Annotated in this window: 104 protein-coding genes and 3 riboswitches (2 of these 107 running past the window's edge); of the genes, 25 read left to right on the forward strand and 79 right to left on the reverse strand. The window is 50.1% G+C overall.

Features of this window, described 5'->3' with window-relative positions:
• The 20 genes from nudC to SPTER_RS19680 all read right to left on the reverse strand — a co-directional run.
• A protein-coding gene (gene nudC, locus SPTER_RS19590; RefSeq protein WP_211367334.1) for an NAD(+) diphosphatase crosses the window boundary here: on the reverse strand, positions 1 to 457 show its 5' portion. It extends 401 nt beyond the left edge of the window; the window shows 457 of its 858 coding nt (coding positions 1-457); it begins with the start codon at positions 455 to 457; the stop codon falls past the left edge of the window.
• Positions 432 to 2,168: an amidohydrolase gene (locus tag SPTER_RS19595; RefSeq protein ID WP_144351935.1), complete on the reverse strand. Its 1,737-nt coding sequence runs from the start codon at positions 2,166 to 2,168 to the stop codon at positions 432 to 434. The genes nudC and SPTER_RS19595 overlap by 26 nt, the downstream gene beginning before the upstream one ends.
• A gap of 48 nt (positions 2,169 to 2,216) precedes the next feature.
• A complete protein-coding gene (locus SPTER_RS19600) occupies positions 2,217 to 2,732 on the reverse strand; it encodes a MarR family transcriptional regulator (protein WP_144351936.1) in 516 nt (171 codons plus the stop codon).
• 154 nt (positions 2,733 to 2,886) lie between these two features.
• Positions 2,887 to 4,158 carry a nickel pincer cofactor-dependent isomerase, group 22 gene (locus tag SPTER_RS19605; RefSeq protein ID WP_144351937.1) on the reverse strand — a complete coding sequence of 424 codons (1,272 nt, stop codon included), beginning with the start codon at positions 4,156 to 4,158 and terminating at the stop codon, positions 2,887 to 2,889.
• Positions 4,159 to 4,187: 29 nt separating this feature from the next.
• Positions 4,188 to 5,351: a UxaA family hydrolase gene (locus SPTER_RS19610; protein ID WP_144351938.1), complete on the reverse strand. Its 1,164-nt coding sequence runs from the start codon at positions 5,349 to 5,351 to the stop codon at positions 4,188 to 4,190.
• 7 nt (positions 5,352 to 5,358) lie between these two features.
• Positions 5,359 to 5,667: a UxaA family hydrolase gene (locus SPTER_RS19615; protein WP_211367335.1), complete on the reverse strand. Its 309-nt coding sequence runs from the start codon at positions 5,665 to 5,667 to the stop codon at positions 5,359 to 5,361.
• Between the two features lie 197 nt (positions 5,668 to 5,864).
• The gene (locus SPTER_RS25985) at positions 5,865 to 5,945 is read right to left on the reverse strand and encodes a helix-turn-helix domain-containing protein (RefSeq protein ID WP_425474375.1); all 81 of its coding nucleotides are present in this window, start codon (positions 5,943 to 5,945) and stop codon (positions 5,865 to 5,867) included.
• Positions 5,908 to 6,051, reverse strand: a complete 144-nt coding sequence (locus tag SPTER_RS24890; RefSeq protein ID WP_170233339.1) for a hypothetical protein — start codon at positions 6,049 to 6,051, stop codon at positions 5,908 to 5,910. Before SPTER_RS24890 ends, SPTER_RS25985 begins: the two co-directional genes overlap by 38 nt.
• Positions 6,052 to 6,161: 110 nt before the next feature.
• Positions 6,162 to 9,230, reverse strand: a complete 3,069-nt coding sequence (locus tag SPTER_RS19625; protein ID WP_144351939.1) for an efflux RND transporter permease subunit — start codon at positions 9,228 to 9,230, stop codon at positions 6,162 to 6,164.
• A gap of 15 nt (positions 9,231 to 9,245) precedes the next feature.
• The gene (locus tag SPTER_RS19630; protein ID WP_144351940.1) at positions 9,246 to 10,340 is read right to left on the reverse strand and encodes an efflux RND transporter periplasmic adaptor subunit; all 1,095 of its coding nucleotides are present in this window, start codon (positions 10,338 to 10,340) and stop codon (positions 9,246 to 9,248) included.
• 87 nt (positions 10,341 to 10,427) lie between these two features.
• Positions 10,428 to 11,069, reverse strand: coding sequence for a TetR/AcrR family transcriptional regulator (locus tag SPTER_RS19635; RefSeq protein WP_144351941.1), 642 nt, complete (start codon positions 11,067 to 11,069; stop codon positions 10,428 to 10,430).
• A 212-nt stretch (positions 11,070 to 11,281) separates the two neighbouring features.
• On the reverse strand, positions 11,282 to 12,265 hold the full coding sequence (locus SPTER_RS19640; RefSeq protein ID WP_144351942.1) for an ABC transporter ATP-binding protein: 984 nt from the start codon (positions 12,263 to 12,265) through the stop codon (positions 11,282 to 11,284).
• Positions 12,255 to 13,043 carry an ABC transporter ATP-binding protein gene (locus SPTER_RS19645; protein ID WP_144351943.1) on the reverse strand — a complete coding sequence of 263 codons (789 nt, stop codon included), beginning with the start codon at positions 13,041 to 13,043 and terminating at the stop codon, positions 12,255 to 12,257. The genes SPTER_RS19640 and SPTER_RS19645 overlap by 11 nt, the downstream gene beginning before the upstream one ends.
• 22 nt (positions 13,044 to 13,065) lie before the next feature.
• The gene (locus SPTER_RS19650; RefSeq protein WP_144351944.1) at positions 13,066 to 14,637 is read right to left on the reverse strand and encodes an ABC transporter substrate-binding protein; all 1,572 of its coding nucleotides are present in this window, start codon (positions 14,635 to 14,637) and stop codon (positions 13,066 to 13,068) included.
• Between the two features lie 25 nt (positions 14,638 to 14,662).
• Positions 14,663 to 15,484, reverse strand: coding sequence for a nickel transporter permease (gene nikC, locus SPTER_RS19655; RefSeq protein ID WP_144351945.1), 822 nt, complete (start codon positions 15,482 to 15,484; stop codon positions 14,663 to 14,665).
• A complete protein-coding gene (gene nikB / locus SPTER_RS19660; RefSeq protein WP_144351946.1) occupies positions 15,485 to 16,426 on the reverse strand; it encodes a nickel ABC transporter permease in 942 nt (313 codons plus the stop codon).
• 184 nt (positions 16,427 to 16,610) lie between these two features.
• Positions 16,611 to 16,804: riboswitch (cobalamin riboswitch) on the reverse strand.
• A 382-nt stretch (positions 16,805 to 17,186) separates the two neighbouring features.
• Complete coding sequence (locus SPTER_RS19665; protein ID WP_144351947.1) at positions 17,187 to 18,008, reverse strand: ABC transporter ATP-binding protein; 822 nt, start codon at positions 18,006 to 18,008, stop codon at positions 17,187 to 17,189.
• Between the two features lie 21 nt (positions 18,009 to 18,029).
• A complete protein-coding gene (locus SPTER_RS19670; RefSeq protein ID WP_144351948.1) occupies positions 18,030 to 19,064 on the reverse strand; it encodes a taurine ABC transporter substrate-binding protein in 1,035 nt (344 codons plus the stop codon).
• Positions 19,065 to 19,086: 22 nt separating this feature from the next.
• Positions 19,087 to 19,899 carry an ABC transporter permease subunit gene (locus SPTER_RS19675; protein WP_144351949.1) on the reverse strand — a complete coding sequence of 271 codons (813 nt, stop codon included), beginning with the start codon at positions 19,897 to 19,899 and terminating at the stop codon, positions 19,087 to 19,089.
• A 57-nt stretch (positions 19,900 to 19,956) separates the two neighbouring features.
• Positions 19,957 to 21,345 (reverse strand): aminotransferase family protein, encoded by a 1,389-nt coding sequence (locus SPTER_RS19680; RefSeq protein ID WP_144351950.1) that lies wholly within the window; start codon positions 21,343 to 21,345, stop codon positions 19,957 to 19,959.
• Between the two features lie 457 nt (positions 21,346 to 21,802).
• Between SPTER_RS19680 and SPTER_RS25725 the strand changes: the two genes are divergently transcribed.
• Positions 21,803 to 22,528, forward strand: a complete 726-nt coding sequence (locus tag SPTER_RS25725; RefSeq protein WP_211367336.1) for a GntR family transcriptional regulator — start codon at positions 21,803 to 21,805, stop codon at positions 22,526 to 22,528.
• Positions 22,529 to 22,669: 141 nt separating this feature from the next.
• On the forward strand, positions 22,670 to 23,275 hold the full coding sequence (locus SPTER_RS19690) for a nitroreductase family protein (protein WP_144351952.1): 606 nt from the start codon (positions 22,670 to 22,672) through the stop codon (positions 23,273 to 23,275).
• A 138-nt stretch (positions 23,276 to 23,413) separates the two neighbouring features.
• Here the strand turns inward: SPTER_RS19690 and SPTER_RS19695 are convergent, their stop codons facing one another.
• From SPTER_RS19695 to SPTER_RS19750, 13 genes are all read right to left on the reverse strand, one after another.
• The gene (locus SPTER_RS19695; RefSeq protein WP_144351953.1) at positions 23,414 to 25,927 is read right to left on the reverse strand and encodes a WG repeat-containing protein; all 2,514 of its coding nucleotides are present in this window, start codon (positions 25,925 to 25,927) and stop codon (positions 23,414 to 23,416) included.
• 37 nt (positions 25,928 to 25,964) lie between these two features.
• Positions 25,965 to 27,515, reverse strand: a complete 1,551-nt coding sequence (locus SPTER_RS19700) for a J domain-containing protein (protein ID WP_144351954.1) — start codon at positions 27,513 to 27,515, stop codon at positions 25,965 to 25,967.
• 54 nt (positions 27,516 to 27,569) lie between these two features.
• Entirely contained in the window at positions 27,570 to 29,270 is a 1,701-nt protein-coding gene (locus tag SPTER_RS19705) for a molecular chaperone HscC (RefSeq protein WP_144351955.1), read from the reverse strand.
• A 424-nt stretch (positions 29,271 to 29,694) separates the two neighbouring features.
• A complete protein-coding gene (lpdA, locus tag SPTER_RS19710; protein ID WP_144351957.1) occupies positions 29,695 to 31,113 on the reverse strand; it encodes a dihydrolipoyl dehydrogenase in 1,419 nt (472 codons plus the stop codon).
• A gap of 28 nt (positions 31,114 to 31,141) precedes the next feature.
• Positions 31,142 to 31,972 (reverse strand): lipoate--protein ligase family protein, encoded by an 831-nt coding sequence (locus SPTER_RS19715; RefSeq protein ID WP_144351959.1) that lies wholly within the window; start codon positions 31,970 to 31,972, stop codon positions 31,142 to 31,144.
• A gap of 7 nt (positions 31,973 to 31,979) precedes the next feature.
• Positions 31,980 to 32,957, reverse strand: a complete 978-nt coding sequence (lipS2, locus tag SPTER_RS19720; RefSeq protein WP_144351960.1) for a LipS2 family lipoyl synthase — start codon at positions 32,955 to 32,957, stop codon at positions 31,980 to 31,982.
• Positions 32,954 to 33,781, reverse strand: coding sequence for a LipS1 family lipoyl synthase (gene lipS1 / locus SPTER_RS19725; RefSeq protein WP_144351961.1), 828 nt, complete (start codon positions 33,779 to 33,781; stop codon positions 32,954 to 32,956). Before lipS1 ends, lipS2 begins: the two co-directional genes overlap by 4 nt.
• Positions 33,769 to 35,226 (reverse strand): aminomethyl-transferring glycine dehydrogenase subunit GcvPB, encoded by a 1,458-nt coding sequence (gene gcvPB / locus SPTER_RS19730; protein WP_144351962.1) that lies wholly within the window; start codon positions 35,224 to 35,226, stop codon positions 33,769 to 33,771. Before gcvPB ends, lipS1 begins: the two co-directional genes overlap by 13 nt.
• Positions 35,223 to 36,569 carry an aminomethyl-transferring glycine dehydrogenase subunit GcvPA gene (gene gcvPA / locus SPTER_RS19735; protein ID WP_144351963.1) on the reverse strand — a complete coding sequence of 449 codons (1,347 nt, stop codon included), beginning with the start codon at positions 36,567 to 36,569 and terminating at the stop codon, positions 35,223 to 35,225. The genes gcvPB and gcvPA overlap by 4 nt, the downstream gene beginning before the upstream one ends.
• A gap of 1 nt (position 36,570) precedes the next feature.
• The gene (gene gcvH, locus SPTER_RS19740; protein ID WP_144351964.1) at positions 36,571 to 36,960 is read right to left on the reverse strand and encodes a glycine cleavage system protein GcvH; all 390 of its coding nucleotides are present in this window, start codon (positions 36,958 to 36,960) and stop codon (positions 36,571 to 36,573) included.
• An 88-nt stretch (positions 36,961 to 37,048) separates the two neighbouring features.
• The gene (gene gcvT / locus SPTER_RS19745; protein ID WP_144351965.1) at positions 37,049 to 38,143 is read right to left on the reverse strand and encodes a glycine cleavage system aminomethyltransferase GcvT; all 1,095 of its coding nucleotides are present in this window, start codon (positions 38,141 to 38,143) and stop codon (positions 37,049 to 37,051) included.
• Positions 38,144 to 38,368: 225 nt separating this feature from the next.
• A riboswitch (glycine riboswitch) is annotated at positions 38,369 to 38,455 on the reverse strand.
• Positions 38,456 to 38,514: 59 nt separating this feature from the next.
• Positions 38,515 to 38,691: a hypothetical protein gene (locus SPTER_RS24895; RefSeq protein WP_170233340.1), complete on the reverse strand. Its 177-nt coding sequence runs from the start codon at positions 38,689 to 38,691 to the stop codon at positions 38,515 to 38,517.
• A 254-nt stretch (positions 38,692 to 38,945) separates the two neighbouring features.
• A complete protein-coding gene (locus tag SPTER_RS19750; RefSeq protein ID WP_144351966.1) occupies positions 38,946 to 39,449 on the reverse strand; it encodes a HyaD/HybD family hydrogenase maturation endopeptidase in 504 nt (167 codons plus the stop codon).
• A gap of 540 nt (positions 39,450 to 39,989) precedes the next feature.
• On the opposite strand from SPTER_RS19750, the gene fdhF reads away from it, so the two are divergent.
• The gene (gene fdhF / locus SPTER_RS19755) at positions 39,990 to 42,674 is read left to right on the forward strand and encodes a formate dehydrogenase subunit alpha (RefSeq protein ID WP_144351967.1); all 2,685 of its coding nucleotides are present in this window, start codon (positions 39,990 to 39,992) and stop codon (positions 42,672 to 42,674) included.
• A gap of 229 nt (positions 42,675 to 42,903) precedes the next feature.
• Here fdhF and SPTER_RS19760 read toward each other — a convergent pair whose 3' ends face one another.
• Positions 42,904 to 43,248, reverse strand: a complete 345-nt coding sequence (locus SPTER_RS19760; protein ID WP_246105642.1) for a helix-turn-helix domain-containing protein — start codon at positions 43,246 to 43,248, stop codon at positions 42,904 to 42,906.
• 168 nt (positions 43,249 to 43,416) lie between these two features.
• Between SPTER_RS19760 and SPTER_RS19765 the strand changes: the two genes are divergently transcribed.
• The 9 genes from SPTER_RS19765 (at position 43,417) to SPTER_RS19805 (ending at position 52,615) form a co-directional block, all read left to right on the forward strand.
• The gene (locus SPTER_RS19765; RefSeq protein ID WP_144351968.1) at positions 43,417 to 44,088 is read left to right on the forward strand and encodes a GGDEF domain-containing protein; all 672 of its coding nucleotides are present in this window, start codon (positions 43,417 to 43,419) and stop codon (positions 44,086 to 44,088) included.
• Between the two features lie 215 nt (positions 44,089 to 44,303).
• Positions 44,304 to 45,053: a hypothetical protein gene (locus SPTER_RS19770; RefSeq protein ID WP_144351969.1), complete on the forward strand. Its 750-nt coding sequence runs from the start codon at positions 44,304 to 44,306 to the stop codon at positions 45,051 to 45,053.
• Between the two features lie 247 nt (positions 45,054 to 45,300).
• Entirely contained in the window at positions 45,301 to 46,368 is a 1,068-nt protein-coding gene (locus SPTER_RS19775) for a hypothetical protein (RefSeq protein ID WP_144351970.1), read from the forward strand.
• Positions 46,369 to 46,712: 344 nt separating this feature from the next.
• Positions 46,713 to 47,099, forward strand: coding sequence for a response regulator (locus SPTER_RS19780; protein ID WP_144351971.1), 387 nt, complete (start codon positions 46,713 to 46,715; stop codon positions 47,097 to 47,099).
• A 59-nt stretch (positions 47,100 to 47,158) separates the two neighbouring features.
• Entirely contained in the window at positions 47,159 to 48,028 is an 870-nt protein-coding gene (locus tag SPTER_RS19785; protein ID WP_144351972.1) for a chemotaxis protein CheX, read from the forward strand.
• Between the two features lie 259 nt (positions 48,029 to 48,287).
• Positions 48,288 to 48,941, forward strand: a complete 654-nt coding sequence (locus SPTER_RS19790) for a hypothetical protein (RefSeq protein WP_144351973.1) — start codon at positions 48,288 to 48,290, stop codon at positions 48,939 to 48,941.
• 108 nt (positions 48,942 to 49,049) lie between these two features.
• On the forward strand, positions 49,050 to 50,189 hold the full coding sequence (locus SPTER_RS19795) for a sensor histidine kinase (RefSeq protein ID WP_144351974.1): 1,140 nt from the start codon (positions 49,050 to 49,052) through the stop codon (positions 50,187 to 50,189).
• Positions 50,186 to 50,875 carry a response regulator transcription factor gene (locus SPTER_RS19800; protein ID WP_144351975.1) on the forward strand — a complete coding sequence of 230 codons (690 nt, stop codon included), beginning with the start codon at positions 50,186 to 50,188 and terminating at the stop codon, positions 50,873 to 50,875. The genes SPTER_RS19795 and SPTER_RS19800 overlap by 4 nt, the downstream gene beginning before the upstream one ends.
• Positions 50,876 to 50,986: 111 nt before the next feature.
• Complete coding sequence (locus tag SPTER_RS19805; RefSeq protein ID WP_144351976.1) at positions 50,987 to 52,615, forward strand: hypothetical protein; 1,629 nt, start codon at positions 50,987 to 50,989, stop codon at positions 52,613 to 52,615.
• 183 nt (positions 52,616 to 52,798) lie between these two features.
• Here SPTER_RS19805 and SPTER_RS19810 read toward each other — a convergent pair whose 3' ends face one another.
• Positions 52,799 to 53,566, reverse strand: coding sequence for a 4-hydroxy-tetrahydrodipicolinate reductase (locus SPTER_RS19810; RefSeq protein WP_144351977.1), 768 nt, complete (start codon positions 53,564 to 53,566; stop codon positions 52,799 to 52,801).
• Positions 53,567 to 53,702: 136 nt separating this feature from the next.
• Positions 53,703 to 53,837, reverse strand: a riboswitch (cyclic di-AMP (ydaO/yuaA leader).
• A gap of 228 nt (positions 53,838 to 54,065) precedes the next feature.
• Entirely contained in the window at positions 54,066 to 54,944 is an 879-nt protein-coding gene (gene dapA, locus SPTER_RS19815; RefSeq protein WP_144351978.1) for a 4-hydroxy-tetrahydrodipicolinate synthase, read from the reverse strand.
• Positions 54,945 to 55,889: 945 nt separating this feature from the next.
• Here dapA and SPTER_RS19820 point away from each other — a divergent pair.
• The 5 genes from SPTER_RS19820 to SPTER_RS19840 are packed head-to-tail and all read left to right on the forward strand — an operon-like array spanning position 55,890 to position 60,414.
• Positions 55,890 to 57,050 carry an ABC transporter substrate-binding protein gene (locus tag SPTER_RS19820; RefSeq protein WP_144351979.1) on the forward strand — a complete coding sequence of 387 codons (1,161 nt, stop codon included), beginning with the start codon at positions 55,890 to 55,892 and terminating at the stop codon, positions 57,048 to 57,050.
• Between the two features lie 29 nt (positions 57,051 to 57,079).
• On the forward strand, positions 57,080 to 57,961 hold the full coding sequence (locus tag SPTER_RS19825; RefSeq protein WP_144351980.1) for a branched-chain amino acid ABC transporter permease: 882 nt from the start codon (positions 57,080 to 57,082) through the stop codon (positions 57,959 to 57,961).
• Between the two features lie 2 nt (positions 57,962 to 57,963).
• The gene (locus SPTER_RS19830) at positions 57,964 to 58,941 is read left to right on the forward strand and encodes a branched-chain amino acid ABC transporter permease (RefSeq protein ID WP_144351981.1); all 978 of its coding nucleotides are present in this window, start codon (positions 57,964 to 57,966) and stop codon (positions 58,939 to 58,941) included.
• Positions 58,938 to 59,708 (forward strand): ABC transporter ATP-binding protein, encoded by a 771-nt coding sequence (locus SPTER_RS19835; RefSeq protein WP_144351982.1) that lies wholly within the window; start codon positions 58,938 to 58,940, stop codon positions 59,706 to 59,708. Before SPTER_RS19830 ends, SPTER_RS19835 begins: the two co-directional genes overlap by 4 nt.
• On the forward strand, positions 59,701 to 60,414 hold the full coding sequence (locus SPTER_RS19840; protein ID WP_144351983.1) for an ABC transporter ATP-binding protein: 714 nt from the start codon (positions 59,701 to 59,703) through the stop codon (positions 60,412 to 60,414). The genes SPTER_RS19835 and SPTER_RS19840 overlap by 8 nt, the downstream gene beginning before the upstream one ends.
• Before the next feature lie 181 nt (positions 60,415 to 60,595).
• Here the strand turns inward: SPTER_RS19840 and SPTER_RS19845 are convergent, their stop codons facing one another.
• The 15 genes from SPTER_RS19845 to SPTER_RS19915 all read right to left on the reverse strand — a co-directional run bounded on the left by SPTER_RS19845 (position 60,596) and on the right by SPTER_RS19915 (position 79,848).
• On the reverse strand, positions 60,596 to 62,047 hold the full coding sequence (locus SPTER_RS19845; RefSeq protein WP_144351984.1) for a catalase: 1,452 nt from the start codon (positions 62,045 to 62,047) through the stop codon (positions 60,596 to 60,598).
• Between the two features lie 284 nt (positions 62,048 to 62,331).
• Positions 62,332 to 63,666 carry an FAD-binding oxidoreductase gene (locus SPTER_RS19850; protein ID WP_246105370.1) on the reverse strand — a complete coding sequence of 445 codons (1,335 nt, stop codon included), beginning with the start codon at positions 63,664 to 63,666 and terminating at the stop codon, positions 62,332 to 62,334.
• Between the two features lie 460 nt (positions 63,667 to 64,126).
• Entirely contained in the window at positions 64,127 to 64,711 is a 585-nt protein-coding gene (locus SPTER_RS19855; RefSeq protein WP_144351985.1) for a hypothetical protein, read from the reverse strand.
• A gap of 205 nt (positions 64,712 to 64,916) precedes the next feature.
• Positions 64,917 to 67,295, reverse strand: a complete 2,379-nt coding sequence (hypD, locus tag SPTER_RS19860) for a trans-4-hydroxy-L-proline dehydratase (protein WP_211367337.1) — start codon at positions 67,293 to 67,295, stop codon at positions 64,917 to 64,919.
• A 6-nt stretch (positions 67,296 to 67,301) separates the two neighbouring features.
• Positions 67,302 to 68,204, reverse strand: coding sequence for a glycyl-radical enzyme activating protein (locus SPTER_RS19865; protein ID WP_144351986.1), 903 nt, complete (start codon positions 68,202 to 68,204; stop codon positions 67,302 to 67,304).
• 233 nt (positions 68,205 to 68,437) lie between these two features.
• Complete coding sequence (locus SPTER_RS19870; RefSeq protein ID WP_170233341.1) at positions 68,438 to 69,877, reverse strand: sigma-54 interaction domain-containing protein; 1,440 nt, start codon at positions 69,875 to 69,877, stop codon at positions 68,438 to 68,440.
• Between the two features lie 21 nt (positions 69,878 to 69,898).
• Positions 69,899 to 71,095 carry an amidohydrolase family protein gene (locus SPTER_RS19875; protein WP_144351988.1) on the reverse strand — a complete coding sequence of 399 codons (1,197 nt, stop codon included), beginning with the start codon at positions 71,093 to 71,095 and terminating at the stop codon, positions 69,899 to 69,901.
• Positions 71,096 to 71,168: 73 nt separating this feature from the next.
• Entirely contained in the window at positions 71,169 to 71,729 is a 561-nt protein-coding gene (locus SPTER_RS19880) for a helix-turn-helix domain-containing protein (RefSeq protein WP_144351989.1), read from the reverse strand.
• 246 nt (positions 71,730 to 71,975) lie between these two features.
• Entirely contained in the window at positions 71,976 to 73,052 is a 1,077-nt protein-coding gene (locus SPTER_RS19885; RefSeq protein WP_144351990.1) for a M24 family metallopeptidase, read from the reverse strand.
• A gap of 21 nt (positions 73,053 to 73,073) precedes the next feature.
• Positions 73,074 to 74,186, reverse strand: a complete 1,113-nt coding sequence (locus tag SPTER_RS19890; RefSeq protein ID WP_144351991.1) for an ABC transporter permease subunit — start codon at positions 74,184 to 74,186, stop codon at positions 73,074 to 73,076.
• Position 74,187: 1 nt separating this feature from the next.
• Positions 74,188 to 75,228: an ABC transporter permease subunit gene (locus tag SPTER_RS19895; protein ID WP_144351992.1), complete on the reverse strand. Its 1,041-nt coding sequence runs from the start codon at positions 75,226 to 75,228 to the stop codon at positions 74,188 to 74,190.
• A gap of 1 nt (position 75,229) precedes the next feature.
• Positions 75,230 to 76,831 (reverse strand): sugar ABC transporter ATP-binding protein, encoded by a 1,602-nt coding sequence (locus SPTER_RS19900; protein ID WP_144351993.1) that lies wholly within the window; start codon positions 76,829 to 76,831, stop codon positions 75,230 to 75,232.
• A gap of 140 nt (positions 76,832 to 76,971) precedes the next feature.
• Positions 76,972 to 78,132 (reverse strand): DUF3798 domain-containing protein, encoded by a 1,161-nt coding sequence (locus SPTER_RS19905; protein WP_144351994.1) that lies wholly within the window; start codon positions 78,130 to 78,132, stop codon positions 76,972 to 76,974.
• A 441-nt stretch (positions 78,133 to 78,573) separates the two neighbouring features.
• Complete coding sequence (gene map / locus SPTER_RS19910; protein ID WP_144351995.1) at positions 78,574 to 79,320, reverse strand: type I methionyl aminopeptidase; 747 nt, start codon at positions 79,318 to 79,320, stop codon at positions 78,574 to 78,576.
• 63 nt (positions 79,321 to 79,383) lie between these two features.
• Entirely contained in the window at positions 79,384 to 79,848 is a 465-nt protein-coding gene (locus tag SPTER_RS19915; RefSeq protein ID WP_144351996.1) for a GNAT family N-acetyltransferase, read from the reverse strand.
• A 423-nt stretch (positions 79,849 to 80,271) separates the two neighbouring features.
• Between SPTER_RS19915 and SPTER_RS19920 the strand changes: the two genes are divergently transcribed.
• Positions 80,272 to 80,619, forward strand: a complete 348-nt coding sequence (locus SPTER_RS19920) for a DUF4870 domain-containing protein (protein ID WP_246105372.1) — start codon at positions 80,272 to 80,274, stop codon at positions 80,617 to 80,619.
• 472 nt (positions 80,620 to 81,091) lie between these two features.
• Here the strand turns inward: SPTER_RS19920 and SPTER_RS19925 are convergent, their stop codons facing one another.
• The 3 genes from SPTER_RS19925 to SPTER_RS19935 all read right to left on the reverse strand — a co-directional run bounded on the left by SPTER_RS19925 (position 81,092) and on the right by SPTER_RS19935 (position 83,617).
• The gene (locus SPTER_RS19925) at positions 81,092 to 82,393 is read right to left on the reverse strand and encodes a sensor histidine kinase (protein ID WP_144351998.1); all 1,302 of its coding nucleotides are present in this window, start codon (positions 82,391 to 82,393) and stop codon (positions 81,092 to 81,094) included.
• 1 nt (position 82,394) lies between these two features.
• Positions 82,395 to 83,069 carry a response regulator transcription factor gene (locus tag SPTER_RS19930; protein ID WP_144351999.1) on the reverse strand — a complete coding sequence of 225 codons (675 nt, stop codon included), beginning with the start codon at positions 83,067 to 83,069 and terminating at the stop codon, positions 82,395 to 82,397.
• A gap of 269 nt (positions 83,070 to 83,338) precedes the next feature.
• A complete protein-coding gene (locus tag SPTER_RS19935; protein ID WP_144352000.1) occupies positions 83,339 to 83,617 on the reverse strand; it encodes a hypothetical protein in 279 nt (92 codons plus the stop codon).
• Between the two features lie 652 nt (positions 83,618 to 84,269).
• Here SPTER_RS19935 and SPTER_RS19940 point away from each other — a divergent pair.
• A complete protein-coding gene (locus tag SPTER_RS19940) occupies positions 84,270 to 84,677 on the forward strand; it encodes a hypothetical protein (RefSeq protein WP_144352001.1) in 408 nt (135 codons plus the stop codon).
• 134 nt (positions 84,678 to 84,811) lie between these two features.
• On the opposite strand, the gene SPTER_RS24900 is transcribed toward SPTER_RS19940, so the two are convergent.
• The 3 genes from SPTER_RS24900 to SPTER_RS19950 form a co-directional block, all read right to left on the reverse strand.
• Complete coding sequence (locus SPTER_RS24900; RefSeq protein ID WP_170233074.1) at positions 84,812 to 84,949, reverse strand: hypothetical protein; 138 nt, start codon at positions 84,947 to 84,949, stop codon at positions 84,812 to 84,814.
• Between the two features lie 83 nt (positions 84,950 to 85,032).
• On the reverse strand, positions 85,033 to 85,833 hold the full coding sequence (gene zupT, locus SPTER_RS19945; RefSeq protein WP_144352002.1) for a zinc transporter ZupT: 801 nt from the start codon (positions 85,831 to 85,833) through the stop codon (positions 85,033 to 85,035).
• Positions 85,834 to 85,875: 42 nt separating this feature from the next.
• Positions 85,876 to 86,061 (reverse strand): hypothetical protein, encoded by a 186-nt coding sequence (locus SPTER_RS19950; RefSeq protein WP_144352003.1) that lies wholly within the window; start codon positions 86,059 to 86,061, stop codon positions 85,876 to 85,878.
• A gap of 65 nt (positions 86,062 to 86,126) precedes the next feature.
• On the opposite strand from SPTER_RS19950, the gene SPTER_RS19955 reads away from it, so the two are divergent.
• Together SPTER_RS19955 and SPTER_RS19960 are read left to right on the forward strand one after the other, a co-directional pair.
• Positions 86,127 to 87,752, forward strand: a complete 1,626-nt coding sequence (locus SPTER_RS19955; protein WP_144352004.1) for an AsmA family protein — start codon at positions 86,127 to 86,129, stop codon at positions 87,750 to 87,752.
• A gap of 970 nt (positions 87,753 to 88,722) precedes the next feature.
• Positions 88,723 to 89,208: an LptA/OstA family protein gene (locus SPTER_RS19960; protein ID WP_144352005.1), complete on the forward strand. Its 486-nt coding sequence runs from the start codon at positions 88,723 to 88,725 to the stop codon at positions 89,206 to 89,208.
• Between the two features lie 153 nt (positions 89,209 to 89,361).
• On the opposite strand, the gene SPTER_RS19965 is transcribed toward SPTER_RS19960, so the two are convergent.
• The 7 genes from SPTER_RS19965 to SPTER_RS19995 form a co-directional block, all read right to left on the reverse strand.
• Positions 89,362 to 90,801 (reverse strand): four-carbon acid sugar kinase family protein, encoded by a 1,440-nt coding sequence (locus SPTER_RS19965; protein ID WP_144352006.1) that lies wholly within the window; start codon positions 90,799 to 90,801, stop codon positions 89,362 to 89,364.
• Between the two features lie 16 nt (positions 90,802 to 90,817).
• Complete coding sequence (locus tag SPTER_RS19970; protein ID WP_144352007.1) at positions 90,818 to 91,621, reverse strand: beta-keto acid cleavage family enzyme; 804 nt, start codon at positions 91,619 to 91,621, stop codon at positions 90,818 to 90,820.
• A 33-nt stretch (positions 91,622 to 91,654) separates the two neighbouring features.
• Complete coding sequence (locus SPTER_RS19975; protein WP_144352008.1) at positions 91,655 to 92,494, reverse strand: class II fructose-bisphosphate aldolase; 840 nt, start codon at positions 92,492 to 92,494, stop codon at positions 91,655 to 91,657.
• Positions 92,495 to 92,599: 105 nt separating this feature from the next.
• Positions 92,600 to 93,316: a FadR/GntR family transcriptional regulator gene (locus tag SPTER_RS19980; protein WP_144352009.1), complete on the reverse strand. Its 717-nt coding sequence runs from the start codon at positions 93,314 to 93,316 to the stop codon at positions 92,600 to 92,602.
• Positions 93,317 to 93,408: 92 nt separating this feature from the next.
• On the reverse strand, positions 93,409 to 93,816 hold the full coding sequence (locus SPTER_RS19985) for a GlcG/HbpS family heme-binding protein (protein ID WP_144352010.1): 408 nt from the start codon (positions 93,814 to 93,816) through the stop codon (positions 93,409 to 93,411).
• Positions 93,817 to 93,884: 68 nt separating this feature from the next.
• Entirely contained in the window at positions 93,885 to 94,862 is a 978-nt protein-coding gene (locus SPTER_RS19990; protein WP_144352011.1) for a bile acid:sodium symporter family protein, read from the reverse strand.
• Positions 94,863 to 94,902: 40 nt separating this feature from the next.
• A complete protein-coding gene (locus tag SPTER_RS19995) occupies positions 94,903 to 95,577 on the reverse strand; it encodes an aspartate/glutamate racemase family protein (protein WP_144352012.1) in 675 nt (224 codons plus the stop codon).
• Between the two features lie 313 nt (positions 95,578 to 95,890).
• On the opposite strand from SPTER_RS19995, the gene SPTER_RS20000 reads away from it, so the two are divergent.
• Positions 95,891 to 96,472: a nitroreductase family protein gene (locus SPTER_RS20000; protein WP_144352013.1), complete on the forward strand. Its 582-nt coding sequence runs from the start codon at positions 95,891 to 95,893 to the stop codon at positions 96,470 to 96,472.
• 45 nt (positions 96,473 to 96,517) lie between these two features.
• On the opposite strand, the gene SPTER_RS20005 is transcribed toward SPTER_RS20000, so the two are convergent.
• From SPTER_RS20005 to SPTER_RS20065, 13 genes are all read right to left on the reverse strand, one after another.
• The gene (locus SPTER_RS20005) at positions 96,518 to 97,174 is read right to left on the reverse strand and encodes a L,D-transpeptidase family protein (protein ID WP_425474292.1); all 657 of its coding nucleotides are present in this window, start codon (positions 97,172 to 97,174) and stop codon (positions 96,518 to 96,520) included.
• 332 nt (positions 97,175 to 97,506) lie between these two features.
• The gene (locus tag SPTER_RS20010) at positions 97,507 to 98,472 is read right to left on the reverse strand and encodes a 2-hydroxyacid dehydrogenase (RefSeq protein WP_170233342.1); all 966 of its coding nucleotides are present in this window, start codon (positions 98,470 to 98,472) and stop codon (positions 97,507 to 97,509) included.
• Positions 98,473 to 98,505: 33 nt separating this feature from the next.
• Complete coding sequence (locus tag SPTER_RS20015) at positions 98,506 to 99,717, reverse strand: LL-diaminopimelate aminotransferase (RefSeq protein WP_211367338.1); 1,212 nt, start codon at positions 99,715 to 99,717, stop codon at positions 98,506 to 98,508.
• Positions 99,718 to 99,816: 99 nt separating this feature from the next.
• Positions 99,817 to 100,572 (reverse strand): FadR/GntR family transcriptional regulator, encoded by a 756-nt coding sequence (locus tag SPTER_RS20020; RefSeq protein ID WP_144352016.1) that lies wholly within the window; start codon positions 100,570 to 100,572, stop codon positions 99,817 to 99,819.
• Positions 100,573 to 100,670: 98 nt separating this feature from the next.
• Positions 100,671 to 102,152, reverse strand: coding sequence for an aldehyde dehydrogenase family protein (locus tag SPTER_RS20025; protein ID WP_144352017.1), 1,482 nt, complete (start codon positions 102,150 to 102,152; stop codon positions 100,671 to 100,673).
• A 67-nt stretch (positions 102,153 to 102,219) separates the two neighbouring features.
• Positions 102,220 to 103,341: an NAD(P)/FAD-dependent oxidoreductase gene (locus SPTER_RS20030; RefSeq protein WP_144352018.1), complete on the reverse strand. Its 1,122-nt coding sequence runs from the start codon at positions 103,339 to 103,341 to the stop codon at positions 102,220 to 102,222.
• 21 nt (positions 103,342 to 103,362) lie between these two features.
• Positions 103,363 to 103,677: a (2Fe-2S)-binding protein gene (locus SPTER_RS20035; protein WP_211367339.1), complete on the reverse strand. Its 315-nt coding sequence runs from the start codon at positions 103,675 to 103,677 to the stop codon at positions 103,363 to 103,365.
• 13 nt (positions 103,678 to 103,690) lie between these two features.
• Positions 103,691 to 105,301, reverse strand: a complete 1,611-nt coding sequence (locus tag SPTER_RS20040) for an FAD-dependent oxidoreductase (protein WP_144352019.1) — start codon at positions 105,299 to 105,301, stop codon at positions 103,691 to 103,693.
• Entirely contained in the window at positions 105,298 to 105,624 is a 327-nt protein-coding gene (locus SPTER_RS20045; RefSeq protein WP_144352020.1) for a (2Fe-2S)-binding protein, read from the reverse strand. The genes SPTER_RS20040 and SPTER_RS20045 overlap by 4 nt, the downstream gene beginning before the upstream one ends.
• A 35-nt stretch (positions 105,625 to 105,659) precedes the next feature.
• Positions 105,660 to 106,805 carry a saccharopine dehydrogenase family protein gene (locus SPTER_RS20050; protein WP_144352021.1) on the reverse strand — a complete coding sequence of 382 codons (1,146 nt, stop codon included), beginning with the start codon at positions 106,803 to 106,805 and terminating at the stop codon, positions 105,660 to 105,662.
• 37 nt (positions 106,806 to 106,842) lie between these two features.
• The gene (locus tag SPTER_RS20055; protein ID WP_170233406.1) at positions 106,843 to 107,586 is read right to left on the reverse strand and encodes an amino acid ABC transporter ATP-binding protein; all 744 of its coding nucleotides are present in this window, start codon (positions 107,584 to 107,586) and stop codon (positions 106,843 to 106,845) included.
• Positions 107,587 to 107,603: 17 nt separating this feature from the next.
• On the reverse strand, positions 107,604 to 108,254 hold the full coding sequence (locus tag SPTER_RS20060) for an amino acid ABC transporter permease (protein WP_144352023.1): 651 nt from the start codon (positions 108,252 to 108,254) through the stop codon (positions 107,604 to 107,606).
• Positions 108,255 to 108,268: 14 nt separating this feature from the next.
• Positions 108,269 to 109,087: a transporter substrate-binding domain-containing protein gene (locus tag SPTER_RS20065; RefSeq protein WP_144352024.1), complete on the reverse strand. Its 819-nt coding sequence runs from the start codon at positions 109,085 to 109,087 to the stop codon at positions 108,269 to 108,271.
• A gap of 467 nt (positions 109,088 to 109,554) precedes the next feature.
• Between SPTER_RS20065 and SPTER_RS20070 the strand changes: the two genes are divergently transcribed.
• The gene (locus tag SPTER_RS20070) at positions 109,555 to 110,919 is read left to right on the forward strand and encodes a hypothetical protein (RefSeq protein ID WP_144352025.1); all 1,365 of its coding nucleotides are present in this window, start codon (positions 109,555 to 109,557) and stop codon (positions 110,917 to 110,919) included.
• A 346-nt stretch (positions 110,920 to 111,265) separates the two neighbouring features.
• Here the strand turns inward: SPTER_RS20070 and SPTER_RS20075 are convergent, their stop codons facing one another.
• Positions 111,266 to 111,568: a helix-turn-helix domain-containing protein gene (locus tag SPTER_RS20075; RefSeq protein ID WP_144352026.1), complete on the reverse strand. Its 303-nt coding sequence runs from the start codon at positions 111,566 to 111,568 to the stop codon at positions 111,266 to 111,268.
• A 193-nt stretch (positions 111,569 to 111,761) separates the two neighbouring features.
• On the opposite strand from SPTER_RS20075, the gene SPTER_RS20080 reads away from it, so the two are divergent.
• Positions 111,762 to 111,980, forward strand: a complete 219-nt coding sequence (locus tag SPTER_RS20080; RefSeq protein ID WP_144352027.1) for a helix-turn-helix domain-containing protein — start codon at positions 111,762 to 111,764, stop codon at positions 111,978 to 111,980.
• A gap of 176 nt (positions 111,981 to 112,156) precedes the next feature.
• Positions 112,157 to 113,842 carry a methyl-accepting chemotaxis protein gene (locus tag SPTER_RS20085; RefSeq protein ID WP_144352028.1) on the forward strand — a complete coding sequence of 562 codons (1,686 nt, stop codon included), beginning with the start codon at positions 112,157 to 112,159 and terminating at the stop codon, positions 113,840 to 113,842.
• A 535-nt stretch (positions 113,843 to 114,377) separates the two neighbouring features.
• Here SPTER_RS20085 and SPTER_RS20090 read toward each other — a convergent pair.
• Positions 114,378 to 115,343: the 3' portion of an ornithine--oxo-acid transaminase gene (locus SPTER_RS20090; protein WP_342787104.1), read on the reverse strand. The gene runs 246 nt beyond the window's last position; 966 of the gene's 1,212 nt are visible here — the last part of the coding sequence; its start codon lies off the right edge, out of view — the gene reads right to left on this strand; it ends in the stop codon at positions 114,378 to 114,380.

A 115,343-nucleotide genomic window follows, 5' to 3' on the forward strand; every position in this document is an offset into this window, starting at 1 on the left:
TTTCACAGCCCGGGCACAGCCTCGCCAGCTCACCGGGCTTCAGTTTTGTCGGCCGGCCGCATTGGCCGCAAAACCGGCTTAGCCGGTGCCAGTTTATGATTTGAAACGCCCGGCCGGCCAGCAGGAACAGATCTTCTTCCACCTGCTCCAGTAAGGCCCGCAACTCTTTAAAGACTAAGCCGGGCGGAAGAACGGCCGTGTCATTGATCTCCATGCAATAACAGGGCCGCCCCTTCAGTTCACCCAAATACTGCCTGCCGCTTAACTGCGGCCCTATTTGTTTAACCTCCTCACCGGTCGGAATAACCGGCTGCTCTAAACCGTCCCGCAGCAGGATTTGAGACGCTTTAAAAATAAACAGCCAGGCCGGTCCGGTCGCTGCCCCGGCCGGAGCAACAACAGCCGGTCGATAGTTTTTATATAAGCCCTGCTCAGCCATAAACCCCTGTCGCCTCATGGCTTTCCCCTGTTGCTGCGCGCTGGTAGACCAGCCTGCCGGCAAAGTAAGTCCGCAATACCTTCACCTTGTCAATAGCAATAGGATTGATGGCCAACAAATTTTGCGCAAGCACGACCATGTCAGCCTGCTTGCCGGCCTCCAGCGAGCCGGTCTCGTGCTCAATAAATAATGAATAGGCGCCGTTAATCGTAAAGCTTCTGAGCATGGCCGCCACCGTAACCCGCTCGGCCTTATTCAGCAAATACCGCTCATCTTCCCTGTCGGTTATATCTTCGACGCCATAGACCCGGCCGTCGAAGATATTGCGGGTAACCCCGGTTTCAATGGCAAACAGCGGATTAGGCACCGGGGTAATCGGATAGTCGGAGGAGGAGATGATCGGCACACCGGCGGCGACAAAGGCTTGCAGCGGATATTCGTATTCAGCCCTGGCCCCCAGGAGCCGGTAGTCAACATTGTGCCACCAGTTGGGCCCTTTAAAATGCCAGTAAGGCTGAACGCTGGCAAGTACCTGCAGTTGTTTAAACCGCATGATATCATCAGGAGCAACAAGCTGCAGGTGGGTAATCGTATTGCGGAAATCACCGGCAGGCACCAGCTGCCGGGCTGCCGCCAACGCATCAAGAACCTTGCGGGTGGCCCCATCGCCGATTGAGTGGACATGAATCTGCAGCCCCCGCCGGTTGGCGGCCGCAAACGCCGCGTCAAGCCCGCCCCCGTCCCATAGAAACCGGCCGTAATAATCAGGGCCTTTGCCTGTCGCCAGGGTATAGGGCGCCAGCAAATAGCCTGTGCCCCCCTCCACAACCCCATCGGCAAAAAACTTCGCCGTGGTAATCCGGAAATTAGAGGAATGATATTCGGCCTGCAGGTCGCCAATGGCCTCAAGCTGGCTGTGCAGGTCCGCCTGCGGCCGGACCATAATGGCGCCCCGGACATGAAGCGACAACTGCCCTTGCCGGGCCAAGTGCTGCAGGGCCTGCAGGATCAGCGGCATAAACCGCCCCAGAATCGCCAGTATGCCGGTAATGCCAAAGCTGTGCATCCGGCTTTGAAAGGCTGCCATCGCCTGTATATATTGTTCGAGGGTGTACTGCGGCTGCATAACCAGTGATATGGCACTTTCCTTCACTGTTCCCCACAGCTCGCCGCTGACCGTGTCTTTCTCAATGACGCCGCCCTCAGGCGCCTGGGTTGCAGTAGTTATACCGCTAACTGCCAGCGCCTTGGAGTTAACCCACCAGCTATGGCCGTCCATGGCCCGCAGAATGACAGGAATATCGGGCGCCACCGCATCCAGATACTCCTTCCGGGGGCCTTTGTTCAGATCCTCACCGGTAAAGGCGCTCCATAACCAGCCCTGGCCAAAGACCGCTTTGATGTCCGGCTGCTGCCGGATAAAATCCCGGACGGCCGCGAGGTAGCCTTCCAGGGTGTTAATCCCGAACAACTGCACCTCATAGAGTTCGGTCAGGGCAATGCCCGGCGGGTGAATATGGCTGTCAATCAAGCCGGGAATGACCATCTTCCCCTGAAGATCAATTGTTTCCGTGGCGTCATCAATATAAGCCGTTATTTGCTCATTACTGCCAACAAAGAGTATCTTTTCCCCCTTGACGGCGATTGCCTGATGAACAGTATCATGAGGATCGGCAGTATATATTACGCCATTCATCATGACCATGTCGGCCAAACGTCCTGTGGTCATTCTCATCACCTGCCTTGTTTTTTATTCAAGTACTGTCACTGCGTTTTTTTAAGACTCACTGTCTGGCCTTTCCATTCTAGACTGAAAGGCGGCAATGAGATCATCGACAAATTTGCCGGCAACCCTTAATTCCTCCGGCCTGTAAGCGCTAAAAAGCCGGATAAAGCCGGCCTGAGCCTGCTCATGCAGGCTTGCATGAATCCGGAATACTTTTTGCCCCCGCGGCGTCAATCTATAATATGTTTCTTTTTGGTTGTTCGCCAGCCGCCGGACTTCGATCATATCCTTTTTGATTAATTTTGCCGTTATTTTTGAAATTCCGCCTTTGGTTATATTCAGGCGTTTGGCAATGGCGGTCGCATTGAGTAAGGCATTTCTTTCAATACAGTCGATGACATGGCATTCTGCCAGGGTCAGTCTCACCTGCCGGAGCTCTTCGTAGTCCTGCTCCTGCAACATCGCCTGCAGTATTTTTTCCTCGTAATCCTCAATACTGTTTGCATAATAAATAAGGGCTTCCAGCTTACGCATCAGCGCCTGAACCGCCAATTCCCTGCTTTGCATGCTAATCAACCTAACTTTAGCCAGTGTTGTGACATAAGAGCCACTTTCATTATACAGTATGTGATAAAAAAATAAAATCAGTCCTGCCGAATTGTAAATAACCGGCCCCAACCGCAGTTATGCAGGCTGGGGCCGGTTATGATTTTTACTCCTGTCAGCCCAGCAGATTGCCGGCCTCATCAAAAATCATCGCGGCCGGCTCGCCGCGCACTTCAATCGCAGGATTGGCCATTGCCGCCGGCAAGAGGGCCTCGGAGATAAGAATCTCGCCCAGATGCAGGGTGTCTTTAATTCTGACCAGCCGGACTTTGGACAGATCCCGGGCATTGCAGGTCTTGACCGCAGCCAGCAGGGCCTCCCGGTCATCGGCCATAACCAGCGGCAGGCGGGCCGGGGCGGGGGTGGTGTTGGTAATGCAATTGGCATAGGTGTAATCAAAATCAATCTTATTAAACAGTTTGCGGGTGGTATAATCGCCGACACCAACGCCGCAGGCGTTGCCATTGGTCGCTTCTGTCAGATCAAGGACTACCAGTTTGTTGACGTCCGGACCGCCGCTGGCATAAGGGGTGGGGTACCGTCCGGTTATGTTCGGGTCCATCCCGTCGCCGGATATTTCCTTGCCGATCCGGTCGACAACAAGCACATCCAGCTCGTCAAACAGGATCCGCGGCATTTTGGCTTTGGCCTCAAGCAGCAGTTGCTGGTCCGCTTCCATGATCTTTTCCGCCGGCACCGCGACCAGTGTTGATATTTTGTCATAGGCGTTTTCCACAGTGCCGATAGCAAACAGCACCTTGCAGCAGGCAAGCTTGACCTGCGCCATGGCCAAAACATGCTCGGCCATATGCTTAAAGCCGTACATATGGCAGGTCTCTGCCCCTTTTTGCTTGCCCAGGCCGATGGTCAGCATTTTAGCCAGGCCGCTTTCGCAGGGACCCCGGTAGGCGGTATGGGGTTTAACCCGGTTAATGATTACAATCCCGTCGGCCTCATAGGCATATTTATCCATATGGACAGCGAGGCCATTGCCGATTTTGCCAACCTCCACAACCTCCATCGAGGAGCATACCTGGCAGCCGACGCTTTCCTCGGTAACCCCGAGATTGGCTAATACGCTGGCCTGGCCGGCGGCAGTTGCGCCGCCGTGGCTGCCCATCGCCGGCACAACGAAAGGCCGGCCGCCGCGCTGCCGTATCTCCGCCACGGTAAGCCGGACCAGTTCCGGCAGTCGGTCCAGCCCCCGGCTGCCAACGGCAACGGCAATATCCATGCCGTCCTTAATCTGTTCGCCGATCCCGGCTTTGGCAAACTCCTGCCTAATCACCGACGGTATGTCCTGCACCTCTGTTACCTTAAAATTCTGGTGGATTTTAACCATGCGCGGCAGCTCGGTCCCGGCCAGCAGTTCCTGTATAATACCCATAAAAATCCCCTCCCAGCCTTTATATTTGACTACATTGACGGCCCAATGCGCATAATGGCGAAATCATTTTGTCCCAGAACCTCCGCTTTGGTCAGTTTCCCGGAGGCAACGGCCAGCATTTCGGCAAATATGCGTTGCCCGACCTGGGCTACCGTTTCCTCGCCGGTTATGATGGTGCCGGCGTTCAGGTCCATATTGTCCCGCATTCTCTGGAACATTGCCGTATTTGTTGCTACTTTGATGGTTGGTGCTATCGGCGAGCCGGTAGGCGTGCCCCGCCCGGTAGTGAATACGCAGATATGGCAGCCGCCGGCCACCATGCCTGTCAGCTGTTCAATATCATTGCCGGGGGTATCCATAAAAACCAGGCCCTTGGCGCTTATCCTTTCCGCCCAGCCGATAACGGCCTGCAGCGGCTTTGTCCCTCCCTTATACACACAGCCCAGGGACTTTTCCTCAATCGAGGATAGGCCGCCCTCAATATTACCGGGGGTGGGATTACTGCCCCGCATATCCACGCCCATTGTCTTGGCCGAGTCCTCAAAGGCCCTGATCGTTGCGTAGCACTGCTCCCGGACGGCCGCATTCACGGCCCGTTCGGCGATAATATGCTCGGCCCCGATCAGTTCGGCTGTCTCGGCCAGGATGGCAGTGCCGCCGGCATCGATCAGCAGGTCACTGGCCGTCCCCAGCGCCGGATTGCCGGACAGCCCGGAACAGGCATCAGAGCCGCCGCATTCGGTTCCCAGGATCAGCGCGCCGGCATCAATAGCCTCCCGCTGCAGGGCCGACGCAGCGATCATCATCGCCTGCGCGGCGGCGGTACCGGCCCGGATAGCCTTATTGGAGCCGCCCTCGTCCTGGATAATAATCGTATGGACCGGCTTATAGGGGCAGTGCCGCCGGATTGCGGCCGCCACGTCCTGGGCCCGGATCACTTCACAGCCTAAACCGGCGACAACAATTCCGTAGACATTGGGGTGAATCCCATGGCCGATAAAGGCCCGGGCTGTCTGCTGCGCATCCTCCCCCAGCTGGGAACAGCCATGCTGATGCTCAACCCAGACAGCGCCCCTCACATTTGTTGCAATCCCTCTGGCCACCTGGTTGGCACAGTTTACGGTCGGCAATACCAGTACATGATTGCGGATGCCGGCCGTGCCGTCCGGACGGCGATAGCCCATAAAATTCATCTTATTATCACTCCTGTGTTCCATTCTCTAAATCACCGCGGCCCCGGCAGCCGCCCAGATTATGCACATGGATATGCCGGCCGGCAGCAATCGGCGCCGTTGCCACCCCGATTACCTCCCCATATTTGATGATCCTGTCATCCTTGGCAATATCTCTGATCGCTACCTTATGCCCAAACGGGATGTTGTCGATCACCTGCAGGTCAATGCTGTTACCTTCAATATTGATCTCAATATCACACCCGGCAGCAATATCCTCAATTACGGTGGCAACATTATCCTGGGGTTTCATAATAATCGCTTTGAACTTATTCACAACTTCGCCTCCGGCTTTAATTTAAATAGCAACGTCAATTTATAATATTAAAAAAATTCATGCCAGGCAGGTGCCGGCCCTCCTGTCCGGGATAATGCCTGCAGCCATCACCGCTATGATAGCCCAGACCGCAATAGGTCGCGGTATTTTAAAACAAATAGTGCATCAAAACATTTTGTTTCATTCTTCTGTTTCGTTTACTTTTTACCAGACCGGAGTTTCCGCCAGAGAGTGGTTCTGCTAATCCCCCGCCGTCTGGCAGCCGGCCCGGGTATAATTATATTTTACTTCAAACAGTATTTGCTCAATCTGCTTCGCTCCAATACCTGATATAGCTTGACCTACAATCCCTGTTGCCTGGCGTTTTTCCTGCTCCATCTTCATTATACCGGCGAATGCCGCCAACGGAAAGGTTTACCGTTAAATATTACTGAAAAAACGCAGGCCGGTACCGTTAAAAACGATACCGGCCTGCGTACCAGGCTGTCCTGTTACTAGCCCTTGCGAAAAATTCGTTTAATATTGAATCTGCCGTTTTGCATATCATCAAACAGTGTATAGACAACAGGCACAACCACCAAGGTAAGGATGGTTGAGGTGATCAGACCGCCGATGATTGCATGGGCCATCGGCGCCCGGGCTTCAGCCCCCGGTCCGATGCCCAGGGCTAATGGCATCATCCCGACAATCATGGCCGCTGTAGTCATGATAATCGGCCGCATCCGCTGCACCGCCGCCTCTACCAGGGCCTGGTTGCGTTCTATCCCGGCAGCCCGGCGCTGTTTGGCAAAGTCGATGAGCAAAATGGCATTCTTCGTTACCAGACCCATGAGCATAATGATCCCAATCAGAGACATAATACTCAGTTCACTGCCCATAATCAGGAGACCAACGATCGCCCCGATGATCGCCAGCGGTAAAGCCAGCATAATCGCAAAGGGATCGATATAGCTCTCAAACTGGGCAGCCAGCACGAAGAAGATAAACAGGACCGCCATCGCCAGCGCCATAATCATGCCGGAAAAGGCATCATTCATGGACTGGGTCTGACCGGTGGTCACAAATTTATAGCCTTCCGGCATAGTTACTGCCGTGACCCGCTTATTAAACTCGGTGTTAAAGTCGCCCAGCGTCGTGCCGCTTAGGTTAGCAGAGATTGTAATCTGCTGCTGGTTGTCATAACGCTTAATCTGCGCCGGGCTTGTGGCGTACACGGTGTCGGTTACCTGCGACAGCGGCACCATCACGGCCTGCCCGTTGGCCCGGGCCGTGCTCGACAGATATACCTTGTTGACGTCCGCTAAACTGCGGCGGGCTTCCGGATCCAGAATGACCCTTACATCATAAGCGTCATCCCCTTCTTTAAAGTCTGTCACAATTTTACCGTTAAACATGGTCTGCAGCGTATCGGCAATGTTGGCCGCCGAGATGCCAAGGTCAGAAGCCCGGTCCCGGTTGACCACAATTTGGGCGTCAGGGTTGCCGGCTTCATAGCTGGAGGTTACCTCAACAGTACCCGGCACGCTGGCGATAATTTGCTGCACCTGCTCGGCAATATCGGCTAAAATATCCAGCGATTGCCCCTGAATCACAATCGATACAGGCTTGCCGCTTGACATGCCCGATTGTTTCGACACACTGATTTCAGCGCCGGGGATCACACTGAATTTTTGCCGGAGATCGGCGATAATCTCATTATCACTCACACTGCGCTCATTTTTCGCCGACAGCTGCACTAAAATATTAATATTATTGGTTTTAGTTACACTATAGGTCATTTTAGCCTCAGGTACCTCACGGATTGTTTGGGCCATGGCATCAGCCATTTCGCTGACCGCCAGCACACTCATGCCGGGGTCGACAACCGCCGTCACCGTGATTTCCCCGTTATCGGCCTCAGGTACAAACGTGGAGCCGAGCAGCGGCATAAGCGCCAGGCTGCCGACAAACAGCCCAACCGCCAAGAGCATAACCTTACGGCGATGACCCAAAGCCAGCTGTAAGAATTCACCGTATTTTGCGGTTATCTTATCAAACCAGTTACTCCAGGTAAGCCAGGCCTTACTTAACTTGGTAGTGCCTTTAATCTCGGCATGGTCCAGATATTTGGCAGATAACATCGGGGTTAAGGTAATGGCCACAAACAGGGAAACCAGTACGCTGGCCGCTACGGTTATACCAAACTCTTTAAAGAACTGGCCGACCATTCCGCTCATCATGCCGACAGGCACGAACACGGCTACCAGCGTAAACGTCGTGGCCATAACGGCAAGGCCAATCTCGGAGGTCCCGTCAAATGCGGCGCTTACCTTATCCTTGCCCATCTCCAGATGGCGCACAATGTTTTCAATAACAACAATCGCGTCGTCAATCAGCAGACCGACTGCCAAGGACAGGGCCAGCAGCGACATGGTGTTGAGGGTAAAGCCCATAACCTTCATCGCCAGAAAGGAAGTAATAACAGATACAGGAATGGCAAGGCCGGCAATAATGGTACTCCGCCAGTTGCCCAGAAACAAAAATACAATCGCTACTGCCAGCAAACCGCCAACAACCAGATTAAACTGGACGTCCTCCACCGATTCATGGATGTGTACGGAATTGTCGCGCACGACAACCAGCTCCACCCCCGGCGGCAGCTCGCTTTGAATGCTTGCCAGCTGCTTATTGACATTATCGACAACATTGATTGTGTTGCTGCCTGATTGCTTCATGATCTCCAGACCAAGCGCCGGCTTGCCGTCCAGCTTGGTAATCGAGGTGACATCAGCCGTGGTGTCTTTAATTGTAGCGATATTTTTCACATACAGCTGGACACCGTCCCGCTGGCCGACAGGAATATTCAGAAACTGGTCGGTTGACGTAATACTGCCTACGGCCCGCAGATCTGTTTCCCGCTGACCGTCGGTGACTTTACCGCCGGGAGACTCAATATTCTCATTGCTCAGACCATTGATAACCTCCGGCACAGTCAGGCCATAGGCTGCCATCTGGTTGCTGTCCAGACGGATTTGGATTTCCCGGTCCAGGCCCCCCTGAACATCAACCGAGGCTACCCCGTTAATTGCTTTTAACCGGTCTGTCAGCGTATCTTCGGCAAACACCGTCAGTTCCCGCTGATTGAGATCGCCGGTCAGGGCAATCGTCATAATGGGTGTATCATCAGGGTCAAAGCGGATAATGGTAGGTGCTTTGGCATCCTGCGGCAGCAAGGCCTGGATGCTGCCGACCTTATCGCGCACATCCTGTGCGGCCGTATCGGCATTGGTTTCCATGGTAAACTGAATAACAGTTGTTGACAAACCTTCGCTGGCCGTTGAGGTGATATGTTCCACACCTGCCACCACATTAACGGCTTCTTCAACCTTTTTCGTCACCTTTGATTCTACCTGTTCCGGTGAAGCGCCGGGGTACTGCACGGTAATGGCGACGACTGGCAATTCAATGCTGGGGTATTGATCCACATTTAAGGACATATAACTAACCAAGCCTAAAACTACCAGCGCCAAAATTATTACGGTGGAAAATACCGGACGCTTAATACTAATCTCAGTAAGTTTCATGACCTCTCCCCTACTCTATTGCGTTACTCTCACAGTATCTCCGTCTTTAAGGCGGTTGACACTGCTGATAATCACTTGCGTTTCAGGCTGCAGACCGTCTGTGACGGTAATTGTGCTGCCACTAACGTCACCAATCTCAATCTGACGGCGGACGGCTTTATCGTTTTCGACAACGAAAACATAATATAAGCCTTGTTTTTGCACAACTGCGGCTTGCGGTACAGTAAGTACCTGGACACTATCGCCTGTTGTCAGCTGTATATTGGCAAACATGCCTGGTTTCAGCTCACCGCCGGTATTATCTACTTTAATCTTGGTGCGGAACATCCGGCTGGCCGCGCCTGCTTCCGGATTCATAACCTCGACTACCCCCGGGAATACCTGGCCGGCATAGGCATCGACAGTGATATTGGCGTTCTGTCCGATTTTAATGCGGCCCAGATCTTTTTGTTCAACATTGATTACGGCGTATACCTGATTAATGTCCTGTACCACCATCAATGCCGCCCCAGGTGAAACCACCTGGCCAATAGTGGCTGTTTTATTCGCAATCACACCGTCAACCGGTGAAGTAATTACGCCATAACTGTATTGTTGCTGAGCGCTGCTCTGGTTGGAAGCAGCACTTGATAAATCAGCCTCAGCGGTTTTCAGTTTGGCCCGGGCATTATCCAGCTGTTGCTCGGAAACAGCCCCTTTATCGAACAGCATCTGATAACGGTTAAAGTCGTTTAATGCCAGTTCATAGCCAACCTGGGCTTTTCGCACAGCATCACCGGCCTGGCGGGCAGAGTTAGCCAGTTCAACTGACTCCATCCTGACCAGCGGCTCACCGGCTTTGACCTGCTGTCCTTCCTGGACAAGCACCTCTTCAATCCGCCCGGAAATTTTAGCGCTCACCGTGGCTGAGGTCTGCCCCTCCAGTGTACCATTCAAAGTCAGGCTGGGAATAACCTCAGTGTATTCGGTCTGAGCAACTTTTACACTCAGCACATTCTCGGTGGTATTGGCTTGTTGTTTATTGGCAAATACACCTGTACCTATAGCCAGGGTAATTCCCACTACTAAAATCAGGGGAATAATCCAGTGCTTAGCTTTCAATCTATTCATTCAGACAATCCTCCATTTCAATTAGCAACATTTGACATACCTACCAGTCGGTATGTCAAGTTCAAAAATAGTAGCGCTTGGCAGGCGCTAGTACCTTGACAGCTCTAAAACAGTATTCACTGGATTAGGGCTAGTATTCATCAACGACCACATATTGTTCATCATTCGCTGACGCAGTTCCGGGTGTCTAAATTGGCTTCCCAATGACTTCTGGCCGTTAACTGTTGCCAAAATAGTAGCTGCCAAGGCATAACTGTCAAGACTACTCTTAAGTTCGCCGTTGTCCACCGCTGTCTGAATCCGTCTGGCCAACGCCTCGCAAATCCACAGCTGAATTCGCTGAATCCTTTCCTGAATATCAGGAAACAGCTGCATAATATCAATCACAAAATGAACGTGATCGACACAGATCTCCCGGTCCAGCCCAAACAGCTCCCTGGAATATTCCTCAAACGCATCGTCAACCATGAGCGACTGCAAAATCTCCTGAATGCTTTTTTGGTCACTGAGCAAATCCGTATATTTTGCTTCAAACCGTTCAAAGAAAAATGTAAGCGCAGTGCGCAGCAAATCCTCCTTGCTGGCGAAATAGTGATAGATCCCGCCTTTGGTAATACCAAGCTCATTAGCAACATCTATCAGCGAAACCGATTTGTAGCCATGCCGTAAAAACAGGCGTATTGCTGCAATAATAATGCTCTCCTTGGTCATCTTATCGTCGCCTTTCACAAAGTATGCATCTTTACATACCTACCAGTCGGTATGTTGTTATTATCCCCTAAAATCGTGCTACTGTCAATAGCGCGCAGGCAAAAATAACGGCACAGCCAAAAGAAGAATATTACCGGCCGGCGGTACTAAAAAGGGAATGAGACCTGTAAATTACAGAACTCATTCCCTGAAAACTGCCTGCTGCAGTTTAATCTGACTTTTGGGGTCTTTTAAGCTGGGCGGCCTGAGGGTTGCTGCGCCTTCAATAAATGACAGGCAGCACTGTGTCCAGGCGCAATCTCCTCAAGAGCCGGCTTTTCCTGACTGCATATTTCCCTGCTCTCCGGACATCTGGTTTGAAATGGACAACCTGGCGGCAAGTCGAGAGGGCTGGGGATCTCTCCGGCCAGCGTTCGCACCGCTGTCCCGCCCTTTTTCTTCACCGGAAAAACGGACTGCAACAACGCCTTTGTATAAGGGTGCTGCGCCTTATTCAGCTCGCTGCCCGCCAGCACCTCCACGATATTGCCGAGATACATCACGGCGATGCGATGGCTAATCTGCGATATCAGGGCCAAATCATGACAGATAAAGATCATGGACAGATTTTTTTCCTGTTGTATTCTGACCAGAAGCTCCACAATTTTTTTCTGCACAGACACATCCAGCGCACTGGTCGCCTCATCGCAAACGAGAATGTCGGGGCCGAGCGCCAGCGCCCGGGCAATGCCAACGCGCTGGCGCTGCCCGCCGCTCATATTGCCGGGATAACGGTCAGCAAATTGCTCCGGTAATTCAACCATGCGCAAAAGCGCTTCGGCCTTTTCCCCCGCCTCACTGTCTTTTATCAGCTTGAAATTGCGCAACGGCTCGCAAAGGATATCCTTTATCTTCATTTTCGGATTGAAAGCCTGCGCCGGGTCCTGAAATACCATCTGCACATGCCGACGGCTCTGCCGCATACGCTCGCCCTTAAGTCGCGTGAGATCCTCGCCCCGATAGCAAATAGCCCCGCTCGTCGGCGCATAGAGCTGCATAATAAGTTTTACAAGCGTGCTTTTACCGCAGCCGCTCTCGCCAACAACGCCAAGTGTTTCGCCCCGGTAAAGCGACAGCGACACATCATTGCAGGCTGTCAGCATGCGCCCGCCAGCTGCCGGGAAGCGTTTTACGATATGCTCGATTGTCAGGATCGCTTCCTTTTCAGCCAACATATCTTTCCCCTCCGACCTGCGGCACCGCATCTAACAGTTCTTTCGTATACGCCGACTGCGGCCGGGCAATAATATCATCCGTTTCGCCGGACTCTACGATCCGGCCTTCTTGCATGACGACCAGCTTATCCGACATATAGGCGGCTACACCGATATTATGGGTAACAATGATGATTGCCGTTTTATCCTTCTGGCAGATTTCCATCATTTCTTTTACCACTTGCGCCTGCGTTGTCACATCCAGGGCCGAAGTCGGCTCATCCGCCAGCAGCAGGCGCGGTGTAAAAAACATGGCCATGGCCACGCCGACGCGCTGGCGCATGCCGCCGCTCAGTTCAAACGGGTAGCCTTTCATAATATTTTCCGGATTGGGCAAGTGCATTTTCCTCAGCATATCCTCTGCCGCCCTGGCGGCTTCTCTTTTCGTCATCGGCGAGTGCTCGCAGATATACTCAATAAATTGGCTGCCGATACGCCGGATGGGATCCAGCATGCTCCCGCTGTCCTGAAAAACCATGGCGGCCTTGGTTCCGCAGAGGCGACTCCACTCGTCAGGCGTATTTTCCAATAGATTTTTACCTTCAAAGAGGATCCTCCCGCCGCTTACACGGCCCTCATGCGGCAGGCAGCCCATGATTGCGCGGATAACCGTTGTCTTGCCGCTGCCGCTTTCGCCGACAATCGCCAGGACTTCCCCCTCAGCAAGCGATAAATTCACATCCCGGACGATTGCACGTTCCGCATAGGATACCGAAAGTTCTGATACCTCTAGCAACATTCCAATTCCCCTTCGTGCAACATTATTTTTTCGCCGGTTTAATCTTATTGGTCAGCCAGTAATAATCGGACGGATACATCCGCGCCCCTTCAAGCGAAACCGAGCTGATGATGTTGGTTTCCGGATAGCCCAGGAACAGAGCCGCGCCATCGTTCATAATGATCTGCTGAATATCGATGATGAGCTGACGGCGCTTTTGATGTTCAAACTCTGCGGACAGTTCCGCAAACTTCGCATCCAGTGCAGGATTGCTGTAGCCGGAGCCGTTCTGCGGATTATCGCCGTTCTTGTTGGTCCGCCAGTACCAGTTCAGGAAGATTTCCGGATCGCCGGTATTGGCCGTCGTAATATTCGAAATTAGCAAGTCATACTCGCCGTTAATCCCCATCTTATCAATCAGATTATAGTCCACCGTCTTGATTTTTACATCAAAGCCCACTTTTTTCGCATCTGATTGCGCCGCCTCGGCGTAGATCGGCAGTTCCGCGCGGCTGTTATACACAACAAAATCCACCGTCAGCTTCTTGCCGTCCTTTTCCAGTATACCGTCACCGTCGGCGTCCTTCCAGCCGGCTTCCGCCAATAGCTGTTTGGCGCGGTCAATATTATAGCTGTTGGGATCCGTAAGCTGATCGAAGCCGTAATCCATCGATGGAGGTACAGGAGCCTTGCCCTCAATAAAGGTTCCTTTCAAAATAACTTCATTATATACCTTTCTGTCGCAGGCGCTGATGAATGCCGCGCGAACCTTCTGATCGCCTAAAACGCCTTTTTGGTTAATTCGCGCCAGGACGGTGCGCAGTGAGGGAATTCTGTCGATATGGAACTTTTCCTTGTCGTTAAAGAGGCTAATATCACCGGCTGCAATATTGACCGCCATGTCCACCTCGCCGGACTGCAGAGCCATTGCCCGGGTATTCGGATCGTCTATAGACGGAATTTCAACTGTTTCATAAGGCACTTCGCCGTCCCAGTAATGCGAATTTTTCACCATAACCGCTTTATCCTTGACGAAAGACTTGCACATATAGGGACCGGTGCCAATCGGACCTTCCTTGGCGAAGTTGCGTTCCGGTTCAGCCGATACATCTACAATCAAAAAGAGCGGATCGGCCAAAAAGCCCGGCATATTCGGCTCCGGCTTTTCCGTCAGGATCGTAAGCGTTTGACCGTCAGCCTTCATTTCCTTATACTTAAAAAATGTTACCGACCGTTTATTTTTCGCAAAGGCTCTTTCCAGCGAGGCCTTAACAGCGGCCGCGTCTAACGGCTTGCCGTTGGAGAACTTCACTCCGTCTCTGATTTTAAAGGTCCAGCTCATGTGGTCGGCACTAATCTGCCAGCTTTCAGCCAGCCACGGCTGCACATTCATCTTTTCATCAAATTTTGCAAGACTTTCCCCCAGGCCATAACGCATAACGACCCAGCCAAAATAATTCTCCGTTGGTTCCAGTGAATCCGCAAAATTTGTTACACCAATTCTCAGCGTCGTTGGGTCAGCTTCCTTTGTACCGCTGCCGCCGCAGCCCGCTATAAGAGTCGCTGCCATACAAATCAGCAGCAGCAGGCAGGTAAATCTTCCCAGTCTCTTCATAACCTCATCCCTTCCATATGTTTATTCAGTTTGTCCGCTGTGGGTCCATAATATCGCGCAGGCTGTCTCCCCATAGGTTGAAAATCGCTACAACAATCAGTATGGCCGCTCCCGGATACAGCATCAGCCAGGGAGCCGTTTGGATATGCTGTCTTCCCTCATTGAGCATAAGTCCCCATTCCGGTGTCGGCGGCTGCGCGCCAAAGCCCAAAAACGACAAGCCTGCCAATTCCATAATCATCACACCGATGTCCATGGCGGCCGTTATAACAATGATCGGCAGAATATTGGGCAGAATATGACGCCATAAAAGATGCAGCGGCCTTGTCCCATTGGTTACGGCCGCTGCGATAAAATCACGCTCGCGCAGCTTCAGCGTAAGGCTGCGCCCCAAACGCGCGTACTTGGTCCAGTTCACCGCCGCCAGCGCCAAAATTGCATTTACGATATTGCCGCCCAGCATACCGGCAATGGCAATAGCCAGCACGATCCCCGGAAAAGCCAGCATCATGTCCACAATGCGCATGAGCACAGTATCCACTTTGCCGCCCGAATAGCCGGCCACCACGCCGATAAAAGTTCCTCCTACCGTAATAATAGAAACCACCATCATCGTCATGATCAACGAGGTGCGCATCCCGTAAAGAATACGCGAAAAACAGTCCCGCCCCAGCTTGTCCGTGCCGAATATGTGCTCCGCCGACGGCGCCTGCAGCGACTGCCGCATTACCGCGTCATACGGATCATAAGGAGCCAGCCAGGGCGCAAAGAGCGCAAAGCCGACAACCACAAGGACAAAAAACGTGTACAGCCCAAACAAAAACTTGTCCTTTGTCCAAAACGCCACTCAGCCTCCTCCTTTCTTCAGCCGCGGATCAAGATAGGTATAGGAAATATCGACTAACAGATTTATTGCCATATATAAAACGGCAATCCAGAGGACAACCCCCTGCACCAGCGGATAATCACGCATCGCAATGGCCTGCACCGCCATTTTGCCAAGACCGGGCCAGGAAAAGACCATCTCAATAACAGCCGCGCCGCCTAGCAGCCAGCCGATCGACAAACCCAAGAGCGTGATCAGCGGCAAACACGCATTTGGCAGCACATGCCGCCAGAGAATCTTCTGCATGGGCAAGCCCCGCATCCGGGCGCCAATGATATAATCCTGTCCCAGTTCCTCCAAAATTGCCGTACGCACCTGCCGCGTATATTTAGCCGACATCGCAATAGCCAGCGTCAGCGCCGGCAGCACCATCCGGTCAAACGACACCACGCCGCCCGCTATCGGGAACAAACCCAGCTTCAGCCCAAAAACATACAGCAGAATAAGCCCTACCCAGAAGCTCGGCATGGATACACCTAAAAACGTAATGCCGCGAATTAGATAATCAACAGCGCGGTTTCGATACACCGCCGCCAGTATCCCGCACGGCACCGAGATCAGCAGCATCATGACAATCGACGCGGCGGCGAGCACTATAGTGCCCGGCAGACACTGCCAGAGACGGTCGGCTACCGGCATCTTCGCCGAATACGCCATGCCCATATCCCCCTGCAAAACACCGGTAAGCCAGCGAAGGTACTGCACATGAAACGGCTGGTCCAGGCCCAGCTGCGCCCGCGTTTCGGCAATCGTTTCCTCCGAAACAATGGTATCGCCTACCTCCAGCAACATCTCCACCGGGTCCCCCGGCGACAGATACATCAGAGAAAACGTCAGCAGGCTCACACCGAAAAGCGTAATAAGCATCTGCGCCAAACGATGCAAAAGCTCTTTTCTCTTCAAGGCACCTTCTCCTCTCTGTTCAACAAAAATCCGGCTAGAATCATTTTCTTAACGAGAAGAAAAGGATTCTAGCCGGATTAAACAACTGCCCAGGCAGTCGTACTGCGGTCATATGCAGAAAATCAGACAAGAGCGCTGATTGGCACACACGCACACATCCATTTCCTTATCACGCGTAAGTCAACAATGAATCTTATTATAAGCAGGCTTTCTGGCTCATAGATCATAACCTTGCTTCCGTCTTCCCAGAGTTTCTCCAGTGACGATCTTCGAAGCAGGCTCCCTATTTACAGCTGCGGGACAGCACGGGATTTTCACCCGTTTTCCTCTCATCGTTCAGCAGTGAATGCTGCTGACACTTATAACGTTCTGTATAAAATTGTCATTAATAATAAAAATTTGGCTATTTGTATTGTTTTTATTATTATATAAATACGCGACAATGATTGTCAACCATTATTTTACTGATAAGTATTCCTCACAGGTATAATTGTACTAAAAAGGAAATATTACTATATTCACCGAATTAACCAGTCTGTTAACTATTCCTTTTGATTCTCGTAAAACCTGCAATCAGCATCATTTATGGTTGATATTTCAATATTGATTGGGCATCCCGGCCTTCTCCCAAAGGTGAAGCCGGCGAGCATTCTTATGCTTGCCGGCCTTTTGCGCCGTTGCGAGTAGAAATTAGCTGCCGATTAAGAATACGCCTCTCAGCTCCAGCTCTTACACCAGATGCGCTAATGTCGTGCTAAGGTTATATAATATAGCTAATCTCCTGCCGGTTAATCAATTCGAGGATTTCTTCGCGCGCCTGTAAAAATTGCGCTGTATAGCGTACCCGGTTAGAATTCTCCCCGGAGATTGCATAAGTGAAGGAGGTTTTAAATTCTTTCACAATGCGCCCCGGCCGCTTGGACATAACCAGCACCCTGGTTCCCAGGGCCAGCGCTTCATCCACATCATGGGTAATAAATAAAATCGTGCATTTCGATTCCCACCATATGTTGCGCAACAGGCTTTGCATCTGCTCGCGGGTCAGGGCGTCCAGGGCCCCGAAAGGCTCATCCATCAACAGTACGCGGGGTTTATTAACCAATGACCGGGCAATAGCTACCCGTTGTTTCATACCGCCCGATAATTCGTACGGCTTATGATTACCGAACTCCTCCAAACCCACTTTCCGCAGATATTCTTCGGTAAGCTGCCGGCTCTCACTTTCAGGGATATTGCGCATTCTTAGCCCAAACCGGACATTATCCCGGGTGGTCAGCCAGGGATACAGGGGCGGCTGCTGAAACACAACCCCCCGATGCCAGTCGGCCCCTTGGATTGCTGCCCCGTCCATAACAGCCTGGCCGGCCGACGGGCTGATAAAACCGGCAACAATTTTTAACAAAGTGCTTTTTCCGCAGCCCGAAGGTCCCAGCAGGCAGACAAACTCGCCTTCGTGCAGGCTAAGATCAATGTTTGCCAATGCATATATGTCAGAGTCCGCCTGATAAGTCAACGACACATTCTTCAGGACCACCACCGCATCAGCCTGCTCCTCAGCCCACCCGGGCTCACTTAACACCATACTGCAGCCTCCTGCTTACATTTACTTTAACGTAGTTTCAATATATTGGGGGTTAACGGCTTTCTCAAAAGCCTCCAGGTCCGGGGCGGTTTCGATTGCTTTTTGCTCAACCAGGAAGTCGGCGGTAGCCTTTAATACTTTAGCCAGATTACCCTTATTGGTGCTTGAGCCAAAGTATTTGTCAGCCACCTGCTCCCGGCCGGACAGCCAAATCAGTTCCCTGGTCTGCTTTAACGCCTCGGCTTTATCAATATTCAGTCCTTGCGCCAAAGCTGCGGCCGCCTCATCAGGATTGTTTTTGTAAAGGTCATGGGCTTTTTGCTGGACTTTTATATATTGAGCGACAACCTCCGGATATTTCCGGGCAAATTCTTTGCTGACAACCCCAAGATCGGCCGTTATTATGCCTTTCTCCGCTAATTTGCCACTGTCGGTGATCACCTTGCCATCGGCCAGCAATTTGCCTAAAACAGGATTCCAGACATAAGCGGCGTCAATATCGCCACGCTGCCAGGCCGCAAAAATATCAGGCGGCTGCATATCCAATATCTTAACTTCAGCCTGATTGACACCCTCCACCTTCAGGGCATTCAGCAGGCTGTAGTGAGCCGTGGAGCTAAACGGCACCGCCACTTTTTTACCTTTCAGGTCCTGAACTGAATTAATATTGGCAGTGTTCTTTACCGCCAGCGACTCGGCCGCCCCGATAACATCATGAATCCAGAAAACCTCATAGCCAAGCCCCTGGGAGATGCCGACAGCAGCGGGCGTACTCCCCATTAACCCAATATCAATACTGTTTGAGGCAAAGGCGTTGTTGACATCCCGGCCGGAATCAAATTTTTTGAAATTAACCTTTACTCCCAGCTCACTCTCATAAAAACCTTTCACCTTGGCTACGATTTCGTCATTGGGTATATCCTGAAAACCAATAGTGACCACTTCCGGCTTCGCCGGTGTACCAGCCTGGTTGCTCTGGCCGCAGCCGGTCAATTGCAGGGCCACAGCCAGTATCAGCCCGCCTGCCACCAACAATTTTTTCCATTTTTTTCTCATTAACAACCTCTCCCTTTTCTGTTTATTCTTTTCCTTTCCAAGGTACGATCCTTTGCTCGGCAAACCTTATTATCCTGTCAATCATAATACCGGTTATGCCCATAATAATAATGCCGAGAAAAATAATATCGCTTCTTAGAAATTTACTGGCATCAAGTACCATCCAGCCGATACCGGTCACAGCCGCAACCATCTCGGCCGCAACTAAAGTTGTATAAGCAACACCAATTGCGGTCCGTAAACCGACAAATATATCAGGCAGGCAGGCCGGAAAAATCACATGCAGGAAGACCTGCCTGCTGTTGGCCCCCAGTGTATAAGCGCCATCAATATAGTCATTTCTGATCTTCAGTACCCCCGCTACACAGGCAATATAAACAGGGGCAAAGCCTGCCAGATATAACAACGCAATCTTGGATGAATTCTCTATCCCCATCCATAACACCAGCAGGGTATAATAGGCCAGCGGCGGCAGCGGCCGGTAAAATTCAATCAGCGGATCCACAATAGCGCGGATTTTTGAATTGTAGCCGCTGGCTAACCCCAGCGGAATAGCCGTAATGACCACCAGCAAGAATGAAGCGATAAGGCGGAGCATGCTGTCCCCCAGGTGTGTGAGCAGGCCATTTTCTTTATAACCGTTCCTGGCAATTTCCAGAAAGCTGTTCATAACTTTGTGCGGCGAAGGCACCAGAATGTCTGACACAAGCTTTAACTCGGTAACTATAAACCACAGCAACAGCACGATACCGACTGTGCTGAACGTCAATAAGCGCTCTGTGGTAATATGCCTGCCGGCAGTGCGGCATACACTCCCAACCTCAACCCTGATCATGCCATTCCTCCTGTCCCGGCCTTACTTTCATATAACCTCACTCCCTCTGCCGCAGGGCTAAACCCGCAGCTTGCCCAGTGCTCCCCGCAGGGCAGCGGTAATTTTATCAATACCCGCTTTGTCGATAATCAGCGGCGGCGCCGTATATAAGACATTATTAAGCTCAGGGACACTGCGCACCATTCTGCCGATAATAACCCCTTCTGCTTTAGCGGCCGCCACCACCTGGGCCAGATATTTCTCAGGCAGCGGGCTCTGGGATTTTTTGTCGGCCACTAATTCAATGCCCACTAATAACCCTTTGCCCCTAACCTCGCCGACAACCGGCAGCCCGGCCAGCTCTTGCAGGCTCGCCATTAAATATGTACCCATGGCCGCACTCTGCTCCGCCAGTCGCTCCTCCTCAATGATCCTGATATTCTCCAGCGCCGCCGCCGAGCAGCCGGTACAGCCGCCAAAGGTGCTGATATCCCGGAAGTAGCCGCTTGTATCCTCCGGTTCAGCCAGAAACCTGTCAAAGATACTTTTCCTCGCAACTGTGGCCGATATCGGCATATAACCGCTTGCCAGACCTTTGGCCATGGTAATAATATCCGGATCAACGCCATAGTGCTGATGGCCAAACATTAAGCCGGTTCTGCCAAAGCCGGTAACCACCTCATCCATAATCAGCAGCACCTCATAGCGGCGGCAGATCTCCTGCACAAGCGGATAATACTCGGCAACCGGCGGAATAATCCCGCCGCCGGCGGTAATCGGCTCGACAATAACAGCAGCAACCGAGTCTTCACCTTCTGTTTGTATGACAGTCTCGAGGGCCCGGGCACAGTCAATATTACAGCCGGGATAACGCTTGCCAAATTCGCACCGGTAACAAAGAGCATGAGGGATTTCAACAAAGCCGGCCGGCAACGGCCCGAATTTCAGTTTTCGTTCTGTCTGCCCGCTGCTGGCCAGCGCCGCCAAAGTAGTACCGTGATAATCCCGGTTGCGGTAAATAATCTTATATTTGTCTCGTCGGGGATATTGCTCGCGAAAATATTGTCTGGCAATCTTAAACGCCTTTTCGTTAGCTTCGGAGCCGCTATTGGAAATATATACTTTCGGCAGCCTAGGCAATAAGGCCGCCAGCTTCTGGGCCAGCAAAATATAAGGGGGTGTCGCCAGTGAACCGGCATAATAAGGCAGCCGCCGTAATTGCTCGCTGATTGCCTTGACCATGGTTTCCCGGCCATAGCCGACATTAACAGCCCAAACCCCGCCGGACAAGCCATCCACATATTCCCGGCCCAAGGCATCTTTAATGATAAAGCCATTGCCCTCGACCATAATCGGCGGCTCCTGGTGATCAAACTGCCTGTGATTTGTAAGGTGCAGCCACAAGTGCTCCCGGTGGAGACGTGCCAATTCATCGGCATCGAGTCCGCCTGCCACTTCTTTATTCATACTCTAACCTCCCAGCGATAAGTTCCCCGTTGTCCGGTAATCAATCGACCGACTTGAGAAGACAAACACCCTCTCCCGCTCTGCCGTCACACCGGCAGATAAGTTATCGTATGGTCATCATGATGTACGGACAATATAAGTCATAAATAACACTGATAAAATAAAAAGGCTAAGATTCAGTTCCCCACAGGGATATTGATCTTAGCCTTCAGTTATTCTGATCAGCCTGCTCGCAATTAAGTTATATATTTTATATCATATAAAACTGTACGTTGTCAATGACTTAAGGGTAATGATTCCTGACTTTTGGCAAATTAAATAATTTATAGCAAGAAAAGCAAAAAACAGGTTGTCCGAACATCCGTATAATGGTATAATGAACAGCAAATTGATTAAATATGGCGTAAGCTCTTATAACAGGAGAGACCGGTTCCACCTGAGGAAGGATGTACAGGCTGTGTTAGATCGAAAAAATTCTATGCCGCTGCATTTGCAAGTGCGAAATTGCCTGCATAACGAAATTTTAAAGGGGACTTTTACCGATAAGATCCCGGCCGAATACGATCTTATGGCTAGATTTGCCGTAAGCCGGGCCACAATCCGCCGGGCCATCCGGAGTTTAATTGAGGAAGGTATCCTCGAATCACGGCAAGGGCTGGGAACATTTGTTGCCGTCAGGCCGATTGAGGAGTGGCTGGGCAACTTAAGCACCTTTTTTGAGATTGTTGATGAAATGGGAATGAATCCTAATATCCGGGTGCTAAGTCAGGGAATGGTTACCGCCCCCCAGGATGCAGCCAAGATTTTCGGTGTAAAAGATGTCTACGAAACAATCAGGCTGCGCTTAGCCAATGACACCCCGGTGGTCCTGGAAACCCAGTATTATCCGTTGGCGATTGGACAAAAGTTAGCGGAATTTGATTTAAATAATGTTTCAACTTATGATATCCTGGAAACAAAACTGGGTATAAGCCTCTGGGAGGCCAAACAAACAATTGCCTCAATTATTCCGGCCGACCGGGAGAAAAAACTCTTAGGACTGACGGCCGACCCTTGCTGTGCACTGCTTTCCAAACGTCTGGTCACCGATCACGACGGCAATCCGCTGGAATATGAGAAAAGCATCTACCGGAGTGACATGTATGCCTTTCGGATTAACTTAACCCGCCGGCGTAAAATATAGCCTTCTTGTCTACATAAACCCCAAACCGGCTGATCAGAACCACTGAAGGCCGGAGAGCGCTTCTGCTTTCCGGCCTTTTCTTTTTTGCCCCCAGGGACAGAGGTGTCCATAACTAATAATAAAACAGGAGAGGTGTTTATTATGGAACTGAGTGCTGCCATTGCCAACAGGAGAAGTATCCGGAAATTTAAGCCTGATCAGGTGTCTGACGACGACATCAAAGCAATATTGGCGGCAGCAAGGCTGGCCCCCTCCGGGTCCAACCTGCAGCCTTCACGCTATGTGGTTATTAAAAGCCCGGAAGCCAAAGCCAGGCTGGCAGAGTATACGCTGCCGTTTGTAACGAAAGCCCCGGTGATCATCGTATGCTGCACAGACTCGCAGGTATGGTCGACGGCCCTGGCAAGATGGACCGAGCTGCAAGCCGCAGGCGCCTTTAGCGACAATCCGCTTGATGTGGAAAAAATCCTTGAGTATAAGCAGCGAAACCCTCTTGATCCGGAAACGGCCAAGGCGTATGCCTGGCTGAATGCGGCGATTGCGATTGATCATATGACCCTTACAGCCTTCGACTTAGGCTTAGGCAGCTGCTGGATTGGCATCCTGGACCGTCAAAAGATTAAAACAATGCTTGAACTGGATGACAGATATGATGTGGTGGCCCTGCTGCCGGTCGGCTATCCTGATCAGCAGCCGGCAGCAAGGCCGCGGCTGGCAATGAGTGAGTTATTGTTAAAAGAACTATAGGGCTGCAAGGGAGAAGTACAGGGGCCTGCCATTTTGCTTGGCAATAAACAGAATATGCTAGCGAAGCAAAATGAACGTCCCCCTGCTTCTCTTCAAAAATGATCTCCACCGCTTGGTGGAGATCATTTTTGGTTCTGTTTATTGCTCAGCAGACTGCTCCTGGCTGCTGAGCCGGTAGATTTCCTTGGCCCTGATCTGGCAGAGCCCCCACAGGGCGGCAGTATCGCCGGGATTTATTCTGAGGGCGTCACCAAAGGCTGCCACTGCCGGCCGGTTATCGCCCTGCTGCAAATGCCAGTAAGCCTGTTTCATATGGTTGGCATAATGATCAAGCAGCTTCAGGGTCTCTTGCCCGAAATAGTAGCCCTGAACGACCAGTACCTTGTGCTTCGGCCAATAATGATTAACCGGCGCATTCACGGCAACAGGACCGTAAACCCAGGCGCCGCTCGTATTCATAACCCCCCACTGGCGGTTGCCGTAGACTTCAATTACCCCCTGCGCGGGAAAATATTCTACCCGTTCAAACCGGGGCGGAACAATCTCCTGTCCGGTTTTATCCATATAGCCAAAACTGTCCTGGCGTTTTATCTTAGCCAGGCCTTTAGCAGACTTGGCAATAAGGTCATACCGGGGGGGAACCACATAACGGCCTTCGCGGTTAATCACCCCATAAAGGCCATCCTGCTTAACAATAGCCTGTCCGTCGTGAAAGGAATCGGCCTGCTCATATTGAGCGGCAATCACCATGTTGCCGGTTCGGTCAATAAAACCGTATTTGCCGTTCAGCTTCACATTGGCCAGGCCCTCGGCAAACTTGGCCAGACTATTTTCGTACAGGCAGGGTACAACCAGGCGGCCGGCTTTATTGATAAAGCCCCATTTCCTGTCTATCTCCACGGCGGCCAGACCGTCGACAAAATCGGCGGCGTATTCATAGCGGGGAGAAATAACAAACTTACCTTGTTTGTCGATGTAGCCATAATTACCGTTGTAAGCGACATGGGCCAGGCCTTCGCTGTATAACAGCGCCGAACCGAACTGCGGTTTAACAACGATCCGCCCCCGGGTATCGACGAAACCATAACTGCCCTGGGCCTGCACTGACGTAAGCCCTTCCTTAAAGTAAAACCAGGCCCAGTCATAGTCAGGCTTAACAGCAATGGAACCATCCAGGCGGATAAACCCGTATTTGCCGTTTTCCTTAATCCGGGCCAGCCCGTCGTGAAAGCTGCCGGCCTCATCAAACCGGGGCGGAATAACCCACCGGCCTGTATCCCGCCGCAGATAACCCACCCTGGTCCCTGCTTCGGTCATTACCGGGAAGGAAACAACATCATCGCCTGCCAGCCGCACTTTGCGCCTGGCCGCAGCCGGCGCGGCCGGGGGATATTGACCGAAGGTTTCCTGCTTGGCCTTGGCCAGAGCCCGGCCCCAGGTAGCCGCCTCATCTTGCGGATTAATCGTCAAAGCCGATTCAAACCAGGCAATGGCAGCGTCATAATTCTTTATTGCCAGTTCGGCATAAGCCGCTTGCAGGTAGTTTGCATAATGCGGCAGCTTGCTGCCGTGGCGGTCATAATAGGTGCCATTACTGACAATAATCCCCTGCTCCGGCCAGTACTCCGACACAGGACCCGGTAAGCCGGCCGACTGGACAACCCATTGGCCGCCGGGGTCCAGGTACCCGGTTTTTTCACCAAGCTTGGCTTTGATAAGCTGGCCCTCCCAGCGGGGGTAAGGATCAAGCTCGCAGGCAATCACCGTCTGCCCCTTATTGTCGATAAACCCGTGCTTGCCGTTCAGGCTGACCAGGGCCAGACCATTCCGGTGGGGGAAAGCAAGATCATAGCGGGGTTCGACTACCCATTGGCCGGCTTTGTCGATATAACCGAAATTCCCCTTCCACTCCACAACAGCCAGTCCCTCCTGAAAGGGAAAGGCACTTTGAAACTGCAGCGGGATTACTACCGCCCCGGTTTTATTAATATAACCGGTCTTGCCTGCCACAGCGGCCTGAGCCAGCCCGTCAGAAAATGAGCCTGCCGTTTCATACTGCGGCTCGATGGCAAACCGGCCAGACCTGTCAATGAAACCATACTTGCCTTGCACTTTTACTGCGGCTAAACCTTCGCTGAAAGGCAAAGCCTGGTCGAACTGCGGCATAATCACCGGTTGGCCGCTGCGGTCAATATAACCAAACTTGCCGTTTATGCTCACGGCCGCCATCTGCTCACTAAAAACAAGATTGGCATTGTCGTATTTGGGGGCCAGGATAACTTCCCCCTGTTCATCCATAAGGCCAAATCTGCCGTTCTCTTTGACGACAGCCAAACCATCCCGGAAACCGGCAATAGACTGAAACGCCTGCGGGCCGACCGGCTGCCCCTGCAAATCAATCAGTCCCACCTGCTTACCATTACCGGCCACGGCCAGGCCATTGGGCTGAAAGTCCCCGGCGACAGTAAATCGGGGCGGTATTACCCATTTGCCGCTGCTTCGCAGCATGTAGCCGAATTTTTCCCCCTCCGGGGTACTAACCTTTATGCATTTCACGTCTTCGCTGCTAATCGCAGCAGCAGCCGGCACCAAAGCGGTGATACAGATCCAGAAAGCCAGCATTAACATAAAAAACTTTATCTGCCGCTTCATTATTCCCTCCCCGGGTAACCATGTTACCGAACCCAAGTTAAATATGGTTCTGATATAGTAAGGCAATATATGTCGCCACTAATAAAAGCGCGGAACTGGGAAAGACGTAAAACCGGCCTTGCAGACCCTCTTTTCCCAGCGTAATTATCCAGGCCCCTATCCATACCAACAAAAAAAACAGGATGGAAATCCCGGCAACAGCATGTATCTGAATCAGCAAATATTTGCCCACCGTCAGCCATTGCTCTGCCTTTAGCGCCACTAAACCAATACCTAATAAACCGGTTACCCATAATGCCAGCGCGCTCAACAGCAGCTTCCAGCCTAAAACAAGGCCCGCAGCGGCAACCAATTTTGCAAAATCAGCATGAATCCAGCCTTTGCTAATCCGGGTAATAAGAAAAAAACTGCTCCCTCCCAGAATAGCCCCTATTGCCATCTCCGCCAAGCCAGGCGTACCTACAGCATAATTAGCCACACTCCCGCTTCCGGTCAGTACTATAAGCAGCCAGCCCGGCATACCCGGAGAATAATCCTCCTGCAAAGCAATAAACAGCATAATAACAAATACCGCCAGCAGCCTTAGCAGCAGCCATGCATCAGGGATAAAGAAAACAGCCAGGCCGAACACAGCACCGGTTATAACCTCAGTAGCCAGACCATGCTGCAGGAAGTTTCGGCCGCACTCGCCACAGTTTTTGCGCTCACGAAAAAACCAGAGGACAGGTAGACGCCGGTTGTGCCGCCGGTTACAATACGAGCAATATGGCGCAGCCGAGTCGAATTCGCCTTGACTTTCCAGCCATTTGGCCAGTCTGAAGTTAATGGTTCCCCCCCAAAACAGCCCCCCGATAAACATGGCTGCTGCCAGCGGTACAAGCTGGACCTGGAACGGCTGGGAAAGTACTCTTAATGCAGTTGCGGCCAGAACTACTAGCAGCAGGGACGGCAGGAGCCATTGCGGGTATGCGCTTAGTCTTACGCCTTTATTCCTCCCCGCCCCCGCTGGCGTGATCCTGTGAACGATATAATCAACAAATGGCTGTGGAAAAGCTGCATACAGCTCTCGGGTCTGCCTGCTCAAAAAAAAGTGCTCATCAAGCGCTTGCCAGACTGTATCAGGCAAATGATAGCGTGGCCGTGCATAATGTTCCCGCAGATAGTGGAGCAACCTATAATTTATGGCCTGCCTGATTTCCAGCTGCCAGTAGTTCTCATCCTGCAGCAGGCTTTGCCATGCCTGCACTTCGCCCCGCAGCTTGTCGTCCTCAAAAATCTGCCGCACCTGTTGCATGAATTCTGCAATAGTACGGTCCAGCGGCGGCTGGTTCATATCGCTTGCAGCTGTTTCCCAGCCAATACTACCTCCCGGCCTCACCACCACTTCACCAGCTGGCCCTGCCAAAGCCGCCGGCGGTTCATCATGCCACTGAGCTTGCCGGAGTGCCTGCTTGTATGCCGCCCGCAGCTTCTGAAAACCGGTCGGATCAGACTCGGGATGGTATACTTTCAGCATTCTGGCATACGCACTCTTAATGGCTTTACGGTCTGCAGTCGGTTTAAGCCCCAATATAGTCCAACAGTCCATGCCTTAACTCCTGTTTGCCAATTAAATTAACTTCCTTGAGAATACGGCTGCGCGTTAAAGAAATCTGTTATCCTCCAGATCATCCAGAAACTGGCGCAGGGCTTTGGCCGCTTTGCTAACTTCCCGGTCATTCTGCCCGTTAATTACAAACTCAAACCGCTGCAACACCAAGGCCAGTTCTGCCCGCAACTGCCCGCGCAACTCTTCATACAGCCGTTCAGCCCGGGCGATAAGCAGCCGGTTTTCCTGGCGGTCACGCGGATGCACCTTGATTTTGTTCAGCGCCGCCAGACGCCTGTCAATTTCTGCTTTTGCCATGGAGCCGGGCCTTTCCTCAATTACTGTTTTCTTCTTCAGGCCGGTCTCCACCGCCAAAACCTCAACCTCCAGGATGCCATTAATATCATATGTATACCGGACATCAATGGCCTGGCTGCCGGCCGGTGCCGGCGGGACTTCAATCTGCAGCTGTCCCATTTTTATATTATTTTTTGTGTGGCGGCTTTCCCCCTGAAATATTGCCACATTTAAAAATTTCTGATTATCGCTTATCGTATAGAACCGTTCTACCCGGCTCACCGGTATAATCGTATTGCGCTCAATAATTGGCGAAAAGTACCCGGGTTCGTATGCTCCTGCCGGCGTAGCAACGGCTACTTCAATGCCCAGCGTATACGGGCAGACATCAGTTAACACGACTTCCCGCAGCATGAGATTCCGGTCCTTCATCGCCGCTTGTACAGCGGCGCCTGCTGCCACTACTTCATCGGGATTTAACCTGCAGTCAGGCAGCCGGCCGAACAGACGGCTGACCAGACTATGAATGACAGGCATCCTTGTAGCCCCGCCGACTAAAATCACCGCATTCAGCTCGCTCGCTTTCATTGCGGCGTCTTTCAGCGCCTGTTCAACCGGCTGCCGCAATTGATTGAGCAGCGGCTTGGACAATAAGGCCATCGCCGGCCTGTCAATCCTCCAGGTTCTTGTTTGCTCCCCGACGCGGCAAGCCATTGCGCCCGCACTGCTCTGACTCAGGCTCTGTTTGCATTTCTCCGCCTGTTTATAAATAGCCGCATAGGTTTTTTCGTCCAGCTGTTCCCGGCCTAGCTGGCACTCGTTCATAAATTGCTTTACTAATAAATGAGTAAAATCTTCTCCCCCCAGATAATTATTGCCGGCAATCGCCTTGACCTCCAGTACGTTTTCAAAAAGCTCCACAATCGAGACATCAAAAGTACCTCCGCCAAGGTCAAATACTAAAAACCGGGTTTCAGAATCACGCTGATGCAGCCCGTAGGCAATTGCCGCAGCCGTTGGTTCATTGATAAGGCGCTCAACCTTCAAGCCTGCCAGTTCGCCAGCCCGTTTAGTTGCCTGCCGCTGGGCATCGTTAAAGTACGCAGGAACACTGACTATGGCTTCGTCAATACTTTGTCTCAAAAAAACCTCGGCATCTTCTTTTAATGAACGGATAACAAAAGCGGCTAATTCTTCCGGCAAAAAAGAATACCGGCCCAGTGTAAACGTCTTGTTTGTCCCCATAAACCGTTTAAACACGGCAATCGACAGCTGGGGATGGGTAAGCAGCCGTTCCCTGGCGATTTCACCCACCACTATCTCGCCTTCATCACCGACGCTGATCACTGATGGCGTCAGCTTTTTCCCCAGACCATTGGGGATTATCACTGCTTCGCCATTTTGCCAGTAAGCGACCAGGCTATTGGTTGTTCCTAAATCTATGCCCACACTCGCCATATCGGCTCATACCTTTCTAAAAGTATTGCAAGGATCCACCGGCTGCCTTCTCAGCGGCATTTGCGAACCAAGAAGCACCAGATGATCGCGGCCATCAAGATCGTTGCTCCTATAGACTGTACTGTACTTAACATGAGCACTCCTCGCCTATGAATTGAATCCGGCCTCTCCGTAATAGAAGTTACTATATTTAAAATACTACTTTTGGGGTAATACGCCCATAGGACTTACGATTCATTTACACGCCGTCCCGCCACTAACAGTCAAGGTAAAAATCCTCAGAATCTTATATTGCCGTTACATCAGGCAAGAAAATAGCCATAACTGCTTATTATGAAATAAGCAGTTATGGCTATTTCTCTACTAAGGCAGAAATTCCTGCCAGTTCGTTTTACGAGTCCGTTTTTTCACCAATGATAGGGGGTTATGTCAGGGGCGGCCGCTGCTTCTGCTTAAGCTGATGAATCATATCGCCGTCAATCCCGTGGGCACACTCCATAACGACCTCGGTCAAGGTGGGATGGGGATGAATGGTGTGGGCAATGTCCCGGGCGGTCAGGTTGTTACGGATGGCCAGCGCTCCCTCCATAATGAGATCACTGGCATGGGCCCCAAGAATGTGCATGCCCAGGATTTTGCCGGTGCCGGCCGCAGCCACGATTTTAACCAGACCATCCGGTTCAGCCATCGATACCGCTTTGCCGTTAGCGGCAAAGTTAAATTTGCTGATTTTAAAAGCCTCGCCGCCGGCCAGCGCCGCCTGTTCGGTCAACCCTACCGACGCTATTTCCGGGGTAGTAAATATGCAGGCCGGAACCGCACGGTAATCCATCAGCGAGCTGACCCCCATCGCATTTTCCGCCGCCACAAGGCCCTCGGCTGAGGCAACATGGGCCAGCATGCTCCGGCCGGTAACATCGCCGATGGCATAGATACCGGCGACATTGGTTTCCATGCGCGCATTAACGGTTATACCCGCGTGGTCATAAACAACCCCGGCCGCTGCCAGCCCCAGATCCGCCAGCACCGGCCGGCGGCCGGCGGCCACCAGGACCTTGCCGGCCGGCAATTGCTGCCTGCCTTTCCCGGTATCAACCGCAACAAGCACCCCGGCCGGCGCCGCCTCGATCGCCGTTACCCTGGCGCCAACTAGGGTTTTAATGCCCTGTTTGCGCAAAATTATCCCCAGCCGCTTGACCAGGTCATTGTCCAGACCGGGCAAAACAGCCGGCAGCAATTCCACAATTGTCACTTCACAGCCAAAAGAGCGCATAAGCGTTGCAAACTCAATGCCCACAACCCCGCCCCCAATGATCAGCAGGCTTGGCGGGATCTCGGTCAGTTCCAGCAGTTCGTCGCTGGTAATCACGGCCGGCAGCCCGCAGCCAGGCACCGGCACCGGGCCGGGCTGCGAGCCGGTGGCGATAATGATCTGCCGGGCTTCATAACTCTCCCTGCGGCCGGTATCAGGGTTGCTGACCGCCAGCCGGCTGGGGCCTGTCAGCATGGCAGTACCCTGCACCACGGTGATCCCATGGCTGCGCACCAGCTGCTCAATCCCGCCCCGGAGCTGGGCTACCACTGCATTTTTCCGGGCCATGACTGCCCCGAAATCAAAACCAATTCCCGTTGCGGTTAAGCCAAACTCGGAGCTGCGCTTGAGGTCTTCCCATTTTTCCGCACTTTTTAATAAGGTCTTGGTGGGTATGCAGCCCCGGTTCAGGCATACCCCGCCCAGAGACTCTTTTTCCACCAAAAGTACCTTGCCGCCCAGTTGGGCGGCGCGGATCGCCGCCACATATCCGCCCGGCCCGCCGCCAATAACAGCGATATCATAGTTCATGGGCCAATTCCCTCCTGTGTATTTGAAGCTACCGCAACAGATTCCAACTGTCACAGCCGTATTTTGTCCTGACAAGTTCAGCAGCCGTGGCCTGCTCCTGCTCACTCAGCCGGCCGGGCTCCAGTTCAAGCCCCAGCGCCGCACCAAAAGCGGCGCTCATTGTCCGGCGAACCGACTCCCAGCTCACCTCCCGGCCCAGAATTTCCTGCACCGATATGGCCCGTTTGGCCAGCATTGCCGCCACCGAACGCTGCTCCTCCGGTGACGGAAGATTAAGTAAAGCTGCAACCTGCTCAGGCTGAAACGCCAGCAAAATCGAGCCATGCTGCAGAATGACCCCGTCTTTACGCACCTGGGCGCTGCCTGCCAGCTTACGCCCCCGGGCCGTCAGCTCATAGTGCGAGGGGGCATCGAAACATGCCGCCGAGGCGGACCGGCGCCTGGTGCCGGCCTGACTGTAGGCAGCCTTGGGCATACTCATCGCGGCATCGATGCCCAGCGCGCTCAGCCCGGCCAGCAAACCGCCACTAAAATAGTGATAAGAGGCGGTAATGGTTGCCGGAATCTGCGGGGCGTCGGCCCGCACCACCACACTGTAGGTTAGTTCCGCCGCATGGAGAACCGCCCGGCCGCCGGTAAGCCTGCGGACAACATCGATTCCCGCCTGGCGGCATTTCTCTAAATCGACTTCGGCGGCCGCTTTTTGAAAATAACCGATGCTCATAGCGGCCGGCTGCCAGCCATAAAACCGGACTGTCGGCGGTACAGCGCCGCTGGCATGGGCGTGCAGGATAGCCTCATCCACCGCCATATTCCGGGCTGCCGTTCCAATCCCGCTGTTAATAACCCGCCATCTCACCGTCCCGTCACCTCGCCGCCCCGGCCAATCCAGCCACAATGCCGCTCTCTTTCATGGCCTGCTCCGCCTCGGTCCTGCTTAACCGCCGGGGATAGTTGTACATGCTCCCTCCCGGCCGTTCGTTGTAATACGGCCGGTTGCAGTCCGGACAACCGCTGGTTTCAAAAGCCGTCCCCGCGCTCAGCAGCTGCTTTAATTCTCCCAGCGGCAGGTTAATTCCGGTTAAAGTCCCCTGCCGATACCGGAAAACGTCCGGACTGCAGCCTGATTGCAACAGGAAATGAGCAATCTGCACCCGCCGGTATTGACCGATGGCCGGCGGCCGCCGCTCCGCCCAGGCGGTCCCCCGTACAGGCGTAAAGGCAAACAGGCCAACCGCAATTCCTTTATTGACACATTGTTCTATAGTCTTTATCATTTCCTCCTCAGTTTCGCCCAGACCAACGATGAGATGAGTACTGGCCCGTCCGGGCAGTTCTGCGGCCACCTGGTGCAACAGCTCCCAGCGCCGCTGCCAGTGGCCATCCTTCACCTGGTGAAAGATGGCCGGCGTGGCCGCGTCCAGAGCGATGCAAATACGCTCTGCGCCCCGGCTGACAAGTTCCCGGGCCTGCTCCACCGTGTCAATGGCACTGGCGACGCAGACCGGAATATCGCTGGCCTGTGCTAAAGCCTCCACCGCCCTGACACTCGTTGGCCAGCTGGCTTCGCTATGGACGACCTGCAGACAGGCCCGTTTCAGGTTTCCGGCCTGAAAGGCGGCACTAATAGCCTGAACAGCCTCAGTTCCGTCCAGCTCGGGCCAGGTAACCCGTGACAGCAGATCGGCCCGGGCCGCACTGCTGCGGGCTTGCGCACAAAAGCGGCAGTTATGGCGGCATTTGGCCCCCAGCATAATATAAGCAGTCGTTGGCAGCACATCAGTCCTGACATGTTTTTTGCCGACCACACAGGCCGTACCTGCCGACAGTTTCCACAGATTCACAGTACACAGCACTCCTCTCCCCGGGAAATTGTCAGGCCAAGTTTATTAGCCAGAGCCACAGCCGCCGGGGCCGGATTGACGACAGTGTCAAAGCCGATGCGGACAGCCCACTTGTCAATTTCCTCCCGGTACCGCCCGCCGGGGCGCATGCAACCCAGATGCAGGGGGATAGCGGGAAAATTGAGCCGGGCATGGGTCAGCAGCCGGGCAACCTCGGTAATATCGGGGGGCTTACGGTCGCCAAACCGGGTCCCCCGGGTCGGCATAAAAATGATAAAGGTTAACGCTTCGGCCCCTAAGGCCTGTAAAATTTCTAACGCCCGGTACTCGCCGCTGATCTGGCCGCCCTTGAGGCCGGCGCAGATATGGGGCATCACCCGGACCCTGCGGCGCAGGGACTGGTAGCAGGCGATATAATCCGCCGCCTGGCGGCCGTTGCCGAACACTTCCCGGATGGTGGGATCATCACTGACAAAATCAAAGGACACGCAGTCAGCTACGGCCGCCAGTTGCTCAATTTCCGCCTCTCCCACCAGGCCGACATGCATATTATACCGCCGCCCGCTTTTAACTGCCGCCAGTTGCGCAAGGTGCTCCCCCACCGGGACTGAACCGTCGGCCCGGCAACCGCCGCTGACCAGCCAGCTGGGGCTGTCATCGGCGGCAACTGCTGCTGCCAGGGGCTGCATATGCTGCAGGTAGTGTCCCCCGCAGTGAGCGCAATTCAGCTCACAGCTAGGTCCTGTCACACTAACCGGTCTGGTTTTGTGCGGATAAGCAAAACAAATGCTGCTGCGGTCCGGCAGCCGGCCTAGCCCTTCCATTTTACAACCGGTTTCCGGGCTGCCGCGGCCTCGTCCAGACGGCCTACCACCGTTGACCGGGGCGCGCCGGTAATCAGGCCGGCATCCTCCCGGGCATCCCGGGCAATCCGCCGCATGGCGGCGATAAAGCCGTCCAGGGTCTCCTTGCTTTCCGTTTCGGTAGGCTCAATCATGATCGCCTCCTCCACAATCAGCGGGAAATAGACCGTCGGCGGATGATAGCCGTAGTCCAGCAGCCGTTTGGCAATATCCAGGGTGTGGATGCCATAGGCTCTCTGTTTCCGGGACGTTATAATGCATTCATGCTTGCACGGCTGGGCAAAGGGGGCATAGAAGTCCTCTTTTAGCTGACTGAGGACATAGTTGGCATTCAATACCGCGTCCTCGCTGGCCTGTTTCAGCCCGGCCGGCCCCATCGCCCGGATATAGGCATAAGCCCGGACAACCACGCCGAAATTGCCATAGAAGGAATGCATCCGGCCAATCGACAGCGGCCGGTCCTCATCCAGGCGGAAGGTCCCGGCCTCGCGGACAATAACCGGCACCGGCAGAAAGGGAATCAGGGCCTGTTTGACGCCTACCGGCCCGGACCCGGGGCCGCCGCCGCCATGGGGCGTGCTAAAGGTCTTATGAAGATTTAAATGAACGACGTCAAAGCCCATATCGCCGGGGCGGGTAATGCCCATAATGGCATTGGCGTTGGCGCCGTCATAATACAGCAGCCCGCCCGCAGCATGGACGATCCGGGCAATCTCCCGGATATTGATCTCAAACAAGCCCAGCGTACTGGGATTTGTCAGCATCAGGGCCGCTGTATCAGGACCCACGGCCGCTTGCAGAGCCTCCAGATTGACAGAGCCGTCGGCATTGGACTTTATTTCCACAATTTCCAGGCCGGCCACCGCCGCTGACGCGGGATTGGTGCCATGGGCCGAGTCCGGCACAATCACCTTGGTCCGGTTTTCCCCCCGGTGCCGGTGGTAAGCCCGGATAAGCTTAAGGCCTGTCAGTTCCCCCTGGGCGCCGGCCACCGGCTGGGTGGTAACGGCATCCATACCGGCAATCTCAGCCAGATATTCTTCCATATTCCCGAGCAGTTCCAGCGCCCCCTGTACGGTTTCTGCGGCCTGCAGCGGATGGATGGCGGCAAAGCCCGGCAGCCGGCAGACATCCTCGTTTATTTTCGGGTTGTATTTCATCGTGCAGGAGCCTAAGGGATAAAAGCCCGAATCTACCCCGAAGTTGCGCCTGGACAGACCTGTATAATGGCGCACAAGGTCCTGCTGACTGACTTCCGGCAATGCTGCCGGGGTTTTTCTCAGAAACCGGGCGGGAATTACATCCGCAGCCGCTGCCGGCGGCACGTCACTGTCAGGCAGATCAATCGCCCGGCGGCCGGTTTTGCTGATTTCAAAGATCAAAGCGGTGGATTTTCTATTACTCATACGATTGCCCCCAGTCTGGCTGCCAGCAGGTCAATCTCCTGGCGTGACCGGCTTTCCGTCACACACAGCAGGGTGCAGCCTGTTAGTTCCGGATAATAGTTGCCCAAATCAAGGCCGCCGATGATGTTGGCGGCCAACAGCTGTTTATTCACTGCGGCAACCGGTTGCGGCAGGCGAACGGCGAACTCTTTAAAGAAAGGTGCGCCGAACACCGGTTCAACCCCTTTGATCCCGGTCAGCTGCGTATAGGCGTAATGCGCTTTTTGCAGCGACAGGGATGCTATCTGCGGCAAGCCCTCTTTGCCCATAGTGTTTAAGTACACAGCGGCAGCTAAAGCGCATAAGGCTTCATTGGAGCAGATGTTGGAGGTGGCTTTTTCCCGGCGGATATGCTGTTCCCGGGCCTGCAGGGTAAGCACAAAGCCCCGGTTGCCCTCCTGATCCACGGTCTGGCCCACAATCCGGCCGGGGATTTTGCGCATTAGCTTTTCCGTTGTAGCGAAAAAACCCAGATAAGGACCGCCGAAGGACAGGGGAATTCCCAGACTCTGTCCTTCACCCACGACAATATCCACGCCCAGCTTTCCCGGCGCTTCCAGCAACCCCAGCGAAATGGGATCAACGGCGGCAATCATGAGGGCCCCCTGGGCATGAGCCGCCGCCGTCCCAGCCGCCAGGTCTTCAATGCAGCCAAAAAAATTGGGGCTCTGGACAATAACGGCCGCCACTGTTGGTCCGAGTTTATTTTGCAGCTCGCCGGCAGCCAGGACACCGTCCTGATAGCCGATCTCCGTGAGTGTATAACCCCGGTCCCGGGCATAGGTGCTGAGTATTGCCCGGTAATGGGGATGCACGGTTTTGGCCACCAGGAACTCTTTACGGCCAGTGGCGCTGGCGGCCACCATCGCGGCTTCGGCCAAACCTGTGCCCCCGTCATACAGGGAGGAATTAGCCACCTCCAGCCCTGTCAGTTCGGCAATCAGGGCCTGATATTCCCACAAAGCCTGTAAATATCCCTGGGAAATCTCCGGCTGGTAAGGGGTATAGGCCGTATAAAATTCGGAACGGCGTAAAATGTGATCGACCACACTCGGTATATAATGGTCATAGGCACCAGCCCCGAGAAAGCAAATATACTCGCTGACATTGATGTTGGCTCCGGCCAGGGCGGCCAGATGTTTTGCCAGATCAGGTTCAGCCAGCGCTGCCGGCAGGTTTAGCGGCCGGTGCAGGCATAACTCTGCCGGAATATCAGCGAACAGCTCCCCGCTATTGGCCACGCCGATAGCCGCTAACATTGCTTTCCGGTCTGCTTCTGTATGCGGTAGATAGCTCCAGGGCATATTACTGGCCTCCCTCACCCACTAGCCGTTCGTAGGCCTCACTATCCAGCAAGGCATCCGGCTGCGGCAGGTCGGAGATTTCTAAAACAGCAATCCAGCCGGTCCCGTAAGCATCCTGGTTAACGGTCTCAGGCGCATCAGCCAGTAATTCATTAGTCTCAACTACCTTGCCGGCCAGCGGCGCATAGATGTCAGACACCGCTTTCACCGACTCGATCACCGCCAGGCCGCTGCCGGCAGCAACCTCGTCGCCGACTGCCGGCAGCTCCACGAATACGACATCCCCCAGCTGGGATTGGGCAAAATCAGTAATCCCGATAGTGGCCCTGGTGCCTTCAATCTTTACCCATTCATGGTCCCGGGAGTATTTCAGTTCTTTTGGAATATTCATCTTTTTTCCCCCTTTATATATATGTACATACGGAAAATCTCAATTGCTACCCCGATTTTCTTTACCAAAGTCGGGATTATAAAAGTAATTAAGGCCGTCGGTAAAAGGGTTTGCCAATCACTTCTGCGGCTACATTCTTGCCACGGATTTCCACAGCAAGCTGCTGGCCAATACCGGCGTAGGCAGCCTCAATTAAAGCCAGGCCGATATTCTTATTGAGTGTCGGCGCATAAGAACCTGTGGTTACGGTGCCAATCCGTTGTCCCTGAAACATAACCGGATATCCCGCCCTGGCTATGCCATGCCCGTTCACAACCAAGCCGGCCAGCCGGCGCTGAGGCTTATTTTGCTTTTGCTCGGCCAGGGCCGCACGGCCGGTAAACTCGCCCTTACCGAAAGCAATAAATTTGCCAATACCGGCTTCCACCGGGGTAATATCCCTGGCTAATTCATGGCCATAGAGCGGCAACGCCGCTTCAAACCGCAGGGTATCCCGGCAGCCCAGCCCGGCCGGCAGCAGACCATAAGGCTCACCGGCTTGCATAATTGCCGTCCACAGGTAAGCGGCATCTTCAGGCCGGCTGTAAATCTCAAAACCGTCTTCCCCGGTATAGCCGGTACGGGAAATCATGACCGGCCTGCCGGCCACAGTGGCCTCCGGCAAAAACCAATAGTAGGCAAGCTGCTGCAAATCGACATCTGTCAGTTTACTCAGAATAGCCTCGGCCAAGGGTCCCTGCAAAGCCAGTTCGGCCGTTGCCGCCGACAGGTTGCTCAATTCCACCTGAAACCCCGTGCTGTTCGCCTGCATCCAGGCCCAGTCTTTTTCAATATTGGCGGCATTAATAACCAGAAAATACTCGCCGTTGCCCCGTTTGTAGATCAGCAAATCGTCGACCGTACCGCCGTCCGGATAACACATCGGCGTATACTGGACCTGATTGGCGGCCAGGCGCGCGACATCGTTGGTTACCAATTTCTGCAGAAAGGACAGCGAGTCCGGTCCTTTAACCAGCACCTCCCCCATATGGGACACATCAAATAATCCGGCTTTTTCCCTGACTGCCTTATGCTCCTCCAGTATCCCCGCATACTGAACCGGAAGCAGCCAGCCGCCAAATTCGACGATCCTGCCACCATACCTGACATGAGCTTCATACAGTGGTGTCTGCCGTGCGGTCATAACCTCATCTCCCTTTTGGTATATGTTATCGTCAGACAAAACTACTCCACCGCTACCATTGGCGTTCTCTTTTTATAATGGCCACAGGCTAAAAATCGACAAATAAAAAAAGAGGCAAAGGAATAGTTCCCTTTGCCTCTGTCCGTTGTACCTGAGAGATTTGCCTTGGCAGGCTTCCCCATCGGTGACACCCCCACATATCCCGGGGTGTGCTCTCCAGAGTATAGTCCGGCTACAGTCCTTCTGCCTGAGAGTTTGACAAAGCACTTACTCCTTCGGCGCCGCCTAAGCGGTCTCTCCCATAACCATCATCCTATTTATCTAATTGCATCTATCTTAACAAACCCTGCTAAATCTTGTCAATACACAAATTATTTCTTATCCAGCAAAGCGTCTGTCGCATCAACCGGGTGTTCCTGATAATGCTTGCGGCCTGATACAATCGAGGATAATTCGCCGCTTTTTTCTACAATATCGTTATAAAAAACCATGTAAATATGGCCCAGCGCAAAAATAAAGAAACACCAATGACTGGTCATAAAACACATAATTCCCTCCTTCATGTTAAGCCTTGCACAGACATCTTCCTAAAAATCAGCAGGAAATAAATTTCTATAATTTAGGTAATTTGTTTAAAGAAATGACAAATTCCTGCATATTTCTGCATTTTTTTTACAATGCTGCAGTATTTTTTAAGGCCAAAAAAACAACAACTCCGGGGAATACTCCTGGCAGTTATTGCCAAAAATCTTTAAACTTATAATACACCTTGTTGAGCTGATCTGTAAATTACACAAGCAGTTTAATATACGCCGGTTTTTATTGTCCCATTCAGCCCCGCCTCCACTTGCCAGACCGCCAGCTGGGCAATGATCTCCAACAGCGCCCTGTCGACCATGGCACTGACAGGTGCCGACAGCGCCAGCCCCAATTCCAGGCTTGCCGGCTCAACCCCCATAATAATTACTTCGCCGACCGGTTTTTCTAACAATGTCAGCGTAGCCAGCACATCTTTAAGCCCCAGTTCATGCATTGACACCTGATGTTGCAAATATAGCTCGGCCTCGCTGCCGGCAAACCTGTAAAAAAAACCCGGCGCCCCGCCGCCGTCAATAGCGTCTATTACCATTAATTTATTGGTCCCGGTAATAAATCTTATTAACTCCAAGCCAAGAGTCCCGCCATCCAGGACCTGAACATTGGCCGGAAAGCAGTATCGCTGCTGGAGTTGTTCTATTACTCTGACCCCAAAGCCCTCATCCTGCAAAAGGATGTTTCCTATTCCCAGTACGGTGATCCGTTCCATATGTTATCCCCTTCTGCTGTCGCTCTAATCATATGTAGCCTCGTTATAGTCTCCCCATATTGCGTCCCTAAATTTCACCGGTTAATATGATATCCTCTGATTTTACCACAGCCACAGGCTCATTCCGGTTATGATAGCTGCACTTTAAATTAAATGAATATTTCCTTAATTTTAGTCACCCAGCTATTCTGCAATAATATTTACGCCATTCTGAATAATTAAATTGAACTGATAGCATATTTACTATAAAATAAAAATATACACTAACTTTAAGAACATTCGTGCTAATTTCCAGACCTTATTAGATATCAACAACAGCCAGCAGCATTAAATTAAGAAAGGAGAGTTTGCGTCAAATTACACACAAAGGAGGGTAACTAGCAAAACATTAAGTGAAATAAAACTATACCTCAATCTATAGAAAATATCAATCTCTTTAATTAATATATTCTATGTCTTTGCTTAGTGTCGTCCAGAGATTAATACGATTCAGTGATTACTCTTATACCGTACTCATGTAAAGGAGCGCGATCAAAACTTATGGAAACAGTTAATTTAACAATTGATGGTTTGCCGGTACAGGCTTACAAAGGAGCATCGGTGCTTGCTGCCGCCAGTAATGCCGGCATTAAAATTCCTACCTTGTGCCACCTTGCCGATTTAACCCCGGAAGGTTCCTGCCGTATCTGTCTTGTTGAAGTAGAAGGAGCACGCGGCCTGGTCACTGCTTGCACATATCCGGTATCTGAAGGAATGGTTGTACGCACAAGCTCTATAGCAATTTTCGAAGCCCGTAAAAGTGTGGTAGAATTAATCCTTGCCAATCATCCCCAGGATTGTCTTTTCTGCAAACGTAACCTGGATTGTGAATTGCAGTCCCTGGCCGCTCAGCTTGGTGTTAAAGAAATACGCTTTCAGGGAGAAATCCGCCAGTCTGCCATTGATGACAGTAACCCGTTTATCATTAGGGATAACAACAAATGTATTCTATGCGGACGCTGTGTACGCGTCTGCCAGGAAATACAGTGCTGTAATGTTCTTGACTGGACAGACCGCGGCTTTACTTCAAAAATAGCTCCGGCATTTGATGATCCGATGGTCAAAACCGATTGTTTCTTCTGCGGCACCTGCGTGTCGGCTTGCCCGGTTGGCGCTTTGCTTGAAAAACCGATGTTTAATGAAGGAGTGCCGGACAAAAAGGTTAAAACAACCTGCCCCTTCTGCGGCGTAGGCTGTAATTATGACCTCAATGTCAGAGAAGGTAAAGTAATTGGTGTTACCTCTAACCTGACCAGTGTGGTTAACGGAAGGCTTACTTGTGTAAAAGGCCGCTTTGGCATCGACTATATCCATAGCCCAGAGCGTTTGACCACGCCGCTAATAAAGAAAAATGGTGAATTTGTGGCAGCATCATGGGATGAAGCCCTGGAGCTGATTGCGACAAGATTTAATGAAATAAAAAGCAAACATGGCAACGATGCCCTGGCTGCTATCAGTTCCGCCCGCTGTGTTAATGAAGATAACTACATTATGCAGAAATTTATGCGGGCCGTTATCGGCACGAATAATGTTGATCACTGTGCCCGTACCTGCCATGCCCCTACAGTGGCAGGCCTGGCCGCCTCCTTTGGTTCCGGCGCCATGACAAATTCAATCGGCGAGGTTGCCGATTCGAAAGTAATCTTCTTAATTGGCGGCAATCCCACAGAAGCCCATCCGGTCATTGCGGCCAAGATGCGTCAGGCCCTCCGCAAGGGGGCAAAACTGATTGTTGCCGACCCGCGGAAGATAGAACTGGCGGGAAAAGCCGATGTCTTTATGCAGCTCCGGCCAGGAACTGATATTGCCCTTATTAATGGTCTGATGCATATCATCCTTAAATCCGGCTGGCATGACCTGGAGTTCATTAAGGCCTGCACGGTCGACTTTGATTTAGTGGCTGACGTAGTCGAAAAATACACCCCTGAATATGTACAAAATATAACAGGTGTACCAGCGCATTTGCTGCGAGAAGCCGCCCGCATCTATGCCACGGCGGAACGGGCTGCCATCTTCTACACCTTAGGCATTACCGAACATACCTGCGGCACTGACAACGTAATGAGCCTGGCCAATTTAGCCATGCTGACAGGCAATGTTGGCAAGCTGAATGCCGGCGTAAACCCGATGCGTGGTCAAAATAACGTCCAGGGCTCCTGCGACATGGGGGCGCTGCCGAATGTGTATTCCGGCTATCAGAAGGTAAATGACCCCCAGTCACAGGAAAAATTCGAAAAAGCCTGGGGAGTAACGCTGTCCGACCAGATCGGGCTGATGCTGCCTGACATGATTGATGCTGCTGTTGAGGGCACATTAAAGGCGATGTATGTCATGGGCGAAGATCCGGTGCTGACAGACGGCGACGCCAATCATGTACGCAAAGGCTTTGCCAACCTTGAATTTTTGGTAGTACAAAACTTATTCATGACCGAGACCGGCAAATTGGCTGATGTCATCCTCCCAGGTGCCTCTTTTGCCGAAAAGGATGGAACCTTTACTAATTGTGAACGCCGCGTGCAACGGGTCCGCAAGGCCATAGAGCCAATTGGCAACAGTCTGCCTGACTGGCAGATTATCCGCGACTTGGCAAATAAAATGGGGTATCCGATGGCCTATAACAATGCCAGTGAGATTATGGATGAAATGGCCGCCTTAAGCCCGATGTTTGCCGGTCTCTCTTTTGAACGCATTGACGAGAATGGGTTGCAGTGGCCGGTGCCAAGCAAAGAACACCCTGGCAGCCAATACCTTCACAAAGACGGTAAATTTACCAGCGGGGCCGGCGTGTTTAAAGCGATCGAACATCAGCCTCCCGGCGAGGAGCCTGATGCCGAATATCCCTTCGTCCTTACCACTGGCCGTATTCTGTATCATTATAATATTACGACAGCAGGCAAATCCAAACAGCTGACTGAGTTCCGCCCTGAGGAGCAGGTTATGATCCACCCTGATGACGCAAAACGCCTGGGCATCAATAATCAGGATATGATTGAGGTTGCTTCCCGCCGGGGCTCAGTACAGGCCAAAGCCTGGGTAACTACTGATGTATTGCCGGGCGGAATCTGGATGTCCTTCCATTTTGTCAACGCACCGACCAACCAGGTCACCAGCGGCTTCTATGACAAAGTAACCAAAACCTATGAATATAAGGTATGTGCGGTACAGGTTGCCAAGGCTGCTGGTTGAGCGACCTAAACTATAACCTTGCAGTCAGGAACATAGTATGTTTTTTTCGAAATTTCATTAACCAGGCTTCTAAAAGTGAGCTGTTGTCATACGCCAACAGCTCACTCTTTTATCATTTTTTTTGACGGCATATTGTATTTGTCTTTTGTGCCATTAAACTCAAGCCGGCGTTATAAAAGGAAGAGGCCGTCTAAAGCGCAAAGCTTCGGACAGCCTCTTTTGTTACCTTTTACTGCGGGCTTACTTTGTACTTGGTAATAAGCTTCACTACATCCATAATGAGCTGGAGTTTTTCGGGCGGACATTCACGGAGCAGCTGGGCGATGTCGGCCTTGAGATAATCCTGTGAATGATAAAAAATACCGGTAAGAAAATAGCCTGGTTCAGTATCCAGTAAGCTTGCCAGCCGTACCAGCATTTCCAGGCTAAGTTTTGTCTTCCCGTTCTCCACCTGACTGATATAAACAGTGGAAACTTCCAGGCTTTCGGCTACTTTCTCCTGTGTTAAACGTTTTTGTTTGCGAATTTTCTTAATTCGCTGACCAATTGCATTGTAATCAACATACACATACATCACCTGACTTTTACTATATCAATGTCCCGAAAATGTATACATAAAATTATTGATTAATATTAAGTTATAGATTAATATTTAATTTATAACTTAATATTAATTATGGCGTAGGCATTGCTGGCTAGTGCTGCAATAACACGTCAACTTGACAGCAGTAGAGGTGGGTAAGTGTTTTATAATTACGCTTGGTTAATACTCTCATCATCTGGAGCGTTAATTGGTATAACCGGCTATTATCTGGATATAGTGCTGCCGGGAAATTACGGTGGTTTATTATGGGCGGCAATTACCGGTGTCATTGCCGGCAGTGGTTTAATAATCGGCAGTTTAATCCGGAAACTAAGCCTGATTTCCCACACCGATTTTTTAACAGGCTTATGGAACAGACGCTATTTTTACTTGACCCTGCAAAAACAGTTTTGCCAGGCAGCGGCACAACGACAGCACTTATGTGTCGCCATGATCGATGTCGACGGCTTTAAGACAATTAATGATACCTATGGACATACGACCGGAGACCAGCTATTATCAGGCCTCGCAGCCCTCTTAAAAAAAAATGCCGGCGGTACTGTCGTTACCCGCTGGGGCGGTGACGAATTTGCCATCATTTTTGCCGGAACTACGCTAGAAAAAGCCCGAGAGGTTATGGAGAAAATACGCCGCCTCACGGAAACGAATTTTTTACCCTATCAGCTTACAATAAGCGCAGGCGTTGTGCCCTTAAAAGCGGGCCAGACCTTAAATGAATTCCTGTCACAGGCAGATCACGCTTTATATAAAGCCAAAATAAAAAAGAATGCAATTATTACTATCATCGACGATGAACCGCTTATACTTTAAAGATAGTTGCTTTATACCACCATCAGGCTCTGTTTTTTTACCTCCCGTACCCCGGTAAGGCGCAAACTTTTGATAATTTTCAGCTTACGTTCCGGTGAATTGTCCAATATTCAGGTCCCGGCAGGAAATCACTGCTATTTTCTTGAATACTAAAAATAGCAGCCGGCATTACCTTTATATTGACGGTTGAAAAAATTTGCTGGAGGAGTCAAGGTATGAATAAGAGCAGCTTGCTCATAATGACTTTAACTTGCCTGCTGCTGTTCACCGGCAGCACTACCGCCCACGCAGCAAAGACAGTCAGCTGGCAGATTGAAAAAATCGGCCTGTACTCCATTCCTGAAAACTGGCAGACAACCGATCTGCTGTTTTTATTCGCGAAAGTTATAACCGAAGCCCGGGAAAAAGCACGCGCCAATAAGCCGGCCCCTGCCAAACCGGGGCCGCCGGCCGATCCCCTGGTCCTGCTAAATAACATAAACATGCAATTATACCAGATTACAGCCAATGACGGTAAAGCCTACCGGACAGCAGTCCTCTTGTTTTACCGGGATGACAAACCAATGTCGGCCCGCGACAAGGCCTACTTCACCAGAGAGCTTAGTGCTGCTGAACGCCAAAGCCTGGAGTCAACCATTACCGCAACTACCCGTTTAATAGCAAAAGAACTGGCCGCTGGTTATAAACAAAGTAAAACCGGCGCAGCTTTTTTTGAGGTCAGCCGGCCTGACTATTTAACGATCAATGACCGGCCGGCCTATGGCCTGAGTGCCAGAGTACTACTGTCAGTGTACGGGATAAACATTCCCTCCTATGTAAAGGGCTATACTTTTAACGACAATGGTTACATAGCAACCGCGGTTCTGCTGACAACAGACAGTGAGCGCAGTTACTGGGAACCGCAGGTACGAAAAATGTTCCGGACATTTGCGCCGGCCAAGTCCGCCGTCACGATAAAACAATAACTTAGGCACTGCTATAGGGAAACTACAGACCTGCCCCGACATTAAAAAGCAAAATTTTGCAGGATAATTTGATTTTTAGCAGAAAAACATAGGGGAAAAGTTCCTGGAAATCTGCAAAAAGAATGTTATTAGGGTGGCACTAATTGCTTCTCCCCTACGGTGCGGCGGCATCGATAGGGGCTTTAACTTTTTAACAGCGATTGGGTATTCCTATCTTTTCTTTAATATAGCAATTATGGAGGTGCAAATGAATTTTGTCAGTAAACTCGTTCTGGTTATCCTGCTGACAGGCATTCTGGGCAGCAGCGCAACCGCTGTCGCCCTTACAATAACACCGGGACTGAATTTAGACCGGCTGCCGGAATGGGAGGTAACCGCAAGCTCCCGGGGCGGAACATTACTGCTGTCTGACAGTCCGGAAATGGTAAGGGGCAACGGCATACTCTACCAGGATACGGTATCAGGTTTTGTACGTCTTTTCTTTTATCATGTCAATGCATCCAGGGATGTAAAAAAAATTGCTGTGCTGTTAAAGAACCAGGGAGAGCATACCGCCCAGGTTATCGTTAGGCAGGCCACCCTGGGCGGACCGGGCAACCCCTGGCTAAAGGTCGGCAAAGAAACGCAGTCTGCTTATTTTGGCGAAAAGCAGGCTTACCGGTTCAGCATTCCGCCGGCGGGAGTCATGCCGCTGGCTGCCAGCCTGGAGGAAACCGCCATTGTCCCGAATATGCTGGTCAATGGCATTTATGATTTTGAGGTTGACCAGCCGGTTACCGTTACTGTTATGATGCTGCCGGTAACGGAGAGCAGCATCCCCTATGCCCGGACGGCAACTGTGCTTGCGGCTGACGAATGCCATTTACGCGGTACGTTTGCCGGTGCCAACAGGCAAATTACCCCTGTCCGGGACTATGACCCGGCAGCGGGGGAAATCACCGGCATCACCCTGGCTGATAATGAAATCGATCCTTACGTTACGGGAATAGACGCCACCGACGGCTCAGCGGTGCTAAATTACGGCAATTATGGCATTGTTTATGAAATACTGCTGCCTGCCAAACCCGGCGGCAAGGTTTCCTATTACCTGGCGCCACTGGGGGGAAGCTACGCCGGCGCTGTCGGCATAAACCATCCTGAAGTAAACTGGAGCCCTGTTAGCACTCCGCGCGACCGGCTTTATTTCGGGGATAACTACAAGCAAGACTGGGAGTTCCTGGGCACTTACGACAGCGGAGACCCGCTGTCCTTCACCTTCAGCCCGCCGGGGGCATCAAACCTGCCGGTAAAAATCGTTATTGTGCCCCACTACTAACCCTGTATCTAGGTTGGGATAACTACATAACTGAGACCGCCTAGAACGAAAGGGCACAGCAAAATGTCAGGATTAATTCCTTAGCTGCTGTGCCCTTTTTCTTATAAGGCAGAGATCATAAACTGTATATCCGGACAAGATCGGGGCAAGTCCGACGCGATCGCGCCGCTAATGAGGAGCGATTCAAAAACTTTCTTTGGAAAATAAATTAACCTTTGCAGGATTTTTCTAATTGATGGTAAAATTATATATTGATAATGATAATTATTCTCTGTTAAATGGTGACGCCTGGCTCAGTCCCTAATGTTCATGAGAATAATATTGCTTACAGGAGGAAGATAAGAATGGCGCAAGTTTTGGTAGTTGACGATTCAATGATGATGAGGAATACTTTGCGTAAAATACTGGAAAAAGCCGGACACACCGTGGCCGGGGAAGCTGTTAACGGCGAACAGGCCATTGCGCGTTATCCGTCGTGCCAGCCGGATGTTGTAACAATGGATATTACCATGCCCGGGTTAGGCGGGGTGGAAACAATTAAGCGCCTGATCGAAGCGGACCCGGCGGCAAAAATTATTGTAGTGAGCTCGTCCGGCCAGAAACATGTTATATTTGATGCGCTGCAGGCCGGAGCCAGAAACTATATTATCAAACCGGTCAGCGAGGACAATTTACTGCCGGTTATTGACCTGGTTCTGCAAAATAAACAGGCGCCGGCGCCACAGCTGTAACGGTTGTCTCTGACCGTCTTGCCGTTTGGAGTATACTTGATTGAAAAGGAGCAAACACAATGTTTAACCAATATTTTGGGCATTACCTGTTAAATAAGGGATTTCTTACTCCGGATCAGCTTTTCCAGTCACTGCAAAACGAGCGTTCCGCCCGGGTCAGGCTGGGTACCCTGGCAGTAGACGCCGGCCTGCTGACAGGGAAGCAGGCGGAAGAACTACATGATCTGCAGCGGGCCAAAGACAAAAAGTTTGGTGAGCTGGCCCTGGAGCAAGGCTATCTGACTGCCGCACAGGTAGACAGGTTATTGGCCGCCCAGGGCCAAGGTCATCTGGCCTTGGTTCAGGCCATCACCGACAACGGCTATTTGACCTTAACGGCTATAGAAAAAGCCCTAGCAGATTTTCGCCAGGAATACGGCATTACCGGCGACTCTCCGCTCACGGCTGATGATGCGGAACTCAACAGGCTGCTGGATTTTTCGCGGGCCGGCGATAAAGCCCCGCTGTTATATAGCTATGCCGGGCTGACCTTGCGCAATATTGTCCGCTTCTTAAATGACACCCCTTTCCTTCTGCCCCAGACCGCCCAGGCAAGCGCAGCCGGCTGCTGGGTTGCCTCCCAGCAGCTCACCGGCGATCCGGCTGTTAAAATTGACTTGATTATGGACGAGCAGACTGTGCTCGCAACGGCCGGCCGGTTCAGCGGCGAAACCCTTACCAGTGTCGACGAACTGGCCCTTGACAGCATTGGTGAGTTTCTCAATGTCCATAACGGGGTGTTCGGCAGCCTGCTGTCCGACAAGGGCTTTAAGGTCGATTTGCAGCCCCAGACAATCCAGCGGCAAGAGCCTGCACCTGACGGCGCCGGTTACCGTCTGGCCATTAATACCTCCCTGGGCCGGTTTGATTTTATAATAGCAGTGCAATAGTGGCTCATTATAATAACAGTCCGCAGGCAAAAGTGTCTGCGGACTGTTATTGTTTCACCACTCTTTTCCCGGCAGCCGGCTGCCGCCACCGGAGACAACCCCGGGCCAATGGCAATCACTACAAGCGTTGCAGCCGGGCTTCCTGTTAATTAATTTTAGAAAAATTTTAATTAATTTTATAGAAACTTTATAAACAGTTTAAGCCAGCTTTAATTTCATTAGCTAAAATAACCTCAAACAGTTTAAGGAGGTTATCCACATGAACAAGCTCAAATTATTGTATGCTGTGGTAAAAACACTGAAAAGTAAAGAGGCAATTACCGGCATCCTCACGGCCGAAGTGCAAAAAGACCAGAAAAAAATATTTTTTCTGCACAATGAGTTCGAGAAAAACCTGGCTACCCGCCAGGTAAAAGCCAAGATTGCCACGGAATTGGATTATGACGGCAAGGCAGTCAAGCATGAAAGCAATAATGAATTTACGCTGGACCGTTTTTGTGAACACGGCCATCATCCGGGACGGCCCTTTCCGTCCCCTGGGCATGGGTTTAGGCACGGTGGGTTCCGGGGCGGTTTAACCAGGCTGTCGTTGCTTCTAAGCCTTTTAGATGCCCTTCAGGCAACCGAACAGGAAGATAAATCAATACAACTGACGCTGAATAGCGCTGACCTGCCGGCAGACCTGCAAACCCTGCTGTATGAAAAATTGAGTGGTAAACACCCGCACCACCGTCATCACGGCCTGATGAACGAATTCGCCACTGTTGCCGACCCCCGGTTTATGGTTAGTATATTCATTGACAAGAGTCACGAGATCCAGAAAGCAGTGGCTACCCTGAGCGGTTCCGGAACAGATGAGCACCGCCAACAGCATGCATTAGCCGCAAAGGTTGAATTAACCTTCGTCTGGTAACACTATCCTAAATGAATTGCAGGGCGCGATAACTTTGCGCCCTGCAAAACTTTGGCATATAATGGTGGAGTAAGTAAGTTTTTAAACTAGAGCACATAGGGGATTGATATGTTCAGACATCGACGGCCTCAGGGCATTCATGCCCATTTACGGCGGCATGACGGTCATGACCATCATGGCCGGTTTTTACGCCATTATAAATACTTCCGCTATCTGCGCCCGGCTTTTATTGTGTTTAACCTGCTTATCTTATATCTCTTGTTTAGCTGGGTGGGCATCAAAGAAGTCGCTATTTTTTTCATTGTGATAATCGGGCTTAAGGAGCTGATTCAACTCCTGTTCCTGCTGCGGCTGGAAAAGCGGATATTTATGCCGATGGAGAAACTCAGGCAGGGTCTGGATGAAGTTGCCCAGGGCAATTATAGCATTAAGCTGGAATATGACAAACCCAACGATCTTGAGCTATTAATCGCTGCTTTTAATACTATGACCGAAAAATTATATGAAAGCGAAAAACTGCAGGCCGAATATGAAGCCAACCGTAAAGCCCTTGTCGCTAATATCTCCCACGACCTGAAAACACCGATAACTGCCATTCAGGGGTATATTGAGGCGCTGCTTGAGGGAACAGTCACTGCCGGGGAAGTGCAAAGCAAATACTTAAAAACTATCCATCAGAATACAGTTTACGTGAATAAACTCATAGACGATCTTTTCCTGTTTGCCAAATTGGATATGCAAAAGTTAGACCTGCATTTTGACCGTGTACACATCGGCCAGTTTATGCAGGACTTAATGGAAGAATACAGGTTCGAACTGGCAGAACAAACAGTCCGGTTTCAGTACACCCCCTACCTGGAGAGAGATTTCTGGATGTATGTGGACGGCAAGAGAATCCGCCAGGCTTTGAGTAATCTTATAAATAACGCCGTCATCCACGGACCTGATCAGGATTTGTCCATAGCTGTCCGGCTCTATCATCAGGCTGACTCAATCTGTCTGGATATCCAGGATAACGGCCCTGGTATTCCGGAAGACAAACTGCCGTTTATCTTTGACCGGTTTTACCAGATTGACACCGAACGCCCAAAAAGCTATGCCAGTACAGGTCTGGGGCTTGCGATTGCCAGAGAGCTGGTGGAAGCACATCAGGGAAGCATTACTGTAGCAAGCCGCCGGCGGGAAGGTACCTGCTTCACCATCAGGCTCCCGCTTCTGCAGGAACAGGAGGAGGAAGCTGTTCGATGAAACAGGTTTTGATAATTGAAGATGATCTGGATATCGCTGAATTAGAGCGTGACTACCTGCAGCTAAACGGTTTTCGGGCCGATATTGCCCGGGATGGGCTGCTGGGCCTGAAAAAAGCTCTCACCGGTGCCTATGACGTTGTCGTCGTTGATTTGATGCTGCCTGGTAAGGATGGCTATGAGATTATCAAGGAAATCCGCAAAACCCTGGAGATACCTGTTATTGTCGTTTCCGCCAAAAATGACGATATTGACAAAATCAGAGGCCTCAATTTCGGGGCCGACGATTATCTGACCAAACCCTTTAGTCCATCCGAACTGACAGCAAGAATAAAAGCCCACAGCAAGAGGTATGAGCGGCTGAGGGGACATATGCCGGTTTATGAAGTCATCCAGTATAAAGGCCTGGAAATTGATACTGCTTCCCACAAAATTCTCGTCAATGACAAAGAAGTGCAGCTAACAGCCAAGGAATATGAACTGTTAGTATTCCTTGCTTCAAATCCCAATATTGTATTTAGCAAAGATCATATTTTCGATACGATCTGGGGCGATGAATACTGTGGCGATACGGCCACAGTAGCAGTGCATATCCAGAAAATACGTAAAAAAATTGAAAAAGATCCTGCCAACCCTGAATATATTGAAACCCTCTGGGGAACAGGCTATAGATTCAATCCGGTATAACGCCAGCCGGCATTTTTACAGCGCTATTTACAATAAAATGGTCACTTTATCCATCACCTGAATACTATATAATAATTGTTTATGTAATATTTTTTTCAGGAGGTGGCGCAAGTGGCCATGCAAGATACCAGGGCTGGCCTTACCAGATTCTTAGACCATTCTGTCGGACAACAAGTCGAGCTTGAGATACTTGGACGCTTCATATTAAAAGGCACGCTGGCAGCTTATGATGATGCCAGGGTAAACCTGACAGATGTTGTCCTTGAGGCTAATGAGCAAGCTGTTGCTTTCCCCTGCTATACACTTGATGTAAAACATATATCAAACTATTCGCCGAATCGGTTTGTGTTTCCCTATAACCTTGCCTTTCGCAAAATAACACCCGTAAATGGTTTTGATATTTCAAGCCCTGACAATGCCGGACAAAACAACTATGCCTGGTCAATGGCTGAATTAGGCGACTACATTTATGTCGGCACAGCCAGAAATATTCCCTATTCTATCTTAAGCAGCGGCTTATTCGGAAATATTCCGCTGCCAGCGGCCTTGGTACCCCAAGCTGTCGATAACACCGGCGAAATCTGGCGCTATAAAAAAGATGGCACAGCTGGCTGGCAGCAAGTGTATAAAGCGCCGATAGCCTCGTCAAATATTGGCTTTCGCTATATGATTACCTACAATAACGCCCTCTACGCCGGCGCAATTACACCGGCAAGCCCTGAATTGTTACTCCTAAAATCTATAGACGGCGAGACCTGGACGCCCCTGGTCTCAGATATTCAGGGCTATGCAACCAGAGCCATTGTTGTCCACCAGGGTCGTCTGTATATGGGGGCTCTGCCGCTGACCGGTGTTGCCGAAGCGCAGTTATTCACAACGACTGACCCGGAACTTGGCTGGGAAAAAGTAAATCTCGCCGGCAATGCTGACAGCAATCCCCAGGGTAATATTGATCTGCTGCTAAGCTGCAATGAGCAACTCTATGTGGCTACAGCCCTGCCGACAGGCTTTGAACTCTGGCGGACCAACAACACCCTGCCGCAGGTAAATGACTGGAAGCTGGTTGTCGATAAGGGCGCCGGCGACGCCCGCAATGAACACCCCTCTTCATTGGCGGTGTTTAACGGCCATATCTACATTGGTACGGCCATTGAAGCAGCGATTCTAAGCATCAGCCCTGACGCTCCGCTGGTAGCGCCGAAGGGCTTTGATGTCATCCGGGTTGCGCCCGATGACAGCTGGGAATTAATAGTAGGGGGCATCCCGGTCAGCCCCACAGAACCAGTAACCGGCACGCGCGGTCTGCCGTTAAGCGGCTATCCTTCCGGCTTCGGCGATCTAACCAATGGCTACTGCTGGCAGATCCAGGCTTTCGACGACAAACTTTATCTTGGCACCTGGAGCTGGAATAATCTGATACCGCAGATTATCTCTGTGATCCCTGATGTCGTGGAATCATTGCTGCCGGCTAATACGGCGGACTCAATTACACAATTTCTTAGATTAATCTTTTCCGCTTATCTGATTAAAGCGCTCTATATTATCGGCTACAGATCACTTGGCTGTGATCTCTGGGAATCAAATGACGGCATTCTCTGGCTGCCGGTTTCTCTAAATGGTTTGGGTAATCCCTATAATTATGGTGTAAGCAACTTATTTGCTGCCTCTGACCAAAAACTATATCTGGGGACGGCAAATCCGTTCCAGGGCTGCGAAGTCTGGGTAAAAAACGCGCAGTAAAAATAAGAGATTAATCTAGACCTGCTGCCGGAGTCCTGCTTAGAGGAGGGGCCACCACAGTTTAACAGGGTACAAACCAAAGCAGCTTGCCCTAATTAGGGAAAGCTGCTTACTCGCTGCACTCTGTCAGTGAATACCAAAACATTGCCTGTCAGTCTTCAGCCCAGAAACATTACGGTCAAGCTAATATACAGGGATATTCTGCCTGAACATCTCGGCAATGATCGTTTCCATCGTATACATTCCCGGCGACTTGCCGATCAGAAAATTTACTGCAAAAATAGCACCCTGGCCAAAAGCGGCCCTGCTGATGCTTTCATGGGACAGCCGGATCGTCTGGTTCGGCATGCCAAAGATGATTTCATGGCGGCCAACAATGCCGCCGACGCGGATAGAATTCAAATGCTCCTCCACATTAAGGCTAAGCACATTGGCAATTCTTTTCGCGGTTCCCGATACCTCTTTTTTCCCTTTAAAATGCTCCTCAACGATCTCAATGTCGGCATGGGGCGCTATTTTTTGCAAAATCTGCGCCGCAACCATCAATACGTTAATCCCTAACGTAATATTAGGAGAATAAAGTACAGGCGCAAACTCTGCATAGGATTTCAGTATTTCCAGTTCTTCCTGTTCATATTGGGAAATGGCGGAAATAATGGGTATTCCCGCCTGCGCTGCTTTTGCGTACAAATATACACCCGTCGAGTCCGAAAAATCTACCAAAGCATCTACCGGCCTCTCTCTAAAAAAACTATCATCAATGTCATCAGCAGAGAATATTTCCCCTGCATCAAACTCATGCCCCAACAAACGGCTGGCATATTTTTGATGATCAGTATCACCTTTGCGAACTACCCAAACCAGAGTAAATAAGCTGTCCTGCAAAAATTCATTAGCAACAACTTTACCTGTTTTCCCAAAACCGAAAATACCAATCCTGATTTTCCCCATTATATTCCTCCTTAAAACTGTAGTTTGTTTTTTTTCTACCGCCATCCTGCATGTGATAGAAAACTTTCAAAACCAGCTTTTGAGAAGGATCCTCAAAGACATTTAATTGCCTTTGAAGAACGGCAGGACAAATACATCCTTCTCTTTCAACGCCTACGAGGTTAGCTGACGGATTCGGGCAGAAAGAAATTCGCCCTACCTGGCTTACCCAGGATTCACCCCAAAAATGGTTCCCCCGCTTCCATTAAATGAAACTCGGCGATTGCCGTTAGCCCAAACAGAGACTCCTTATGTTTAATAATACCTTATTTCCCTTTTATTTACAACTTTAAGTGATAGTGGCACCTATCATTGCTGCCTAACCTATCAACTTACGCCGTTCTTAAATCATATCATTTATAACGACTATTTACAAGACAAAACCACCGTCCCCATGTCAGCAAAACGGTAAAACTCCTGCGTGCGGCCTGACGGCAGGAGTCTTAGCACGTAAACATGGTTAAATCAGCCCGTAAGCCTTCATTTCAGACCGGAGAAGCTCAAGATTGTCCTCACTGATTTCGGTTAACGGCATCCGGCATTGACCGGCCTTATACCCCAGCAGGTTAACAGCGGCTTTAATCGGAATCGGGTTTACCTCGCTAAATAATGCTTTGATAAGATTAAGGGTCTGCAGTTGCAGTTTGATGGCACCGGCAACATCTCCCTGGATGAATTTCATCACCATATCGTGAGTATCCCGGGGGATGATGTTGGCCATAACCGAGATAACCCCCTTACCACCGAGTGACAATACCGGCAAGACCATGTTATCATCACCGGAATATACGGTAAAATCCTCACCGCACAGATTTACCACATCGCCGACCTGACCCAGGTTACACTCTTTAACGGCAATAATATTGTCTATTGCTGCCAATGCTTTTATCGTCTCCGGATTCAGATTTAAATTGGTTCTACCGGGTACATTGTACAGGATTAACGGTATGCTGACACTGTCGGCAATAAGCTTAAAATGCCCGTACAAGCCCTTTTGTGTAGCTTTATTATAATATGGCGTAACCGATAATAACCCGTCAGCCCCAACTGCTTCCGCTGCTTTCGATAATTCGATGGCATGCCGGGTATCATTGCTGCCGGTACCGGCAATAACCGGTACCCGTTTGTTAATTGCGTTTACCGCAAATTTAATCGCGGCAATATGCTCGTCATCCGGCATTGTGGAGGCTTCGCCGGTAGTGCCGCAGATGATAATGGCATCTGACCCGCCTTTAATCTGAAACTCAATCAGCTCTGTGAACGCCTGATAGTCAATGCCATTGTGTGTAAAGGGAGTTACAATAGCTACGCCGGAGCCGGTAAATAATGGTTTTTTCATTAGTCTAACCGCCTTTATTTAATATTTTTACATTAGATCTCACTTATACAACGCGTTAAAAAGCCGGGCAACCGTATGTGTTGGCAAAACAGCACACGTCACGCCTTATGGTGGAGTGTTATTTACTTTATTATTCTACCATATTCCGGATAAAAAAAGCATCTTTCCCGGCCATTATCGCCTAATTTCAGAAAAGTCATTACCTGCTGTCGCCCGCTCTTACCCCCTGCTGTCATTGTTAATATTTATTCTCAGCCGCAGGGACATACCTCTCCCTGCCACACACTAAAAGCTGCTTTTTAACGACAGAACAGAGTAATTCTCTGATTTACTTACACAAATACTATCAATATTCCAATTCCGGCAGCAGAAATCCTGCCGCATCAGCATGAATTTAACAGCTGACCTGCCTATTCTGCCAGAATCAAAATTACATCTGTATCGAGCGTTAAAATGTTTTGTTATACCCTATTGACAAAAAACCGTTGTCCTGTGATAATGAATAATAAGTAAACAACCCCCGCTGCATAATGCCGGTAAACGAATCAAACTGTAAACAAGCTGGCCTTTGCAAGAGAAAATTGACTAATTAAATCACCACAAGTGATGATTGGGATGAAAGCAACAGGAGAAACGCTCCAGAGAGCCGGCGGTTGGTGTAAGCCGGTGTGTGACTGTTGCCGTTACCTCGCCCATGAACTCTTCAGTTGACATGTATACATTATGAAGTATACATCAGATTGAAGCGCGGCCCGGCGTTAAGGGAATGTCCCGTCATACCAACGGGCATAAGAGTACAATGTAGGGTGGTACCGCGAATTCGCCCCTACTGGCAGAGCGATCTGTCAGTAGGGGTTTTTACTTTTCTTAGGGAGGGTTAAGGCATTTAGTTGTTGTCATACCGTTAGCGGCAGCATTAAAAAAAAGAAAAGGTGGAGAATTTATATGTTTAATGTGCGCAGTAGTATCAAAAAGTGGTCCTCAGCTACCCTGGCCCTGGTATTTGCCGCTTCAGTCACCGGCTGCGGCGGCAGCCAGCCGGCAGCCCCGGCCAGCCCGGAAGCAGGCGCCCCGGCCAAAATCGGGGTAGTATCGTATCTTACCGGTGGCGGCGCTGCTTATGGCGAAGCGATTAAACAGGGCCTGGAGCTGGCCCGGGACGAAATCAACACCCAGGGCAAAGTCAAAATCGAGCTCATTTTTGAAGACTCTAAAGGGGATAAAAATGAAGCCATTAATGCCACCAATAAACTCATTCATAAAGACAATGTAATCGGCATTATCGGTCCGACCCTGAGTGGGGAAATGTTTGCCGTGGGTCCGATTGCCACTCAGGCCGGGGTATCGATTATGGGTACTTCGACCACCGCTGAGGGGATAACAGATATCGGCGACTATGTCTTCCGCAATGCCTTACCGGAGTCCCTGGCCATTCCCCATGCGGTAAAAAAGGCCCAGGAAAAACTCGGCTTAAAAAAAGTGGCCGTCATGTATTCAAACAACAATGACTGGGCCGTATCCGGCTTTAAAACCTTTGAGCAGGCGATAAAAGACAATGGCCTGGAAACCGTTGCTGTTGAAACCTTTGCTGATAAAGACACTGATTTTTCTGCTCAGCTAACCAAGATTGCCACCCTTAAACCAGATGCGATTATGATTGCCGGCTTATATCAGGAAGCGGCACTCATCTTGAAAAAGGCCAGGGAGGTCGGCATTACCGTGCCGATTGTCGGCAATAACGGTTTCAATTCCCCCCAATTGATTAAAGCCGGCGGCGCGGCGGCGGAAGGGGTTGTTGTGGCCAGCCCCTGGTTCCCGGGCAAAAACGATGAAAAAGTTAAGCAATTCGTGGCTGCCTACCAAGCAAAATATAACAAAGAACCTGACCAGTTTGCCGCTCAGGCTTATGATGCCTTATATATTATGGCCGCTGGGTTGGAAAAAGCCGGCACCACAACCGACCGGAAAAAGCTCAGGGACAGCCTGGCCAACGTCAAAGATTTCCCTGGTGTTACCGGCAAATTTGCTTTTGATGCCAAACGCAACCCGGCAATGGATGTTACCATCCTCGTCGTCAAAGACGGCCAGTTCACAGAATTAAAATAAATATAAAAGAAAAATGAGGAGTGAAGTTCGTGTTCTTGCAGCAAGTGGTCAACGGCCTCACTTTAGGTAGTACCTATGCAGTCATTGCCTTAGGCTATACTTTAATCTTCGGCGTATTAAACATTGTGAATATGGCTCATGGCGAAATATTCATGATCGGGGCTTTTGTCGGCTTGATGCTTGTCACAAAGTTCAATTTCGGTATTGTTGGCGCCCTGGCCGGGGCAATGATTATCGGGGCAGTGCTTGGTTACCTGTTGGAACGGGTAGCCTTGCGGCCTCTGCGCCGCAAGGAAGTCTCCCATCTGGCGCCGCTGATCAGTACGATTGGGGTATCTATTTTTCTGGAAAGTGTCGCCCTTAAGGTATTTGGACCGCAGGCCCAGTCTTTTCCGACAATGTATGCGGGCCAGCTGCTGGATCTGGGAATATTTAAAATTTCATTTATCCAGCTTATTATTCTGGCTATCTCCTTCGGTCTCATGTTCGTGCTGCGCTTTTGGCTGGCCAAAACCAAAGCCGGCAAATCAATCCGGGCTACGGCCGAAAATATTGAAACAGCAGGTCTCTTAGGCGTTGACACCCGCCGGGTCATTGTCATGACGGTTATGCTGGCTTCCGGGCTCGGGGCCGTAGCCGGTGTCCTTGTCGGGCTGGCCTTTAATGCCGTCGAACCGACCATGGGCATTACTATGGGTTTTAAAGGCTTAGCGGTATTAATACTGGGTGGTCTTGGCAACATAACCGGCGCCATGGTTGGCGGCTTACTCTTAGGTATTGCGGAGGTATTTAGTGTCGCCTACGGTGATTCCTCCTACCGCGATGCCGTCGCCTTCGGCTTAATTATGATCTTATTATTTGTGCGCCCCCAGGGTCTGTTTGGCGGCAGCACGCCCCAGGGAGGGCGGTAACCATGGATACCCTCTTAAATCCCTACTATCTCCAGATTCTGATGTTTGTTCTGATTAACGCCATGTTAGGTATCAGTATTTATTTAACCCTGGCGACAGGACAGTTATCACTGGGGAATGCCGGTTTTATGAGCGTAGGCGCCTATACCTCCGCCCTATTGACACTAAAACTCGGGCTGCCCGTATATCTGGCCATACCGGCCGGCGGCTTGGCGGCCTGCCTGATGGCGGCAGTAATCGGCATTCCGGCTACCAGGCTGCAGGGAATATACCTGGCGATTGCCACCCTCGGTTTTGGGGAGGTTGTCCGCGTCATCATTCTCAACCTGAAACTTACGAACGGGGCTTTAGGCCTTGCCGGCATCCCCTCCTTAGGTGTGCTGATCGGCAAACAGCTCTCGGCCCTCGGGTATAGCCAGGGCTTGGCCGGCTTCAGCCTGCAGCAGCTCAGCAATTTATCTGTCATCGCCATTTTGGCGGCGATCCTGGCTTTTATCGTTTTCTTTGCCGTCCGGCTGCGCACTTCCAGAATCGGCCGGGCCTTTGCCGCCATTAAGGCTGATGAGCATGCGGCGGAAGTGTCAGGTGTAAATACCACCAATTACAAGCTGCTGGCTTTTTTTCTCGGGGCTTTTGTGGCCGGGATCGCCGGCGGGTTAGCCGCCCATATTACTTTTTACATTGGACCCAAGGATTTTTCCTACCATCGGGCCGTTGAAATCCTGCTCTTTGCCGTGTTCGGCGGCAGTAATGTGGTGTGGGGACCGCTGCTGGGCTCGGTCATACTGACAACCCTGCCGGAAGTGCTGCGGTCGGCTGCCGACTACCGGGCCATGATTTATGGCGGTATTCTTGTTGTCATGATGATCTTCCGCCCCCAGGGACTGATCAGCGAGGAAACCATCCGGTATTGGCAGTCCAGGCTTAAGAGTTCGACCACGAACGAACAGCCGGAACCTACAAGGAGGTCAGCAGGATGATCCTGGCACTGGAAAAAATCAGCAAAAACTTTGGGGGTCTGGCGGCGTTATCTAATATCAGCTTTCATGTCAATAAGAGTGAAATCCTCGGGGTAATCGGCCCTAACGGCGCCGGCAAGACCACTCTTTTCAACCTGATTACCGGCGTATTGCCGCCTAGTGAAGGCCAGATTGTTTACCGGGATAAAGCCATCGTCGGTTTAAAGCCCCATAAGATTGCAAAACTGGGGATTTCCCGGACCTTTCAGAATATCCGCCTGTTCGGTCAGATGACCGCGCTGGAGAATGTTATGGTTGGCGCTCACTGCCGTACGCACGCCGGCCTTTGGCAAGGCTTATGGCAGACCAGAACCCAGCAGCAGGAAGAAAAAACCATTAAGGGCCAAGCCCGCACCCTGCTGGAACTAACAGGCATCGGCGATCAAGCAGATACCCTGGCCGGCGCTCTCTCTTATGGTAAACAACGGCGTCTTGAAATTGCCCGGGCCCTGGCCTCTGATCCTGAATTGCTATTGTTGGATGAGCCTGCCGCCGGCATGAATGAGAGTGAAACAGACGACTTGCGCTTACTGATTGCCCAAATACAGCAACTGGGCAAGGCAGTAATCCTGATTGAACATGACATGCACCTGATGATGAACGTATGCGAGCGTTTTGTCGTGTTAAATTTTGGCCGGAAGATTGCCGAAGGCTCCCCGGCCAGCATCCAGGAGAATCCCCAGGTGATTGAGGCCTATCTGGGCAAGGAGGATATGGGCGATGCTTGAGATTTCACAATTAATTGCCGGTTATGGAAATATCAAAGCACTAAAGACCGTCAACCTTTCGGTCCCCAAAGGTACCATTGTCTCCCTGATTGGCGCCAATGGGGCCGGCAAGACAACAACAATGAAAGCAATTATGGGCATGGTTCAGCCGGCGGCAGGCCAAATCTCCTTTCAGGGGCATAACATTACCGGCCTGGCTGTGCATAAGGTAGTCAATAGGGGGATATCACTCGTGCCTGAAGGCCGCAGCATATTAGCGCAAATGACGGTGCTGGAGAATTTGGAGATGGGGGCTTATCAGCGTACAGACAACGCTGTCCAGCATGATCTGGAAAAAGTTTTTGCCCGCTTTCCGATATTGGCGGAACGCCGGCAGCAGCCGGGAGGAACTTTGTCCGGTGGTCAGCAGCAAATGCTGGCCATTGGCCGGGCCTTAATGGCCCGGCCAAAGCTGCTGCTCCTGGATGAGCCTTCCATGGGCTTAGCCCCGCTGGTAGTTGCTGATATATTTAAAGTAATCCGGGAAATTAATGCCGAAGGCACAACCATCCTGCTGGTTGAGCAAAACGTCCGCCAGGCAATCAAGATTGCTCATTATGCATATGTCATGGAAACAGGCCGGATCGTTCTCCACGGCCCAGCCGCTGAGATTGCTAATGATCCCAGAGTAATGGAAGCATATTTGGGCGGCCGAAAAGTTTGCTAGCTAACCGCAATACTCCTGGCAATGAACAAATCTAAACCCCACTTGCCCTGAAATAATAAACCGTGTTGAATTTGCCAGTGAAATTTAACACGGTTTTTCGACATGCGTACAGACTATTGGCCATTTCCTTACAACACAGTGACAGCTGCGGTCAGCCGGAAACCATTGATAAATAGGTTTATCAGATCATCAGATTTATCCCCTGGGCTATTCTCCGGCCCAATTCGCTGTCTGTCCGTAAGAAATGCTCAACCATTCTTCTTTGAATAGGCTCGTAGGCCTGACTTAAATTTTCAACAATATTGGCCACCAGGTGTTTTTTTTGCATAGCCGACATGGTCCGGTATCTAAAGCCGGCCTGATAATAAATGTCGCCGCCTATCTCTTTCCGGACTATGCAACCGGCAATATGGTTCTGGGCAGGTTTCCCGATCACCGGTGCCGGCATAGGCGTCCCGCCGCCTAATGTATTAGGCAAATAATTGGCAACCCCTTCATTGTACATGGTTTGCATGGCTCCGTCCTGCATCTTGTTATCGGCCGGTTTGCGCGGCATATTGGTAGGCAGTGCCAAATAGTTGACACCGAGCCGGTATCTTTGGGTATCCCCATAGGCAAAGATACGGCCCTGCAGTATTTTATCATTGGAAAACTCTATGCCCGGAACAATAGCCGCCGGTGAAAAAGCAGCTTGTTCAACATCAACAAAAAAATTGTCAGGATTTTTATTTAATACCATTTTTCCTACCGGCCTTATCGGCAATAAATCTTCCGGCCAAATATTAGTAGAATCCAGGGGATCAAAGGGCTGTTCACACTCATCGTCCACATTCATTATCTGGATCCGCAGCTCAAATTCAACCTGCTGGCCGGCAGCAATGGTATCAAATAAATCCCGCCGGGCTATATCAGGGTCTGTACCGGCAAGCATAGCTGCCGTCTTGCTGTCTATGTATTCAACACCGGCACAAGGCTCCCAGTGATACTTCACATATACCTCTTCCCCGCGCATATTGATCCACTTATAGGTATTGACCCCATAGCCCGGAATGGTCCGGTAACTTTTGACAGTACCGTTATCGGCAAACAAATAAGTGAGAAAATTGATGGACTCCGGCCGTAAGGACATGAAATCCCAAAACCGGCTGGCGGCTATCGGCCCGCCCCGGACATTGGTCACCGGATCAGGCTTCAGGGCGTGGACCAGGTCCGGAAACTGAATTGGATCTCGCAGCGGAAACACCGGGATATGGTTGCCCACAATATCATAATTGCCTTCGTCTGTGTAAAATTTTACCGAAAACCCTCTGATATCCCGCACCGTATCCGCACCGCCCAGAGAGCCGCCGGCTAAGGAGAACCTGACAAACACAGGCGTTACCTTTTCCGGATCCTGCAAAAAATCGGCTTTCGTTAATGACGCCAGTGAGTTATACGGTCTAAAAAAACCAAAAGCGCCGGCCCCTTTAGCATGCAGTACCCTTTCAGGAATTCTTTCCCGGTCAAAATGAGAAATTTTTTCCAGAAAAACCGTATCCTCAAGTAAAATGGGGCCGCGCTGACCTACACTTAGGGATTGCTGGTCATTGGTAACCGGTGCCCCCTCATTGCTGGTAAGATAGCGTTTTGGCATATCCTCTCCCCCAAATCATAAAATCTATTATGATTATATTGAATATAAGGATTACTCATGAATAGTTTTAATCATCGCCAGAGAAAAACACGGGGACAGGGAATTTGTTTTTTAACTTTTATTGCCAATCAATGATCCCGCTGATTCCAAGCAATGCGTTAGGAACTACTTCATACGCCAGTACGTACTCGACAGGAATATTATGGAGTTGCGTAATACCAAACTCTATGGACGACTTAAATCCAAACCTATGGTAATAACCACCCGCTTCGAACGGTAGTACTTTATAGTGGCAGCTCTATACTTTGGGGAAATCTGAATAGATTATAGGGATCATAGGTCTGCTTCACACACTGCAGCCGCCTTAGATTACTCCCGTAATATGCTTGCTGATAATGCGGCGTTTGGCTATACGGAAAGTTTATATACGATCCCCGCGTAATTGTATATATATAGTCAAAGCCAGCCTTTACCCATTCCCGGTGCGCTTCTGCTGCGTCTGTTTCTTCCCACGCAGAGGCTATGGCAATGATATAATTGGCCTGCCGATAGGTGAAAGCTGTTTCGGCTGCGCCGATATCGCGGACAGCTCCCCCCAGCGAATATACCCGGATAGAAGAATTTCTGTCAGAAGGTGCTTTATCCATTATTCCAAGGATTTGCTCTAATTCTGCTTGTGAAAAATGCCTTTGTACAAATCTGCCTGCAGCCTGGAATGCTTCCCGCTTCGGATACATCGCCCCAATTATCTTTACAGCTTCAATAAACGGGACATATGCAATATTCGACAAAGTTAAGCCTGGTATATTCAATAGAGGCTGCAAGATTTGTCTAGCCTCCTCCGGCGGCCCGTAGAAAAACGCATTAACCCACGCTCCTTCCTTATATATTCCGCCAAATAAGCTTAACCGGCGGTCCAGATGCGGCAGCCAGCCTTGCCATACCTGGAGAAAACTATTTCTAGCCGCTCTGTTATCATCCCATCTAAGCTGAATTACCGTTATCCCGTCTACTTTTTTTAACTTAAATTTATAGTCGGTCACAACACCAAAATTCCCGCCACCCGCTCCTTTTAAGGCCCAAAACAGTTCTGAATTGCAACAGCAGTTGGCAGTTAAACGCCTGCCCGCAAAATCAATCATGTTTGCCTCTAAAAGACTATCTGCTGTCAAGCCTAAATAGCGAGTGGATAAACCGATACCGCCACCCAAAACTAATCCGGATATTGCTACTGTGGGACATGTGCCGCCGGGAAAAGTGTATCCGAATTTATAAAGATACTCATACAGCGATAATAATCTCGTACCTGCCTGTACATTTACAGTGTTGTCAGCCAAATTTATCTTAATTCCATTCAGGGGGGAAGTATCTATAACTAAGCTGCAGGTGCCAATTGAGTAGCCCTCATAGTCATGGCCGCCAGACCGCACCCGCAGTTCCACTCCTTGCTCTCGTGACCAAAGTATTGCATTCGCGACATCGCAATAATCAAGACAATAAACAATAGCGGCAGGATATTTATTTATCGCTTTATTGTATCCTTGCCTGGCTTGCTCATATTGGCTATCGCTTGGTACCACTACTCTCCCAGTTAACCCTTTACCCAGCAAATTATTCACCTACCTGGTTACTTTTTTATATAATATGTTAATTAGCTGCTTGTTGCTACCTTGAAAACACAGGGATAGGGGAAAACACGGGGACAGGGACTATGTTTCTTTGCGTTTATCGAAATAGCTACATCCTCGGAATTGCCAAACCACAACTAGACCCCTTGTCCCCATGACAATTGACTGAAACATGTTCCCTGTCCCCGTGTTTTACTTTAATTAGGACTTGACTTTAATTAGCTGGTCTGTGTTTTACTGCTTTACAAGCCATTCACGAAAAGAAGCGCAATTTTGCCATATCATGATGACCTACCCTAATTATCGCCCCTGTCTCCACATCCCCTACTGCTAAAAGTTCGTTGGTGTGCAAGAAACTCCCCTGCCGGGTTCTGTCTACCGGAAGGGGAGTACAGCAATGGGCTGAGTTATGTTTTCCGTGTGTGCCGTGCCTGACTGATAATCGGCCTAATTATAATTTTTCGATTTTTACGAAGGCCGCCTCCATTGCTTCTGTAATCCCTCTCTTCATTGCCGTACCGATTCCGGGTACACCAATTGAGGTTACTTTGTTATTGCCTTTGCCGGTTGTTTGGAAAGTAGTGATTTTATCTGCGCCTTTGGAGTAGACTTTATAGCGAATTTTTACTTCGCTTTTGGCCGAAGTCGAGAAAAAGCTGGCATGTCTTGAGTTCATAAAATGAACGATCTCCATTGCAATCACGTAATCGGCACCGGTTGCTTGCGCTAACTTCCGCATTAACTCATTGTCCGGCAATTCCAGATTCGACGGATCATACTGGTCTGCGGACAAAATACTTTGTACTTTATCTGCCGGAACCGTTTGATATTTTTCATTGGCAAATTGTTGGGTAAAATTCTCTTGGACAGTTTCGCCTATGTATTCTTTGGTTTCTTCGGTAGAATTAATATGAGGCAAAATAAGCACTTGCTTGACACTGGCTTCAGTAGCCGGGGAATTAGCTGACGCGCTGCCGACACTAACTGCAAACATAAAACATAGCATGATCAATAAACATAGCATCAATTTTTTCATATAACCATCTCCCTAATTTATTCCCTTCCCTATCATATCATTTTATCAACCTAAATCCAAGAATATTCTGATAACTAAATGACAATAATTTGTTTACCCCAAGAACCGGGACTATATTTTAAAAAATGGCAGAAGAGTCAACTCACGGTTGGATGAGCTGACTCTTCTTGTCGCTATCGCCTGGCTGGTGGTTACGGAATCCAGGCTAAAACGCTCTATGTTCTGTTCTTTCGATAATTTCATCCTGCAGGTCTTTGGTAAGATTATTGAAATAATCGCTGTAACCCGCGACCCGGACAATCAGGTTGTTATATTGCTCAGGGCTCTGTTGCGCCGCTCTTAGTGTCCCGGCATCGACGATATTGAACTGGATATGGTGGCCGTCCAGTTTAAAGTAGGCCCGGATCAGATCTTTTAGTTTTCTCAGACCGTCCTCGCCCTGTACGACCTGGGGGGTAAATTTTTGATTCAGCAAGGCCCCGCCGGTTCGGAGCTGATCCATTTTGGCCGCTGATTTAATGACCGCCGTCGGACCGTTTTTATCGGCTCCCTGGACCGGTGAGATCCCCTCGGAAAGTGGCCGGCCCGCTTTGCGCCCGTCCGGGGTGGCGCCGATCACGGCCCCGAAATATACGTGGCAGGTAGTCGGCAGCATCTCGATCCGGTACGTGCCGCCGGTCGGTGTTTTTCTGCCGTTTACGACTTCATGGAAAATCTCAAATACCTTGAGCATAATATCATCGGCATAATCATCGTCATTGCCATATTTCGGGGTTTTGTTCAGCAGCAGCTGGCGTACCTTTTCCTGGCCGGCAAAGTCAGACTTTACAATGTCTAAAAGCTCACGCATCGAGAACCTTTTATGATCAAACACATGATATTCAATGGCCGCCAGGCAATCGGTAATACTGCCAATGCCAACGCCCTGGATATAGCGGGAATTGTATCTGGCCCCACCGGCATTATAATCCCGGCCGTTGGCAATGCAGTCATCTATAACAATAGACATAAAAGGGGCCGGCATATATTTAGCATACAGCATTTCAATGATATTGCTGCCTTTGATTTTAATATCAACAAAATGGCCGACCTGTTGCTTAAAGGCCGCCAATAGGTCAGCCAGGGACGTGAAGTGGGCCGGGTCCCCGGTTTTAAGCCCCAGTTGCTTGCCGGTGAGGGGATCGATACCGTTATGGAGGGTAATCTCCAGGATTTTGACCAGATTCAAGTAACCGGTTAAAATATAAGCCTCTTTCCCGAAACAGCCCACCTCGACACAACCGCTGGTGCCGCCGCCGCGGGCGTCCTCCAGGCTCTTGCCCTGCCGGAGCAGCTCTTCCAGGACCGCGTCGGTATTGAAAACCGAGGGAAATCCCATGCCGGCCCGGATGACTTCAGCCGCTCTGAGTACAAACTGATCGGGGTTTTTCCGGCTGATTTGCACATTGGTACTAGGCTGCAGGAGTTCCATTTCCTCCACAATATCCAGCAGCAAATAGGATACTTCATTGACGCCGTTGCTGCCGTCCGGCTTAATCCCGCCGATATTGATATTACAAAAGTCCGTATAAGTGGCACTTTCCTGGAGGGTAATTCCGACCTTGGGGGGCGCCGGCTGGTTGTTAAACTTCACCCAGAAGCATTGCAACAATTCTTTGGCGGCTTCACGCGTCAGGGTTCCGGCCTGAATTTCCCGTTCATAAAATGGCTGCAGGTGAATATCAAGTTTACCGGGACAGAAAGAGTCCCAGGTATTTAATTCCGTAATTACACTGAGGTGGACAAACCAGTAGGTCTGGAGCGCTTCTCTGAATGTTCTCGGCGCCAGGGCGGGTACATGGCGGCAAATCCCGGCAATCTCCTCCAGCTCTTTCTTTCTGGCCGGATTCTGTTCTTTATCGGCTAGCTCGCTGGCCTTATCGGCATGCCGGCGGGCAAAAGTAATAATCGCCTCACAACAAATTGCCATCGCTCTTAACTCTTCCTGTTTGTCGTAAGCTGCGGCATCCTGGTGATAATCCAAGGCCGCCAGCCGGGCCTCGATCTCTTTTTTAAAATCGAGAAAGCCCTGCTGATAGATTTTCCCCCCGGCAACGGTATGGCCTGGTGCCCGCTGTTCCATGAATTCTGTAAAGATGCCGGCCTCATAGCAAGCTTGCCAGGCTGGCGTCATTTGCGCAAACATTAAGTCACGCATCGCTTTTCCCTGCCAGAAGGGAATAATTTCTTCGGCCTGAATGCGTTTGGTCTCCTGATCGACCTTAAAGAATATCTTATCCCGCTTATCCATAATAGCAAAATCTTCGACAGTATGGCAGCATAGCTCCGGGTAAGTCGGGGCCGCCTGGGGACCGGGGCCCCGCTCGCCGACAATAAGCTCATCCTCATTGATGCAAATGGTCTTATTTTCCATGAGATATTGAAAGGTTAAGGCCCGCAGAACCGGAACAGAAACCTTGCCTGCGTATTGTTTATAAGCTGCGGTAACCAGTCTGGCTCTTTCGATGGCTAACCGTGGCACTGCAGCAACACTCTGGTCCCGTAATTTTTGCACCCTGCTATTGATGTTCTTGCCTGTGGCCATTACTTCTCACCCTCCTATTTTTGCCTGTATACCAAATGGCACCAACATTTGTGAAACCTCTGCCAGCTGTTGATTTGCAAGCGACTGCAGGCCGTCAAGCCGGTAGGTTTTACCCAGTCGCCGGTATTTATCGGCAGCAATATTGTGATAAGGCAATAAAAAAACCTCGCTTAGGTGCAAAGACGATAAAAAGGCACCCATTGCTTTTATATTCTCCTCATCATCATTGATGCCAGGTATTACAGGTACACGAATCCAGATTTTACTGTGGCTGGCGGCAAGTTGCTTGAGATTCTCCAATATAAGCTGATTGGAAACACCTGTATACAGCTTGTGCCGGCCGTCGTCCATATGCTTAATATCATAGAGAAATAAATCTACCTTGTCTTTTATCCTGGCCATTGACGGCCAGGCGGCATAACCGGAGGTGTCTAAGGCAGTATGCAGGCCGCCGGCTTTACAGGCGGTAAGCAGACTGTCCAGAAAGTCCGGCTGCAGTAAGGCTTCGCCGCCGGAAAAGGTAACCCCGCCGCCGGATTCCTCATAAAAAACCCGATCTTTCTCTAGCTCTTTCATGACCTCGGCCACAGTCATCGGCCTGCCAGCCAGTTCCCTGGCGCCAGTAGGGCAGATGTCCGTGCAGGCTTTACATACACGGCAGCTTTTCCCCTCTTTTATCAACCCCAGCTCAGTAATTGTCAGGGCTTTATTGGGGCAGCTTTGCACACAGTCACCGCAGCCGATGCATTTGTTTGGAGAAAAAACCACTTCTGCTGTCAACGCCAGACTTTCCGGATTATGGCACCACCAGCAGGCTAAGGGACAGCCCTTCAGAAATACAGTGGTCCGTATCCCCGGGCCATCGTGAAGAGAATATTTCTGAATATTAAATACTGTTCCTGTCTGCAAAAAGATCACCGCCAATCAATACCCTTATTCCCACCATATCACGCCTCGCTGTACTCATCGGCCTGGCAAATGATATACATTGCAATAACCATGCCAAAAGTTCATTGCCGCCAAACCACCGGGTAATGCTTCTAGCGGTGGTGTCTTTATTGACCAGATATTGCTATTGTCCCGGAATTGGGCTCAATTATTTGTGACAATGTCCTGAATCCGGGACCAGGTGATCACCCTTGCTATCCATCCTGGTCAGTCTTAACCACTATTTCCCACTGAATATTGTGTTTTTTAAGCTTGTTATGCAGCGTCTGACGGGGAATATTCAATATTCTGGCCGCCTTGGCCCCATTTCCATTTGCTTGTTGTATGGCTGTTCGAATCAATTGCTGCTCGTAAGCATTAAGGCTGTCGGCCAGTGAAATAACCGGCCGCTTGCCGGCCGGCTCCGCCGGCTCGACTGCCGCCGCCTTTACCGCGCTGACGATATGCGAAGGTATATCACTGCTATCAATCACTGCCTGATCGGTAAAATTCATAATGCTTTCAATAGTATATTTTAATTCCCTGATATTCCCGGGCCAATGGTAGGCCTGGAATATTGCTAAGGCGGCCGCTGAAATCCGCTCCACTTTTTTATTGACTTTACCGTTATACAGAGCAATAAAAAACTGCGTCAGTAAAGGGATATCCTCTTTTCTGGCGTTCAAAGCCGGGATACTCAGGGCAATGACGTTTAAACGGTAATACAGATCTTGCCGCAGCAGCTTTCGCTCGACAATTTCTAAGGGCGGCTCATTCGTACTGGCAATAATTCTTACATCAACACGTACGGTACCGGCTCCCCCGACCCGGCGGACAACACCGTCCTGCAGCACCCGCAGCAGTTTGCCCTGCAGCTCCAGATCCATAGAATTGACTTCATCTAAAAATAAAGTTCCGCCGTCGGCAAGCTCAAACAGCCCCGGTTTATCTTTCGCCCCGGTAAAACTGCCTGAGGTTGTGCCAAACAAGATGCTGTCCAGAAGGGTGTTGGGCAGGGCGGCACAGTTCTGCGCGATAAAAGGCTGATTCCTGCGCGTCTTGCCGGCATTGTGAATGGCCTGGACCAAGAGCTCTTTTCCGGTCCCGGTTTCACCATAGACCAATACCGGCGAATCACTATCGGCAATTTTTCTGGCCCGGGCCTTTAATTCTTTGATTGCGGCACTTTCGCCGATAATATCCGCAAAAGTATACGTAGCGCCGTTGGCCTGATATGCTTTTTCCTTGCTTTTTCTCTTAAACAATTCAGATTGAAGATTGAGCACTTTCTCCGCTAGTTCTGTCACCTGGGTTAAATCCCGGTAGATTTCAAGGGCCCCGCTAATCGCCCCCTGTTCGAACAGCGGTATCGTGGTGGTCAGGGTAGATACTTTGGCCCCCTGATAATTGACATAGGTCTGAACATAATCAATGATCGGCTGCTTATTTTTCAAAACCTGGTAGAAAGTACTGCTCTCAGGGGTTAATCCGGGGAAAATTTCCAATATGTTTTTGCCTACGGCTTTAGCCTGAGTAATACCGGCGATATTAGTTGCAGGCTCATTATAGAAAGTAACTGTAGCCTTCTTATCTACCACTAAAATACCTTCATCCAGATGCTCTAGCACCGATTTTAACAGGAGCTTATAATCCACCGCCCTCACCCTCTTTTATTATTACGATCGGTAAACCACCTTGCCGCCAAGATAAACACACCGAACCTGGTTAAGGGCGGTGATGTCGGCGGCCGCATTGCCGGCAACCACCAAAATGTCGGCTTCCAGGCCTGGGGCCAGCTGCCCGGTGACCGCCGCCAACCCCAGGACACCGGCCGGATTACCAGTCGCAGTCCCGATTGCCGCCAGCGGCGTAATGCCATATTCCACCATATACCCTAACTCGCGGTTAATGGGCAGCGGCGGTGCACCGTACAGTACCATATCGCTCCCGGCCAGCACAGTAACGCCAGTCCTGTAAAGCTTCAGAAAATTATCGCGGTAAGCCCGGGCGGCCGGCGCAAAATAGGCGTAGTCGCGGGCGGCGGCGGCGGCCACCGGATTAGAGAGGTCGCCGCCTTCTTCTTTGACCTGCCGGCAATATTCATATAGATACGTATAGGCAGTTATTGTGGGCGTCCAGGCCTGGCCATTCCGGGCCATCTGCCGGGCCTGCTCCACCGTCATAAACGTGCCATGCTCAATTGTATCAAAGCCGGCCTTGATACACATCTCAATTGACGGCTGGGTGCCGGCGTGAACCGCAGTTTTTATGTGCCGGCGATGACATTCATCCACGGCCGCCTCCAGTTCTGCCTGCGTATATTCGGGGATGCTGGCACGGTGGCTGGTCAACAGCTTGATCCAGTCAGCCCCGTCCCGGCGCTGGCGGCGGATGGCGGAACGGATATTGTCAGCCCCGTCCACCTCTTCACTGGCTTCAGCATAGCCATGGCCGCCGGTCATGCAAAGGCCGGCATCGGCATGAATGATGCGCGGTACAGTCACATAACCCTTCTCACCCGCCAGCCGCAGCTGTTGGCACAGATGACGGGGCGAGCTTAAATCGCGGATGGTGGTTATCCCCAGAGTAAGGGCGGTTTCAGCCTGTTTAGCCGCATAACAGGCGATAAGAAAATCATCATAGCGGTCAGCATCAGGCTGGCTGTAGTAATACCCCAGATGGACATGCATGTCAAACAAACCCGGTAGAATTGTTGCCTCCCCGTAATCAACCACTTGAGCGCCGGGGTGACGGGCCGTTACCTCCCGGGCTGGTCCCACATCCCTGATTTTGCCGTTGGTTATGGCCACAGCCCCCGCTTGGATCAAGGTCGTCCCATCACCGGTAACCACATTCTGCGCGAGTATAATCATATTGCGGGTCCCTCCTATAACTCAAGTGCGTCCGCCCACGCCGGCAGTACCCGGGCCAATATCCAGCAGCCACCTATTCCTTAAATGGATTGGGAGTGCTGGCAACAATAAGCCTTACTAATTTATTGGTATAGTTGGCCCAATTATGAACAATATGGGAACTATAATGGGCCGAGTCACCGGGAAACAGCTCAAACTGCTCATTGTTGAGAAAGAGCGTCAAGGTCCCTTCCAGCACATATATAAACTCCTCTCCCTCATGAGCATAGGGAGAGATATCTTCTTCACAGTTGATTGGCAGCAGTTCAATTAATCTTGGCAATAGTAAGTTGGCGCCGGTGTTATTGGTTAAATGGTAATGGATAAAGCGGCCATTGATAATTTGAAATACTTCTTTTTCATAACTGCGAATAATAGAGCTGCGGTTTTTGGTAGAGCCGGCAAAAAAATAGGATACATCAACTTCGACCGCTGCCGCAATCTTTGCCAGCGAATCCGTCGCAATGGATGTTAAGCCCCGTTCCAGTTGTGATAGAAAACCGGTTGATAAACCGGTTTTCTCGCTTAAATCTTTCAGGGTCATCTTTTTCCTGGTTCGCAGCTCTTTAACCTTACTGCCAATATCTTTGTTCATAAAAATCCCTCATGTCTCAATGTAATTAAAAGGACTGGTTCCCCCGGCCGTAGCAGGCATCGTAACGCGGGGTTAGCCACAGGCTAAATATAACTTATATAATAATATATATTGCGAAAAAAAGCTACTCATGTTCATTCCAATGAATATTTTTCATTAATATGAAATTCCGCTGCCATTGTGGTAAAAAGGCCTATCAGCACGTCGGCTAATAGGCCTGATACATCACATATGGCAGACGTCTGTCTAGCCCACAATGGTAAGCTGCTTGTCAAATTTGTTTAATACCTCACAGCCTGTTTCTGTTACCAACACCAAATCCTCAATCCGCACCCCGGCCACACCCGGCAAATAAATTCCCGGTTCAATGGAAAACGTCATGCCTGGTTGCACCTGACTGGCATTGGCGGCGGAGACATCACCGGGTTCATGGACCTCAAGACCAATGGAGTGCCCTGTCCGATGGGTAAAATATTTGCCATACCCGGCAGCCTCAATCGGGGCTCTGGCGGCAGCATCAATATCACAGAAGCGGACGCCGGGTTTGATCCCGGCAATCGCCCGCTCATTAGCCGCCAGCACCACATCATATATTTTTCTCGCCCTGCCCGGCACATATTTGTAAAATACCGTCCGGGTCATATCCGCACAATAGTCGTTCTTTTTACAGCCAATATCAATGATGACACTTTCCCCGGCCTGCAGGGTGGAACCATCCGGTTCATGGTGCGGGTCGGTCGCATTGGCGCCATAGGCAATAATCGGGTTAAACGAGCAGCCGCCGGTTTCCAGCTCATCATAAATAACAAGCAAACGCCGCGCCAGCTGCTGTTCGGAATAGCCCCCGGGAATAAGCTGCAGCAGCTGCGCCATTGCCAGATCATTGAGCTGGGAGGCCTGCCGCAGCAGCTCCTGCTCCTGTTGATCCTTGCACTGCCGGATCTGATCTACAATGACCGAACCGTTTACAAACCGGCTGCCGGCGGCCTGCTCCATCAGCCTTAATAAAAAGTGCGCCGGCCAGTTCTTGTCCACGCCAACCGGGGTCCCGGCCTCAATCCAGCCGGACAGTATCGCGACTCCATCCTGCGTATCATTGAACCAGACTTTATCGATTCCCAGTTCAGCCTCTAGCGGGAAAAGCGCATTAATCAACAGTTTGTGATTGCCCCGGCAGCTAAGATACAGTGCCAACAGCCTTTCGCCCGGATGAATCCAGGTACCTGTAAGATAAAAGACAGCCGCAGGATCAGTGATCACCAATTGAGGAATGCCGGCTGCCGCCATTTTTTCCAGCACGTTATTAACCCGTTCCTGTTTCATTACCTGTTCCTCCCGCTTCCGCTATTCCAGCATACTTTTTCTTTTATTCTCCATGTATTTATGCCAGGCATGGAGCAGCAAGGACACGCCGATAATGCCATAAGCGATAAACACCCGGAAAAACTCGCCGATTTGCGCATCGCCGAATAAATTGTTGCCGGCCTGCGGCGATACAATAAACAACGTATGAAAAAGCAAAGTGCCGATGACCGCATCGGTAATTGTCGCTTTGGCCACAGTGGCGCCACCGATTAACAGCGCGGCAATCGCAAACATCCCCACTTGTTCGTGACTGTTATAGGTATTTAAGGTGCCGATGTTCTGCAAAAATATGATCTGGCCCCAGGCGGCCAGGATGGTTGATATCGTGATCGCAATCAGGCGGATTTTATCAGTGGGAATCCCGGCCACCTGCGCAATATGCAGGTCCTGGCCCAAGGCTCTGAAATCCTGCCCGATTTTTGTGGTAACAATAAACCGGGTAAACCACGCCAGGGCAATGACGGTTAAAAAAGTCACGACCGGAATGGTGATGCCGCCGATTTTAAAATAAAGCAGTTTATCCAAAGCATACTGGATAAACTTAAGGTCTATGGCATTCTTTAAGCCCACACCGCTTTTCAGAACGATTTCCGGATTGTAAATAGGAATCAGCGTACCGATAAACAGCAGAAACACCAATTGCCACAGTCCGTTGGCGAAAAAGCCCAGGATCATGCTTGTGATCATTTCGCGGCCTTTTGTCCTATTTAAGGTAAGACCGGTGAGATACCCAAATAAAACCGCAAAGGGCGTGGCTACCAGGACCGAGGCGGTAAATCCGGCCAGTCCGCCAATATCCCAGATTTTAACCGCAATCAGGCCAATCTGACCGGCCATAGCCCCGATAACCAGCGCAAAATTAAGCCCCATACCCGCCAATACAGGAATAATCAGGGCAATAACCAGAAACAGGTTGCGGGACAAGCGGACCACCAGCTCGTTGATGACAAATTTTAACGGTAATTCCGACGCAATTGTGGTAACAATACACAGAGCCAGGAAAATCAGCGGCACTAGATTGGCTCTGAGAAAATTTTTCAGCCAGTCAAGGGAAAACACTTGTTTCGCCTGGGTTACCAATCCTGTATTCATATTAGTGATTACCTCCCACTTTTGTCAAAGCGTAGAGAATAACCCCGTTGCTGACAATAATACGAATGACCTCCGACAAGTTCCCGACATTGACTGCCGAATTAATAACCGGCAAGGAGATGGTTAATAGTGTCTGAAACAGGATTGTACCGGCCACCACATGGGCAATCGTTGCCTTTTTGGCGGTCGCACCCCCGATTAAGATCGCGGCCGTCGCCGCAAACGGCATCATGAGCGGCGCCTGGTACAGCTGCAAAAAACCAAAACTCTGGGAATATACCAGCATGCCGATCCCCCCCAGGACAGTCGACATTACCGTGCCAATCATCCGCTGCCGGTCAACATCAATCCCGGTGGCGATGGCAAATTTCGGATTATCGCCGGCAGCCATCATCGCAATACCGGTTTTGGATCTCATAAACAGCCATATGAGTAAACAGAAAATAGCCACAAACAGTATCGCCCCGGTCGGAATCTTCGAGCTAAAAAACGGAATCGCCAGCAGGTCGTCCAAAACTTTAGCATATCGGCCGCCAAGGGATATGGTGGTCCGCAGGCCGCTGCCGCCAATGGCCCAGATCATCTCCGGGCTTTTAAACGGCATGAGCAGCCAGCCAATCGACATCAGTGATACGATCGCAAATCCCATATACGTACCTACTGTCATCTCATCGCCTTTTACCTTGTTTAGGATCCAGCCGTACCAATAGCCCATGGCTGCCGACAATGGAATCGATATGACCACCGCCCACATAAACGCCGACAGCCCGCGCATATCCATTTCAATGCTGATACAGCCGGCCAGCAGCCCGGTAATAATGCCTAAAGACAAGCCGAAGTTTATGCCGGTCCCGGCTACAATACTAGGCACCATGGCCAGGACCAGGATGCCGTTCATAGCGATTCTCACCAGGGAATCGCCAGCCATCGCCGGAATGTCCTGCTTTTGAAAAACCGCCAGAATAATTAAAAACAGCAAAAATATTGTAATGCAAACCTTGGGATACCCGTATCTATCGGTCAGCTTGTGCCAGAGCTTCATACTATACAGCCTCCTCGCGGTCACTGTATTTGCCGGCCATGGCTAAGCCAAATTCAACGTCTGGTGCCGTTGGACTCAATATGGCTTCAATTTTCCCACCATAGACAATGGCCACCCGGTCACAAATTGACCTTAATTCACTAAGTTCACTGGAAGTAACGACAATGGTCATACCCCATTCCAGATTCAGCTTGACCAGCAAATCCAGCAGTAATTTTTTGGCCCCAATGTCAATGCCGCGGGTCGGCTCGGAAACGAACAGGATCTCCGGTTGCAGCGTCAATGCTCTGGCCACACAGACTTTCTGCTGATTGCCGCCGCTAAGCCGTCTGGTGATTTGCGTCGGACCGGTACAGCGGATATCAAGGTCTTTAATCATCTGGAGCGCGTGCTCCCGGATTTTCTTATAATCAGCCATCTGTATTGCCTTAATCCCCAGGAAGGGCTTGAGAAATTCCCCGCGTATCTGCATGCTTGTCATCATAATATTCAGCTCAATCGAGGTGTCCAGCAGCAGTCCCACACCTCTTCTGTCTTCAGAAACGAAAGCCAGCTTGTTTTGAATGGCTTTTTTAGGATTGTTAAGTTCCAGCAGGCTTTGCTCCTTATACACTTCCCCGGTGGCAGGATAGAGTCCCATCACCCCGTTGGCCACCCCGATCTTCCCCTGCCCCGCCAGTCCGGCCAAACCCAAAATTTCTCCCTGCTTCACATCCAGATTAATATTTTTCACCATTTCTCCCGGCATTGTCACACTCATATTTCTGATAGAAAGCACTACTTCCTGCGATTGTACCGCTTTGGCTGTTGGCACGATCCTCTCCACATTTTTCCCAATCATCATTTCCGCGATCTTCTCCAGGTTTGCTTCTCCCTGGGTCATGAAGCCGACATTGGCCCCATCCCGCAAAACAGTAATGGCATCAGCAACCGCCAGGACTTCATCCAGGCGATGGGTAATAAAGAGAATGGCGATCCCCTGGGCGGCCAGTATTCTCATTGTAGCCAGCAGCTTATCGGCTTCACTTTCCGTAAGCACCGCTGTCGGTTCGTCAAACACCAGCAAGCGGATATTTTCTTTGTCTATCTCCCTGGCAATCTCCACAAACTGCATATACCCGACCGGCAGCCCCGCCACCGGCAGCCAGTCATCCACATTCATTCCCAGCGTTTTAAGTGCCTTTTGCGCATCCTTGCGCATTGCCGGCAGGTCCAGGGATTTGAGACTGGTGCCGGCGACTTTACTGATAAGATTGTGCCTGGTGGTTTCCCGGTTGAGTTTAATATTCTCCGTAATCGTAAAGCCGGGCAGCAGCATAAATTCCTGATGCACCATACCAATGCCCAGATCCATTGCTGTTTTGGGTGATTCTATCGCCACAGGTTTGCCTTCAAAAGTAATCTCGCCTTTAATCCCGCCCGTGCTGTAGATAACAGGCATGCCGAAGAGGATATTCATCATTGTCGATTTTCCGGCCCCGTTTTCGCCGACTAAGGCATGGATTTCTCCCGGTTTTACTTGCAGTGTTACCCCTTTTAACACCTTGTTGCCAAAATAGTCTTTGACAATATTTTTCATCTCAAGTATATAATTTGCAGCCATTTGTCATCCCCCTGCGGATACATTTTCAGACATCGTAAGCAAAGCAGGCTGATTTATCTTTATCAGCCTTGCTTGGGAGAAACCGCCGGTTTTTAACTAAGCCTCAGCGGGCAATACTGCCGCTGAGGCTTAGTTCCACATTATAGCGTTATATAATCAATAAGAATCAGGTAGAAATTATCAAGCACAACCTCTTGGCCGGCTTTGTCGGTGGTCGTAAGAGTTTGCGCCTCAATCTTGGTACCTGCTGCTGCCGATAGTTTCTGCATAAGAATTTCTTTGTTGTTCCGCTCGGTGAATTTGCCTTCCGCCCAGTCTTTGGCATATTCCACACCGGCTTCGATGAAGGTCATCGTGACCGGGACCGGCCAGGTGGAGAACCGGCCTGTGCCGTTTTTCGCAGCGAGCTTGGCTTTGATTTCTCCGATCACATAGTCAACGTCACCGGCTTTGTCGGCCGGAATCTGAATGCCGAGAGCCCCGGGATAACCATGGTACGGGCTGGGACAGCATTGCTGGGCGTCAATACCGCCGGCATCCAGGGTAGCCTTAATCAGTGGCTCCTGCATAGCGCAATTGGTATTGAAGAAATTGGTGTTTTTGCCATATTCGTTAATTTTGCGCGGGATATCTTCCAGCATAAACTGCTGTGCTCCCGGTACCCCGGCATCCCCCAGCGGATCAGGCGCTGTGGCGTCAACAAATTTCAAGCCAATCTTCTCAGCTTCCACTTTCATGATATCTCTTCTTTGGGCCAGCAAGGGGTAAGACATATGACGCGGGAAAGAATAGTGGACCAAGGTCGTTGCCCCTAGTTTCTTCGCTTGCGCAGGAATGGTTTTGCCCATGGCCAGCTCATCAGTATTAAGCACAATATCCACTTTTTTAGCAACCATATCCGGATCTTCGCCAGGCACACCGGCAATCAGCAGAATGTCCGGCCTGACTTCCCTCACCTTTTCAAAGGCGGCGGCGGCCCCGGGTACAGCCTGGCACATAATAATTGCTTTGCAATCAGGGTCAGCAGCAAAAGCCAGCATATTGGCAATGGTTGTTTCCTGCTCTTTCATAAAATTATCAGGAGTAGTCTTAAACAGGATGACATCTTTACCATACTTTTTAACCATTTTTTCGGCCGCCCGGTATTCTTCCTCATTTTGAGCAACCGTGTTGGTCATTATCCCGATTTTGACCTTTTTAGAAGCGTTGGCTGCATCACCTGACGTTGTTGAGCTGCCGCACCCGGTAAACACAACCAGCAACATCATTGTAAGCAACAGTAAAAAACCTTTTTTAAACATCTAAATCTCCCCTCCATGTTCATAAAAATATGAGTAAAGAAGCTTTTCTTCTTAACTGCCAGCCATTGCCTGTTCCCTCTAACCCTTACCTATATTTACCTAATATTAACATAGCAAAATTATCCGGTCAATAATCAAATTTATAATAGTGAATATATTTAGAATTTTAAGTAAAAATTTGTCGAATCCAGCAGCAATCTTCATGCCTGTAAATTTATTTTAAAAAAGCCGTCCCCAATTCACCATCTGATTGTGGCTGCAGGGAAAAAGCGGCCGGGGCGGTACCGGGGCGCAGGCCGGCTGGACCTGTTCTTAAAGGGGAAAAAAATAAAAACCCGCGGCCAGAGCCGCGGGTTTTTATTATTGCTTCTTAACCTGGCATTAGCTTTCCCTGATAAATCTAACCGCAGGGATGCTCCGGCCCCCAACGGCTAAAGAAATTTATAATTGCGTCAGTATAACAGTTTCTGACTCTAGCACAGCCAGCGTATGCTCATACTGAATGCAGATAGAGTTATCAATAGTCCGGGCCGTCCAGCCGTCCCGATCGATTTTGGCCTGCCATTTGCCATTGGTAATCATGGGCTCAATCGCAATGACCATTCCCGGTTTAATCACCGGGCCGCGCCCGGGCTGCCCATAATGGGGAATCTGGGGTTCCTCCCACAAATTCTGCCCGATGCCATGACCACAAAATTCGCGCACAACACCATAATGGAACTGTTCCGCATACCGTTGAATGACAGCCCCAATATCGCCGATGCGCTTGCCCGGCCGGGCCTGCTCAATCCCTAAATCCAGGCATTCTTTCGTGACCCGCATCAATTGCGCAAGCGCCGGCGTTATTGGGCCGACAGCATAGGACCAGGCCGAATCACCATGATAGCCCTCTAGCTTAACACCAATATCAATCGTAATGACATCACCGTCTTGCAGCGCGGTCTGATCCGGTATCCCATGGCAAATAACATCATTAATCGATGTGCAAATACAAGCGGGAAAGCCGTGATGGCCTTTAAAGCTGGGAATTCCCCCGGCTGCCAGAATAAATTTTTCCGCAATCTGATCCAATTCCTTAGTAGTAATCCCTGGTTGAATGGATTTTTCCAGAACAGCATGACACTGGGCCACAATCCGCCCGGCCTCTCGCATGATCTGGACCTCTCTGTCTGATTTGAGTATGATCATTACTATTCCCCTTCCAGTGTAACCATAAGTTGAGTCAAAACAGCCCCAACCCCGCAGCTACGCTTATTCTATAACCCTGTCCCCGGTGCTGCCCTGATCGGCCAATACCATGGACAAAATAGGATAAGGCTTGCCGGCTGCGTCAACCGCAGACCGGCCGGCTACCCTAAAGCCCATATGCAGATAAAAGCCGACAGCCTGGTGGTTTTGCTCATTTACGTCTACCTGTTTCACATTCTGCTGCTTGATTGCATACATCAGCAATTTTTTGCCGATGCCTGTGCCCCGTTCACGCGCATCAATAAACAGCATTTCCAGTTTATCCTCTACTATGCCCATAAAGCCGGTAATCTTTTGGCTGCTATCCAGATGGCAGAATAAATTCACCTGCGGAAAATACTCCTGCAAAATTAACGGTTTATAGAATTGAATATCAGCTTCGGTCAGGAAAGTATGGGTTGCCCGTACTGACCCCTCCCAAACCTTGAGCAGTTCTTCATACTGCTTAACCGCTGGCGGTATGATCATTTATCATTTCCTTTCTGTACCACTGAGCAGTGTACTTATACTATTACTAGAAATTATAGCACGCACCCCCTAAGAATTCCAGGAATCGTGCGAACCACCAGTTTGCAATATTATATCACAATAACGAAAACACGGCTGGCGCCGAGCCTTGGGCGCAGCGTAAGCCGACGTTGCCCTGATCCAGCGAAAGCTATACCTTCTGTCAGGTTACCCTTTACCCTGCCTGCTGTTGATAATACAAGGACCTAGCAGCCGCGTTGGCTGACAGGCCCTTTTGCCGAAAACTTTTGTAAATTATCCCGGTATACTTTTTTTGTATCTGCACTATAACTACACACATAGTTTAGTCATCTGCTATAATAAGATATACACGCAACTCACAATTCACGCCTAAAAAACGTAACCGAAGAAGGGAGACCGTTGATGAATATTACCGGAGAACAAAAACTGCTGGCGATCCTTGCCCACCTGGCCTATTTACTGGGAGGACTTGGCTTCATTATCGCTCCCCTGGTCATTTTACTGCTCCGCAAGGAAGACCCGTTTGTCTACCATCACGCCAAACAAGCGTTAGTAGCGCATCTTGCTATTTTAGCCGCCTCGTTCATTACCAGCCTGTTATGCCTGATATTGGTTGGCCTGCTGCTGGTACCGGTCGTAGGACTGCTGTGGCTGGTGCTGCTCATAACGTCCGTTATCGCTGCCGTAAAAGCGGCCGACGGCCAGTTTTACGAATATCCGTTAATCCAAAGGCTGGTCAGTAAACTATAAGCCTTATCAAAAAAACCGCCTGGGTCCTTTAGGGTATAGTCGTTCTTACTCATGTACAGAAAACACGGCTTGCGCCGAGCCCTTTGATGAAAGCATAAGCCGATGTGCCCTTATCCAGGCGAAAGTTATACTTTCTATCAGGACAAAAAAATTGCTGTTGGCCAGTTTGTGAACTGCCAACAGCGATTTTTATTTATCAGCAAATCCCCCGGCTTTGGCAGAGCCGCAGGCGCTCAGCTCCGGGACAACTTTCTTGCCCTAGCCAGTTTCCTCAAGCCCTGATTTCCCCGTACTTTAACCGGTGTAACCGTTCCTTGCTGCTCTGCTTTCTGCTTTTGATAAAGCTGTTTTAACATAAATGAACCCACTCCTTTCATTTTGCCAAACCATTATAAGCATAAGTTATTCTGCATAAGCAAGAAGAAACCTTCCATAATCTGCAAACTACCCTGCTGGTTTTTTCCTTACCACTCTATCCCCTTTTTTTGTCAGTCTCTGTACGGCCGGGGCCGGCTGTTTTCTTCGGTAGTGGAAATGAAACTATAAAATTCGTGCCTTTTCCCAAGGAGCTCTTGACGTCGATCCTGCCGCCATGCTTTTCGACAATCCATTGCGCGATAGCCAAACCTAAACCGGTTCCGCCGGCATTCCTTGACCGGGACTTATCACCACGAAAAAAACGGTCAAATATGCGCGGAACATTCTCAGGAACTATTCCCACGCCGGTATCGCTTACACTGACTATCGCGTTTTTTTTGGCGATATGACAAGCAACGGCGACCTGTCCGCCAGCAGGTGTGAATTTAAAAGCATTATCAAGCAGAATTACCAGCAATTGGTGCAAACGGTCCTTATCACCGATTATTTCTACAGCGGGGGCAATAGTTACTGCTAAACTGATATCATTCAGCTCTTTAAACACCTCAAAATGACTGACCACTTCATGCACGACCGCACTTAGGTTAATCACACCCAGACTTAAGTCCGACTTACCGGAGTCCGACCGGGCCAATGTCAGCAAGCTCGCTATCAGCTTAGTCATTCGCTTCGATTCCTGCATGATCGCATTGATCCGGTGACACTCTTCTCTGATGCTCCTGTCCGGATACCGCAGCATTAGCTCGGCATTGCTGTATATGCCTGTTAAAGGAGAACGCAGCTCATGGGATACATCCGAAACAAATTGCTGCTGTTTCTCCCAGGCTGCCTGGATGGGGAACATGGCCCGTTTAGCCAGAAGAAATCCGGCTAAAACAATACCAAATACACTGATAACGCCGCCACTGACAATAAGCCATAAACAGTTATTGAGCAATTGTACCTCGGAATCTACAATGCTGATGACAATGATCGAATCTATCTGGAAATTTGTTGCTGGGTCGTAAATGTTTTCCTGATAGGTATAAGGCCAGCTCATCATTCGATAGCTGTGGCCTTCATACTCTTCGGTTGTCAACTCGCCAACCTCTATTGCGGCAGTAATCTCAGCAATATTTTTTAACTCTTCTTCCCGAAAAGGCACTGGATTGAGAGTGCGACCGTCTGTGCTGCGCATTAAGACAAAAATGCGCGGATCAAAAATCGGGTTCGCTAAGGGAACAACCTGCCCATTGGCAAATCTAAATTCACTGGCGTGCCAACGCATGGCTTCGTCTATTCTGTCGAATAGCCGGTAAGAAAGATAGCCGTAGAGAATCGCGGTAAACAAAAAATAGATAATAAAAAAAACAAATGAATTGATAATCGTCAGTTGCGTCAGTGTCCGTTGCAACATACTAACTCTCCTTCAGCATAAAACCAACGCCGCGAACGGTCTGAATTACAGACTCTAACTCAAAAACAGCCAGTTTTTTGCGCAGATGATGGATATAGATATCAACAACGCTCAGGGAAGTTTCCGAGTCTACTCCCCAAATCCGGTCAAAAATCTGATCTCTTGTTATTATCTGTTCTTTGTTTAGCAGTAAAAATTCCAGGATTTCATATTCCTTAATGGTTAACCCCAGCGGTTCCCCGTCTACGAAACCATCCTTCAGGCGGCTGTGTAATGATAGGTTACCGTAATTCAGCTGATCCTCGATAATGAGATTGCCCTTGCGCCGGATAAGAGCTTTTATCCTCGCCAGCAATTCCCGCATAGCAAACGGTTTTACCAGATAGTCATCGGCACCGGCCTCCAAACCAATGACACGATCATCGACACTATCCTTGGCTGTCAAAAGCAGTATAGCAATAGCACAACCGTTATTGCGCAGCGTTGTCAGGATCTCCAGACCGCTCATCCCCGGCAGCATGATATCCAGCACAATTACATCATGAATGCCCTGCTCTGCTAAATACAGCCCCTCATCCCCGGTCGCGGTTTGATCCACAATGTACTCTTCCCCGGTTAAAATGGCTACCGTTGCTTCTCTCAGAATATTGTCATCTTCAATAACAAGTATGCGCATGGCTACCTCCTGCAGCTGATATTTCCTACTCTAGTATGCGCCTGCAGCGGCAGAGACATGTTCACTGCCTGACGGCCAAAAATCGGCATCTCGCCAGCCGCCTTACCTATTGGCTCTAGCTTCTGTTAAATAAAGAAAACACGGCTTGCGCCCCAGCCTTTGGCGAAAGCGTAAGCCGATGAGTTATGGTTTCTTATGTCCACAGAATTTATTTATAAATTCTGGCAGGCTAAAAAAAGCCCGGCAGCCGCAGCCGCCGGGGATTATTGCTACTTGTTACAGGTATTTTGCGATTGATCTTGCGGATATGCTGTATTCAGGTTCTGCCTAGCGTTGTTGTCCTGCGGCATTGGCTGTTGCTGATGATTTTTTCTGCAGTCAGACGTTACTCCCTGAGCGCATTCTTCCAAACAGAAGGAATCCCCGCAGCAATCCTGAAAAAACGGCGCTTCTTCCACTCTTGGCGCGGCGGAAGCCGTGGCGAACAAACCAACCTGCATTAACCCCACCATGGAATACACCATGATTCTTTTTAACATACCCTTCATCTGAGTACCTCCCTTTTCTATGTATGCCTAAGGCATGTTTATATAATAGAATCATTTTCTTAAAATTTCTTTAAACTCAGCCAGGTAAAATTACCCACAAGAGGGAAACGCCGGCGCCGCCTTCCCGGCGCCCTCCAAATTGCCAGCAAAAATCCGGCCGGCAAGGTTAACTGTACTTGCAATTCCCCGCAAACAAGCTATAATTAGAAATAGGTGGAAATTAAAAAGGTCGCCGTGACCTGAAAGTGCTGGAACACTTCCAGGCCCGCGCAAGGTGAAATGAGCACCTACACGTAACAGTCAAGCTGTCCACGACGACATTACTATTATACACTGGCGTTCCCCCGGAAGACAAGCCGGGGCGCGCGGGTATAAGGGACGTTGCCGCCGGCGCCGGGCTGTGAGTGCGACTGGACGCAGCAAATCTTCCTTCTCTCCTCACTGCCAGTTATCCGCAGCCTGGCCAACCTGGGCCTTTGCTGACCAGGCCGGCTCTATGTCCGGCTTATTGGGATTGAGGCTATAGCAAGCATCGACGCCAAACGCATGTGTAGGGTACAAACCTGCGCATGCGTTTTTTAATTTCCCCCTGTAAACAGCTGGCGGCAGGGCTTCGGCCTTTGGCCCCAGCCTAAGTATGGGGGGTATAAAATTGTCTAACGAAAACAGAACCCGGCTCCTGCCAGCTGTCTCCACGGCCAACCGCCGTGACACCGCTGCCGGCCGGGAGGGTGGGGTTATGCTGAAAGGTTTGTTAAGCGAGGCTTTTGACCAGTATGTTTTTGATCGGGTGGACCATATCCTCAATCTGGCCGATGCCAATGATGCCGGCTACAGTAAGACGGCCAGGGAAGTCAGTGCCGCCCTGGACCGGCTGCTGGTGCTGGCCCGGGCCCTGAAGGCCGAGCATCCGGAACTGACCGGTTTGGTCATGGATTTCGAGGCGCTCACGGCGCTGGAGTCCGGCCAGGCGGCGGAAATTTCCTATAAGCAGGGGTTGCGGGACAGCAGCCATATCCACCGGGAGTTTATGACCTTCCTGCAGCAGCAGTATGATTGACGCAGCAACAGCGCCGCCAATACCGCAGCGGCATTGAACAACAGCTACCCACAGGCCGGCGGCATTGCCCGCTGCCTCCACCCACCGCTTTGCTCATATATGCGCCGTCTGCGCCCGTGCTTTTACAGACCATTTTAGCCTGCTCCAGTGGGGCCCTGCGTTTTCATGCCGTGAATACGCTTCCCCGCAAAGGCATGGATAGTTCTTGTGCCGGCAATACACTTGCCCCATTGTTCTGTTCCCTGGTGCCAGGGACAACAAACCGGAAACATGGTCCCTGTCCCCCTGCTTCCGGCGGCATTGCCTCTGTCCTGCTTTCGTATGCAGCTTCGTCAACACCAACCCCGCTTCCGCCTTAGAACAGCAACAAGCTCACAGCCATGGCCAGCATGCCCAGCACCAGCCCCAGCATCGATGCGTGTCCCGAATGCGACTCCCGCGACATCGGCAGCAATTCATCAAGGGAAATATAGACCATGATGCCGGCGACAACCGCAAATGATATGCCGAATACGCCGTCGCTGAAGACTGACCGCAGAATAAAATAGCCGACAATACCGCCAATCGGTTCAGCCAATCCTGACAACAGGGCAAAGAAGAAGCCGCGCAGCTTGCTGCGGGTGGCATAAAAGATGGGCAGCGCTACCGACATCCCTTCGGGAATATTATGAATGGCGATGGCGATAGCCAGGGAAACGCCCAGTGCAGGGTCCTCCAGCGCGCCCATAAACGTCGCCAGCCCCTCGGGAAAGTTGTGCATGGCAATGACAAAGGCAGTGAGAAGCCCCATCCGTTCCAGCTTGCCCGCAAGCTCGGCCTGTGATTCTTCCGGCTGATTGATCTGCATTTCATGATAACTGATGCCGGGCGGCACCAGCTTATCCAGCAGCGCCGCCGCCAGCATGCCGGCAAAAAAGCAGCCGACAGCCGCCCACGGCCCCAGCTCCGGGCCCAGATCCGCGGTCAGCGCGATTTCCGCCTTGCGCAGAATCTCGACAAACGAGACATAAATCATAACCCCGGCGGAAAATCCCAAACCGACAGACAATAATTTCATATTGTCCTTTTTCGCCACAAAAGCAAGCGCCCCGCCGGCACCGGTCGCCAGTCCCGCCAATAGAGTCAGACTGAACGCCAGCCAGACATTTTCGCTCATTCCCCAGCCCCCTTATTCAGTATGAGAGGATTTTTCGCTATTTTAGGAGATAATTCCTGCCTGCAGTAGTTTTCCCCCCACAATGCGCTGACTTTCCTGCAGCAGCAGCTTGACTGAAGTACCACCGGCTCCGCGCGGCCGGGGCGCGGTCCGCTTCACCGCACAGCATGTGGCATACTTTACCTCTTCAAAATTAAACAGCCCGGCTTGTCCAGCCACTGCTGACACTTTATAATAGTCTTATGGCAGGCAGTGAATCAGTACCCACTGCAATAAGGCGGGAGGCATAAACTGTGAGTGAAGAACAACAATCTGTCTTAGTAGAGCCCCCATTGAAATGGAGCAAGAAAAAAATTGTCTTGTTTATAGTCGTGCTAGCCTTGCTGGCAGGAGCCATCCTTTTTCAGTTTGCTGCCGGCAAGGTAAAGACAGCGCTGGAGCAATCACTGCTGGTAGCTGCCAATGAGGCTGTCAATGGCCAGATCACAGCGGACGGGTTTGATTTATCCATCCTCGGGTCGGCGGTAATTAAAGAAGTCCAGGTACTTGATGCCGCCGGACAACCGCTGGCCAGGCTCAAGCGGTTACATATTAGTTATAACTGGAGTGATCTGCTCAAAGGACAGGTGGGTCCACAGCTAATCAAAGCTGTGACTGTGGAAAAACCGGAATTTTGGGTTGCCTTGCATCAGGACCGCCTGAACTGGGATGGTTTGCTCAAGGAAAAAACAGATGAGCAGTCCGACTTAGCCTGGCTGGTAACAATTAAGGATGGCAAACTGCATCTGACAACAGATTCCCTGGCAAAAACCGTGGACCAGTTGACCGGCGAGGTTGATCTTCGCCGGAAGAACCAAATCCGCCTTGCCGCCACCGGCAAACTAGAGCAGGCGGCGCTGAGGCTGGACGGTCTATGGGGAACCCCGGATATTGCCGAGATTACTTTGTCGGCAGCGCAGCTGGACCTGGCCACGCTAGGGCTGACAGCCGCGGACGACCCGATTCAAGTAACAGGCGGTAGTCTGGACGAATTAACTGTCAAAGTTGGTAAAGATGCGACAGGTACAACGTTGCTGAAAGCGTTAGCCGGCCGTATTTCCGGTGTGTCTACCACTGGCGCTTTAGCCCTGACGCAGGGCAGCGCCCAGTTTGAAAAGCAGGCCGATACAATTCAGGTTGTTAATGGCCAGGCGCTGTATCAAGGCCAGGCGATTACCGCGGCCGGGCAGGTGCTGACAGCACCGGCCGGTGACAAGACACTGGATTTTGATATCCAGCTGCCGGCCGGCGATCCGGCCGTACTCCTGTCCGGTCTGCAGGCCGGCGGGGTTCTGGCGGCGCAGGGCAAGGTTACCGGTTCTGTCTTGTCACCGGTGTTGTCCGGTAACTTTTCCCTTGGCAGTCTGCAGTTCGGCAATATAATTATCAGCAGCATCAACGGTACCTTCACCTTTGTCCAGCAAACCCTACAACTGCTGACAGCGCAAGGTGCCACGCTGGGCGGCTCGGTGCTAGCCAACGGCGAAATCTTCCCGGATACGCAGCAATTCACCCTGTCTCTGGCCGGCAGCGGCCTTGATGCGTCACAGCTAACGGAAAAAGACGTCAAAGGCCCCTTAGCGTTTACAGGCACGGCCGCCGGTTCGGCGGCGGCCGCAACGGTGCAGGGCTGCTTCACCATTGCCAACGGCACTGCCTATGGCCTGTCGTTTCACACCCTGACCGGCAATTTCCTAAAACAGGGGACGGCGGAAGCGGAAATCAGCAACCTGGCGATTCACACTGATTTTGGCGTCTTTTATCCGGAACAGCTAAACCAAAGTCTGGTGGAAAAGCTGCGTGAGCGCAAGCTGCCGGCAACACGGACCGAAATAAAAGAAAAGGTGACCGAAAAAATATTTGATAAGCTGTTTCGCTAAGGCCGCTTGGCCTGCTGGCCTGCGGTCTCCTGGGCCTGCGAAGGCAAGGCCTCAGTCCCAAAGACATGAAAACGCTTCCCTTTCGGCAACAGGTTTTTATTATTAACCTGTCGGCGTTAAGGGGAGCATTTCATTTTTGACAAGGGCTACGACCTTTTATCAACTATTATTGGGGGCCCGGCAATATTTCCCCAACTTCCTTAAGCGTGTCCTGTTCGCCGAAAAATAATGCAGGGTATCGGGGGGGAATTTACTGTCTTCTCCGGTATGCCCGGCCTTATCTGCAATGCTTTAGTGGCTAACCTCTGCCATTTCCCAACACATATATTTTTCCATATTCCGCTATATTGAAACTATCGCCGTAAAATCCTTGCGCCTTTAATTCTCTTTGAATCTGCAGCATTAAAAAGCCATGTGTTACTACGAGCACATATATTGAGCTGTTTCTATTGCTCGTGGAAATCACTGCAATAGCATTTCTCCCAGTCAGACGTATTGACTGGCATACCCTCCGGCATGATTGCTGCGCAATCGTATAGTCCCACCCATTCCCTAAATTCTTCATCAGTCATCAAGTACTTATGCGAGCAATCCACCCTAAAATGCCGTACTAACCCGATTTTCATAAATTCTCTTCTTTCATCCAATAATAATTTCACTTCATTATAAATGTGTACCGTAAAAAACATAAAACTCCTGCCAAATCCCCCTGGATCTGACAGGATTTCTCTCATTTTGAAAAGGCAGGTCCTTTCCTTGGAGTTGATTGATATGATTGGTTAATTAACCGCTATTAATGACAAATTTTATTATAAGATATTGACATGGAAAGAAAATGCAGCTATTATTAGTACTATAAAAACTTTAAGGGTACTGCTAGTATGAAATAAGGTGGCGGTTTTTGGTATAAGGTCAGACCATCTTATGCGAATTGCTCATATTACCATCCCCTCGCCTGGAGGTCACAAATATGAACCGGAACGTATTATTCCTCTTTATTATAGCTTTCTATTTTCTAGTCTGCTCAGCAGGCCCAGCCGCTGCTGCAAAGCCTACCGTCACAGCCGACACCACCTATTATGATACAGATACCGGTCTCTATTTATTAAAAGGCAATGTACGCATTGAAGCCGGCAGCCGCATGATAACGGCCGGTCAGGCCAGAGTCAGCCTCAGTTCGTTGGAGGTCTGGGGCTCAGACGGCATCACCCTTACCCAGGATAACATTCATCTTACCGCCGGCAGCGTTTACGCCTATGGTACCCAGAACAAAGCGGTGCTTGGCGGCGGTGTGACATTATCGCAGTCCCATATCACCATTACCGCCGATACAGCAGACTTCAACTGGCGCACCAAAATTGGGACATTTACCGGCAATGTCCAGGTCACTCAAGGCAGTAACACCTGGTCCGCGGCTTCTGTAACATACAATTTGAGAAACGGCAGGCTGGAGTAGCTCTATTCATCTGCTGTTGACCCTGATGGTGCCTGGCGGCGGTCTATATAGTAACGTCAGCCATAGTAGTACTTAAAACCGCAAGCTGATGGCAAGAGGCCCCACCCCTGCAGGTGCGCAGGGGTAGGGCCTCTTTTTAGGCGTGCATAGATATTATTTTGTGCCCAGCAGTATTTCCACAACTTCTTTGAGTGTATTCTCCTGGCCGACATTGCCCGGAAAAACAACGTAGGGTATCTGGGGGAATTTACTGTCCTCGCCTGTTTGCCATACCGGGATTCCCGGCCTTATCTGTCCCAGCACGCCGGCGCGTTTTATCTGTAACGCTTTCGTGGCGACGTCGCTGGAAGTAATGCCGCCTTTGGCAACAACAAAGGCCGGTGTTACCCGCAGATTGCCGACCAGTGCCTGGACGGCAGCCGAGATTTTGACCGCCCGGGCCAGTGCCGCTTCCTTCGTATCGTTGTCCAGGGTCAATAGTTTTCTCTTTGTGTAAACAACGACGGTAATGCCCTGGGCCAGCAGGTCTTCTTCCCGCTTCACCACCGCCGCAATTTCAGCCTGAAAGCGCTCCTCCTCCAGGACCAGATCAGAATTAAACTCCAGGCACTGGATGCCGGCAAGGGATTGTAATGCTGCCACCTGGCTGGTCGTTTTCCGGGTGTGCGAGCCAACCACAACAATGCCGCCGTTACCGTTGCTGCCGACAATCATATCCTGTCTGGTCAGCAGCGGTTTGTCCGCAATAGCGCCCAATTCCTTGACAAAACCGGCTGCCGTGCGAAACAGGAATTTTTTACCCTGGGCAATCGCCCGGTAGAGCGCCAGGCAAAATACTTTAATATCGCAGGCATCAACAGCATTAACGACTACTTTCCCAAAATCAGTTATACCGGTCAGTTTGTCAGTAATCGCATTAATTCTGAGGGCCCGCAAATCTTGCAGGGAGACCGTTACCACGGTTTCCCGCTTATAAGCGCCTTGTGATTTTTCTTCAATGTATGCGGCCAGATCGGAGGACTGATAGCCAAACGTTTTATCACTGGCGAACTCCGTTGCCCCTGCCGGCACAAGCACTTCACCATACTGAACATAGTGAATATTGTCGATCGTAAAGCGCCCGCCCTCCTTAAAGTAGGGACAAATAATCTCACCGTCAACCTTTTGACCGGAATGGCGTTCCCATTGCTCCTGCAGCATCATCGTTTCCAGGGGATAATGACCTCTGAGCGTCGAGTCGCTCCGGCTGACAATTAAATACCGCCGCCGCTGTTCCCGGGCAACCTGCGCCGCCATCGCCCCGATTTCCCGGTGCGCTTTCCTGGTCTGCTCTTCAGTAAAGCCGCGTGAATTTGTCAAAATGTAAAACAGCTTGTTCTTTTCCCGGAAGCCGCGGCTAATACTTTCATGAGACCAGTCAGTATATACGGAAACGTCATGCACAGTCTGTGTACCGGTCGGATCATCATCCAGCACAATGATTTTATGCGGGTCGTTAGCGACAGCCTGCTCTAACAGGGTCTGTACATATTGTTCATCCACCGCCGGATAAGACTGTAATATATCAGCACTGCGATTCGGCAATTGCTTCATAGTTAACCCACCTGTCTCATCTGCTGAATATATTAAAATGTTTTCTGGCTTCAGCCGGACTCATCGGCTCTTTATCCATAGCCTGCAGCAGCCGTACCGTCTTTGCCACTAAAGGAACATTGCTGTCGGCTATCGTATTGGCGTCCAGGTAATTGCTGTCTTCAAAACCAATCCTGACCGTACTGGCCCCCAGGCCCAGAGCGGCGGCGATAATGGAAAAATCGCGGCGGTTGGCATGGGTGATGCCCCAGAGAGTTCCCGCTGGAATCATCTGAATCATCGCGGCCAGGGCTTGCGGTGTGGCGGGAGCTTCGCCTTTGTGCCCCAGGACAATACTGAACAGCACCGGCTCACAAAAATTATATTGCTCCATAAACTCTTTCATCGCGAAAATATGGCCAATTTCAAAAACTTCCACTTCCGGTGTCTTATTCATTTTTAGCAATTCACGGATGCAATACTCCACATCATCAAGGGGATTGCAATATACAGCCTTCCCCAGGTTGGTGGAGCCAACATTCAGCGAACAGGCCTCGACAAGCTCCGAATATAAGGGAACACAACGTTCCTGTATCGTAAGACCGGACACGCCGCCTGTCGACACTTCAATGATGATGTCCGACTCTTTGCGAATCAGCCGCAGGGTTTCTGCCAGCAGACTCATATCGGCAGTCAGATTCCCCCCGGCGTCGCGCACGTGCAAATGCACCATCGCGGCACCGGCCTGCCAGCAACTGACAACCTCGGCGGCAATGTCGGCAGGAACTATATTTTTATCTGTACTCGCTACGGGAGCAACAGAAATCAGTACTTTGTTCATTTTCCCCTCCTATGTCCAAGGCCGGCTGGCTGCTCACCGCCGGCGAAAAATAGCTATGTACTTTTTCACAACATCTTTTACATAATCTGCCTGGCTTAAAGACAACTCGGAAAAATGCGGCTGCTTAGCCGCCAGCAGTTCCCTTGTCTTTGCAACCGCATACACAGATATTTCAGTGTTTACATTGATTTTGGCAATCCCCTGGTCGATACAGCCTAAAATATCCTTGGCCGCCAGCCCTGAACCGCCATGCAACACCAGCGGCACCGGCACCAGCTTATGAATGCCGGCCAGGATATCAAGCCGCAGATTAGGTTCCGCTTTGTACAGCCCGTGTACAGTGCCAATAGAGACAGCCAAAGCATCAACCTGGGTGGCGGCCGCAAACTGCGCTGCCTGCGTTGGTTCCGTATAAGCCGCCACATCAGCTGCCGACCCTTCATGGGAATGCTCGCCGGCAGCCAGGCAGCCCAGCTCGGCTTCCACTGACACACCACAGGCACGGGCGGTCCGGCAAACCAACCTGGTATTTTTCACGTTCTCCGCCAACGGCAACGCTGATCCATCATACATAACCGAGCCAAAGCCGGCCCGAATAGCCCGAAACACCGTATCCAGGTCGCTACAGTGATCCAGGTGCAGGCAAACCGGAGTTTTACACTTCCCGCCCAGGCTTTCAGCCAGGGAAAAGGCCGTCGCCAGCGACATATTTGGCAAATACTTGGCGCCAAAAGCCAGAATAACCGGCGTGTTTGTCTCAGTCCCCGCCTCAATGATGCCCGCAAAGGTTTCATAATTATAGCCATTAAATGCCCCGACAGCATAGTTTCCCTGAGAAGCGTCCCTGAGAATATCTGCTAAATTTACCAGCATGACAACTGCCCCTTAGTTGTTGGTTATTTGTCCACTATCAGGTTCTGCCTGGTGGTTAGCAGCCCACCCAAGCCCAAATCTAATAGCTTTAGACTTGGCGGACTGCTAGCAGGTTACTTGCTCCCAATATTGATAATGCTTTTCCACCACTTCATTGATCTTCGCCCGGTCTTTTTCTTTTACTACCCGCAGCATATCCCGGTGCATAAGCAGAAATCGTTCTGTTGCCTTATCGTTGATAAATTTTTCTATCGCTTTCAGTCTGGATTTTTTGGTAATCTGATCGACATAAGAACAAATTCCTTCTAACAGTGCATTTTGCGTAATAGCAACAAGTACCATATGAAAGGCTGTATCGGCTTCAAATATTGCATTGATGTCAACAGCCGGAGCCGCCAGCTTTTGTTCGAGTTTCTGCATGGCCTGTTCCGCTTTGTGCAAGGATTCCAGCTCCAGTTTATCGATCGCCAGCTGGAGTATGCCCACGTCAATTACTTTACGCAATTCAATAATTTGATTAGCCGAATCCTTTTGTAAAATGATCCCGTATAAAACAGGGTATAGCATTTTGCTGTCAAAGCCCTGTTTTACAAAGGTCCCTTCGGCCCGCTTGATGGTAAGGACACCATAGGCTTCCAGTATCTTGATTGCTTCGCGGACAGAATTCCTCCCGACGCCCATGGAGGTGCAAAGCTCGTTTTCCGTCGGGATCTTATCACCCGGCTTCAGTTCCCCATTGATAATCGCATTGGTAACATTATCAACAATCTGCTCTACAACAGATTTACCGCCTATTTCTCTTAAAAAAGATTCTGTTGCCATTTTGGACCCCCTGATGATATTTGTTACCAGTATAACATCATACGTCGGTCCAAACAATCATGCTGGCGTCTATAATAAATTGCGGTCTTAACTTATAAATGAACCACAGCCGCAGCAACTTTGGCGGCAACTTCACCGTCTTCTTTCAGGCCGCCAATCCCGACTGCGCCAATAACCTGCTGTTTGTCATTATAGACCGGCACGCCGCCTGGCATCGCCACAAATTTGTCATCGGCAAAGTAGGCAATATTGAGGTTTTCCTGCTGCAGCCGCCGTAAAAAATCAGCCGTACTTACCCCCATCCGGGCCGCGGTATACGCTTTATTGGGTGTCAGGCTGATCGTCAGTAATTTGGCGCCGTCCAGCTTATGGAATAAAACTAAAAATCCATCCTTATCACAAACGGCCACACTGAACGGTTTCCTGCCATATTCGCCGGCAACGGTCGCTTCCGCATAGTCCGCTATTTTCTTCGCCAGCGCCAGTGTAATATTGTCCACTATCATCACTCCTTCTACTTTCAGCAGCTATATGGTGCCACCAAGGCAACATTTACTTTGAGCCGTCTTTACAACTGTATAGAGTTTTTCCCATTGGCTGCTGCCGCCAGCTCCTTCTTTTCTTCCTGTTCGCGCCAGTAGCTGGCCAGTATCGGGCCGGTAAGATTATGCACCAGATTAAATATGGCCGCCGGTATGAAGGCTAGCGGCGCCAGATGAGCCAACGCCAGAGCCATTGCCAGCCCGCCGTTTTCCATGCCGATTTCAAAACTAAGCGCTTTGGCTTTGAAGTGATTCATGCCAACACCACGGGCCGCCCAATATCCGGTTGTAAGACCGAGTACATTATGCAAAACTACGGCCACAACCGCAATCCAGGCAACATTGGCCAGTGAGCCGGCGCTGAGAGCAAACCCCGAACTGGTAGTAATAAAAATGGCAATGACCGATACGATGGGGATAATTGGCATGATCCTGTCCACAAAGTCTGATGCCATACCGCGAATAACAGCGCCTAAGAATACCGGCACCAGAACAATCTTCAATATATCAAACAGAATAGCCCCGGCATCAACCGGAACGATGGAACCAACCAGGAAAGCAAACATAAAAGGGGTAATAAAAGGCGCAATAACCGTATTGAGGGAAGAAACCGTGATGGAAAGGGCCGTATCCCCTTTAGCCAGAAAAGTCATGACATTACTGGCCACGCCGCTGGGGCAGCAGCCTACAAGGATAAGGCCCGCTGCCAGAACCGGCGGCAAATTCAGGAGCTTGGTCAACAGAAAAGCAATCACCGGCATAATCATATAGCGCAGGACAATACCCCAGAATACATCTTTAGGACGGGAGAGAACGAGTTTAAAGTCCCCGATGGATACCGTAAGGCCCATGCTCAGCATAACGGCCATAATGCAATAGGGGACGTATTTCGCTAACGGTTTAAACGGTTCAGGATTATAATAGGCGGCAATAACCCCCAGGATGATCCAGACAGAAAAATATTTTGTAATAAACTTTACTATACTTCCCAATTTTTCCAGCATTTCCGTCGCTCCTTTGGATTAATGTAAAATCTGACCGGAGTTATTTCAGCAGACCTTTTTTGATCAGCGCCTCTTTCAGCGCCACGGCGCCGAACCGGGGACTGGACAACACCGGTTTTCCGCACTGCTGCTGGATATACTGCTCACAATAAGCCATCGACCCCTGGGCGAATAGGATCACGTCCACCTGATCACAAATTTCCTGCGCATACTTTGTCATTAGCTCTTTGAACTGCTCTTGATCAAGGCCAAAGGCACCGTCAACCAGGACATCAACTAATTCCACAGGCCTGTTCATTTCCCTTGCTACCCGGTAGATCGTGTTTTTGGTTGGCGCCAGAGTTGTCGGCAATGTAGCCATTACCCCGATACGCACCCCTTGCCGTACTGCTTCCCGGCACATATCCTCATCGACCCGTACAATCGGAATGCCGGTATATTTGCCAATATCCTGAGCGGCATCGGCAACTTCCCCTACCGAAGAACAAACATTGAGAATTGCATCAGCCCCATCCCCCACTGCTTTCATATACATGCCGACAAGTCTGGCCGCCGGCGGCGCCGTAACATACCCGGCCTCCCGCACTTCGGCCAGAATCGAGGGGTCCTGATTACTGATGACCTCAGTAGCCGCCGGCAGTAATTGCCGCACCTCTTTCTCCACCAATTCAATCAATTCCGGGGTAGTACTCGTATACACCAAAGCTATTCTCATGATAAACCTCCTTATCACAGTACGTAATACATACTACATCCTATGTTATAAGAATATTATCCCACGCCCCAATTTAAATGTAAATAGTAAATTCTTATTTTTTATATTATTCTTATTGTTTTTTCCATCGTCCTCTTCCCCTTGGCTGTCTTTAGGCCGCAGACAGCCTGCCAAGCAGGCGCTGCCTTGTTTTTTTGCCTATTTTGTTTATAACCATGGGCCGCCTATAAGATTAATAGACACAGGAATGGTAGCGAATACTATTATTATTATTTTGCAGGGAACAGTAAAAAAACAATAAAGGTGGAAAAATATGAATGCTGCCTTGGCGAATATCTTTACCCGGAGAAGTGTCCGTGCTTTTACAAACGAACAACTAGCCAAAGAACATCTGCATACCATTCTCATGGCCGGAAGTTATGCCCCTAACGGGATGGGACGGCAAACCTGGCGGTTTACGGCGATACAAAATCCGGCTGTGCTGAAAAAAGTCAATGCCACAATCGGCCAAGCGCTGTTATCCATTCCCATAGTGGCGGCAACCCATCCCTATATTGTGAGCCTAATTGAAAAGGCTAAAACTGCTAATGCTGATTTTTTATATAAGGCCCCTACCTTTATCCTTGTTTCTAATCTAAAAGACGACGGCAACTCTATGCCCGATTCGGCGCTGGCCATTGGCAATATGATGCTGGCGGCTCATTCGCTGGGCATTGGCTCCTGTTGGTTAAACCAGCTGCCAGGTCTCACGCATATGCCGCTGATACGGGAATTGTTAACAGAATTAGACGTACCTGGCAATCATATTGTGTACGGCTCAGTTGTTATGGGCTATGCCGCCGCTGAGCCCCAAGCCGCCGCTCCCCGCAAAAATGTAATTAATATTATTTACTGACAGGCCGGGGCCAGTTGCAGGGAGCTGCAGTAATGAGAATTTTTTCTAAAACCCCATTAGACTCAATGTCTTTTTATCCACCACCCCTGTAGCTTTAAGCCCGTTATCATACTGGAATCGTTTAACGGCTGTCTCTGTTTCCTTATTAAAAAAACCATCCGCCCGTTCTTCTAAATAGCCAAGATCTCTTAGCTTGACCTGCAGTTTTACAACATCAGGCCCCATCAAATTTACCTTTAACTGGCGCTGGATCGAAACAGCGTGACCTTCGATGCGTACTGGCGTACCAACCGGAACCCACTCATAAAGTTCCTCAACATCTTTATTCCGCATGCGAATGCACCCATGGCTGGCATAACAGCCAATGCTCCAGGGCTGATTTGTGCCGTGTATGCCATAACCTCCCCACGGGACGTTGAGGGCGAGAAAGCGGGTGCCAAAGATATCACCGGCCCTGTAGGATTTCCAAATGACCACCCACTCCCCAACCGGCGAGGGGGTTTCACTTTTGCCCACCGCGATCCGGTACTGCTTATACACCTTATTATTCTCATATATTTCCAATGTGCGCGACGGTATCTTAATCGTGATCGAAATCTGCCCCTTCGGCGCCTCTGTCGGCTGGTTAGGGATGGCGGCTAATTCCCTCTCATCCCATTGATTAAAGGTGATGATCCCTACCATGAGGCTTATGATCAGCACCGTTACTACAGAAAGAAGCTTGGGGGGCTTTCTGATAAAGAGGCTTTTCATGCAATTCACATCCCAGTAAAGTAGTTTATTTAAAAAAACATATGCTGTAGGGAAGCAAATTACGCAAGAAAAAATCTAAATTCGCGATACTTTATAAGCAGGGCTATGAATCTATCCAACTCTGCTAAACGAAAGCTTAACCGGGAATAGAGCCGTATGCATCGAAAGATGCGCCCGTGCGGCTCGGGCAGGCCCATGCTGGGCGCACCAGCCAAAAGCTCCAGCCAAAATTAATTTGGCTGGAGCTTTTTCGGGTCAAACATGGTTCTAAAATTTGCAGGTTATAGACCATTTACAATGTTTTCGGGCCGTTTACCGGCAAAAACTCGCTGAATGTTTTCCAGGGCTTTACCAAGCATCATCCGGAAACTGCTAACGGTAACGCCGGCTATATGCGGAGTTATCAGCAGCCTGTCCTGAGCAAGCGGCGATAGCTGCAATAAAGGATGTGTTGCCGCCGGTGGCTCAGGCGCCATAACATCAATTGCAGCCCCAGCAATCCAACCTGCTTCCAAGGCCTCTGCTAGCGCTGGCTGATCGACAACTTCACCCCGGGCGGTGTTAATAAGTAGACAATTAGGTTTCATCAGCCTCAATTCGCGGTGACCAATAATCCCTCTGGTTTCTTCGGTCAACGGGATATGCAGGCTAACAACATCACTGTCAGACAGTAAGCGTTCTAATGGCTTATAGTGAATGCCCAATTTAGCCTCCATAGCTTCAGGCTTACGGGTATGGTCGTAATAACTGACGGAAGCCCCAAGACATACAAGAATTTTTGCTGCCTCAACGCTGATTGAGCCCATACCGATTAAGCCGACAGAACTGCCTGCTATCTCAGTCAAGCCTTTCTGAAATAATTGCTGCCTAACTTTTGTGTAATATCCGCCTTTTGTTCCCCGGTCAGCAATGATCAGGCTGCGTTGTAATGCAATTATCAATCCAATTGTATATTCTGCTACGGTATGCGCATTCTGCCCAGGCACGTTGGCAACCTGGATACCTAAGCGGTTTGCGGCTTTAACATCTATACCGTCATAGCCGGCCCCCGCGGACTGGATAAGTTTAATATTAGAAATATTTTCCAGGACAGTGGCATTAACATTTTGAATAGCAGCCGGCACCAGCAAGCATTCCGCCCCCCGGCAGGCGGCAATAAACTCTTCATTGTCGGTAAAATCGATAAATTTGACATTCCAGTCGCTGGGTATTTCAGTTTTCGCCGCTTCGAATCGCCATTTTGGCATTACACTAGCAATAAATGACATCATTGGCTCCTCCTAAAAGACAGCTTTATCAATATTACGGCTTATCCTACTGATGGCTTCAAGGATGCGGTTTGTCGGCGTTGTAAGTGAAATCCTGAAAAATCCTTCCCCGCCTTGACCATATCCTGTTCCCGGGGTGACCACAACCCCGGCCTTGTCAAGAACCATCTCAGAAAAGGACAGCGCTGTGTAGCCGGTCGGTACCGGTGCCCAGAGGTAAAAAGCCGCCTTTGGTTTTTCAAGTTTCCAACCTAACCGGTTAAGCCCGTCAACAACAAGATCACGTCGTTCCTGATACAAATTCCGCAACGACTGCCCATAAGCAGGCGGCGTGTTAAGCCCAGCAATTGCAGCATACTGGATAGCCTGAAACTGCCCGGTGTCTATGTTGCTTTTAAGCCTGGTGAGCGCCTCCACAACCTCAGCATTACCGGCTATCCAACCGCTCCGCCAGCCAGTCATATTGTACGCTTTTGAAACAGAGCTAAACTCCACTCCCACCTCTTTTGCACCGGGGAATTGAAGAAAACTAGGTGGTCGATAATCGTCAAAATATATTTCCGAATAGGCACCGTCATGACATACGATAATATTATTATCCCGCGCAAATGCAATCAGCTCATGGAAAAAGGTCTCGCCAGCGATGGCGCCGGTTGGATTATTGGGATAATTAACAAACAGCAGCTTAGCCTTTTTGGCTATATCAGCAGGAATACTACCAAGATCAGGTAAATAGTTGTTTCTTTCATTAACAGGCATATAATAGGGCACTGCTCCCGCCATTAATGCCCCAATCCGGTATACGGGGTAATGAATATCGCAAAGCAGTACCACATCCCCCGGATTTAGAAAACTCCAGGAAATGTGAAAAATCCCCTCTTTTGAGCCAATTACAGACGCAACTTGCGTTTTGGCGTCCAACCGGACACCAAAACGGTCAGCGTACCACTGGGAAACAGCTTGCCGATAAGGCAATATCCCTATAGAGGAAGAATACCTGTGATTAGCCGGATTTTTTGCTTCTTTATATAGCTCTTCAATGATATGCTCGGGAGTGGGCTGATCCGGATCCCCAATTCCCAAATTAATAATATCTATACCCTGCTCCTTTTTCCGGGCAACTATTTTATCAAGCTTAGCAAACAAGTACTCGGGCAAAGTGTCAATACGTTGAGCCGTCTCTATTAACATAATCCCCACCACTCCACTCTTATCCCCAGCCATATTTTAATACTCTGCCAAAAGTCAATATTGGCATATTTTTGGTCAGACCAAGTTCAACCACAAGCGGCAAAAGCAACCCTTGTATTGCATTAGTCAACCTTATTCCTTTTCCAGACTTCCTTGCTTATTGGAACCTGAATCTACTTCATCAAAATAGCATCTTAACTCTACTTCCGCTTTTTGTATGTGCTCTTTTATCAGCTCGGCTGCCCGATCTGGATCACGATTTTGAATCGCATCCAGTATAAGGAAATTATGATCGCTCCAGTATCTTTGTTCTTCTATCGGCCCGCGCAACAATTCTCTTCGGCTTGGACCGTAACCCTCCCGCATTAACCCGGAAATCATTTGCATGATATTGTATAAAATGGTATTTTGGCTGGCCCTGGCAATTGATAAATGGAAATTTACGTCCGACTCTCCCGTATCTCTGGCGTTAAGGATATCATTATTCATCTCCATTGCAGCTTCTCTGATCTGGTATAAATCAGACTTACTCGCCCGTACCGCCGCTAATTTGGCAATTTCGATCTCCAAAATCCGTCTGGTTTCCAGTAGTTCGAACACACTTTCCTTCTCTTTCAGCATAATAGCGGCTAAAGGCTCGACCATACTCTCAATGCCAACCTTTTTTATACAAGCGCCGCCCCCCGGGGTAATATCAATAAGTCCCATTGAATCCAGTACCGTAAGTGCCTCCCGCAACGCCGACCGGCTAACCCCCAATTTCTCGGCCAATTGGCGCTCTGGCAGTAATTGATCCCCTGGGGCCAATGATCCGTCTTGGATTAATTGCCGGATTTGGGCTACAATATCACGATATAACCGTGTTTTTTTGCGCTGTGTTATTTCCAATGTATCTCATCTCCCAAATATATTCAGTAAAATTATACTTTATTTATTAAAAATAAACTATACAAAATATATTATCTTGCAAGAGATGATGGGCAGCCTTAACGATTATCGATCTGGGCCCGTTGCAGCTTGCCGCTATAATCCACATATACCGATTTCCACTCTGTACAGAATTCAAAAGCAGCATTGGCCACTTCACGATGTCCATTGCCTGTACCACGTGTCCCGCCAAATGGCAAATGCACTTCAGCACCCGTTGTTCCAGCATTAATATACACAATACCGGTAGTCAGTTCACGCATGGCCGTAAAGGCGGCATTGATATTGGCGGTATAAATGGAACTCGACAGGCCAAAAGCAGTATCGTTATTGACGTCGATTGCCTCTTCCAGGCTGTCTATGGTAATTACCGATAAAACAGGGCCAAAAATTTCCTCCTGGGCTATACGCATGTTTCGGCTTACACCGTCAAACAGTGTCGGCAGGTAGAAGCTTCCGCCAGGCAATGAACTTATGGCCGTTATTTGACCGCCGGCCACTAATTTAGCGCCTTCAGCCACACCAATCTGTACGTATTCATGGATCTTCTCCAGCTGGCCTTTGTTAATTACCGGTCCGACATCCACGGATGCATCTAACCCATTGCCAATTTTGAGTTCTTTGATACGGACAACCAGTTTCTTAACTAATTCTTCTTTGACGTCTTTATGGACAATAACCCGGCTGCATGCTGTGCATCTTTGCCCTGTAGTACCGTAAGCGCTCCATACAATGCCGTCAACTGCCAGATCCAAATCAGCATCATTCATAACAATAATGGCATTTTTGCCGCCCATTTCCAGTGACACCCGTTTGTTCAGAGCTGCCGCCCGTGCATATAAACCAGTACCGGTGGCAGTCGATCCAGTAAAGGAAATTGCTTTAACTTTCGGGTTATCAACAATGGCATTACCAACCTCTGAGCCTGAACCGATTACCAGGTTGACTACCCCTGCCGGAACCCCGGCCGCTGCCAGAATCTTTACAAAAGCGGCACCAACGGCCGCTGCCTCGCTGGCTGGTTTGAAAACTACAGTATTGCCGGCGATGAGTGCCGGCATTATTTTCCAGGCAGGTATGGCAACAGGAAAGTTCCAGGCCGAAATTGCCGCAATAACCCCTACCGGATCACGCATAGTCAGGCAAAATTTATTTTTTAGCTCGGACGGTGTAGTGAAACCAAACAAACGTCGTCCTTCACCGGCCATATAAGCGGCTATATCAATGGCTTCCTGAACATCGCCCCGCGCCTCATGCAAAACCTTCCCCATCTCAGTGGTTAGTAATTGTGCCAGTTCTTCTTTATGTTCGCTAAGCTTATTGCTGATATTCATAATAATCTCAGCCCGTTCAGGCGCCGGGACTTTTCTCCAGGTGTTAAAGGCGGCAGCGGCGGCATCAACCGCTTGCCTCACATCCTCTGGTCCAGACAAAGTAACAAGGCCAACAACCTCGCCGGTTGCAGGATTGGTGCTCGTAAATGTTCTTGCTGTAACAGACTCTACCCACAGGCCGTTAATATAATTCTTAATAATTTCCAATTCTTTAGTCTCCTTGTCTAAGATATATTTCTCGTCTAAACTACATAGTTGCTTAAGACAATCGCATTTACAGCCGGGGTTTAAACCGGTCATGCGCAAAAAACTCTAAAGGCAATGTCGGTTGCTCGTCAGCCGCCAGTTCACTCAGCAGTTTGCCTACTACCGGGGCAATACCGAAACCGTGGCCACTAAAACCGCAAGCCAAAATCAAGCCAGGCAGGTCAGTCACCTTGCTAATGACTGGCAGGAGATCAGGCGTCTTATCCAAAAATCCTGACCAGGTGCGAACAATACGGGCACGCCCCAATACGGGAAAGTAATTAAGAACCGCCCGGCAAATAGCAGGGGGAGTCAGCGGCCGGCTAACCGGCTGCTCTGCGTTGGCATAATACGGCTCAAGTCCGCTGGAACCGCCAAAGACAAAGGAGCCATGGCTTGTTTGATGCCCATAAAAATCAGCCGGCGCCGTACCGATCATCTGTGGAAACATTGGCGGCTGGGCATCACTTACCAGGCATTCGATCAACGAAGTTTGCAAAGGTACGTCGACGCCAACAGAGTTAATAATAGGCCGGGAATCTAAGCCGGCGGCAATTATGACCGCACCGGCTTCATACCGCCCCTGGTCCGTAACGACTCCAGTCACCTTTCCCTTATACAGAAGCAAGGATTGCACTTGCTCACCGGTAATAACCTCGGCGCCCAGTTCCCGGGCCTTCTTATAGAAGGCCAGCGTGGTGCGAAGCGGATTAGCGTGCCCGTCGGTCGGACAATAGCTGGCATATGTTACCGCCTCGGCAACATACGGACATATTTCCTTAACTTGTGCGGCAGACAACATCACCATATCCAGACCTGCCGCCCGTCCCTGTTCAACCAATTGCTGCAAAACCTGTTGATGCTCTGCGGTTTTTCCCAAACGCAAATTTCCCTGCTGGCAATACTCAATATCGACACCCAGTTCATCAGCAAGTCCAGGCCACATATTACGCACGGCATACATAGCCAGGGGAAGCTCCCGGATATCCCGGGCAGACTGCCGGACACCGCCGCCATTGCGGCTTGAACCGCCGTCACCAATTTCGTTTCTTTCCAGCAGCAGTACCTGGGTGCCTTTGTTTTGCAAATAATATGCCGCCGCGCAGCCGATTACACCACCGCCGACAATAATTACATCTGGTTTGTTCATGTAGCCTTCGGTCACCTTCTTTTAGAATGCTTTGTCATTGGCATAAACGCTCATAGGTACTGAGCGTATAGGGTTACGGGCTGTCGAAAGTTCTATTTTCTCCCGTGGCACACATAGCTCTGCGGCGATAATGTCACGCACCTTACGGCTGCAGCTCTGCCCCTGGCAGAGCCCCATACCGGGTCTTAAGTACCGTTTGACCTCGTTCATTGTCATCATACCTTCATACACAGCCCGGCGAATTTCGCCTTTGGTAACCTCTTCGCAGCGACAGATAACCAAAGAATCATCAGGTTGATCAATAAAGGCTTTACCGGTAGCTGTCCGCTTAATCACACCCATCACCCCTTCACCCTTCTTGCAGCGCTGCGCCCGGCTTGAAAAAGCGAGCTAGCATCGCCCATTGCCCAGGCACTTTCATTGTCAGCAGCGCGGTGCCGTCGCTCTTGGCATTTTTGCGAACACTAATCACCTCCGCTTCAGCCAGTACAGCCCCGGAGCGATCACAAGCCATGCCTTTCGAACCGGGAACAGGCAACGGAACCAGTTCATAAGGAATACTTACGGCCGCAAAATTATCCGCATAGGTTTCGTTTACCAAAAAGATTGCCTGTCCCGGACAAGAAATGACACATAATCCGCAGCCCGAACAGTGGGCAGATGACACCATAACCGGCAAATTGGTAATTTTATCGCCAACTTTAATGCAGCCCTTAGGACATACATCCTGACAGGGATTGCAAGGGATATTCTGCGTACACTCCAGCACCGCCACCAGCCCCTGCTTCCGCGCTGCTTCACCGGGAATACCGGGAAAAACGGTCAGTTCACGCTCGTCAAGATAACCTTTGGTTAATAGCGTCTGTGAAAGAGGCTGCCCTTCAGCAGTATGTTTAGGCTGCGTTTTTTCCCCGCCGTCGTGCCCGAAGGTTCCGCCGCGCAATTGCATGAGCGACGTTTTATATTCAGCATGATACCGCTCAAATTCCGTCCGGCTGATATACCCATGCCGGCAGGCGATAGCATTGCCCGCAATCCGGCCCTGCAGCATGGCTGAGCTGGCCTCTTCGATCCCGGCTACATCGCCGGCCGCATAAATATCTTTAACAGTAGTCTCACCGTATTCATCACATACCGGTACCAAACCACCCTTATGCGGGTGATCCTGCAGCAGGCAGCCTGCCAACCGCGCCAATTGGGACATTGGCGACAAGCCAACCGCCAAGCAGATTACATCCACATCCAAAAACTTTTCACTGCCGGGAACAGGCTGCCAGGCCTGGTCAACCTCCACAATAGTAGCGCCACACACACGATCCGTTCCGTGGGCCTGCGCAATGGTATGCGACAGATAAAAAGGCACCCCCATTCGGGCAATTTTAGCCGCATGTACCCCGTAACCGCCAATATGCGCCGCCGCATCGATAACGGCGGCAACCTGGCAGCCGGCCTGAATCAGCTGATACCCCACCACAACGCCGACATTGCCTGACCCTACCATCAATACTTTGCTGCCAGGCCGCAAGCCGTAAATATTCATTAGTGTCTGCGCCGCACCGGCGCCGATTACGCCCGGCAAAGTCCAGCCCGGGAAAGAAATGACGTTTTCACTCGCCCCGGTAGCAATTACAATACTGTTGCCTACATAATATTCCATCTGAGTATCAATCATCACCGTAATCTGCTTATTGTCAAATATGCCGACAACCTGCGCACCCAGGACAACTTTTACCCCCAAGCCAACCGCTTGGGCCAGCAGCCTTTCCCCAATACGAAAACCTCGCTCCCGCGCCTGGTGCTCTTTTGCTCCGAAGAACTTATGGATTTGTTTGAACAACTGACCGCCCGGCTTGTCGTTTTCATCAAATACGACAACTTTTAAGCCGCGGGCAGCGGCTTCAATGGCCGCCGACAAGCCTGCAGGGCCGGCGCCGATTATGATTACTTCGTATCTAATCATTGCCTCCCGGTCACTCCTTCATTACTTGTTCCGTACTGAGTCTCAACTTTCATTCCCGCCTGCAGGGGTGTGACGCAAGTCCTTATATTAGGCGCACCATCAACAATCATGACACAGTCGTTGCAACGCCCGATAGCGCAGAAAATGCCGCGTGGTTCCGCCCGTTTGGCAGTATAGTGGTGTACCATTACGCCGTTATCGCGCAGGGCAATGGCAATCGGCTCCCCCTCAAAACCTTCATATTCTTTCCCATCGAATAAAAAAGCAACTCGCTTGCCTCTATGAAATTCCGGCAAAATAGGATGATTTTCAATGCGATACATCGATTAGCCTCCAAAACGTTAGCTCAGTAGATAATCTATTCTTCCGAATAGGCAATCTCAATGCCTCTGTTCTTCAGTTCAGCAATAAACGGCGCAAACCGGTCACCAATAAGCAGCTGCTCAGGTGCAATAACCCCGCATTCCGCAAGCTTGCCCTCAGCCAGCCACTCGGCAATTATGACTGCCGGAAAACCTGTTGTTTTGGCCATCGAAGTCATTTGCCGCTCCCGGTCATATAAGTCGACCATTTCCCATTGTAATCTAACCGGCTTGCCGGCTCGTTTACCGGTAACAACTACTCTTAGCACCGTAATATCCTCTTCGGATTTTCCCTTCATTTGCGGTTCTAATAGTACCATACTCAGTTTGCGCGGGCTTACCATAACCCCATCAACCTCAACCGGGGTCTCAGCCAGGAAGCCCAACTCAGCCAATACTTTCATTTTCGCATAATGCCCTTTATACCGGACTGTCTTCTCATAGACAGTCTTAATTTTGCCTTTCATGGTGCAGCCCAGGCTGTGTGCATCGGTTATAACTGCCTCACATTCACCGACTGGTTCGGCAAAATAGCAGGTTTCCAGCTCGGACAGAGCCGGTAATTGCGTCATTTTACCATCGATCATGGCCAAGGCCGGGCGAGTAAACAGCCCCATAAGACTTTCCAGACGGAATACAACTTGATACCACAAAGGCGGCAACGGATACCGTGGAATCCCGCCGCAATAAACCTGGGCTTCCTCGGCTTCGTCCAATATTTCCGCCCCCCGTCCTGCCAGTACGTTGGCAATTCCGGGTGCAACGCCAATCCCTGGAACAATAAGCACGCCGGCGGACCGGGCAGCATTATCCAGTTCAGCTTTTTCCGGATAACGCGAGCCAACTAAATCAACCAAGTGGCAACCGGCTTTAATGGCCGCTAGGATGGACGGCAAGCTCAAAGAATGCGGCAATGCAGCAATTGCAACATCTGCCTCCTTTAAAATGCTTTCCATGACTCCTTCGACATCTAAGGAAGCAACTTGACCCTTAACTTTCGCATTCATTGCTTCGGCCACACACTTTTCTACACTTGCGGCGAAGGCGTCGACAACAACAACCGCTTCTATATTGGGATGTTTCGCCAGTTCCTTGACCGTCATACAACCAATCATACCGGCACCTAAGACTACTGCTTTCATAATTACACCTCTATTTTTAGAATATTCTCATGCGGTCCTAGATAGCAATCGCATTAAGAAACTGACGGGTTCTTTCTTCAGTCGGGGCTTCAAAAATCTTCTTGGCTGTTCCATCTTCCACGACACAGCCGCCGTCCATAAAGACAACTCTGTCGGCCACTTCCCTGGCGAATGCCATTTCATGAGTAACCACTACCATGGTCATACCTTCACTCGCCAAACCCTTCATAACCTGCAGGACTTCCCGCACCAATTCCGGATCAAGCGCCGAAGTAGGCTCATCATAAAGCATAACTTTCGGCTGCATTGCTAAAGCCCGGGCAATAGCCACCCGTTGTTGCTGGCCGCCGGACAATAAGGCAGGATAGTGATTTGCCCGGTCGGCTAATCCCACTTTACGCAACAGTTCATCTGCCAAGTCCTTGGCCTCTTTGACAGAAGTTTTCTTTACCACCAGCGGCCCTTCCATAACATTTTGCAAAGCTGTTTTATGGGGAAACAAGTTAAAATGCTGAAACACAAAACCAGTATTTTGCCTTAACTGATGAATCACTTTGTGACGGTGCCCACTCGGACTGCCGGCCTGCACTTTGCAGTCATGGATGCGGACATCACCTGCATCTGGTTCTTCCAAAAATGTCATACACCTTAACAGCGTTGATTTGCCGGAACCGCTTGGTCCCATAATAACAACAACCTGGCTTTCCTCCACCTCAAGACTGACATCCTTTAAGACTTCCGAGTTGCCAAACTTCTTGTGTATTCCCGATACCTCAATAATAGCCATTGTTTCACCACCTATTTTCTTACATGACGTGTTGCCTGTAATTCAATGCGATCCTGAATTATTGAAAATCCAGTACTTAAAACCCAATAAATGAAGCCTACCTCCAAATAAAGGATTAACGGCTGGAATGTCCTGGCAATGAGTAGCGTTGCACTTTGCAGTAATTCTGTTACGGTAATCACCGAAACTAGCGAGGTGTCTTTCAATAAACCAATGAAAGTATTGCCAACTGTGGGCAATGCTGTCCGCAGGCATTGCGGCAGAATAATCCGCCGCAATGCCTGTGGATAAGTCATGCCAATTGATAAAGAAGCTTCCATTTGACCTTTATCAACAGATTCTATCGCAGCGCGGAATGATTCGGAAAGATACGCACCGGCATTAATACTGAGCGCCAATATACCTGACGGTATAGGTTCTAAGGAGACGCCAATCTGTGGCAAGCCATAATACACCACGTAAATTTGCACCAATAACGGCGTACCGCGGATAATCGAGACATAAGCCACTGCCACACGACGGAGCAACTGATTTTTTGAAATCCTGGCCAGAGCAACAAACAGGCCAATAATCAAACCGATTACCATTGATACTATTGCTAGGAAAACTGTTATTACTGCAGCCTGGGCAAGAATAGGCAATGAATCAATAACCAGTAACATATGGATCCTCCTATCTACTCAGTAACCGGTTTCACTCCAAACCACTTAATAAACAACTGTTCATACGTTCCGTCTTGCTTTATTTCGGCCAACGCTTTATTTACTTTTTCAACGAAATCGCCGTTACCCTGTTTTGCGGCCATGCCGATCAGATCTTTGCTAACAAAAGTTGTAGAAGTTTTTAACGGCAGATTGTTTTGTTTTATACGGTAAGCGGCTACCATACTGTCATTAATAATGACATCAAGGCGTTTATTTTGCAGATCGGTAAAATATTCTCCGGCGCTCTTATAGGTTCTCACATCGGCACCTTGCACGCTGCGAGCCACCTTTTCAAAGGTAGTTCCGCCACCTACGCCTACTTTTTTATCTTTTATATCCTCAAGTTTATTGATATCGTTGGTATCCTGCCGTGTAATTAAAACGCCCCCGGTATTTACATAAGGATCGGTGAAATCTACGCTCTTTTTACGTTCTTCGGTAATACTCATCTGCGCGATAACAATATCAAATTTATCGGCCTGTAAGCCGCCGATTAAGCCTTCCCACGGGGTGGCAATAAACTCGGCCTTAACACCTAACCGTTTAGCAATTTCATTGGAAATATCAACATCAAAGCCCGCAAATTGTTTTTGTTCGTTTTGATAATTAAAGGGGGGATATGTCCCTTCAAACGCAACCTTCATAACTTTTGCCTGTTCAATTCTGGACCAAACAGGGCCGCCTTGTTTTTCTGAAGTAGTTGTACTGGCACCACAACCAACAAGCAACATACTTACCATTGCAACCAGTGAAATAAATACAAGAATTCGTCGCACAATAAAACCTCCCATTGCTTTATTTTCCAGGCATAATCACGCTATAACCATCGGTCTTACTTAATCAGTCCCTCCCTCCCTTAATCACGCTTACTATTTATAATAACGAGACCCTATTTTAAATTAGCCTCGTTAGATTACGACTTCGGATACTGGTATGAATATGTTACTATATTGGTCTGACCAAATATGGTAAAAAAAACTAGTAAGAGAATGCTCTAATATAAAAGATTCCATTACCTATAACTGGCAATAAGTATAAAAATGCCCGCCATTTAATAAACGGCGGGCATCATTGCCTGATAACAAAGTATTTATTTTATAATACAGATATTAGCAAACTTTGTCAATAGATTTTCTTTTTATGATGCCATATATTCATATCTTGGTTTTTAATAGTAAAAGTTATATAATTAACTAATATGTAAACTGGTGCCAAATAATACCTCTGTTACCGAGAAATCATGGAGGACACTTCGCTGATGAAACTACTTTGTAAATGTGCAATATTGGTTATTGCCATCATTTATTTACTACAGCCTTTCTTTCCCGGAGACTTGTCACATTTTCTTTTTTTTAACACGCTGATTGTACTTGCGAGTGCCCTTCCCCTGCAAACAAAAAGTTTTAAACAAATTACTCTCACCTTTCTGGGGCTTGGCGTATTGTTACTGGTTTATACCCAGGCCGCTTATAATATATGGGCTCAGACCACAATCTCAATGACCAATGTCATTGCCATCTTAATTGTAATGCAGCTTTTTACAATTCCGATTGAGGTTGGCCGCTACAGCGAAGTAATCGAATTTTGGCTTAACCAATCATTTGCTAAAGAATCTTCACTTTTTCTTTTTACTACATTACTTACTCATTTATTTGCCAGTTTTCTTCTGTTTGGCACCGTCCCGGTAATGGTGTCCTTATTTGGTCAGGTATTAAAAAACAGTGTGTCAAATTTTGAGCGTTTTACTGCTGCCGCCATATCCCGGGGGTATGCATTGGTTGTACTCTGGGCACCCGGTGCGATAAATGTATTTCTGGTACTACAGGTTACAGGTGTCGACTGGATGGATTTGTTTGTACCCGGCCTATTGTTAAGCATAATAGGGTTGCTGCTTTCGTACTATTTTGAAAGCAAAACTGCGCTGTCTAAAAAACCACTGCCCTCCAAAAGTTCAGACTCAAAGCTTCCCATGCCGGAGGCAAAACGAAAGTCTCTCCATATTATTGCTGTTGTTTTAGGCCTGGTTTTCGGTACTGTTTTATTCGAAAAAATGCAGATCGGGGTGAGTGGAAACAGAATTGTATTAGCGGGCTTCATAGTATCAGCGATTTGGACAGCCTATTACGCGCGTGATCCTAAATTGCCAGAAACTATCAAGCAATACTGGGATATAGGCGTGCTAAAAGCAGTTGATCTGGCCGCTTTGTTTATAGCAATGGGTGCTTTTGCAGGGGCTATAGATCACTCTGGTATTTTACTGGAAATCCGCCCCTATTTGCAACAGGTCGCAAACCAAGTCGGTATTCTGTCGCTGCTCCTTGTACCTGTTATTATGATTATGATGGCAGTAACGGGAATACATCCATTTATATCAATTGTCCTCCTCGGAAAACTACTGACATCACTGCAGTTACCGATTTCGAATATTTCCCTGGCTTTAGTTTTATCGCTTGGTGGATCAATCTCCTATATTCTGTCACCTTTTGGCGGGATTGTTCTAACTCTGGCCAAATTCATAAACGCCAAAATAAGTGACATTACGCTCCGGTGGAATTTTGCCTTCAGTATGGTTTACCTTCTTATTGGCATTCTATTCTCATATTGTTGGAGCTTACTGGTATAAAATTCTCATCTGCTTCACTCCATTAGCAGGAGCTAGGGTGGGGTAAAAAAAAGAGAAGTTTGAACTCTTGAAAAATCAAGTTTTCTAAAAATAGCCTTAAAAAGACCCTCATCAATATCATGTTCTGCGGCATAGTCGGTTAAGCTGCCCCGGAAAACGCGGGAAAACGCGGGGACAGGGAATTTGTTTTATTTTTTTTTTGTGGTTCTGATTTAATTTCAAACTTCCGCCCTGATAATTCGCAAACTTTCAAAACACACTCCCTGTCCCCGCGTTTTTCAGCCTGCTCTTCCTATCACTTTGACAAAAAGGAAGTAATCGGAAGAGCTGTTTGGCCGTTAGGGTTCTAATGTTTCATGCACTCCAAAAATACTTGCAACGCCTGTCGCTGCTCGGTCGTCAGAACTTTGACCGTGTCGAAAAGCCGCTTTAAATCCGGCTCCATTTCGGGCTGAACATTGGCGAAAAAATTGCTTAAGGACAGCCCCAGCGCGGTAACGATACGTTCTAATACTTCAAATGTCGGCGAATTAATCCCGGCTTCAATCCGGCTCAGAGAGCTTTGGGATATACCGGCCTTTTTCGCCAATAGATTAATACTCATATTTTGTTTTTCCCGGTTACTTTTGATAATTTGACTAATATCCAAGGTATCACCTGCCTAAATAAATCAAATAATTATGCTTATTTGCATTATACACTAGATTTTTTTAATTAAATATTATGCAAAGATGCATTGACATTTTATGCTCAAAATCATAAAATAATTATGACTAAACGCATAGGACGTGAGAGCATTGGAACTTGGACATAACATTTTCCGATTAAGGGAGCAAAAAAAAATGTCGCAGCAAGCCTTGGAACGCGCGGCCAGAGTTCCCCAGTCCTCCATATCCCGCATCGAAAAAGGAACGCTCGGCAACCCCGGTATTGAAACAGTCAGGCGGATAGCCGCCGCCCTGGAAGTCACTGTAAACGATTTACTGGAAGCTTCGCCTGCCGGCAACCCCACCCCGGCGTCGCAAGAGCCTGCCGGACAATATTTATTATGGACAGATTAAGTTTTTATTAAAAGAAGCCAAACAAGCAAATACACCTGCCAAGCTGAATGACATAAAGTGGATGAGACCGCGCAAAAACATGCCATCAAGGCATGTTTTTCGCAATAATGGCGATGGCCAGGCATCGCTCTCCGCTGCCCCGCCTTTCAGCTAATTTATACAAGGAGATGGATAAAATGAAACTCACAGGAAAAATGGTAGTTAGCTTTATCGCCGTGGTGCTGGTGGCTTCAATTGGCTTTATCTATATGAACCACGAAATAAAAGCCATTGCCGAAACCAGCGAGAGCTTCAAAACCACCGACCTGCCGCGCCTGGCTTTAAGCAATGACATTGCCCTCAGGGCTACGGGACAGGTTGCCGCCATGCGAGGATATTGGATCAGCCGCGATGAAAGTATGCTGACCGAATATCACAAATTAAAAGAACTAAATCTCCAGGCCGAAAACGAGCTGATTGAGAAATCAGGCACAGAGGCGGCCAAACAGCTGGCAAGCGAACTCAAAACGGCCAATGATCAGTATTCGCTGCTGGTGGAAAATAAAGTACTGCCGCTGCTGCAGTCCGGCGATGCCGACGAAGCTACCCGGATCATGCTGAATGAGGTGACACCGGCTGCCAAAGCCATGCAAAACAAAGTTAATGAGGCCAAAGAGTTTCGCAATATGGCGATTGACAAGTCGATTGACAATATCCTCAGTTCAGCCAGGGCGGCCCAAAGCGCCTCGGTTATGGCGGCTGTTGTGGCCGGCGTACTGGGTATTGCTATTGGCTTTTTTACGGCCCGCAGCATAGCCGCTCCCGTCAAGCAGATGGCTCAGGCCGCGGAAAAACTGGCCGCCGGCGATTTAACCATCGCCATTCAACCGCAAACCAGAGATGAAGTCGGTCAATTGGCCGCCTCCTTCGCCACCGCCATCAACAACCTGCGCAATCTGGTACGGCAGGTGTCCGCCAATGCCGAACAGGTCGCCGCCTCCGCCGAAGAATTGACAGCCAGCGCCGACCAGTCCGCCCAGGCGGCCAACCAAATCGCGGTCTCCATCACCGATGTCGCCCGCGGCGCTGAAGAACAGCTGACCGCCGCCAATGAAACCGCGGCGGTTGTCGAACAGACAACCGCCAGCCTGCAGCAAATAGCCGCCAGTACTACGCAGGTGACGGCAAACTCCGCCGAAGCCGCCAGACAGGCGGCAATCGGCGACGAAGCGGTGGCAAAAGCGGTCAGCCAAATGGCGGAAATTGAAAAATCGGTGCAGGCGGTTGCGGGAACAGTAAACAAGCTGAGCGCACAGTCCCAGGAGATTGGCACCATTGTTGACACCATTGCCGGCATCGCCGGCCAGACCAATCTGCTGGCTCTCAATGCCGCCATTGAGGCGGCCCGCGCCGGCGAGCATGGCCGGGGTTTTGCCGTCGTAGCCGAAGAGGTGCGCAAATTAGCCGAGCAGTCGGAGGAAGCCGCCAAACAAATTGCCGCTTTGATCAGTGAAACGCAACAGGATACCGAGCAGGCCGTCACGGCGATGAGCCAAGGTTCGCATGAAGTCAGGCTGGGGACGGAAGTGGTCAATACGGCCGGATCATCCTTCCGTCAAATCAATGAGCTGGTTAATCAGGTATCCGGTCAGGTCAAGGAAATTGCAGCCGCAATTGACCAAATGGCGGCAGGCAGCCAGCAGATGGTAAATTCGGTGAAGAAAATAGATGATCTCAGCAAGCAGGCCAGCGGTGAAGCCCAGTCGGTTTCCGCGGCCACCGAAGAACAATCGGCTTCCATGCAGGAAGTGGCTTCGGCCAGCCAGTCGCTGGCCAAACTGGCTGAAGCTATGCAGGTAGCCGTCCGGCAATTCAAATTGTAAGCGGCCGGAATCGTCCGTCAACAACAGCAGGGGATGTCTTATCTGCAAAGCAGGTAAAGACACCCCCCTGTTTCGTTGGCGCCAGGCGCCGGTTTTCCTGTCTACTTTAACAGGACATCGCCAAGACCAGCTAATCGGTTGCCTGAGAATTGTTTTCCAGTTTTCCGGGTTGCCCGCCGGGTATCGCTGAGATAAATTTCACGCTGCCTGCCGCGCCTTTACTATTGGTTTACTTTCTCCGCCCACTTTGCGTGAGCCCGTTTAGCAGGCAGCAATTATCTTAAGGCCTGCTGATTGCCAAATATAGCTTACTTAACTATAACGGTTTACTTATTGCTATTCAATAGTTTATTAATACTTATCAATTTGCCTGTTGGTATATTTACCACTTCGTCTTTCCAGTCCATATAAAGAAACACACAGCTCCTGCCGCTATTTTGCTCCCCTGAAAAAGCAAGAGCTTCTGCCAAATACAGAAATATTTGGCAGAAGCTCTACTTTTTTCGCTAATTATCAATACTACGGTTCTCCCCGGCTAAGCCTGAATTAGCCTGGCATCAAAAACCTGCACAATTCGCTGATACGCCCAGTCAAGTTCCGCTTTCGTAATCGTTAGCGGCGGTGCAAATCTAATGGTACGGGAGTGTGTTTCCTTGCACAAAAGCCCTAATGTTTTGAGTCTCTCGCAGAACGGGCGGGCTTCCTCCGTTAATTCCAGGCCAATAAATAAGCCTTTGCCACGGACTTCGCGAATCACCGGGCTTCGCAGTTCGCGCAGGCGGTTGACAAAATACCGGCCCAGGGTCAGCGATTTTTCCCCTAACTGTTCTGTCTCCAGTACTTCCAAGGCCGCGATGGCCACCGCGCACGCCAGCGGATTGCCGCCAAAGGTGGAGCCATGCGATCCTGGTTCAAAGACGCCCAATACCTCTTCGTCAGCAGCCACGGCCGAAATCGGCATCACCCCGCCGCCCAGGGCCTTGCCCAGCAGATAAACATCGGGCACGACATTTTCCCACTGGCAGGCAAACATTGCGCCGGTGCGGCCAAACCCGGTCTGAATTTCATCGGCAATCAACAAAACCCGGTGTTCGTCACAAATCTTGCGCACCGCCTGCAAATACCCCGGCAGCGGTATGATAATGCCGGCTTCCCCCTGAATGGGTTCTACCAGAAAGGCTACGGTATTGGCGGTAATCGCCTGTTGTAAGGCTGCCGCATCCCCGTAGGGGATAATTTTGAAACCGGGTGTAAACGGACCAAACCCCTGCCTGGATTTTTCACTGGAAGAAAACGAGGTAATGGTAAGCGTGCGTCCGTGGAAGTTGCCTTCACACACAATGATCTCCGCCTGGTTTAGCGGTATTTTCTTGTGCTTATAACCCCAGCGCCGTACTGCTTTTAAAGCCGTTTCCACAGCCTCAGCCCCGGTGTTCATCGGCAAAAACATATTTTTTCCGGTAAGCCTGGCTAATTTTTCATAAAATACGCAGAGTTTATC

This window comes from Sporomusa termitida, from assembly GCF_007641255.1.
GTDB classification, from domain to species: domain Bacteria; phylum Bacillota; class Negativicutes; order Sporomusales; family Sporomusaceae; genus Sporomusa; species Sporomusa termitida.

Excerpts from the sequence above, each read along its gene's own strand:
- SPTER_RS19595 (WP_144351935.1), bottom strand. The coding sequence starts at position 2,168 with ATGACCACAGGACGTTTGGCCGACATGGTCATGATGAATGGCGTAATA.
- SPTER_RS19600 (WP_144351936.1), bottom strand. The coding sequence starts at position 2,732 with ATGCAAAGCAGGGAATTGGCGGTTCAGGCGCTGATGCGTAAGCTGGAA.
- SPTER_RS19605 (WP_144351937.1), bottom strand. The coding sequence starts at position 4,158 with ATGGGTATTATACAGGAACTGCTGGCCGGGACCGAGCTGCCGCGCATG.
- SPTER_RS19610 (WP_144351938.1), bottom strand. The coding sequence starts at position 5,351 with ATGAATTTTATGGGCTATCGCCGTCCGGACGGCACGGCCGGCATCCGC.
- SPTER_RS24890 (WP_170233339.1), bottom strand. The coding sequence starts at position 6,051 with ATGAAGATGGAGCAGGAAAAACGCCAGGCAACAGGGATTGTAGGTCAA.
- SPTER_RS19625 (WP_144351939.1), bottom strand. The coding sequence starts at position 9,230 with ATGAAACTTACTGAGATTAGTATTAAGCGTCCGGTATTTTCCACCGTA.
- SPTER_RS19630 (WP_144351940.1), bottom strand. The coding sequence starts at position 10,340 with ATGAATAGATTGAAAGCTAAGCACTGGATTATTCCCCTGATTTTAGTA.
- SPTER_RS19640 (WP_144351942.1), bottom strand. The coding sequence starts at position 12,265 with ATGTTGGCTGAAAAGGAAGCGATCCTGACAATCGAGCATATCGTAAAA.
- SPTER_RS19645 (WP_144351943.1), bottom strand. The coding sequence starts at position 13,043 with ATGTTGCTAGAGGTATCAGAACTTTCGGTATCCTATGCGGAACGTGCA.
- SPTER_RS19650 (WP_144351944.1), bottom strand. The coding sequence starts at position 14,637 with ATGAAGAGACTGGGAAGATTTACCTGCCTGCTGCTGCTGATTTGTATG.
- SPTER_RS19665 (WP_144351947.1), bottom strand. The coding sequence starts at position 18,008 with ATGGTGTTAAGTGAGCCCGGGTGGGCTGAGGAGCAGGCTGATGCGGTG.
- SPTER_RS19670 (WP_144351948.1), bottom strand. The coding sequence starts at position 19,064 with ATGAGAAAAAAATGGAAAAAATTGTTGGTGGCAGGCGGGCTGATACTG.
- SPTER_RS19675 (WP_144351949.1), bottom strand. The coding sequence starts at position 19,899 with ATGATCAGGGTTGAGGTTGGGAGTGTATGCCGCACTGCCGGCAGGCAT.
- SPTER_RS19680 (WP_144351950.1), bottom strand. The coding sequence starts at position 21,345 with ATGAATAAAGAAGTGGCAGGCGGACTCGATGCCGATGAATTGGCACGT.
- SPTER_RS19690 (WP_144351952.1), top strand. The coding sequence starts at position 22,670 with ATGGAACTGAGTGCTGCCATTGCCAACAGGAGAAGTATCCGGAAATTT.
- SPTER_RS19695 (WP_144351953.1), bottom strand. The coding sequence starts at position 25,927 with ATGAAGCGGCAGATAAAGTTTTTTATGTTAATGCTGGCTTTCTGGATC.
- SPTER_RS19700 (WP_144351954.1), bottom strand. The coding sequence starts at position 27,515 with ATGGACTGTTGGACTATATTGGGGCTTAAACCGACTGCAGACCGTAAA.
- SPTER_RS19705 (WP_144351955.1), bottom strand. The coding sequence starts at position 29,270 with ATGGCGAGTGTGGGCATAGATTTAGGAACAACCAATAGCCTGGTCGCT.
- lpdA (WP_144351957.1), bottom strand. The coding sequence starts at position 31,113 with ATGAACTATGATATCGCTGTTATTGGCGGCGGGCCGGGCGGATATGTG.
- lipS1 (WP_144351961.1), bottom strand. The coding sequence starts at position 33,781 with ATGGAAGGGCTAGGCCGGCTGCCGGACCGCAGCAGCATTTGTTTTGCT.
- gcvPB (WP_144351962.1), bottom strand. The coding sequence starts at position 35,226 with ATGAGTAATAGAAAATCCACCGCTTTGATCTTTGAAATCAGCAAAACC.
- gcvPA (WP_144351963.1), bottom strand. The coding sequence starts at position 36,569 with ATGCCCTGGAGCTATCTACCGCATACAGAAGCAGACCGGAAAGCAATG.
- gcvH (WP_144351964.1), bottom strand. The coding sequence starts at position 36,960 with ATGAATATTCCAAAAGAACTGAAATACTCCCGGGACCATGAATGGGTA.
- gcvT (WP_144351965.1), bottom strand. The coding sequence starts at position 38,143 with ATGACCGCACGGCAGACACCACTGTATGAAGCTCATGTCAGGTATGGT.
- SPTER_RS24895 (WP_170233340.1), bottom strand. The coding sequence starts at position 38,691 with ATGTGTTTTATGACCAGTCATTGGTGTTTCTTTATTTTTGCGCTGGGC.
- SPTER_RS19750 (WP_144351966.1), bottom strand. The coding sequence starts at position 39,449 with ATGGAACGGATCACCGTACTGGGAATAGGAAACATCCTTTTGCAGGAT.
- fdhF (WP_144351967.1), top strand. The coding sequence starts at position 39,990 with ATGGAAACAGTTAATTTAACAATTGATGGTTTGCCGGTACAGGCTTAC.
- SPTER_RS19760 (WP_246105642.1), bottom strand. The coding sequence starts at position 43,248 with ATGTATGTGTATGTTGATTACAATGCAATTGGTCAGCGAATTAAGAAA.
- SPTER_RS19770 (WP_144351969.1), top strand. The coding sequence starts at position 44,304 with ATGAATAAGAGCAGCTTGCTCATAATGACTTTAACTTGCCTGCTGCTG.
- SPTER_RS19775 (WP_144351970.1), top strand. The coding sequence starts at position 45,301 with ATGAATTTTGTCAGTAAACTCGTTCTGGTTATCCTGCTGACAGGCATT.
- SPTER_RS19780 (WP_144351971.1), top strand. The coding sequence starts at position 46,713 with ATGGCGCAAGTTTTGGTAGTTGACGATTCAATGATGATGAGGAATACT.
- SPTER_RS19785 (WP_144351972.1), top strand. The coding sequence starts at position 47,159 with ATGTTTAACCAATATTTTGGGCATTACCTGTTAAATAAGGGATTTCTT.
- SPTER_RS19790 (WP_144351973.1), top strand. The coding sequence starts at position 48,288 with ATGAACAAGCTCAAATTATTGTATGCTGTGGTAAAAACACTGAAAAGT.
- SPTER_RS19795 (WP_144351974.1), top strand. The coding sequence starts at position 49,050 with ATGTTCAGACATCGACGGCCTCAGGGCATTCATGCCCATTTACGGCGG.
- SPTER_RS19800 (WP_144351975.1), top strand. The coding sequence starts at position 50,186 with ATGAAACAGGTTTTGATAATTGAAGATGATCTGGATATCGCTGAATTA.
- SPTER_RS19810 (WP_144351977.1), bottom strand. The coding sequence starts at position 53,566 with ATGGGGAAAATCAGGATTGGTATTTTCGGTTTTGGGAAAACAGGTAAA.
- dapA (WP_144351978.1), bottom strand. The coding sequence starts at position 54,944 with ATGAAAAAACCATTATTTACCGGCTCCGGCGTAGCTATTGTAACTCCC.
- SPTER_RS19820 (WP_144351979.1), top strand. The coding sequence starts at position 55,890 with ATGTTTAATGTGCGCAGTAGTATCAAAAAGTGGTCCTCAGCTACCCTG.
- SPTER_RS19830 (WP_144351981.1), top strand. The coding sequence starts at position 57,964 with ATGGATACCCTCTTAAATCCCTACTATCTCCAGATTCTGATGTTTGTT.
- SPTER_RS19835 (WP_144351982.1), top strand. The coding sequence starts at position 58,938 with ATGATCCTGGCACTGGAAAAAATCAGCAAAAACTTTGGGGGTCTGGCG.
- SPTER_RS19840 (WP_144351983.1), top strand. The coding sequence starts at position 59,701 with ATGCTTGAGATTTCACAATTAATTGCCGGTTATGGAAATATCAAAGCA.
- SPTER_RS19845 (WP_144351984.1), bottom strand. The coding sequence starts at position 62,047 with ATGCCAAAACGCTATCTTACCAGCAATGAGGGGGCACCGGTTACCAAT.
- SPTER_RS19855 (WP_144351985.1), bottom strand. The coding sequence starts at position 64,711 with ATGAAAAAATTGATGCTATGTTTATTGATCATGCTATGTTTTATGTTT.
- hypD (WP_211367337.1), bottom strand. The coding sequence starts at position 67,295 with ATGGCCACAGGCAAGAACATCAATAGCAGGGTGCAAAAATTACGGGAC.
- SPTER_RS19875 (WP_144351988.1), bottom strand. The coding sequence starts at position 71,095 with ATGATTATACTCGCGCAGAATGTGGTTACCGGTGATGGGACGACCTTG.
- SPTER_RS19880 (WP_144351989.1), bottom strand. The coding sequence starts at position 71,729 with ATGAACAAAGATATTGGCAGTAAGGTTAAAGAGCTGCGAACCAGGAAA.
- SPTER_RS19885 (WP_144351990.1), bottom strand. The coding sequence starts at position 73,052 with ATGAAACAGGAACGGGTTAATAACGTGCTGGAAAAAATGGCGGCAGCC.
- SPTER_RS19890 (WP_144351991.1), bottom strand. The coding sequence starts at position 74,186 with ATGAATACAGGATTGGTAACCCAGGCGAAACAAGTGTTTTCCCTTGAC.
- SPTER_RS19895 (WP_144351992.1), bottom strand. The coding sequence starts at position 75,228 with ATGAAGCTCTGGCACAAGCTGACCGATAGATACGGGTATCCCAAGGTT.
- SPTER_RS19900 (WP_144351993.1), bottom strand. The coding sequence starts at position 76,831 with ATGGCTGCAAATTATATACTTGAGATGAAAAATATTGTCAAAGACTAT.
- SPTER_RS19905 (WP_144351994.1), bottom strand. The coding sequence starts at position 78,132 with ATGTTTAAAAAAGGTTTTTTACTGTTGCTTACAATGATGTTGCTGGTT.
- map (WP_144351995.1), bottom strand. The coding sequence starts at position 79,320 with ATGATCATACTCAAATCAGACAGAGAGGTCCAGATCATGCGAGAGGCC.
- SPTER_RS19915 (WP_144351996.1), bottom strand. The coding sequence starts at position 79,848 with ATGATCATACCGCCAGCGGTTAAGCAGTATGAAGAACTGCTCAAGGTT.
- SPTER_RS19920 (WP_246105372.1), top strand. The coding sequence starts at position 80,272 with ATGAATATTACCGGAGAACAAAAACTGCTGGCGATCCTTGCCCACCTG.
- SPTER_RS19925 (WP_144351998.1), bottom strand. The coding sequence starts at position 82,393 with ATGTTGCAACGGACACTGACGCAACTGACGATTATCAATTCATTTGTT.
- SPTER_RS19930 (WP_144351999.1), bottom strand. The coding sequence starts at position 83,069 with ATGCGCATACTTGTTATTGAAGATGACAATATTCTGAGAGAAGCAACG.
- SPTER_RS19935 (WP_144352000.1), bottom strand. The coding sequence starts at position 83,617 with ATGAAGGGTATGTTAAAAAGAATCATGGTGTATTCCATGGTGGGGTTA.
- SPTER_RS24900 (WP_170233074.1), bottom strand. The coding sequence starts at position 84,949 with ATGTTTCCGGTTTGTTGTCCCTGGCACCAGGGAACAGAACAATGGGGC.
- zupT (WP_144352002.1), bottom strand. The coding sequence starts at position 85,833 with ATGAGCGAAAATGTCTGGCTGGCGTTCAGTCTGACTCTATTGGCGGGA.
- SPTER_RS19960 (WP_144352005.1), top strand. The coding sequence starts at position 88,723 with ATGAACCGGAACGTATTATTCCTCTTTATTATAGCTTTCTATTTTCTA.
- SPTER_RS19965 (WP_144352006.1), bottom strand. The coding sequence starts at position 90,801 with ATGAAGCAATTGCCGAATCGCAGTGCTGATATATTACAGTCTTATCCG.
- SPTER_RS19970 (WP_144352007.1), bottom strand. The coding sequence starts at position 91,621 with ATGAACAAAGTACTGATTTCTGTTGCTCCCGTAGCGAGTACAGATAAA.
- SPTER_RS19975 (WP_144352008.1), bottom strand. The coding sequence starts at position 92,494 with ATGCTGGTAAATTTAGCAGATATTCTCAGGGACGCTTCTCAGGGAAAC.
- SPTER_RS19980 (WP_144352009.1), bottom strand. The coding sequence starts at position 93,316 with ATGGCAACAGAATCTTTTTTAAGAGAAATAGGCGGTAAATCTGTTGTA.
- SPTER_RS19990 (WP_144352011.1), bottom strand. The coding sequence starts at position 94,862 with ATGCTGGAAAAATTGGGAAGTATAGTAAAGTTTATTACAAAATATTTT.
- SPTER_RS19995 (WP_144352012.1), bottom strand. The coding sequence starts at position 95,577 with ATGAGAATAGCTTTGGTGTATACGAGTACTACCCCGGAATTGATTGAA.
- SPTER_RS20000 (WP_144352013.1), top strand. The coding sequence starts at position 95,891 with ATGAATGCTGCCTTGGCGAATATCTTTACCCGGAGAAGTGTCCGTGCT.
- SPTER_RS20010 (WP_170233342.1), bottom strand. The coding sequence starts at position 98,472 with ATGCCAAAATGGCGATTCGAAGCGGCGAAAACTGAAATACCCAGCGAC.
- SPTER_RS20015 (WP_211367338.1), bottom strand. The coding sequence starts at position 99,717 with ATGGCTGGGGATAAGAGTGGAGTGGTGGGGATTATGTTAATAGAGACG.
- SPTER_RS20030 (WP_144352018.1), bottom strand. The coding sequence starts at position 103,341 with ATGAACAAACCAGATGTAATTATTGTCGGCGGTGGTGTAATCGGCTGC.
- SPTER_RS20040 (WP_144352019.1), bottom strand. The coding sequence starts at position 105,301 with ATGATTAGATACGAAGTAATCATAATCGGCGCCGGCCCTGCAGGCTTG.
- SPTER_RS20045 (WP_144352020.1), bottom strand. The coding sequence starts at position 105,624 with ATGTATCGCATTGAAAATCATCCTATTTTGCCGGAATTTCATAGAGGC.
- SPTER_RS20050 (WP_144352021.1), bottom strand. The coding sequence starts at position 106,805 with ATGAAAGCAGTAGTCTTAGGTGCCGGTATGATTGGTTGTATGACGGTC.
- SPTER_RS20060 (WP_144352023.1), bottom strand. The coding sequence starts at position 108,254 with ATGTTACTGGTTATTGATTCATTGCCTATTCTTGCCCAGGCTGCAGTA.
- SPTER_RS20065 (WP_144352024.1), bottom strand. The coding sequence starts at position 109,087 with ATGGGAGGTTTTATTGTGCGACGAATTCTTGTATTTATTTCACTGGTT.
- SPTER_RS20070 (WP_144352025.1), top strand. The coding sequence starts at position 109,555 with ATGAAACTACTTTGTAAATGTGCAATATTGGTTATTGCCATCATTTAT.
- SPTER_RS20080 (WP_144352027.1), top strand. The coding sequence starts at position 111,762 with ATGTCGCAGCAAGCCTTGGAACGCGCGGCCAGAGTTCCCCAGTCCTCC.
- SPTER_RS20085 (WP_144352028.1), top strand. The coding sequence starts at position 112,157 with ATGAAACTCACAGGAAAAATGGTAGTTAGCTTTATCGCCGTGGTGCTG.